Source organism: Bradyrhizobium sp. JR4.1 (assembly GCF_040548605.1).
GTDB classification, from domain to species: Bacteria; Pseudomonadota; Alphaproteobacteria; order Rhizobiales; family Xanthobacteraceae; genus Bradyrhizobium; species Bradyrhizobium canariense.
In genome coordinates, this window is sequence record NZ_JBEPRY010000009.1 from 56856 (window position 1) to 172198 (window position 115343).

Below are 115343 nucleotides of genomic sequence, written 5' to 3' on the forward strand. Positions count from 1 at the left end.
CTGCAACCCTATCATGCCGACGGAGAACGTCGTCAGGCCGAAGAAGTCGAAGGGCTGGCTCCGCTCAGCCCGCTTCTCGCCGAGCAGCTGAGCCATCGTCAGGAAAATGAAGCCCGTCATCGGCAGGCTGAAATAGAAGATCGCGGGCCAGCCGTAATATTCGCTGAGCCAGCCGCCAATGGCCGGGCCGCTGCTGATGCCGAGCAGGGAGCAGACGGTCCAGGCCAAGTTCATGCGCGCATGTCGCGCCGGCGGTGTCGCCTCGAGCAGGATCGCCAGCGAGAGCGGCGCCAGCGGTCCGCTCGCCGCGCCCTGGAGGATTCGCGCCAGCACGAACTGAATCGACGTCGTCGCCAGCGTGTCGAGGGCGAGACCCAACACGAAGATCGTGACAGCGGCCTGATAGACCACTTTCCGGCCGTAGCGTCCCGCCAGCCATTGCGTGATCGACATGGTCACGGCGCTCGCCGCGATATACGAGGAAAACACCCAGCCGACCTCGTCATTCGCCATCGAGAGCGTCGCCTGAATATGAGGTAGCGCCGCGTTCGGTATCGAAATGTTGACGGCCTGCATGTAGGTCGCCATGAGCGCGGCCGCGGCGATCGCGTGATGACCGCCGGGCGCCGTGGTCGATGGAAGGGGCGTACTCATTTGCCCTCCGTTGCAAGCGCCGGTTGGAGCAGATGCGGCCAGCTGCGGCGATGGCCTGTATCGACCCGCGCCGTCACGCTGATGCCCGAGAACAGTGGCCGGTTCGGATCGAGATCGTCGAGCTCGAGGCGCACCGGCAATCGCTGCACGACCTTGACCCAGTTTCCCGTCGCATTCTCGGGCGGCAGGAGCGAGAAGTCCGAGCCGGTCCCCGGACTCATGCTGACGATGTGCGCCTTGAACTTGCGATCGGGGTAGGCATCGACGTCGATCGTCGCCTCCTGGCCTGGGCGCATGTGGGTCAAGCCGGTCTCGCGGAAATTCGCCTCGACCCAGACGTGCCGGCTCGACAGCAGCGAGAACGTCGTTGCCCCAGCATTGACGAAGCCGCCGATCTGGAGATCGTCCACCTTGGTCACGATGCCGTCGTCCGGCGCCGTCACGGTGGCGTAGGAGAGATCGAGCCGCGCACGGTCGAGCTGTGCCCTGGCCGCGCGAACGGTCGGATGACGGTCGACATCGATATCGGCATCGCCGTTGAGGGCAACGATCGTGTTGGCGATCTGCTGTTCGATCGACGCCATGCGGTGGCGAGCGACCTTCATGTCCGTCTCGGCCCGCTCATACACCGCGCGTGGCGTGAAGTCGGAGTCAACCAGCATCTTCTTGCGATCGAACTCGCGCTCGTCGAAGGTAGCCGTCTCTTTGGCCGACTGCAGCTCCGCCTGCTGCTGACGATGGGTCGCCTTGAGGGACTCGATCTGGAGCCGCGCACTTCCGAGGCGCGCCTCGGCCTGGTCGACGGCAATTTGATAAGGCTCCGGGTCGATGCGAAACAGCACCTGCCCCCGCCGGACGCGCTCGTTGTCGCGCACGGCTATCTCGACCGCCTGGCCGGAAACGCGCGCGTTGACGGTCACCTTGGCGGCACGCACGAAGGCGTCGTCGGTCGAGACATATTGCTCCTGCGCCAGATAGATGAAGGCGCCAACCACGGCCACCGCCATCGGCAGCGCGAGCATCAGCGGCCGTCGCAGCCGCTTGCCGAGCCCTGCCCCGAACCATTGCGCGGCAGCCTCGCTCGGGCGGAAGCTGCTGCCATCGCCGAGCCCGCCGGCGATTGGCGCGAAATCGAAACGCATCGGAAGATCCTCGGGTTCAATCTATTTAATAACGCTCGTTACAAATATTGCACTCCAACGCGGCGATCAAGGCTGCGACCCTTGATTTTTATAACGATCCATACAAATATACGTGTGGAACAGGGCAACCGGGGTTCTGACGATATGGCACGGAAAAAGAGCGAAACGAGCCCGGCGCGCCGGGGACGGCCACCGGCCTACGACGCAGAGACCGCCTTGAAGCGGGCAACGGAGACGTTCTGGAGGACGGGCTATTCCGGTACCTCCCTGGACAAGGTCGCTGCCGCGACCGGGATGAGTCCGCCGAGCCTCTACGCGGCGTTCGGCAACAAGCATGCGCTCTACCTCGAGGCGCTCGCGCGTTATTGGGAGATCAGCCTTGCCGCGACGCGTGAGGCTCTCGCCGGGGACCATCCCTTGGACGAAGCGCTGATGCTGGCCTATGACGCGGCGCTGTCGATTTACTTTTCCGGCAAAGGAGCCGCGCGCGGCTGCTTCGTGGTGGGGACGGCGGTGACCGAAGTCGCCGAAGATGCCGCGATCCGGAGCAGCGTCGCGGCGGGACTGCGGATGATCGATGCCGATTTCGAAGCCCGCTTCCGCCTTGCGCAGGACAAGGGCGAGTTGAAGCGCGACGCCGATCCAGCGGCGCTTGCCATTCTCGCTTCAGCCACGATGCACACCATCGCCATTCGCGCCCGTGCCGGCGCCCGCCGCTCCGAGCTGAGGGAGATGGCCCGAAAAGCGGTCGATGTGATCTGCGGATGCCGACGATGATCTCGCGGATTTCGGGCATGGCTCTCCCCGACAATAACGACGACCAGCTCTAGCCTGCCGCTGCAGCCCCGCGCCGCGGCAGTTTCCAGTCGGGGCGGATGAAGTGGCAGGTGTACCCGTCCGGATAGCGTTCGAGATAATCCTGATGCTCCGGCTCGGCTTGCCAGAACTCGCCTGCGGGCGCGACCTCGGTCACGACCTTGCCAGGCCAGAGACCGGACGCCTCGACGTCTGCAATCGTATCCTTTGCGATGCGCTTCTGTTCGTCGCTGGTATAAAAGATCGCCGAGCGATAGCTCGTGCCCAAATCATTGCCCTGGCGGTTGAGCGTGGTCGGATCGTGGATCTGGAAGAAGAACTCCAGCATGGTCCGAAAGCTGGTCTTGGCGGGATCGAAGGTGATCTCGATCGCTTCGGCATGACCTTCATGATTGCGGTAGGTGGCATTCTTCACAGCGCCGCCGGTGTAGCCGACGCGGGTCGAGATCACGCCCGGCTGCCTGCGGATCAGATCCTGCATGCCCCAGAAGCAGCCTCCGGCTAAAACTGCGCGTTCCGTTGTCATATCTCCACTCCCAATTGATCCGTCTGTCCGTTCTGAATCCGTCGCATCCTATGCTTTTGGCGGCTCAGCCGAAAGCCAGGCATTTGTCCATCCAGCTCCTCTCGCGAGGCGCAAGCTTCCAGAACCGGATGGAGACACAATGAGAGCGCGCCCTACGTCAGTTTAGCGTCGAGCGTGATTGCGGCGTTGAGCACTTTCGACACCGGGCAGTTCTTCTCGGCCTCGCCGGCGATGCGGGCGAAGCCGGCATCGTCGAGGTTCGGCACCTTGGCACGCAAGGTCAGCGCCGATTTGCTGATCTTGAAACCCTTGCCTTCCGGCTCGAGCGTGACCGCGGCTTCCGTCGAGAGTTCGTCCGGCGTGAAGCCGGCGAGTTGCAGGCCGAAGGCCAGCGCCATGGTAAAGCAACCGGCATGGGCCGCAGCGATCAACTCCTCGGGATTGGTGCCCTTCTCGTTCTCGAAGCGGGTCTTGAAGGAATAGGGCGTCGCAGCGAGCACGCCGGATTCGCTCGATAGCTGACCGGTCCCGTCCCGACCGGTGCCCTTCCAGACTGCTGTTGCCTTGCGGATCATCTCAATTCTCCTGGTTGATTTTTTAGCACCGGCGCTCGGTACCGAAGGAAAGCGACATTGGCACGACCGCCTGTCGCCAATTCCAACCGGCCGAGCGCCGCAGCGGTTCCGTCAAGTCCCGTTCCGAACGGGACTTGATTCTTGCTTTGACGCGTTTTCTTCACGCGAACCGGTATCCACTTTGCTCGAAAACGCTCTAGTTACCGATCTGTCCGACGTGGAAGCCGAGCCGGTTCTCGACGTCACCGGCGCGGTGGAAGCCGCGCGACATCAGCGCCTTGATGCGGGTCTGACTCGCGGGGCGGCTGAGCGAGGCCAGGAACGCGTCCCATTCCGGCTTGATCTCGACATCCGGCGGCAGGCTCGCGACGTCGACGAGGCGCTTGGTCTCGGCAATCGCCTCCTTGTCGAAGGACGCGATGCGCATGGCCAGCGCCTCGACGAAGCTGTCGAGCTCGGCATCAGGCAAAGACCGGTTCACGTAGCCGTAACGTTCGGCGAGATCGCCGTGGATGTCATCGGCGCCGAGCAGAACTTCGAGCGCGCGGCCGCGGCCCATCAGGCGCGGCAACCGCGCCATCGGCCCGCCGCCGGGCACCAGGCCCGCACCCACCTCCCATTGCGACAGAATCGCCTTTTCGCGGCTGGCAAAGCGCATATCACTCGCGAGCGCCAGCTCGCTGCCGACGCCGGTCGCGCGGCCCCTGATCGAGGCAATCGAAACAACGGGCGCGCGGCTGAGACGCACCAGCATGTCGGGCAGTGCCTGCAGGCCGGTCGGCCCGGGCGGGATACGAAGCGAATCCTCCAGCGGCGCGAGGAAGTCGTAATGCGTGATGAAGAAGCCGTCGACGGCGCTGTCGAACACCACGACCTTTACCTCAGGATCGGTCTCGATCGCCGTGACGACGTCGTCGAGAAGCGGAAGCTGCTTGGGGCCGAAGATATTGACCGGGGGCATGTCGAAGGTGACGCGCCAGTACGACGGCAGGCGACGTTCCAAGCGGATTTGGTCCGTCGTGAAATTGCGTTCGGGGCGGTTCATGATTGCATTCCTCTCTGTGGGGAAAGAAGGGAACGCGCGGAAGTGCGCGTCCCCGCAGGTCTCAGATCGACTGACGCAGCGGTCGGAAGGCGGCGCGCATTTCCGCGGAGAACAGCGCGGGCTGCTCCCAGGCGGCGAAGTGGCCGCCCTTGTCGAGGCGGTTGTAGTGCATCAGCTTCGGATAGGCCTTCTCGGTCCAGCTGCGCGGCGCGGCGTAGATCTCGTCCGGGAAGACGCTGACGGCGACCGGGATCTTGATGTGCTTGGGCTCGAAGAACACCAGCTTGTTCTCCCAGTACAGCCGCGCCGAGGACACCGCGGTGTTGGTGAGCCAATAGAGCGTGATGTTGTCGATCACGTCATCGCGCGACAGCCCTTCCGTCTTGCCGTCGAACACCCGGGCGATCATCGCGGTGCTGCGCGCATCGTGGTCGAGCATCCAGGACGCGAGGCCCGCCGGCGAATCCACCAGGCCATAGAGCGTCTGCGGCCGGTTCGACATCTCGATGGCGTAGCCGAGACCGTGCTTGTAGAAATCATCGAGCTGATCGTAAGCGTAGCGCTCGTCGGCCGAGAGGTTCGACGGCCGCGATCCGCCGGGCTGAAGCGCCTTGGCGATGTCGTCCGGAACGGTCGCGGGCATGTTGGTATGGATGCCGAGCAGTTCCGGCGGCGCGATCACCGCCATCTGCTCCGTCACGGCATTGCCCCAATCGCCGCCTTGCGCGACATAGCGGTTGTAGCCGAGCCGCTTCATCAGCACGATCCAGGCGCGCGCCACGCGCTGGGGGTCCCAGCCCAGCTCCGTCGGCTTGCCGGAAAAACCGTGACCGGGCAGCGAGGGGATCACAAGATCAAAGGCGTCCGCCGCCGTCGCGCCGTGTGCGGTGGGGTCGGTGAGCGGGCCGACGATTTTCATCTGCTCGATGATCGAACCGGGCCAGCCATGCGTGACGATCATCGGCAGCGCGTTTTCGTGACGCGAGCGGACGTGAATGAAGTGGATGTCGACGCCGTCGATCTCGGTGACGAATTGTGGCAAGGCATTGAGCCGCGCCTCCATCTTGCGCCAGTCGTAGTCGTTCTGCCAATAGCTCACGAGCTGCTGCACCGTCGTCAGCTGCACGCCCTGCGATTGATCGGCAACGATCTCACGATCCGGCCAGCGCGTCGCCCCGAGGCGGCGGCGAAGATCGACCAGATCCTGCTCGGGCACGCTGACGTGGAACGGGCGAACCGCCCCACTCACGCCAGCCTTGGCGGAATGCAGCGGCAACAGGCTCGATACGCTTGCGGCAACCGCGGTCATCGCGGCCTGGCTCAACAGTTGACGGCGGTCTGGATTGAGAATGTCGATACGTGCTTGCGTGGTCATGTTCGATCTCCCTGGCTTTGGTCGGTGACGCTGACCGAATTCGACATCAACGCCTCGGTTCGTCATGCAGAGAGATTGGCGCAGGCCCTGGCAATTTGCTCGTTATGGGTTGTTAGACCGCGTTAGCCGTTGCGAGCCGCGCGACGCCGAGCAGAGCAAGCGGCGATCCACGATGGTCGCCGCCAAAGCAACACGGCGCGCGATGAGCTCAGTCATCGCGCGCCGCGTCGGCTTGCATCAGTCGAGAAGCCGCCGTCCAGCTCAGGATGGCAGCGGCTGGCCCGCTTGCTCGCGGACGATATAGTCGGCATACCAATCGGCCCAGTTCTCATCGTGCCCGCCGGTCCCCTTTTCGTGCTCGCCATGTGCCACCGCCGCGCGGCGCAGTGCTGCGGCCAGCGCAGCCTGCGAAGCGAATGTCGTGCCGTCGCCCGCGATCCGTCCCGGCAATCGCGTCGTGACCTCCTGGAACAGCCAGCCATTGCCGTCGGGATCGCTGAACGAGGCAAATGAGCCGTAGCTGCCGCGCTTCGGGTCAGCACCGCTAACCCGAACGCTGCCGGAGAGATAAGGCTCGTCGGTTCCGGCGTGGACATCGCCGGCACCATGGAATGGAGCGCTGACCTCGATGCCGCGGCCGAGCAGATCCTTTCGCGCCGCCTCCAGATCGGAGACGATCAGGTACAAGCCTCGCGCCGAGCCCGGCGCTGCCGCGGTCACGTTCCTGCCGAAGATCACCGAGCAGGCCGAGCCTGGCGGCGTGAACTGGATCACGCGCCAGTCATTGCCGGAGGCAAAATCGGCGTCAAGTCGCCAACCGAGACGCGCGTAGAAGGCCTTGGCGCGATCGACATCGGACACGGGGATCACGATCACCTCGAGCCTCTGATCAATTCTAGGCGATGTCGAAGGCTTGCTCGCAGACTTGTTGGAAGGGTTCTTAGAAGACTTGGCCGCGGCGTCGCGGTCGATTTCGGTAGTGGCCATGTCTAACTCCCTGGGTTGGATCGAAGACGAACTTCAAGCAGCTGCGATCGGCATCACGATGGTTACACGTGTGCCGTCTTCTCCCGCCTCGCCCTGCAGCCGGGCGTGAATGCTGCGCGCGAGTCCTTCGAGAATCCGGCTGCCGGTGCCCTGAAGCGGCCCGGTCGCACCGATCCCGTTGTCAGTTACGGTGCAGAACCAGGCGCCGTCGCGATTGGCCATCTCGATGCAGATCAGTGCATCGTTCCTGTTCGGGAAGGCGTGCTTGGCCGCATTCGTCACCAGCTCCGTCAGCATCAGCGCAAGCCGATGGCATTGCGAGGCCGGCAGCGTGCCGCTTTCGATCGCCGCCTCGCAGCGGATGCCCGCCGGCTCCAGCACGGCCTCGGAAATCGCTCCGCACAAATTTTCGAAGAAGGCCGCCACCGGGATCGCCGTATGATCGTCATTGTCGGACAAGAGTTGATAGAGCCTGCCGAAGGCGACGATGCGCCGCTCGAGCCGGTCCGCTGCAAGCGATACGTCCCTGGTACCCGTCCGCGTGAAATCGCGGCGGACTGACGCACCAAGTATCGTCAGCGTGTTCTTCATCCGATGGTGGGATTCCCGTAGCACGAGCTCCCAGTCACGCGACGGATCGTCCAAACTTGCCACAAATTGAGATCGAACGACGTCGTCATTCGGCCGAGCATTGATACCGGACATCGTAGCCTCCCCGTTGGAATTAACGCCAAATTCGGAACGGATACTGGATGCAGTTCGCGTGCATTGCTCGTTAGACGTTGCAAGATTTTGTTATGATGGCGGTGCGACGACGGGGACTCCAAGCCGTGAGCTGGGCGGTCAAGCGCGCCGCCGGGCTGCCCCTATCGCTTCGCAAGATGCTCGCGTTTGAGTACAATTTGCGACGGATCGTCGCGCGCGACGGCCAATTGCCGGCGCCCCACGCGATTTCGCCACTTTCGCCCAGTTTACTCGGGGTTCCCTTCTGCTAAATCAAAGTGCAGAGTTCAGCTCTCACTGGAATGATTGGCCCGTGCCGGACACTAACGACCAGGAGTCGGCCATTGCTTTCGGGCCATTCCGGCTGTTCGCAAAGACGCGGCTGCTCGAGAAGGACGGCGCCCCGGTTCACCTCGGCGGCCGTGCGCTCGATATTCTCGTTTTTCTGGCCGAGCGCGCCGGGGAGGTCGTGGACAAGCGTGAGTTGATCCGGCGCGTCTGGGCCGACGTGAATGTGGACGAAGGCAGCCTGCGCTTTCACATCACGACACTGCGCAAGGCGTTGGGCGATCCGGGCGAAGGCTCCCGCTACGTCGTCAACGTCCCCGGGCGGGGTTATTGCTTCACGGCCGCGCTGCTCCGGGCTGCCCCATCGGAGAAACGGACCAGCCTGCCCGTTGCTGCGCCGCGCTCGCTGCCCTCGCCGCTCGCGAAGATGATCGGGCGGGACGATGCGGTCGCGAGAATTTCCGCCGAGCTTGCCTTGCATCGCTTCGTCACGATCGTCGGCCCCGGCGGGATCGGCAAGACCTCGGTCGCACTGGCCGTGGCGCATCGCGAGCTCCAGGCCTTCGACGGCCAGGTGTGTTTTGTCGATTTCGGCGCACTCAGGGAGACGCGGCTCGTTGCGGGAACGATTGCGGCCGCGCTGGGCCTGACAGTCAATTCCGACGACCCGATGCCGGGGTTGCTGACATTCCTGCGCAGCCGGCGGATGCTGCTGGTCTTCGACAGTTGCGAGCACATCCTCGACGATCTCGCCCCCCTGGCCGAACGCATCGTCCGGGAAGCGGGCGGGCTGCATATTCTCGCCACCAGCCGCGAATCCTTCCGCGCCGACGGTGAGCGTGTCCATCGGCTGTTTCCACTGGATTGCCCGCCACAGCGCGACGGGCTGGGCATCGCCGACATCCTTGCCTATCCCGCAACTCAGCTCTTCGTGGAACGCATTGCAGAGAGCCTGAGCGAATTCGAGCTCAGCGAAGAGGATGCGCCGCTCGTCGCCGAGATCTGCCGTCGGCTGGACGGCATCGCGCTCGCGATCGAGCTCGCGGCCGGGCGTGTGAACGCCTACGGCATTGCCGGGACCGCCTCGCTGCTCGACAGCCGTTTCTCGCTGCTATGGCGCGGTCGGCGCACCGCTGTGCCGCGGCACCACACCCTGAGTGCGGCGCTCGCCTGGAGCTATGATTTGCTGCCGGCAAACGAAAGCGCAACGCTGCGCGGATTATCAACGTTCGTCGGGCCGTTCACCCTGGAAGCCGCGCTAGCGGTCGCATCCTGTCAAGGCATCGGCGAGGCGGAAGCCGCTGAGGCGATCTCCAATCTGCTTTCCAAATCGCTGATCGCGACCTCGCCTGCGGAGCGGCGGCTGCGCTATCGCCTGCTCGACACCACACGTGCCTTCGTCGCGGACAAGCTCGTCGAGAACGGCGAAGCGGACCGCGTCGCACGCGCCCACGCCGAATATTTCCGCGATTTCCTGCGCGACATTGCGCTCAAATCCACGGGCATGCAGAGTGCCGGCGGCTTTCTTCCCTATGCCGACCACCTGCCCAATGTTCGGGCCGCGCTGACCTGGAGCTTTTCGGACGGCGGGGACCGAACGATCGGCGTGGATCTCGCGGCTTCGGCAGCCCAGTTCTTCCTTGAGCTGACATTGCTGACGGAATGCTACCGCTGGACCCAGCAGGCGCTGGCGTCCCTCGACGCGAGCGCGGTGGATGGCCGCAATGAAATGATCTTGCACGCCGCGCTCGGCGTCTCCGCGATGTTCACGCAGGGCAATACCGAAGCGGTCCGCTCGGCATTCGCGCGCAGTCTCCAGCTTGCCCGAGAGCTCCAGGATCTGCACTGGCAGCTCTGGCTGCTGCGCGGATTACACATCTACCTGACCAGGGTCGGGGATTTTCACGGAGCACTCGGAACCGGCGAACAGGGCGAGAGCGTCGCGCGGAAGCTGAACGATCCCGCCAGCACGCTGAACGTAGAATGGATGCTGGGCGTCGCCCATCATTTAATCGGCAACCAGGACAAGGCGGTGCAGCTCTGCGAGAGCGCGATGTTGCATAATCCCGGCTCGCAGCGGCTGAATATCGGGCATCTCGGCTATGACGACCGCATCGTCGCACTGGTGGCGCTCGCGCGCGGGCTTTGGCTCACCGGCCGGCCCGATCGTGCGATCGAGGCGTCCCGATACACCATTCGCGAAGCCGAGCTGCTCGAGCAACCGCTCACTCTCGGTATTTCCTTGATCTGGACCATCTACGTGTTCCTCTGGGTCGGCGACCTGGCGAATGCGGAAATCCTGATCGAGCGGCTGATCGATCATTCGGCGCGGCACTTCCTCGGCCCCTATCATGCGGTCGGCATCGGCCAGAAGGGTGAGCTGCTGCTTCGCCGCGGCGACGTCACCGCCAGCATCGAGCACCTCCGCCGCAGCCAGGCCACGCTGTACGCAACGCGACACCGGATCATGACGACGGTGTTTGCGACCGCGCTCGCGGAGGGACTCGTGGCGCAGAACCAGGCCGACGAAGCCTTGCAGACCATCAATGATGCCATCGCAGAGATCCCCGATCATGGCGAATCCTTCGACATGCCCGAGATGTTGAGGGTCAAGGGCGATATCCTCGCCCGGTCGGGCAATGCCGCGGAGGCCGAGAGCTGCTTCCGGGATTCGCTCGATCTGTCACGCCGCCAATGCGCGCTCGGCTGGGAGCTGCGGGGGGCAATCAGTCTCGGCCGGTTCTGGCGCCAGGCCGGAAAAGCCGGAGACGCGCGCGCCCTGCTCGCCCCGCTCGTCGCGCGCTACCAAGAGGGCCTCCAGACCCGTGATCTCGTCGCCGCCAGGGAGCTCCTGGGCGCGCTGAATTGAGAGTATCTTCAATGAGATACTGCCATGCTGCGCGCTCGCAACTCCTAACAACTTCTAACACGCCAAGCCGCATCCGCCCCGCCATGGTGCTGGCACTTCACGGTGGATATGGCGGGACATGGCGCTTCTTGACGATGTAATTGATGCCAGCGGCGGAATGGCCCGCTGGAATAGCTTGAGCCGGTTCACGCTTCACCTCTCCGTTGCCGGAACGCTGTTCTCCAGCACCGGACATGCCAGCGAATTCAAAGACGTGACGGCGGAGGGCTCGACCCGCACGCAGTCGGTCCGCTTCACCGGCATCACCGGAGGGGAACATTCCGGCTCGTTTCAGCCGGACGCGATCACGATCGAAAGCCTCGAGGGTGAGGTCCTCAGGACCTGGCGCAATCCAAGCGTTGCGTTCACCGAGGCCGGTTCGCCTACGCTGGCGGACGAACTGCATCTCGTCTTCTTCTGCGGCGTCGCGATCTGGAATTATCTGACCAATCCATTCCTGCTCGCCCATCCCGACGTGGTGGTGGAGGAGCTGCCACCGTGCCAGGAGAACAACGAGTCATGGCGGCGGTTGCGGGCGCAGTTCCCTCCGGGCCTGATCACGCTCGCGCCCGAGCAGATCTTTTATTTCGACGACAACGCGTTGCAACGGCGGGCCGATCACGATCTGTTCGGGATGAAGGTCGCACACTACTCCTGGGCCCATGACAGCTTCGGCGGCATCGTGGTGCCGACGCTCCGACGCGCGCAGACGCTGCGGCCCGACGGAACAGTGGTCGCCAAGCCCGTACTGATGGACGTCGAGATCTTTGACGCCGTCTTCGAGTAGCGGCCCGCGCGATTCGCTTCGAACTTCACCGGGCCGCCGGCTCGTTCAGCATGCGCCGTGCTGCAATGAGATCGGCGGTCTCGAACCCCTCCGTGAACCGGGCATAGGTTTGAGCGAGCTGTTCGAGCGGATTTTGCACATGCTGCCGGACTCGAAGCCGCGCCAGCGACATCTCGGCTCGCAGCCGCCAGGACAACGCGCCCTGCTGTTCGGAGAGCGAGATCGATGCGACAAGATCCGCCTCGGCCGCGTCGGGATTGCCGCCATGGGCCTCCAGCTCTCCCCGCAGACGGAGCAGCTCGGGCATGTCGAAGGCGCCGCCTTCCTGCTCGACCCGCAGAATGGTTTCGTGAAGAACCTGAATGCCTTCCGTCAATTGTCCCAACGTGACCAAGCCTCGAGACAGGTCCGCGGCGAACGCTGAGGCGTAGAGCTCGTAGCGATCGGCATGCAGGCGGGGAAGCGCGCTCCGCAACAGGTCGACGCCGTCGGCGATCTCGCCCCGAGCGATCATGCTCTGCGCTCGAAAACCCGTCGCGACGGCTTCGTAGGGCCCGAGTCCGTGCATGCTCGCATGCGCGGCCAGGCGATCGGTCATGGCCTCAACTGACAACCAGTCGCCGAGCCAGCCGAACACCGAGGCGGACCAGCATAATGCGATACAATGCATGACCACGTCATGCGGCGCTGAAGCGCCGACTAGCGGCCGGATGCATTCAAGCGCACGATCGGGAAAGCCGCGCAGCCATAGCACGCGCGCAAGCGGAATCTGCGGTGTGCGTGAATAGGCGAAATGCGCGGGTTGGGTCCCGCGGAGCGCAGCGTCGTCGCGCAGGCCCTGGTCGAGATGGGCTTGCGCCGCGGCCTGGTCTCCGGCGAGGTGATATGACACGCCGAGCAGCGCTTTGCTCCCGGCGATCCCCGCGGTATCGCCGATGACGCGGGCAATCCGCTCGGCGTGAAGCGCAGTCGGCACCAGATGCCGATAGCGACCGGTCCGGCGGTAGAACATGTTGAGCCGGGACAACAACCTGAATGTGTTGGCGTGATCGGAAAGCGCTTCCGCTATTTCCAGCCCGCGCCTGAGCGCCGCTTCCGCCTGCTCGCTGTTGCGCTCGGTGAACATCAAGGCGTGACCGAGCGTCGACTGAAGTTCGAGTTCCCATGCGCCGCCCCGGTCGGCCTCGTCGAGGATTGCGAGGGCGCGATCGGACCAGATGCGCGCCTCGTTGAGCAAATTGAGTTCGACGAAGAGCCTTGTGCAGCTGCCGGCGAGCGGCACGCGCAAGCCGGCGCCCTCGTCGTTGGCATAAGCCCATTGCAGCGCAGCGCGGGCATCGGCGAGCAGGCTCGCGCGTTCCTGCAAACGTGAGGCATGATTGCTGCCCTCATCCTTCATGCCCGCTTCGAGCGTGCATTGGACATAGAGAGCGTGACGGCGCGCGATCTCGGCCAGCTGTCCGCCATCGGCCAGTTTCTGCAGGGCATAGGCGCGCGTTGCGTCGAGCAGGCGATAGCGCCGCGATGCGCCGTCCGGCTGGGTGGAAATCAGCGACTTCACCACGAGTTGCTCCAGGGCCTCGACGGCGCGATCCTCCGGCATCTCTGCCCCGGCCGCGACCGCTATCACACCCTTCAACGTGAAGTGACCTGCGAAGACGGCGAGGCGCTGAAATACGATCCGCTCGCTCTCGCCGATCAGACCGAAACTCCAGTCGAGCGTCGCACCGAGCGTCTGCTGCCGCGGCGGCGCCGTTCGCCGCCCGCGCCATTCGAGCTGCAACCGATTGTCGAGCAGTGCCGCCATCTCGCGCAGTCCATAGAGACCGACGCGTGCGGCAGCCAGCTCGATCGCCAGTGCGATGCCGTCGAGCTTGCCGCAAATCCGGGCCAGGACTTCGGCATCCTCGTCGGTGATGTCGTCGCGATGCCCGGCCGCGACGGCGCGATCGACGAACAGGCGCACAGCGGGATAAGCCAGCACCTCGCCGGCGCTGAGGCGGGTGCCCTGCGGCGGACCAGGAAGCGAAACGAGCTCGAAAATCTGCTCGCCTTCCACCAGCAGCGACTCGCGGCTGGTTGCGAGGATGACGATGCCGGGCGCCGCCCGGTAGATGTTTTCTGCAAGACGCGCGACCTCCTCGATGACGTGCTCGCAGCTGTCGAGCACGAGAAGCAGCCGGCGGCCCCGCAGGAAATTGATGATGCTGGCCGAGGGATCATCATGGTGCACGACGAGGCCCAAGGCGGCGGCAACCGTGCTCGCGACCAGGGCCGCGTCCTTGAGCGGACCGAATTCGAGAAAATGGACATTGCCGTCGAAGCTATCGCACATCTCATGCGCGAGCGCGGTCGCAACAGTGGTCTTACCGATGCCGCCCGGCCCTCGCAACGTGACGAAGCGATCGCGGAGCAAGCGGGCCGCCAACTCGGTTACAGCGTCTTCCCGCCCGACCATCCGGTCCAATCGGCGCGGCAGCGGCGGTGCCGGCGCGGTCCTTCCGGGCGCATGCGACGGCGGCGCAGCCAGCTCCGCGCGCTCGCCACGCCGCACGGGCGCCACAAAGCAATAGCCCCGGCCCGGGATGTTGGTGATGTAGCGGGCACCATCCTTTCCATCGCCGAGCACCTTGCGCAGCTCCGCGACATGGACCCGCAGGCTGACCTCCTCGACGGAAAGTCCGGACCACGCATAGCTGAGAATTTCGTCCTTCGGGACCACTTCGCCGGCGCGAATGACCAGCAGGCGCAAAATATCCATCGCGCGGCTGCCGAGCCTGACCGGCAAGCCATCCTTCTCCAGCAGCCGCGACCGAAGCGAAAATGGCCCGAACGCGACGGCATCGAGATCCAGAATCGCCGCGGTGTCGCTGCTGCGGGGGCCATGTCCTGCCGAGAGCTCGGTCACTTCTGACTCATCCTGACGGCCGCTCCATCGAAATGCGGCGCGACTATACCCGGCGCCAGTGCGAGGTCCAGCGAGGGGCAAGGCCCGGAACTCACGCCGCGCGTCGATCTCCACGCGATGTCCGGCGCTCTCCTATGTCGGGCCGGGGATGCGCAAATATCTGATAAATTGTACAAAAAGGACGCTTCCTGAGACGGGATGCCGCACCTGATGCGCTCCCACAAAAACTAACACATCCTAATCACCACTAACGAGCTTGCAGGTCAGCTCACGCCTATCCTCTCAACATGGAAAGCAGGGCTTTGCGCGTTTGCTGGTTGCAAACAGCGGAGAACGCCCGGAGAGGACGAACGATGTTGACCAATTTGCAGGCAAGTAATGCCTGGATTGAATTTCCGGGCGCCTCGGGGGATTGCGAGATACCTCAGGCAACACAAGCGCTCATTCGCGAGCGTCAATGGCGTCAGGTCGATCCGCGCGCGGGGGTGGCCGCCGAGGACATCGCGATCTCGCGATGGGAAGACCCGCGGAGCACCTCGTCGCACGAAGCGACCACCCCTGAGGATCGCTATTTCGTCGGCATCGCCCTCAAGACCACGCGCGCGAAACTGACCCGGGATCGCCAGGTCATTTTCGACGGGACCATGCCCGCGGGCACGCTGTATCTCACCGCGCCGTCGAAGCCCATCGCCATACAATTCCAGTCGCCATGCGCCTTCCTGCACTTTCACATCTCCGCGGATCATTTTCCGGGGCAATCTTCCGGGACCGAGGGATTGAATGATCTCGTCCTGTTGCGCGATCCGCTCGCAGCCGAGCTTGCCAAGGCGCTGATCGAACTTGGAGACGCCGCGGACCACGAGTTTACGCGCTGCATCGGCCAAACCCTTGCGATGCATCTCGCGCGCCTGGAATTGCCACGCGCCAAGGTCAATGCCTTGCCGAAATGGCGGCTGCGGCGCGTCGAGCAATATGTTGCCGATCATTTCCACCGCTGCATCAGCCTGTCCGAACTCGCCAAGGTCGCCGGCCTGTCCAGAATGCACTTTGCGGCGCAGTTCCGCGTCGCGACCGGTTACCGGCCCCGCGAATATCTGCTCAATCACCGGATCGAGCATGCCAAGATGCTGCTGGCCACCACCGAGCGGCCGCTGGCGGAGATTGCGCTTGCGGTCGGCTTCAGCACGCAGGCGCATTTTTCGACCGTCTTCAAGCGTATCAGCGGTCAATCCCCGGCACGCTGGCGCCTCGCCAGCAAGGGCGAACGGCGTGAGGTGCAAGCACTCCCGCCGCGTCGTCCTTCGACCGAGAGAGACTGGATCAGCGCAGCCGCCTAAGCATTCGCTCGCGCCCTCATCCTCCCGGGCCTGCGAGCCACTCGGGGCCGTCCCTGCCCGCACACAGGGCGGCCCCTTTTTTCTACCCCGGATCGAAAGCCCGGATCGGCGGCAGATTGCCGGTGAACTTCTCGACCTCGACTGTCGTGAGCTGGCCGGTGCAGCCCTGCGCGAAGGACGAGGTGCCGACGTCGCGGGTGAGCACGTTCGGATTGCCGTGCACGCAGAGCGGCGCGTCGTCTTCGGGGTCCATCGGGTCGTACCAGGCGCCGGTCGGCAGCTGAACCACGCCGGGCGCGATGCCGTCGGTAACGTGGACTGCGGCGAGACAGGCGCCGCGCGCGTTGAACAGCCGAATGATGTCGCCGTGCTTGATCCCGCGCGCGTCAGCATCCCGCGGGTTCATGCGCGCGACCTCGCGACCGCGATGCTTGCTTTGAAGCGAATGTCCGCCGAAATCGAGCTGGCTATGCAGACGCGTCACCGGCTGGTTGGCGACCAGGAAGCACGGCGCCCCCGGCTTCGGCATATCGGACTTCTCCAGCCAGACCGGATGGCCCGGACAATCCGCATCGCCATGAGCCGCGATCTTGGCAGAGAATATTTCGATGCGACCGCTCGGCGTCGGCAAAGCGTGATTGACGGGATCGTCGCGGAAGCGGCGCAGCCGGCCACCGTCGTCGGGCTGCTGCGGCACGACCAGGCTGCCGCGCCGCCAGAACTCTTCGAAGCTCGGCGCCTCCAAACCGCGCGCTTCGAGCGAGGCGCGGGTCGGCTCATAAAGATGTTCCAGCCACTGCCGTGACGTCCGCCCCTCGGTGAAGGGTTCGCGCGCGCCGAGACGGTCGGCGAGATCGGCAAATATTTCGTAGTCGTCGCGCGCAAGGCCGAACGGCTCGGCGATCCGGTGCATGGCGACCATGAGGGGATCGTTGCTGGAATAGCCGATGTCTTCGCGTTCGAGCGTCATCGTCGAGGGCAGCACGATGTCGGCATGCCGGGCCGTAGCAGTCCATGCGAGTTCGTGCACGACCAGCGTGTCGACTTTCGCAAACGCCTTGCGCAGGCGATTGATGTCCTGGTGGTGATGGAAGGGATTGCCGCCGGCCCAGTAGACGAGGCGGATATCCGGATAGGTGCGCGTCTCGCCGTTATAGCGATAGGTGCCGCCGGGATTGAGCAGCATGTCGGCGATGCGCGCCACCGGAATCAAATCGCGGACAGCGTTGCGGCCCTGCCCCAATGTCGGCCCCGGCACGTCGTTGACGCGGCGGCCGTAATAGCCGATCGCCCCCAACGAATAGGCGTAGCCGCCGCCGGAGAGGCCGATCTGGCCGAGCGCTGCCGCCAGCACCATGCCCATCCACACCGGCTGCTCGCCATGCTCGGCGCGCTGGAGCGAATGGGAGACAGTAATGAGCGCACGCTTGCCGGCGAGCCGGCGCGCAAGCGTGCGGATCGTATTTGCGTCGACGCCGCAGATCGCTGCGGCCCATTCGGCGTGCTTGGGTTGGCCGTCGCTCTCGCCTGTGAGATAGCGCAGGAAGACGGGCCATCCCTCGGTGTAGCGATCGAGGAAAGCCTGGTCGTGCAGGTTTTCCGCGACCAGCGTATGAACGATGCCGAGCATCAGCGCGGTGTCGGTGCCGGGCACGCACGTCATCCATTCGGCGCCGGCCTCGACGGGCAGGTCTTCGCGCAGTGGGCTGACCAGGACGAACTCGCAGCCGCGGCGGCGCGCAGCTTCCATCGCGCCGCGCTCGACATGCTTGCTGATCGAGCCGCCTGCGACCATCGAGTTCTTCAGCGCCATGCCGCCGAACGCCAGCACGATGTCGGTATCGGCCGCGATCTGCTCCCAGGTGACGTTGCGCTTGGTGATGTCCTCGTAGCCTGCCAAGATCTGCGGCAGCAGCACCGAGGACGCGCCGGAGGAATAGGAGTTCACCGAACGCACATATCCGCCCAAGGCGATGTTGAGGAAGCGATGCACCTGGCTCTGGGCGTGGTGGAAGCGGCCCGCGCTCGACCAGCCATAGGAGCCGCCGAACACCGCGCCGGGGCCGCGCGTGTCACGGATGCGTGCCAGCTCGTCGCCGAGCAGATCGAGCGCCTTCTCCCAGCTGACGGAGACGAATTCGTCGCGGCCGCGGCGATCGTCCGGACCGGGACCGCGTTCGAGCCAGCCGCGGCGGATCGCAGGTTGGGTGATGCGCGCCTGATGGCGCAGCGCGCCGGGAAAATTGCCGATGATGCCGTTCGGATCGGGATCGCCCGCATAGGCCCTGACCTCGAGCCCGGCCTCGCCTTGACGTGCCGAGAACACGCCCCAATGCGAGGTGTGCGGCTTGAAGCCGTCGGACAGGTCGAGGCCGGGGTCGGGGAAGCCAATCGTATCGTCCATCGTCGCATTCCTTGTTCCGGTCGCGGCACTGTCCCGGCCGCACCGATAATCCGGGTCGCAGTATAGCGATCCGCGCTTCGATGTCGTCGGGTCAGGGCCGGCGAAAATGCCGGGCGCTCGTGCAAAGACAGATTGGCGAACGTTCGCAGGGACGACCGGCGGCGATTTTTCGACCAGTTTGTGCTTTTATTTTCAACGTCTTTAGCCGTCTGCATTCAGGGCCGTGCGGTCCGTTTTCCGGCAAGACTTGGCGCGAGATCTCTTGCGACGACACTGACATTGAAATGTGCAATATCCCGCCCGTCACACAGCAACATCGGTCCCATCATGATCAAGCGCGAATTGCCTTACGAAGGTCTGCTCCACGAAGTGGTCGAGCACAATGGCGTGCTTTACATCGGTGGAATCGTCCCCGAGGACACGAGCCTCGATATGTCGGGCCAGGCCAACGATGTCCTCGGGCAGTTGGCGCAGTTGCTCAAGACCCTCGGATCCGATCTGAGCAACGTCTTGCAAGTGACCATCTACATGGCGAGCCTCAAGGAAAAGCCAGAGTTCAATGCGGCCTGGAAGGCGCATTTTGCAGAGGCTCATCTGCCGGCGCGCGCCGCAATCGGCGTGGCCGACCTCGGTCCCGGCGTCAAACTCGAGATCACGGCCATCGCCGCTCGACAATAGTGGCACGGGACCCCGCTGATCGAGAGGTCCCGACGATCATCAATCCTAAATGCGTGACTTGGTGGCGGTTGAGGCAAGTCGAATCAGGAGGCGGCCGCCTGGTACAGGCACTCACGTAGCCAAGCATGAGCTCCGTCCTCCTGATTGCGCGGATGCCACAGCGCAACGATGCGCGCCGGCGGCAAATCAAGCGGCGGCGGCGTGAGATCGAGCTCGTGGGAAAATCGCATGAGAAAACGTCGCGGTAGAGTGCAGATACAATCGCTGTGGGCAAGGATGACCGGCGCCAGCGCATAGGTTTGAATCGAGACAGCGACACGTCGCGAACGGCCCAGCGCAGCCAGCGCGTCGTCGACGAGCCCGGAAAAGCCGCCGCCGTCGGCAGAGATCAGCAGATGATCGAGCGCACAAAAGCGATCGAGATCGAGCGCGCCGTTGCCGCGGGGATGACCCTTACGCTGGGCGGAGAGGAAGCTGTCCTCGAAAAGCGGGCGCTGCATCAGATCGCCGTGTGCCCCGTCAGCCCCCGTCACCAGAATGTCGATCTCGCCCCGTTCAAGCCGATCGACGACGTCGCGCGTCGGATGGACGAAGGCTAGCCGCGCCCGTGCGGCCGTGGCCGTCAACCGCGCGACGAATCCGGGCGCCAGCGTCACGGCTGGATTCTCGTGGATGGCAACGACAAAGGTGCGCTGGCTGTGGACCGGGTCGAATACGGCCGGTCCCTCGACCATGCGACGGAGCTTGCCGAGCACGTCTGCCAGCTCCGCCTGCAGCTCCACCGCTCTCGTCGTCGGCACCACACCGCGGCCCGCCGCCGCGGGCACGAACAAGGGGTCGGCAAAGACCTGTCGCAGCCGGTTCAATCGAGCCGATAGCGCGGGCTGACCGATGTTCAGGCGCGACGCCGCGCGCGTGACGTTCCGCTCGCGCAGCAGAGCCTCCAGGGCGAGCAATAGGCCGAGGTCGATCTCGGCGAGATCGGTGTCGTCGGCCAGCCGACCTGGACCGTGTTCCGCATCCGGCATCGGTCTTCCTCCGTTCAAAGCACATGATCGCGGCCGAACGAGCCGCGATGAGAGAGGTAGAGCCAAAATGGCGGTCTGAAAAGCTGGGCTGACCGCCTTTCGATATCGACGGGGTCGATGGGACCTATCGAGCCCACCGCCCTCCCGGCGGCGTGGCGCGCTTCGTACTTCACGGTCACCGCGGCGCTGGCAATCAGGCCGGCTCAGCCACGACCTGGAGTGGAGGACCTTGATGACGCAAGCGACGAAAACCTATCGCGTTGGCGATGCAGCCGTCACGCGGATCGATGAATTGCGGCTTGCCGCATTCAAGTTCGGCGCCCTCTATCCTGACGCCGAACCGGATGCGCTTGAGCGCCATCGCGACCGGCTCGAGGCGGGCTCGTTCGATCCTGCAACCGGCACCTTCATTCAAAGCATCCACAGCTGGCTGGTCAAAACCCCGCACCACACGATCCTGATCGACACGGCGACCGGCAACGACAAGAACAGGCCCGACATCCCGCCGCTGCATCGTCTGAACGAGCCGTTCCTGGCGCGGCTGGCGGCGGCGGGCGTCACCCCGGAACAGGTGGACTACGTTCTGCTCACGCATGTCCATGCCGACCACGTCGGCTGGAACACGCGCCTGGTCAACGGTCGCTGGATTCCGACATTCCCGAACGCAACCTACGTCTTCTCCGGGATCGAGCAGGCCTATGGCGAGAGCCTCGCGGCGGGCACGGAGCCCACAGGGGCAGCCCGCCCCGACCCGGCGCTCGGCCCGGCGGCGCGCAAGCCGGCCGACCGCGTCTATGACGACAGCGTGCGGCCGGTGATCGAGGCCGGCCTTGCCAAGCTCATCGCAGTGAATGGCGACGAGCTCCTTGAGGGCATCTCTTTCATCCCGACTCCCGGCCACAGCATCGATCACGCGTCGATCCGTCTCGTATCCCGCGGCGAGCAGGCGCTTTTTGCCGGCGACGTGATGCACCATCCACTCCAGGTATATGAGCCTTCGCTCAATTCCTGCTTCTGCGAATTCCCTGAGGCCGCCTTGCGCTCGCGCGCCGCCGTCCTCGAGAACGCAGCCGAGCTTGGCGCAACCGTCTTCACCACCCATTTCGCACAATCGTCCGTCGGGCGCATCGACCGCCGCGGCGATCGCTTCGCCTGGCAATTCCTCTGATCAAGGAGACCGAACATGGACCAGCAAACTTACGCGCGGGCAGAGAGGCCCGACATCGTGGTCGAGGATCTCATGATCCCGAGCGACACGGCCGGCATCTCGCTTCACTTGCGCAACAAGCGACCAGCGGCGCTCAAGACGTTTTCCGCCGAGCGAACCATCCTGATGATGCATGGCGCGACCTATTCGTCGGAAAGTCTGTTCGATGTGCCGCTCGATGGCATCTCCTTCATGGATTATCTCGCCGGGCATGGCTACGACGTCTTTGCACTCGACGTGCGCGGCTATGGCGGATCGACGCGTCCGCCCCAAATGGACGCGCAGCCTGAGGAATCTGAGCCGATTGTGCGCACGGAAGTCGGCGTGCGTGACCTCGCCAGCGCAGTCCAATACATCCTGAAGCAGCGCAACATCACGCGGCTCAATCTGGTCGCGATGTCCTGGGGCGGCTCTGTGGCCGGTGCCTACACGGCAAGCAATAACGACAAGATCGTAAAGCTGGCGCTGGTCGCGCCACTGTGGTTGCTGAAGGGCCCGGCTCCGATCGATGCGGGCGGCCGCCTCGGGGCCTATCGCCACGTCCCTGTTCTGGACTTCAGGGAGCGCTGGCTTTCGGCAGCACCGGAAGCAGCGCGATCAAGTCTCATCCCGGAAGGTGGGTTCGAACTCTGGGCGAACATCTCGCTCGCAACAGACCCGCAGGCCAGCGCAGGAGCTCGTCCGCTCATGCGTGCCGTGAACGGCCCGATCCTGGACATCCGCGAGTACTGGGCCGCCGGCAAGGCCCTTTACGAGCCCAGCGAGATTCGCGTGCCGGTGCTTCTGGTCCACGCCGAATGGGACCGCGACGTGCCCATCGGCTCGGCACAGGACCTCTTCCTCTCACTGAAACAGGCGCGATATCGGCGATGGGTCGAGATCAGCGAAGGCACGCACATGGTTCTGCTGGAGAAGAACCGGTTGCAGGCGTTCGACGCGATCAACCAGTTTCTCTCGGAACAGTATGAGCATGACTAGCGCGATCTTCGCGCGGATCCCGCCGCGAGAACACAGGTGCCTCGCCCGAATCAAACCGACACGAGATCTCCGGTTTCCGCTGCGCGCTTGACCGCGTCGATCACCCTGAGCGTTTTTAGCCCTTCGTGCCCACTCACCACAGGCGTGGCCGTGCCGCAGATAACACCACAGAAATTTGCGATCTGCAGGCCAAGCGGGTCTTCCTTCTCATATCTTAGCTGCTCGCGCTCAATCGGCGCCCACCAACTGGCCTTGCTCGGATGATGCCATAAATCGAGTTGCGGAATAGCCAGCGATGCCCGCGTGCCGCCGATCTGGTAACACGCCTCCTGCGTACGATTGTAGGCTGGGTTCTCACCGGCGGTGAATTCCCAGCTCCAAGGCGACTGGATGGTATCGGAGACATTGACCGTTCCCAGCGCGCCGGAGGCGAAATGCAGGATCACCACCGCGGTCTCTTCAACGCCATTTCCGCGCAGCTGATTGGATTGGGCAGCCTGTACCGCGACGATATCGCCGCACAGATACCGCAACAGGTCGATATCGTGGATGAGATTCAGGAAAATGGGGCCCGCTCCTTTCTCGCGGCGCCAGGACACTTCAAAATAATCGTCCGGCTTGATCAACCAGAACATGCCATGCACCGATACGATCTGACCGAGCCCGCCACTATCGATCTCCGCCTTGGCGCGCTGGATCATCGGGTTGTGGCGGCGGTGGTGGCCGGTTAGCAACGGCACGCCCGCCCGGTCGGAGGCTTCGACCAACGCCTGTGCAGCAACGACATCATCCGCTAACGGTTTCTCGATCAGCGCCGGGATGCCCGCAGCGATACAATCCATGCCGTTCGCCACGTGCATCTGGTTGGGGGTGGCGACGACCACCCCGTCGGGCCGACTTTCGGAGAGCATGTCCCGAAAGCACGGAAACCAGTTCACGTTCAGCGAAACCGCCAACTCTCGTGCCGCCGGCGTCGGATCGACGATCGACGACAGCACCGCCTCCGGCCGCGCGAGAATATGTTCAATATGTCGCTTGCCGATGAGACCCGCTCCCATGACCGTCAGGCGGATGGGTGCACTCATGCGATTCTATCCGTTCTTCTCATCGAGCAGCTTGGCCACGCGACGCAAGCCGAGCAGATAACCCTGAGTGCCGAAGCCGGCGATGACCCCATCAGCTCGTTTGGAGACAAACGAGTGGTGGCGGAATTCCTCGCGCTTGTGCACATTGGAAATGTGCACCTCGATCACTGTCCCCTCGAACGTGTTCAAAGCATCCAGGATGGCGACCGACGTATGGGTGAAAGCCGCGGGATTCATCACGATGCCGACAGCCGTCTCGCGTGCCTCGTGGACCCAATCGATCAACTCGTATTCTCTGTTCGACTGGTGAAAGCGTAGCTCCAGAGCAAGCTCCCCGGCCAGCGCCCGGCAATCCCGCTCCACATCGGCAAGCGTTTCGTGACCGTAGATGTGGGGCTGGCGCTTGCCAAGCAAATTGAGATTTGGCCCGTTGAGGACGTAGACAAGACGACTCATGGATAAACTCCGTTCAGTGATGGGCTAGGATCTCGCCAAGGAACTGCTTGGTGCGAGCGTGCTGCGGATTGCGGAAGAAAGCGTCGGGCACACCTTCTTCGATGATCTGCCCTTCAGCCATGAAGATGACACGGTCGGCAACCTGGCGGGCAAAACCCATCTCGTGGGTGACGCAAATCATGGTCATGCCGTCGTTGGCGAGGCCAATCATCGTGTCGAGCACTTCCTTGACCATTTCCGGATCGAGAGCCGAGGTCGGTTCATCAAACAGCATGACCTTGGGCTGCATGCAGAGAGCACGCGCGATAGCGACACGTTGCTGCTGACCGCCCGAGAGTTGAGCCGGATACTTCTCGGCCTGCTCACCAATGCGCACCCGCTCGAGATATTTTCGCGCGGTCGCCTCCGCTTCGGTCTTGCCGATGCGGCGCGCGCGAATGGGCGCGAGCATGCAGTTCTGCAAGACCGTCATATGCGGAAAAAGGTTGAAGCTCTGAAAGACCATGCCGACGTCCTGACGTACGACATCGATGGCCTTGATGCTGTCGTCCAGCCGATGACCGTTCACCACGATACTGCCCTGCTGGATCGCCTCCAGGCGGTTGATACAGCGTATCAGCGTCGACTTGCCCGAACCGGAAGGACCGCAGAGCACGATCTTTTCACCTCGGCGCACAGTGAGATCAACGTTGCGGAGAGCCTGGTACCCGCCGTACCATTTCTGCACGCCCTTCATTTCGATCAGGATCTGGTCCTGCATGGATTCGGCCTCCGTTATCGGACGACGGCCAACGCGCCCAGCGCGTCGGCCGCTTGCAGTGACTATTGAACTGTGGACGGAACTCCGGGGACTGAGTCGGGGAAGATTGGCACGGGCGCCTTCATCCACTTGGCGTAGAAACCGGCCAATTTGCCATTGGACTTGATCTGGTCGATGAATTTGTTCGCCGTCTCGTTCCACTCCTTCTCTCCCAGGCGCGTGCAGGCCCCGTTGTACAAGGCGGTGAAGTGAAGCTTGGGCTCGAACCCAAGTTCCGGCTTTGCAGCGTTCAGACGCTGCGGGTAGAAACTGTTTGCGCCGACCGCCTGCACCTGACCCGAGAGCAGCGCCTGGATCGTGGCCGCGTCATCATCAAACCTGCGGATTTCGGCGCCCGCAGGAGCATTATTGGTGACTTGGGTGTCCTGCGTGGAGGAGCGTGGGACGCCGATAACGTACTTCCCCATATCGGCATTGCTGTTGATCGGAGTTGCCTGGGCAGCGACCAGTGTAATCTCATTGGCAACATACGGTTTGGAATATTGTACCGCCTTCGCGCGCTCGGGCAGCATGGCCATGGTCGCGAACAGAATGTCCACGCGGCCTGTGGTCAGCGCCGGAATACGGTTGGCCACCGCCAGCGGGACGAACTCGGCCTTCACGCCGAGATATTCAGCGAAGGCGCGCCCCATGTCGGCATCGATCCCATCCTGCTTTCCTGAGCTATCGACATAGCCCCAGGGCGGATTATCGCCCTGAATGCCGATGACGACGACGCCCTTCTTCTTCACGTCCTCCAGCGTGCCCGCCTGCGAGCCGCCTGCGACAACGATGGCCGAGAGCGTCAGCAGCGCAATGCCGAGCTGGCGACGATTGAGCGAAAACAACATGAGTATCTCCTCCTGGTGATGGCTGTGTTTGATTGAGTAGGTGCGCCGAACCTACCTTTGACCGGCCAGGGCGAGCCTGGCCTCCACCCGACTGCCCCACCATGAGAGTGGCCAGCAGAGGATGAAATACATTGCGCCGACCACACCGAAGACGAGCAACGGCTGGTAGGTCTGGTTCGATACGATTTGACCGGCGCGGGCGAGTTCGATGAAGCCGACGATGGCAGCGAGCGAGGTGCCCTTTATGAGCTGCACGAGATAGCCGATGGTCGCCGGCAGCGCGATGCGAATGGCTTGCGGCAGCACGATGTCGCGCATGCGCGCGGAATAATGCAGACCGAGCGCCATTGCAGCCTCGGTCTGACCGCGAGGCACGGCCTGGATTGCGCCGCGCCAGATCTCGCCGAGAAAAGCCGAGGCGTTGACGGTGAACCCGATCGCGACCGCAACGAATGCCGACAGCTTCAATCCGAGGAGCGCCAAGCCGTAGTACACCACGAACAGTTGCAGCAGCAGCGGTGTCCCCTGGAAGATTCCGATATAGATCCGGACTATCCATTCCACACTCGTGCGACCGCAGGTGCGCAACAGTGCGACGACCAGGCCGGCGGTACAGCCACCGACGAATGCAACCAGCGTCAGGAGTACCGTCCATTGCAGACCACGCAGGAGGAAGCCGAACTCGGGAAGGCCGAAATGCGGTGTCATGATCTGTGCTCCTCAGCGCGTCGGATATGAGAAGAAGCGGTGAGAGATGATTGCGAAGCCCGCCATCAGCAGCCAGGAGATCGCGAGGTAGAGGAAAGTGACGAAGAAATAGACCTCGAAGCTGCGGAATGTGTCGCTTTCGATGCGCTGCGCAACCGACGTCAATTCATAGGCGGACACAGCCGAACAGATCGACGAGGTCAGCGTCAGCATGATGAACTGTCCCGTGAGCGAGGGATAGATCGCGCGAAGCGCGGGCTTGAGTACGATGGAACGGAATACCTGCCCTTTGTGCAGTCCGAGCGCGTAGCCGGCCTCGATTTGCCCTTTGTGAATCGATTGCACGCCGCCGCGGATGATCTCGATGGCGTATGCCCCTCCGTTCACACCGAGCGCGATAATGGCGGTGGCAGTCGGATTGAGCTTTACCCCGACGAGCGGCAGTGCAAAGAACAGAAAGAAGATCTGCACCAGGAACGGCGTGTTGCGCACGATTTCGACGAAGCCGATCACGATGGCGCGCAACCAGGCCGCCTTCGCATCGCGGGCTGCGACGCCCGCGACGCCGATGATCATTGCGAGCGTCATGCCAGCAAGCGCCAAACCCAACGTCCCCACGCAACCCCACAGCAACGCGGGCATTGCGTGCCAAACCACCGAGAAATCGAGCGTGTAGCCCATCTTGCGTTTCCTCTCGGGCGTTGTGCGTACCGCTCGCCCATCGGCCGGATGTCATCCTCCCAGGGATGCGAAAGTTGCGAAGAAGACGTCTGGATCAGGCGAGACGCCCGTGAACAGGCGGAATGCTTCGGTGCCCTGGAAGATTGCCATTCCGCCACCATCGACCGTGCGGCAGCCGAGGGTACGCGCCGCGCGCAGCAGCGCGGTCTCCAGCGGGAAGTAGATGATCTCAGCGACCCAGAGACCGGAACAGAGCATTGCCAGCGGCAGCGGCGTTCCCGGATACTTGTCCATGCCAATGGGCGTCGCGTTTACAATTCCGTCTGCGGCAGCCACGGCCGCTGCGACATCCCGGCCGACCCTCAAGCGCCCTTTGACAAATCGAGAGGACAAGCCGTCGACCACGCTCTGCGCCTTGGCCAAGTCGACGTCTATGATGGTCAGTTCCTGCACGCCAAGCTTCATGAGCGCGAAAGCAACCGCCGCGCCCGCGCCGCCTGCGCCGAATTGCACGACACGACCGAGTGGTGCACCTTGCATGCTGCGGCGAAAATTCTCGGCAAAGCCGAACCAGTCCGTGTTATGGCCGGTCATCCGGCCCTTTCTGACGACCACGGTGTTCACAGCGCCAAGCGCCTCCGCGTCGGGCGAAAGCTCGTCCAACAGTGGAAGGATCGCCTGCTTGCAGGGATGGGTCACGTTCAATCCGTCAAAGCCCATCCGCCTTGCGGCCGTGAGCAATTCCGGTAACGCTTCGACCCCGAGGTTCAACTCGACCAGATCGATCTTCTTGTAGAGATAGCGGATGCCAGCGGCGTCTGCGGCCGCTTCGTGCATGGGCGGCGTGCGAGACGCCGAGATGCCGCTGCCGATCAGGCCGACGAGAAAACTGGGTTTGGGATGCATTGTCGGCGTCGTCCGTCAGCTCAATGGGACAGTCAATTCGGCGATGATCTGGGCCGTGCTCGGTCGGACGCCACGCCACCAGACAAAGGCTTCCGCCGCCTGCTCGACCAGCATGCCGACGCCGTCAGCCAGCTTGGCCACGCCTTCAGTGCGGGCCGCTTGCAGAAAGGGAGTCAATCCTTTGCCATAGGCAAGTTCGTACGCCAGCTCCGCGCCCTGGAAGACATTGCTCGGAAGCGGCGGCATTTCACCTCGCAGGCTGGCAGAAGTCGCGTTGACCACGACGTCATACCCCTCGGCAAGGTCGGCCAGTTCAGCGTAGCCGCTCACGATCAGGGGACCACAGCCGGCAAACTCTTCGGCCAATGCCACGGCTTTGGACAGCGTTCGATTGACGAGAACCAGCTCGGACGGTTGCTGGCGCAGAAACGGCAGTAACGCGCCACGTGCCGCTCCCCCAGCGCCGAGCATCAGGACGCGCCGGCCAACCATTTTGACGCCGAGATTGGCAGTGATGTCACGCGCCAGGCCGATTCCGTCGAAATTCTCGGCAATGATCCGATCGCCCTCGAACTTCAGGCAGTTTGCGGCACCTGCGCGTTGGGCGCTCTCTGAGAGCTCATTTGCATAAGCGAAGGCATCGAGCTTGAACGGGGCGGTGATGTTCAGCCCCTTGGCGCCCTCCGTCCGGAATTGATCAACCCGTGCGCTGAAGCCATCGATGGGCCCCTCGATCGCCTCATAGACGAGATCCTGTCCCATCATTTTGGCGAAAGTGCTATGGATGAAAGGTGACTTGCTGAAGCCGATCGGATTGCCAATCACCGCATAGCGATCGCTCATCGCTCACTCCTGCACTGCAGCTTCGTTGTAGAGCACGCCGTCGCGCACCATCGCGTCGACGGCTTCGGCCGACAGTCCCAGCGAGACAGCAATGCGACGATTGTCCTGTCCAAGCAGTGGCGCCGGAGTGCGCACCGTGGTGTCGCAATCGGAAAACCGGAACGGCAGGTTCGGCAGCGTTACCTTGCCGAGCACCGGATGCTCCTGCTCGACCAGCATGCCGCGCGCATGGATCTGCGGATCCCTCACGACCTCTTCGATGGTCTGCACGGGAGCGGACGGCACACCTGCTTCCTCGAGTGCCGCAAGACACGCATCTCGAGACGGCTGCGATAGCGTCCAGTTGCGCACAATCTCCATGGCTTCAGCATAATGGGCGTTCCGCGCGGCGGGCTTGGCGAAACGCTCGTCCAATGCCAGCGTGTCTCCTCCAATCAGGCTCGCCAATCGTCGCCACGCATCATCGACTTGCGCAGCGATGACAAGATTGCCGTCCTTGGCCGGAAAGACGCCGTAAACGGTCGAATCCGGCTGTCCGCTGCCGGTTTGCTTCGGCAGGTCAGCGCCGCCCGAGAGGAAGTAACGCTGAACCGCATAGTCGTGCATCGAGACCATGCAATCGTACAGCGCCAGATCGATATGTTGGCCGCGCCCGGACGACGCACGGCCAACCAGCGCCGCATTGATAGCAGCGACGCCATGAATGCCAGTGTACATATCGGCCAGCGGCATCCGCAGCAGCGGCGGCGGTTCGCCGGGATTGCCCAGTTGCGCCAGCGCACCCGACATCGCCTCTGCGATCAGGCCGAAGCCCGGACGATCGGCATAGGGACCGGTATGGCCATAGGCGGAGACCGAGCAATAGATCAGCCTCGGATTCCGCGCCGATAGTGCTTTGTAACCGAGACCGAGACGTTCGAGTGCGCCGGGTCGGTAATTCTCGATGAAGACATCGGCCGTGTCGACCAGCTTCATCATCATGTCGAGACCACGCTCGTCGCGCAGGTCGATGCAAAGTCCCTGCTTCCCCATATTCTGCTGCAGGAAGTAGCCGGATTGTCCGTCCTTGAAATATCCATGGGCCCGGCCTGCGTCGCCCCCCTTTGGGCGCTCCACCTTGATGACCTCCGCGCCCATCGCGGCGAGGCAACGGCCCATGAACGGGCCGGCCAGGAAATGGCTGTAGTCGATGACGCGAATGCCTTTGAGCGGCAGATCTTGCGCGGTCATGCCTGCTCTCCTGCAGCGCTGGTCTTCGGGCGCATCGGGATCATCAGCCGATGCTCACCTAGCTGAACGACCTCGCCGCGCTGATTGATGAGTTCCGAAGGCAGCACAACGATGCCCCACCCATCCCTCTTTGTGCCGCGCATTGAACCAACGCGGAACTTCACATGCACGGTGTCCCCGAGCTTGATCGGCAGCTTGAAATCCCATGTCCAGCCCAGCGACATTCCCGGGAGGAACCGGTAGGCGGCACGCGTTTTCAATCCGTCAGCGAGCGACAGACCAAACAACCCATGCGCGACGCGGGTGCCGAACGGCGTTGTCTTCGCGTACTCCTCGTCGACATGGACCGGCGTGAAATCGCCCGTCAGTTCGGCATAGGCATTCACCATTGCTTCGGTGACCGTCACCGAGGGGGTTACGCATTCATCGCCGACCTTGGCATCGTCCCAGTAGCGCTCATCTGTCATGTCGCGTCTTCCTCTAGGCACGGGGATTGATCGCCAGGGCGGCTTCCACGGCGCCTGCGCTGGCTTGCAAGATTTCGACGTTGAGCCCGCCCGGCAGCTCGAGCCAGTTCGGCCCGGCGGGCAACGCTTTGGCGCCCCAGGCGGCGGCACGGGCGAGCACACCCTCGTAATCGTCGACCATGATGCCGAGATGGGCGAGACGCCCCTCTGGTCCGACGAAATTCGGATCTTCGATGAGTTGCACGCTTCCGAGCACCCAAACCTGACGCGGGCGCGTACCATCGGCGGGTTGCTCATCGCGAATGGCGAGACCAAGCACCTCACGAAAGAAGTCGACGTGACGATCAACGTCCGGCACGCGGATCGCGACGTGTTCGACATAAGCGCGGGGCAATGACATCTCAGGACTTTCCAGGATAGTCGCTGCGGGCGTATTCGATGCCCTTGACCAGCGCGACGAGGGTGGAATTGACGGGGGTCGGCACGCTGAGCTTGGCGCCCCAGCGCACGACGGAGCCGTGGATGTAGTCAACCTCGGTGAGGTTGCCGGACTGCAAACTCTGCAACATCGACGTCTTGAACTCGGGCGGCAGTCCAGCGGACGCCATCGACCAGGCGCGTCGCGGATCGGTAATCGAGATCTTCACGCCAGCAGCTTGCGCGACCGAGATGCCCTCCGAGATTGCGGCCAGCGCGCAATCTTCCAGAACCGGCAGCGAATACAGGCCGCCATAAGTCAGCCCGGTCACGGCGGTAATTCCTCCTCCGGCGACGTTGATGAACAACTTGTCCCACATCGTGCCCAAGATGTTGTCGCTGAGCAGCGTGAGAATGCCGGCGCGATTAAAGGTCTCGGAGATTCGCTGCGCACGTTCTGTCAAGCGCCCATCAAGCTCGCCGATGATGGTCTCCTTGCCGATGACCCCGGAACGAACATGACCAGGGCCGAGCAGCACACCGCCGACGTAGGTCTTGCCCGCCATGACCCGGTCACGACCAACCTCCTCCGACAGGATGTCCTCATGACCAAGACCGTTCTGAAGCGACATCACGACCGTCCGCGGCCCGATGATCGGCGCCGCGGCACGGATGGCATCCCGCGTGTGGTAGGATTTGACGAGGATAATGACGAGGTCCGCTTCTACGCCGACCTGAGCCGCGGAGGTGCAAGCAGTGACCTTCACGACGGTCTCGGCGCCATCTTCGAGTATTCGCAGGCCACCGGCATTGATTGCGCCGACATGAGCCTGGAACGGATCGATCAGCCAGACCTCGGCCCCGCCGCGCGCCAACGTACCGCCGATGGTCGAGCCCAAGGCTCCCGCTCCGATAAAGCAGATCCTCATCCGAACGCTTCTCCCGCGCCATTCTCGGCGTCGGAAGCACCGTAGCTGGCGGCTCGATATTTATATATGTTATGATTCTTATATCCGTTATTGTGAATCGCAATGAAGCACCAGGATCGCACCGAGACCAACCTGCTGGACCCGCGCCTGCTCAGGCTCTTCGATGCATTGTTCACCACTGGCAGCGTCACCAAGGCAGCCGAAAAGCTCGGCCAAAGTCAGCCGACCATCTCGATCTGGCTGGCCCGCCTGCGTGCGGAACTGGACGATCCGCTCTTCATCCGGTCAGCGAAGGGCATGCTGCCGACGCCGCGCGCCGAGGCTCTCATCGGCACCGCGAGGCAGGCGCTGGAAATGCTGCGTCGCCTTGCCGAGCTTCGCACCGACTTCGATCCGACAACCGCAAAGCGCCGTTTTGCCATCTGCATGACGGACGGAAGCCACGTCACGCTGCTCCCGTCCATTCTCGCCCACGTCCGCCGCGTTGCCCCAGGCGTTCGTATCGAGGCGACACAGATCGGCGCCGACACCCCACGCATGCTGCAATCCGGTGAAGCCGATGTGGCGCTCGGCTACATCTCGGATCTCGATGCTGGACACTTCCAGCAGGCTCTTTTTCCGCAGGATTGGGTCTGCCTCGCGAACGCAAAACATGCTCGGATCCGCGAACGCATCACGGCAAAGGATTTCAGGCGTGAGGCGCACGTCCTCATTCGCTCCGGCACTGGACATCAGTTGCTCGCGGGCGCGCTGCAGGAGCAGAAAATAGTCCTTGACGTTGCGCTGGAGTTGCCCGGCTTTTTGGGACTACCCGCAATCGTCGGAACGACTGACCTGCTTGCTACCCTGCCAAGGCACATTGGCGAAACCCTGGCTCACTATTACGGACTGCGCGTGCTCAACTGCCCGCTGCCGATTGCCGGCTTCACGGTGAAGCAATATTGGCACGCCCGCTTCCATCACGACCCGGCAAGCCAATGGCTGCGTGGCCTCTGCGCGGAGCTTTTTCAACAGCAGGAAGTACGCGGTCTGCATCGCTCCGGTCGGCCGAAGAAGCGAGTGCCTCGCGATTTGCAGTCGTAATGAGCTTGTTGAGATCGGCTTTCGGCTAACTTGCCCTACGGCCGAAGGTCAACGCCCGGCTATGCGCACCATATCGAATGGGGTGAGATATGCCCGTGTGACGTCCCGCCACGAAAGATATCGCGCGAGACCCGTTCTATTCTCGGCCAACATTTCGCAAAGGTATTGGGAAACAAGACCTTTTATATGGTGGGCGCACCAGGGCTCGAACCTGGGACCCGCTGATTAAGAGTCAGCCACGGGTCAAATACAATCAATGACTTATGGATCGCACTGCTGCGCTTATCCGACCGCAAATGGGCATTCGTCGCACACCACATTCCACTCCCACCTACAGGATTGGAGCCGGTCGAGATCCCTTGACGAACTTAAGAGCTGATCCGGTTCGGCTGGAATCGCAATCGCGCCAGCGGATTTACCGCCGCGCCAGATCGGTGGCGTTGCGATGCGTCGGGGGTTCGAGTCAGGAGGCCGCTACCGCTTTTCCCCACATGACGCCAATCTGCGATATTTCCTCCGATCGTCCGCCTAAACGGTGGGTTAGATCAGGGTAGGTGCTCGCGCACGGGCAAGGCCTTCCGTCATGAGACGGCGGAACCTCGGAAAACCCCAAATGCAGAGTTGCCTGGTGGGGTTTCATCACGTCACTCATTGATCCTAGTTGCTCAATAAACGATTCCCAGCTTTGCAAGCGACAGCGTCCGCGACGAGCGTGGCTCAATTCTTTGGTGCAAACGCTTCGGTCGCCGCCTTCATGGCAGACTCGCTCATGCTTTTGCTTTGCTCGGTGAGCAATCGCATTTGCGCCTGGAAAAAATCAGATTGAATCTCGAGCGCGTCCTGCATGTCCTTGGCCTGCATGAGTTTGTCGCCGAGGCCGAACGTCGCCGTGACGTTGCGTTGCATGTAGCCGCAGAACTCCTTGGCGTGGTTTGCTATCGGCAGCTTCGAGGCGTTCAGTCCCATTTCCAGCTGCTCGAAATACTCCGCGTTGGCCTTACGCAGGCGAAGAAGCGTCTCGGCGAGCATGGTGCGGATATCCGCTGCGGATGGATTGATATCGGCCATGGTGTCATTCCTCCTTGTTATGCCGCAAGTCCCCCGAACCACGCACCAAAATAGCCGGCGTAGAGCGCGGGCATTTCGAGATTCATCGAATGTCCGATACCGGGCACGACGACGAGGCGGCAGTCCGGCATTGCCGCGGCCATCGCATGAAGATCCGCGGGAGGGATCCAGCCGTCCCGTTCGCCCCACAATACCAGGTGCGAATGCCCGATCTCCGGCATGCGGCTCTCCAATTCCCGACTCTCCCGCTCGCGCGTGAGATTGACGGGCGTCCCGATCCAGATCCCTTCGGAGACGCCGAAGGTTTGTTCGATGATCCGGTCGAACAGCGCCTGGATGTCCGCGCCCCCTGGACGGAATTGCGGGACCTTATTCGGCGCCATGCTTTCCGGCACGAACAGCGATGAGGCCGCGGTCGCCATCACCGACCGGGTCACCTCCTTGCTCGCCATCATGGCGCGGAACAGCCCGATCTGGTCGGCATTAAAAGCCATGCCGAGCGGCGTGACCGGATCAAGCGCAAATACCCGCCCGAATCGCCGTGGCTGCATCAGGAGCATGCGGGCCGCGATGATGCCGCCGGTTGAATGCGTTGCAAGATGGCAGTAGTTGATGTCCAGGGTATCGAGCGCAGCCAGCATGTCCTTTGCGTGCTGCTGCATCGTGTAGTTGGTGTAATCAACCGCAGGTTTCGGCCGGTCGCTGTCGCCGCAGCCGCGCCAGTCAATGCCGATGACGCGAAGACCAGAAGGAAACAGCGGCGCAGCGAGTTCGATCCAGTCCTTGCTGGCGAGATTGCCGTGGATGAAGACGACGGTAATGTCGCCTTTGCCCCACTCTCGCCAGCCCAGCTGGACTTCGCCCGCCTGCACCATCGGCATGGACCGGTCCTACTTGTTCAGGCCGGCGGTGGGCGCGGCGCCGGCCGGCGTCGGTGCCACCGGCAAAGCAGAAGCCACCGAGCCCTTGATCATACGATCGGTTCCGACCGGCGACGACGTGTCGACGCTTCCGCGCGTCACGAAATCCACTACATCTACCGGGTATTCAACCGGGTTGTCCGTGTGGATGAAGTGCCCGGTCTCCGGATAAATCTTGAGGATCGGCCGGTTGCCCGCATTGGTCATGCGTGTCATGAAGGGCGTGATGGCATCGCGTCCGAGATCCGTCAGTCCATTGAACGCCGGCGTCGGGATGAACGGCTCCTTGTCGCCGAAGGCGAGAAAGATCGGAGCCTTGATCTGCGTGAGCCGCTCGTACAGGTTTTTCGGATCATCCTGCTGGAGCTCCGCTCCGATCGTGTAGACGTCGTAGATGAACACGTTGCACCACTGCTCGAGCTCCTTCGGATTGCCTTTAGTCAGCCCAACGCGCTGCTCGGTGTGGAAGCGGGCATATTCGCTGTCGCTGAAGAAATAGCCGCTCTTCGCCGCAGACACCGCGCCAGTCTCCGGATCGCGTTTCTTGAAATAGAAGAAGTCGCGGATGTTCTGCTCGTCACGCGCCTTCTCGGCGGCCAGAATGCCGGTCTGGTCCCAGGTCGCCCTCCACTTGTCGAAGTCATGATCGAAGGCCGGGTCGAACAGCGGCGCCTTTTTGCCCTTGGCGATGGTGATCTCGCGAGGATATTCCTCGAGACCTGATGGCGCCTCCAGCGCGAGACCCTGCACTGCATCCGGCCAGGTCAGGGCATAACCCATCACGAACTGACCGCCGAGCGAATGGCCGAGATAATACGCCTTCTTGACGCCGAGCTGGTTGACGACGAGATCGTAGATGACCTCGCGCATGTCCTGCATGGTGCGCGCCGGACTCTTGTCGAGATTGCCGGGTCCGGACATACCGTAATGCGGCAGGTCGGGCACGATCACGCGCAAGCCGCTACGCAGCGCATACTGCATGATGTTGCCGTAGTGCCCGCCGAACGCGCCTTTGCCATGGACGATCACAAGGATCTTCGGATCCTTCTCCGTGCCGGCGTATTCATCCATGTAGCCGATCTGCCAGGAATTTCCGCCCTTGTCTTTGGCATTGGCGTATTTGACCGGATAGGGATAGGTCACGAACTCTTTCCAGAACGACTTTTTGGGGTCGATGTTCTCGGCGACGCCGGGCACGCGATAATTCTTGTCAACGAATTTCTGCGCGCGGTCGAGGCTCGCCACATCATCCATGAAGGCAACGAACTTCGGGTCGTTCTTGCGCTGGTTGATGATCGGAAACACACCATAATGTGCGACCGGGCTTTCCTGAGCGATAAGGTCCGCACCGGGTACACGGTCGACAGCCTTCTGAGCCAACTTGAAGTTCAGCCACAGGTCGTTGGTAATGTGCATCACCAGCGTGCGCGCCTGGATCCGGCCGAGATAAGCATTGATGTTGTGGGTCTCGCCGACACGGTTGCGCCAGACCAGGTCGACCGCATCGTAAAGCTTGGCACGGTTGACGACGTTCAAAGCCGCCTTTTCGTTCGGGGGGTCCCAATAAAAAATTTCGGGCTGGACGGCGCCCCAATTCTGGGTCGTACGGAACGCAAAGTCATAGCCGGTCATGCCGAGGATCGACCAGCCGAACGCCACGCCCGGCATCGGATGCTTCTCTTTGGGCAGCTTGTAATAATCACCATTCGTTTCCTGCCACACCGGATCGGATTCGATCGCCGCGGTCATCATCTGGAATGTCCAGTTGCCGACAGGATCTTCCCCATCCGACTGCGTGGTGCCACCGATCGGCATCATTGCGCCGATATATTCGGGATGCATCACGCCCCAGACATAGGTCTGCGTGCCGCCCATGGAAACGCCGGACACTAGGGCCACGCGCGCGACCTTCAGCCCGTCGCGCAGCATGCGATAATTGGCCTGGACCATGTCATAGTAGCTGTACTGCGGAAACTTTACGCCGAGACCGTCCGAAGGTTTGCTGGCGCCCCAGGTTCCGAGCGGATCGACCATGATGACATAATAACGATCCGTATCGATGGGACGGCCGGGACCAATAATTGGCACGGTGCCTGACAAGGCTGCTCCTTTGACCCACTGCTCGTACATGTCGGTGGCATCGCCGGAATAATATGAGTTGATGACGACGGCATTGGTGATCTCACCGGCGGCGTTGCGCCGCGGCGTACCGACCGCGATATAGGCGGTGTGCAATTTCCCGACGCCCAAAGATTCGAGCGTGACGCCGCCCTCGCCGCCATTCTCCCACTTCGAGGGATCGGCCAGATCGTACTTGCCCCCAAGTCGAAAATTCGCGATCTCGTAGGTCTTCTTCAGCCCGTCATGCTGCATCTGCGACGAGCGGCGCGTAAAGGGCTGCGCAACCGCGAGCGATGTCCCGATCAACAGCAACAGCAGGCTGATGAGATATCGCCGCATGACATGTCTCCCGACCATGGCGAATTCCTCCGGCAGGCTTTGATTTTGCCAAACGCTAGGAGAGGACGCGGCGCGACCCTTGATCTAGCGCAAGGGAATTCGCACTGCCCGCGCGAGTGTCTTGGCACCGAATTACATGCCGGACGCCGCGATGCCTTTCCTCACGCACGGCTCCTACCGGATCCGGTATGAGCTCGACGGTCCTGTGACGGCGCCGGCCTACGTGCTGGTCAATGGACTGACTCAATATTCCGAACTGTGGACCGCTTATCGCGACGCGCTCATCGCACGGGGATTTCGCGTTGCGACGTTCGATCTGCTCGGCCAGGGCGCCTCCGACAAGCCTACGCTTTTCATCAACCAGGACGACCATGTCCTTGCGCTGCATCGCCTGATCGAGATGCTCGGCGAAGGTCCAGTCTTCCTCAGTGGAATTAGCTTCGGCGGCCTGATCGCGCTGCGCTACGCGATCGAGCATGGGGCGCGCCTCTCGGGTCTGGTGCCAATGAGTTGTTTTGCCGAGCTTTCGCCTCAACTTCTCCTGATCGGCAACGCACTACGCACCGGCCTAATTCTGGGTGGAACCGGCTATCTCCAGGATCTGCTGCTGCCGATGAATCTGTCCGATGAATGGTTGAAGCCGCTGCTGGATAAGCTCGACGGTGTCAAGCGGCAGGGCTGGCTGGTCAATGACCTCTACGCGCTGCAGAACCTGATGGAGTCGTTCCTCGACTTCCAGCCGCTGACGCCGCAACTCGCCTCGATCGCCGTCCCAACCATGATCCTGAACGGAGAGTTCGACTTCCTGACGCCGCGCGCCCTACACGAGACGCTGCGAGTCGGAATCCCCAACAGCGCGCTCGTGATCATCCCAGGCGCCTATCACGCTTTCACGTTGGAAAAGGGTGCGCTCACAGCCGACCTGCTCGCGCGCTTCGCCGATGACGTGCTGGCCGGACGCTGGCAAGGTAACAAAGCGGTCTGGATTGCGCCCGAAGACCCTGGTGGTGAGCTCACTCCATTTCCCGCCAGCTACGACCATCTGCGTGCCATCCCCGTCCAGAGGACCCGGGCATGAGCGGACTTCTCGGACCACTCGACTCCGAAGGCCGAGTGCCGCACAGCCAGCAGACTCGCGTCGCCGCTTTCCTGATCTCGGCCCATGGCGCTCTCGCAAGGCAATTCGCCCTCGCCCTGCCGGCGAAGTTCGAGGCCGGCTGGCAGACAGAATTGAACGCTCAGTTCTACCGAGAGAGCGAGATCGTGTCGCTTCTGATGCGCGCAACCACATGGGTGCCGGACCTTGCCCTGGGCTATATGGCCATATCCTGGGAGGCCGCCTGGCTTCCGACGCCGAACGAAGGCATTGCCGATCGCATTCTTTGGCAAGCAGTCCACCTCGCCACGCTCGCGCATGCCGTCCACGCCGGGATCCGGCCAGCGGCGTTACTACCGCTTGAGGCAAACCCGAATGACCCCTTCGTGATGGCGCTACGCCGCATCGAGTTCGAGAGCGGACGTCTGTTGCAGGCGCAAATCCTGTTCCTGAAAGGTCCCGACCTGTTACCCTTCCGTGGCACCGTCAGCACAGTCCTGGAAAGCCGACACACCGAACTGCGCAAGCTCTGGCACGACGCGCTCGCGAGCGTGGGAATCGTCCGCGAATGATGCGGAGCCTTGACGCAGATCAAAGCAGCGCGATTTCCGCCCTCCAGCATTCATCGACGCCCTGCACGCGCCGACCGGAGTTCTCCCTCATGAAGGCCATCTCCCTCGAAGAAGCCGTCGCAATGATCCCGGTCGGCGCGAGTGTCATGGTCGGCGGATTCATGGGTGTCGGAACACCGGAGCGCCTGCTCGACGAGGTGGTGCGGCAGAAGAAGGGCGGTCTGTCGCTGATCTGCAATGATGCGGCGATCCCCGGCAAGGGCGTCGGCAAGCTGTTCGATGCTGCGCTGGTCGCGCGATTGACCGCAACGCATATCGGTCTCAATGCGAAGGCACAGCAGCAGATGCTGGCAAACCAGATCACCGTCGATCTGGTACCCCAGGGAACCTTCGTCGAGCGCATTCGTGCGGGTGGATGCGGGCTAGGTGGAGTTCTGACGCCAACCGGCGTCGGCACGCTGGTTGCGCAGGGCAAGCGCGAGATCGAAGTCGACGGAAAGCCTTTTCTGCTGGAGACAGCCTTGCGTGCACAGTTTGCGCTAGTGCACGCCTTCCTTGCCGACTACCTCGGCAACTTGGCGTACGCATTGACCTCGCGCAACTTCAATCCAGTCATGGCGATGGCCGCCGACACCGTGATCGTCACCGCGGAGAACATTGTGCCAATCGGCGTGATCGCGCCCGACCACGTCGTGACCCCGGCGCCGCTCGTCGACTACCTCATTACAAACGGGTGACGACATGGATCCGCAGATCATCATCGCCCGGCGCGTCGCCAAGGAGCTTCGGAGCGGCGACCTCGTCAATCTCGGCATCGGTATCCCGACGCTCGTCGCGAACTACGTTCCAACGGACCTGAAGGTATTCTTCCAGTCGGAAAACGGCCTGATCGGAACGGGGCCTATCCCCGAGCAAGGCTTGGCGCATCCGACGCTAACGGACGCAGGGGGGCGCCCGATCAGCGCGCTGCCCGGGGCCTCGACCTTCGACAGCGCGATGTCGTTCGGACTGATCCGCGGCGGCCATGTCGACGTCACGGTGCTTGGCGGCCTTCAAGTCGATGCCCATGGCCATCTCGCCAACTGGATGATCCCGGGCAAGATGGTTCCAGGCATGGGCGGCGCCATGGATCTCGTGAGCGGCGCGAAGCGGGTCATCGTCGCCATGCAGCACGCAGCAAAGGGCAAGTCCAAGATTGTTGCGAAATGCAGCTTGCCGCTCACCTCGGCGCGGCCAGTAAATCTGGTCGTCACCGACATGGCTGTGATCGGCTTTGCCGATGGCACGGCGACGCTTCTTGAGACCGCGCCGGGCGTCACGATCGGCGAAGTGATGGCTGCGACTGAAGCCGACCTTCTCGTCGGCGACCATGTCCCGGAGATGATGATCTGAAGGTGAAGGACATGCGGATATTCGGCAATTTTGATGAGATAAGATCTGCGGTCGGTACCGAAATCGGCGCCAGCGACTGGATCGAGGTAACGCAGGACCGGATCAACAAGTTTGCGGAAGCGACCTGCGATGAACAGTGGATCCATGTCGACCAGGAGCGCGCGAGGAAAGAAATGCCCGGCGGCACCACCATCGCCCATGGCATGCTGTCCCTGGCGCTGGCACCGATGTTCATCCGCTCGGTGATGGGGTTAAAAGGCCTCCGAAACACCCTGAACTACGGCGCCGACAGGATCAGGTACCTTTCGCCGGTCCCGGCGGGCTCAAAGCTGCGTGGCCGCGTCAGCGTTGCTGAGACGGAGGATGTCCCTCCCGACGGGCTGCGCGTGAACTATCATCTGGTCATCGAGATCGAAGGCGGCAATCGACCGGCCTGCGTGGCCGAGCTAATCGCCCTGCACTATCGCTGAGTCGCATCCCGTCCCCTTCAGTCGATGATGTGATAACCACCATCAATATAAAGAACGCTTCCTGTAATGAGCTTGGCGCCGTCGAGCGCGAGAAATGCCGTGGCGTTGCCGACGTCTTCAATGCTGACCAGGCTGCGCGACGGGGCCTTGGATTGCGCCTTGTCCATCAGTTCGTCGAACTCTGGAATGCCTGATGCCGCTCGCGTAGCCAGCGGCCCGGGCGAAATCGCGTGCACGCGGATGCCCTTCGGCCCAAGCTCGGCGGCGATGTAGCGGACGGAGGCTTCGAGCGCCGCCTTGGCCACACCCATCACATTGTAGTTTTCGACCACCATCTGGCTGCCGTAATAGGTCATCGTGAACATGGTGCCGCCGTTCTTCATCAGCGGCTCGGCCAAATGCGCCATGCGCATGAAGGACCAGCAGGAGACCTCCATCGTCTTCAGGAAGCCGTCGCGACCGACGTCCACCACACGTCCGTGCAAGGCTTCCTTCGGTGAGAATGCGATCGAGTGCAGCAGGAAATCGAGCTGGCCCCAGTCCCTCTCGACCCGGGCAAACACTTCTTCGGTCTGCCCCTCCGTCATGACATCGAGTGGCATGAAAATAGACGCCTCAAGTGCCTGGGCAAGAGGCTCGACGTGCTTCTTCGCGCGGTCGTTCAGGTAAGTGACAGCTAGATCGGCACCAAGCGCACGAAAGGCCTTGGCGCATCCCCACGCGATCGACTGGTCGTTGGCGATGCCCACGACGAGGCCTTTTTTCCCCTTCAGGGCAATCTTGGTATCCGGAAATACGGGAATCATGATGCCCTCTCCTGTCTTTGATTGCTCGATGTTCTGTTCATCAGCACTGACAGAGTGTGCTGCGCGATCATCAGCTCCTCGTCGGTCGGCACCACATAGACTGGAATGCGACTGTCGGGACCCGAGATCAGCTGTGAGTGGCGCGTATTCTCGGCTTGATTGAGGGTGACGCCCAGCCACGCAAGCTGGCCAGCGACATGCGCGCGAATTGTTGCGGAGTTTTCGCCGATACCAGCCGTAAACACAAAGGCGTCCAGCCCCTGCAGCGCTGCGGCAAGCATGCCGGCACTGAGGCCTATGCGATAGCAGAAATATTCGACGGCCAGTCTGGCTCTCGGATCGTCACTGCTCTCCAGCACGCGCATATCGTTGCTGACGCCGGATAACCCCTTCAAGCCGCAATCGCGGTAAAGGAAGTTCTGGATGTTGGAGGCAGACATCCCCTTCTCGGAAATGAGATAGAGCACCACCCCAGGGTCGATCTGACCAGGGCGGGTTCCCATCGGAAGCCCGTCGAGAGCGGTGAAGCCCATAGTGCTTTCGACGCTTCGTCCCACGCTGAGAGCGCACATCGAGGCGCCGCTTCCGAGGTGAGCGACGATAATCCGCCCATTCGCAACTTTCGGCGCAACCTTTGGCAAGGTCTTCGCAATGTACTCGTAAGAGAGACCGTGAAAGCCGTAGCGGCGCACGCCCTCGGCATAAAGATGATGTGGAATCGCATAATGATCGGCCACCGCGCTATGTGTGCGATGAAATGCGGTATCGAAACAGGCGACCTGCGGGAGCTCCGGGAAATTCCCGAGAATCGAGCGGATCGGCGCCAGATTATGGGGTTGATGCAGCGGCGCGAGCGCGATGTACCGCTCCAGCCGGGTCACGACACCATGATCGAGCTGGATCGGCCGATCGTAGTCCGGGCCACCGTGAACGACGCGATGACCGACCGCGATCGGGTGAATGCGTTGCTCGTCCCGCAACCAGGCGCCGGCAATGTCCATCGCGGCCGGAACATCCGGCACCGCCTCGATCGGATAGGCGCGATCCGCAACCGGATCGCCGGTGGAGCCACTCGCGCGCAAACGCGGGCGGCTGCCGATCCCATCCATCTGCCCTTTCAGCTGTCGCCGCAATATTCCGTCCCCCTCGATCGAGTAGACCTGGAACTTGACGCTGGAGGAGCCGGCATTGACCACAAGGATGGTGTCCATGGCGTTCACGCGGCAATCGTTGGAGCACGCCGGCGCCGGGCATGGGCATACAGCGCTGCGACCGCGCACGAGGCCATCCGCGCACGCGCCGAATCCGCGCGTGAGGTCAGGACGACCGGGACCCGGGCTCCGAGTACGATGCCCGCGCCGTCCGCCTTGGCGAAATAGGCGAGGTTCTTTGCCAGCATGTTGCCGGCCTCCAGGTCGGGAACGACGAGGATCTGCGCGCGACCGGCGACCTCGGACTTGATCCCCTTGATGCGCGCCGCCTCCAGGTCGATGGCGTTGTCGAAAGCCAGCGGTCCGTCGAGGATCCCTCCGGTGATCTGCCCGCGATCCGCCATCTTGCAGAGTGCTGCCGCCTCGATCGTAGACGGAATTTTCGAGGTCACGGTTTCAACCGCTGACAGGATTGCCACGCGCGGTGACTTGCCGAATCCAGCTTCCACGTAAAGATCGATCGCGTTCTGGATGATGTCGCGTTTGGCGTCCAGATCAGGGAAGATGTTGATGGCCGCGTCCGTCACGAAGATGGTCTCGGCATAGGCCGGCACGTCCATCACGAAGACGTGGCTGATACGGCGGTCGGTGCGCAGGCCTCCGGCCTTCGCGGTGACCGCGCGCATCAATTCGTCGGTGTGCAAGCTGCCTTTCATCAACAGCTCACCTCGGCCGGCGTGGATCAGCTCTACCGCCTTTGCAGCGGCTTCATCGCTATGCGCTGCGTCAACGAGCTCGAAGGCCGCGATGTCGAGACCATGCCTGGCGGCCGTATCCCGGATCTTCCTTTCAGGTCCGACCAGGAGCGGCCGGATGATGCCGGCCTGTGCACTATCGACAGCGCCGCGCAATGAGCTTTCATCGCAGGGATGCACGACGATGGTTGGGGCCGGCGGCACGGCCTGCGCGGCCGCTATCAGACGGTCGTACTTGCTCGGGGACTGTGCCTGCGACGTGTCGGCTGACATGAGCCGGTTCCTTCCAGACAGCGTTACGATGCCTTCGCCTTGGGGTCGAAAGGGGCAACGTTCGACGCCCTCCCCGACGTTTCGGCGTCGAGACCGAACAGCTGCGCGACACGCTGCAGGCGGCTGGCGCGCTCGCCTGTGATGTCCTCGCTGGCCGACAGCACCTCGCTCATCGTCGTGAAAGCCGCGCGGCGCTGATTGACATCGTCGGGAAGCAACTTCGGGATAACGGCCAGCGCCGCCTCGCGATCGAGCAGCAGCATGAAGAACTGCTCGCGAACCAGCATCTTAAATTCGGCAAGCGCTAATCGCGCTCCGCTGTTGTCGTGACGAGCCTGACGCAACGCCTCGATGCTGCGTTCATCCACCATTCCTCTCGCCGAGCCGATATAAAGCAGGGCACGGATGGCCGCCTCGCGAAGCCCGCCTTCGCCAATCCTGGATCGGAGCTCGGCGATCCGTTTGTCGAGCATGGCACGGTGTTCGGCCGGCATCTCGCGCCCGCGCGACCGTTCAGCTTTCGGATCTATGCCGACCGCCGCCTGTAGCGCCGGGGAGCCGTAGACGTTGAGGAAGATCGCCTCGCTCATCGCTTCCTGCGAATCGCGCCAGCTGTCCAGCACATGAACGATCTGCTTAGAGACCTGCTCCTGAAATGCCAGGAACGGATTGTCGTTCGAAACCGGCTTGCGGTTCTCTTCTAGCCCTTCCGCTGCCGATTTCACCGCCGTCATCCATGGATTCTGACTGCTGAAGGCCTCATACTGCGTCCGCAGCGGGTGCAGGTTACGCATCAAATCTGCCGTCTGCGGCGCCACCATGCCCTTGATCCAGGGCTGCACGAACTTGCGATAGGCGGCAAGATTAAGCTCCGAGACGCGTTTGGCTGCGGCAAAGCGCCGCTCGTCCTCAGGCGAATTGCCGCCCATGGCACGAATATCCTCGAGCGTTCGGGCCTCGCAGCGCATCACCCATTGGCCAACAACGAGATCGGAACTGGTGGTTTCCTCGTCCTTGGCTTCGAACGTCGCTTCGTAAAGGCCGGGCGGTAGTACATCGATCAGATCGATGTTGCTGGAAAATTCAGCGTGCTCCTTCTTGGCGACGCCGCCCGAGACGAAGATGCCGAGATGGCCGACGCTCTCGTGAACGGTATAGACGATCGTTTGCCCATAGGCCCTGATGTCATCCACGTCGGCGTAGCATTCGAGGATCCAACCCAGCGCCTGCTGCGGCGGAGTGATGTTGTCGCCCTTGGAGCAGAACACCACGATCGGCGAACTGATGTTGCGCAGGTCTACCTTCTGCCCGTCGGACAGGGTGATATTGCCAGCGGCCAAGTTGTTGCCAACGAAGAGTTCGTCGACAATGAACTGAATCTCCTCCGCGTTGAGATTGACGTGCCCACCCCACCAGCGCTCGAATTCAAGGTAGCGATCGGCTTCGGTATCGACCTTCGAATAGACATTGTACTGCTTGGTCCAGAGCGTGTTCGACGGGTTTTGGCCTTCGAAGTTCTGGACCAGCCAGGCACCATCGAACTTCCCACCGCCGAGATCGCTAACGAGCGCAGTTAGCCAGCTTCCGCCCAGCAGGCCGCCCGAATATCGCATCGGATTTTTACCATGCACGCCGGCCCAGTACGCGAGCGGGGCTCCGGCGATGATCAGTGGACCGAACAGATCCGGCCGAACCGAAGCCAGGATCATGACCGCCCATCCGGCTTGGCAATTGCCTATGACGCAGGGTTTCCCGTCAGCGTCCGGATGGAGACTGATCACCTTTTCGATGAACAGTGCCTCGGCACGCGCGATACGCTCGATCGTCTGGCCCGGCACCGGCTCCGGCAGGAAGCCGATGAAGTAGCAGGGATGTCCCGCCTTCATCGCGACGCCGATCTCGCTGTCGGCCTTGAACCCGCCGATCCCTGGACCGTGCCCGGCGCGTGGATCAATCACGATGAACGGCCGCCGTGTGGAATCGATCTCGACGCCGGCTGGCGGGATAATGCGGACAAGCGCGTAATTGACGGGCTCGTCCAGCTTGCGGCCATCGATGATCAGTTCGGCCGCATATTGCAGAACGTGTGGCGCGGTTTGAGCGACGTGCTCCCGATATTGGTCGCCGCGCCGGCGCATCACATCGAGAAAGAGTATGCTCCGTTGTCCAGCATCGACCATGTATTCAACGGCCGAGGCGACGAGACCGGACATCGAACCGCCGGGTGATCTAGGCACTTCCATCTGCATGCTCCGACCTCAATGTCGTATGAAGGCATCCAAAGCCCGCCGCAACTGCAGGCCTTTGATATAGGTCAATGCTGGACGACGAGTATGCCGACCCAGTCGTGTCACGTCGTCATCCCGCCCGAATGTGTCGAGCTGACTGCCGAGATTCAGGCCGCCCGCTTTTTGCGGGCCCTTGATACAAATCAAACGGGCAACCGACCGCCCCGTTCATAGACCAGCCTCAGGCCGACGTGTTTTCCGGCCGCCTGAGCCGAGACCTCGCATGTCGGACATCGCCAAATACAGCGTGACGGAACACTTGCGGGACGGCAGCACGGCCGAAATCCGAGCGTTGCGGCCGGCCGACGAGACGGCCGTCCTCGACGCGCTGGATCAGACCAGCAAGCAGTCGTTGCAGCGGCGTTTTTTTGGGATCAAGCGTCATTTCTCGGACAAGGAGCGCGCGTTCTTCATGGATGTCGACTTCATGAATCACGTCGCGCTGGTGTGCGAGGTCGGGCAGCCCGAGCGGAGAATGATTGTCGGAGGCGCTCGATACGTCATGTTTGAGCCCGAACGAGCCGAGTTGGCCTTCGTCGTTGTCGACGCTTGGCAGGGCCGAGGCATCGGCTCCATCTTGATGCGCCACCTTGGCGAGATCGCCTCCAATGCCGGATTGCGTGAACTCATCGCGGAGGTCCTGCCCGAGAACAAGTCGATGCTGACGGTGCTCGGCAGGTTCGGCTTCAGGCCGGCCGGGAATCGCGACCCACAGGCAATGCATTTGGCGCTACTCCTGGGCAAAGAGGGGCAGTGATCAATGAGCGGTACATGGTTCGGGTCCGCGCTCAAACTCAACGCTGGTTCAGAGACCACAAGAACTCCAGCAGGATCATGCCGCGAGGTGCATCCGTCGGCGTTACGGAAAGCGTGGGCCGCCGGCATGAGCACGTGTTGCTGTAAGGCGGGTCCGAGAATACCGGACGCACCACCAGAGAACACGCTCTCGCGCATCGCCAAGCCGCGGGTTCTCTCGCGCACGAGCCATCATGAACCTTGCTGATGTCGCAGTCGTAAGAGGCACATTATGAAACCCTTTACTCTGCTGCTCGCTTCAGCATCTATGTTTGTATGCGCTGGCGATAGCCACGCAGTCGTGAGAATTGCCAATGACCGTGGTGGCTTGATTCAACGTTACCTTGATCGATATGATGAGTTGAATGAGACTGGCCAGACTGTGATTATCGATGGCCTCTGCGCGTCCGCCTGCACGATCGTATTAGCAAAGATCCCATCAGATAGAGTTTGCGTGACAGAAAGGGCAAACCTTGCTTTCCACGCAGCTTGGGATCTCAGCGCCGGCGGACGCCATATTACAAATCGAGAAGCTACACGGATGATCTATTCCATGTACCCGGCTCCAGTTCGGAGTTGGATCTCAGGCCGGGGTGGTTTGTCGCCTCACACAATCTTCCTTCGCGGTGCGCAGTTGCAGACGATATTTGCGCGCTGCTATTTGGACTCTGCAGTCTTCCTGCGGTCATAGTCCTTCGCCGGCGTCTGGCCTGCTATGTACAGCGATTGCCGCATGGGAAGTCGAAAAAGGCGCTTTGATCTATCTCAATTCTCTGACAGCAGCGGGCCTCAGTTTGAGGGAGTCGCGTCCATCGCTCCGCCGCGCCGGCCGGGCGGTTGGGCGCTTCCAGGGAGCTCGATATGATCAAGTCGCTCGGAATTGCCACGTTCGCCTTCTTCTTCGCAGTATCCGCTCAGGCGATGACACCTGCCCCGATTGCACAGCCCGAAAGCCTGATTACGGAAGTTGCTGCTGCCTGCGGCGTCGGTAGAACACGTATCAACGGCGTGTGCGTCGCACGGACGACGGTCCGTCAAACCCGTCGGGCGGTCCGCAGATGTGTTAGAGGGACAACGTGCTGATTGGTTGTCCTCAAGGACAATACGCAAAGTGGTTCGTCGTGATTAGATTTAGCAAGTACCGACCCCAACGGTACACCGACGCCCCCACCGGCCTCAGCCTTTCCAGACTGAGGCCGTCTTGCGCCTGAAAGGTTGGACGGACCGGTCACCTTGTGGGATTTATCGACGCGGCGAACAACTCCAACCGCAACGCTGATGCCGGCACGCCAACAATCAGCCTCAAGAGCAAGCTGTCATCGTCAACTGACGAAGCCAACGCTGCAGTTGAATAGCGCAGACACAAAAAGCAAATGTTTACGCAATTTACCACTCGACCATCAACGTGATGGTCTTCATTTTCCCGTCTGATAATTGCCTTGCGCGCCTTGTTTGGTCGGATGCTCGGAATGGTCCTGTCGTAGCGGAGGTGGCCGGCATGTCCGAAATGATGGAAGTGCTCGCCGGAACGAGTTTATTTCTACTCGCCTTCTCGCTGCTGATATTCGACATCCCCCGCTACACCTTGTCGCTGGTGTCTCTTGCTCTGTTCAGCTCGAAGCGGCGAAGCGTCGGCGGGACGGTTTGCCAGGCGACGGTAAGCGTGATTATCCCGACATTCAACGGCGGCTCCGGGCTTGCTCCTTCGATCAGCTCGCTGCGCCGGCAAACCCTCCGACCTGTCGAAATCATCGTCGTCGACGACGGCTCCACCGACGCAACACGCGCGGTCGCGGAGCGGGCGAAAGCGCAGGGCCTGGTTGACATGGTCATCTGCCATGGAACGCGCTGCGGCCGCAGCGCTGCCATCAACGCTGCAGCACGGTTTGCACGCGGCGATCTTCTTTTGACCGTAGATGCCGACACTGTCTTCGAACCGAACGCGGTTGAGCGCCTCGCGGCTGCCTTCGACGATCCGCTCGTCGCCGGCGCAAGTTGCAACATCGCGATCAGTAACGAGCGCGACTCGATATGGACAGGACTTCAAAGCGTCGAATACCTGATGTCGATCACCGCGGGGCGGTCGATCCTCGACGTGGTGGATGCGATCGCGTGTCTGTCCGGAGCCTGTTCCATGTATCGCCGGGATATTTTCGCGCAGCAGGGCGGGCTCGACGTCGGCCCGGGAGAGGATATGGAGTACACCTTGCGGCTCCGCAGACTCGGCTATGTCATTCGGTTCGTGTCCGACGCCTGGGCGGAAACAGCCGGCCCCGCAAGCGGCGTAAGTCTATTGCGACAGCGCGCGCGCTGGGATCGCGATGCTCTGCGCATCCGCTTCATGATGTATGGCGAGCTGAGTTTTCGCCATCCGCTGGAGCGTTTACCGGACACGATCCAACGGCTGGACTTCATCGTCTTTGATCTCGTCCCGACGCTCAGCCTGCCGTTCTACTTGGCCTACATTGTGCTGTTGTTCGGCTCGGATGCCGTGCTGTTTCTGTCGGCGGTCTACCTGGTGTTGCTCTGGATCTCGGTCTTCAATATGGCACTTGTGTTCGCCCTGTTCCATCGATCCGTCGGAACGTTTGGCTGGAAGATGGCTCTGATCTTTCCCTTTTACCAGGGTGTCTATCTGAAGTGCGCGCGGTTCTTTTCCTACTCTTCGGAAATCATCTTTGCCTCGTCGCGGAACGATGATTTCGTGCCGCCGCGCGTTCGCCGTGCACTATTCGGCGATCGGACGAAGGAAGTGGCCAAATGACCGTCACCCTAACACGACTCGATCCCCATATCCCCGATCCCATCGAGAGCCGTCGGCGTGCGGCCGGACGGGCCGTCCGCGCCGCCTATGCGACAATCGTATTCGGCATACTCGCATTCTTTGTCGTCTATTTCGGGAGGCCAATTCTTTATCTCGGCGGCCCGGGCAGCGTGTCCTCACCGAGATATTTGGTTTCACTGCCTTACATCGTGCAGATCAACAGCACCACCGTGCTGAGAGGTGCATCGGTCAAGGCCGGCGACGAAATCGGAAGGGTTCGGTCTCCGCAGCACGATGAGATTGTCGCCACCTATATGCGCTCGCTCGCGGACATCGCCGGTCGCAAAGCGGAACTGCGTGTTAAGGCCCGGGTTGCGCGCGAATCTCTCGACGCGGCGCGCTCACATCTGCGGCTTGCTGAGGAAGCTGTCGAACTTATCGCAAACTCATCGGCCGCGAGCCTGAATTACCGCATAGACATGTCCCGGGAGCGCGCCTTGGCGAACAAAGCCGTGGTCTCGCAGGAGGCGGAAGCCGCCGAAGCCAGCACTCAATTGGCCGCTCTCGACGAATTCAGCCGGCAACTCGGTGATCGCCTCGAAAAGGTTGAAAGCAGCTTTGCAGACGGGAGAGTCTTCGCGCCCATAGCTGGCATAGTCGCGAACAATCCTGCGCGCGCCGGCCAATCCCTGGTGGCGGGCACTCCGATTGCAGAAATTCTCGACCCCACGGATGTCTTTGTCGACTGGTACGTTCCTAACGAACGCCTGTCCGATCCAAAAGTCGGCAACGAAGTCTTTGTGCTGTTCGGCAACCGACGAATTCTGGGCAAGATCGCGGAAATCCTCCCGGTGTCAGATGTGTACCCCGGGGCGGGTTCGTCGGCGGCGCGCGAGCGTACCGCCTCGCAAATCGCGCGAATTCGCTTCAACCCAGGCGCTCATCGCCCGGCGCTGAACTCGGCCGTCGACGTTCACATGCACTACACACAACTGAGCGCGCGGATCGCTTCAGTGCTGGTGAGATTATTCGGGCTCGACGAGCTGTGAGAGTGCGCGAGGTGCAGCATGCAGGTCGAAGCGAACCAAACGGGTTGCCCGGCTTGCGGCTCCTCCACGCTAGAATTGTTTCCAGTATTCCACCACATGATGTGCGCCTATGTTGGTCCGGAGTATGACTTCACGCCAAACATCGCGGGATATACGTGCCCGAAGTGCTGCCGGGGCATTGTGCCAGCTGACCCAGCTTGCGAGATCGTGGGGACTAGCGCGCGCTGCACCCGATGTCGGGGTGAGATCGTCATGGCGCCAGAGTGTGCCGGCTAGCGCGTAAGGGTCAGCGGTCCGTCTTGTATGCCGGCAGCCCGAAAAGCTATTTCCGGCCGGGGCATTCACCCATTGGCACAAAGTGCACTGGCCAAGCACTGCGCATCTGCTTGTCTAGAGTGCGCCTTGCCGATTCTTTCCAGCCCCCAAGCTTCCAGGATTGGCGAGATCGTACAGGCCCCGGCGCGGCATCAGCTTCGCCGGGGCCACGGACGCGGGGATGGTCCTGGACTATGGACACAGAGGCAGATCGGCAACGAGGTTTGGAGTTGGGTCGCCGCTGGGCAGAGCATGCTTCGGCGCACGAGCTTGCCACCATGGTGAGCGGGTCGTTTGATGATCTCAGCGAAATTCTGCCGGCGGACGCATCTGATGAGTTCGTCGGCGGCTTCCGCGAAGGCGTGTTGCACGTCTGCGCGGGGCCTAGGATCTCAGCATAAGGGTGCGGAGATGAGACCAAGCGCCCTTGCCCCCCCATCGCGGAAAATTCCAGGCGGCCAGTTGACTGGTCAACATTCCTGACACAACTCAAACGCGCAAGTTGCTCAATTTTCCCAACTGTTGCCACGTAAGCACACCGAATTCCAGGCGGCTCAGCTAGCTTCGAGCTGGAATGCGGGACTGCCAAGAAAAGAGCCGGCATCGTTAGGGTGAAACGTGGATGGAGCAAAAAGAATGAAGAAGATTTGGTTGAGTGGCATGGCCTTGCTGGCCGTGAGCATGGCGGCACCCGCGTCAGCGGCTGATCTGGCTGCTAAACCTTATGTCAAGGCCCCGCCCCCGGTGATCGCGCCGATCTATGATTGGACCGGGTTCTACATCGGCGCCAACGGCGGTTGGGGACAAAGCCACGGCTGTGTGGATTTCGTGACGCCAGCAGGAACGGTCGCAGGTGGTTGCGCCGATCGCTCCGGCGGCCTCGCTGGCGGACAGATCGGGTACCGCTGGCAAACCAATCAGTTTGTGCTCGGCCTGGAAGCGCAGGGAGATTGGGCAGAAATCAAGAATACGCGCGTCAGTCTGATCGACCCGCTGATTTCGACAACCGGTAAGATTGACGCCATCGGCCTCTTCACGGCGCAGCTCGGCTGGGCGTGGAATGCCTCGCTGTTTTACGTGAAGGGCGGCGCCGCCGTGACGCGCAACCGATTCGATATATTCAACAACGTCACCGGGGTCGGCCTGGCATCGGCGGGCCACACGCGCTGGGGCGGCGCCCTTGGCGTCGGCTGGGAGTACGGCTTCACGCCCAATTGGTCGTTCGGTATCGAATACGACCATCTCTGGATGGGGCGTGATAATGCCGGCTTCGCAGGCGTAGTCACTCCCGGAGGGTTCGTCCTCACCGGCAGCGGGGTCAGCCAGGATGTGGATATGGTCACGCTTCGGTTGAACTACCGCTTCGGTGGATACGGCGCACCGGTCGCGGCAAGATATTGATCGCACCAACCTTTACAAACCAAAGCCCCGGCATGCCGGGGCTTTTTTTGTGCTTATGAATTCTTGGCGCTCGAGAAGCCGAGCATCTCCAGCGCAAGCACCTTGAGGGCTGCAACTGCGTCATCGCCCAAGACAATTGTCTCGAGCTGTTACCATTCTGTGACGCATTTGGACGTTGCTTGTGCCTAGTAGTGAAGGCCGTCGTAACCTGGGTCCTGCAGTTCGCGGAGCGCTTTGCTGTAACAGCGCTTGCTGCAAGTACTGCCCAGAGGTTTGCAAATGGGATCAAACAAACAGAGAAGCTGCGTCATCGACTATCTGGCGGTGGCCGCTCTCGTGCTTTGCACTGATGTTTCGCATGCCGACCAGGGCGGTAGCTCATTCTGGTTTCCGGGTCAGTTTGCAAGTCTCTCCGCGGTGCAGCAGACACCGGGCTGGGCGCTCAGTGTCATCGATTACCATTCCAGCGTCGCCGCCGCGGGGAGTGCTGCTGCGGCCAAAGAGATCCTGGCCGGCAAAATCCCCGCGAACGTCAACGTTAATTTGAATCTGCGTCTGAACGGGCGGGCCGATCTGGTCGCCCTTACGCCATCGTATACTTTCGCTACGGCGGAGCTTGGCGGTCAGTTGGTCGTAGGTATATCGGGCCAGTACGGCAGAGCCGCCACTAGTATCGCCGGAACACTGACAGCGATAGCCGGACCGATTGTGGTGACGCGTACCGGAATGCTCGAAGGCTCGCTTACCTCCTACGGCGACCTCGCGCCCTTCGCGCAACTACTATGGAACCTTGGCGTCGACAATTACATGGCTTACGTCACGGGCAATGTTCCCGTCGGCGACTATGATCCGACGCGGATTCCCAATATCGGGCTCGGGCACGGCGCGATCGACATTGGGGGCGGCTATACCTATTTCGACCCGGCGGCAGGAAACGAAATCTCGGGCGTCGCCGGCCTGACCTACAATTTCAGGAATCCCGACACCCAGTACCGGAGCGGCATCGATTTCCACTTCGACTGGGGCGCATCGCACTACCTCACCAAGCAGCTTTTCGTCGGCATTGTCGGATACGCCTACCAGCAAATCACCGACGATTCCGGCCAGAACCCGATCCTCGGTAGTTTCAGGTCACGCGTTTTCGGTGTCGGTCCGCAAATCGGGTACAGCTTCCCGGTCGCAGACATGCAGGGCTTCCTTGGTCTGAGGGGATACGGCGAATTTGGTGCAGCAAACCGTCCGTCGGGATGGAACACCTGGCTAACGTTCACTATTTCCCCGTCCGCTCCCGCCGCCGTAGCCGCCAGGAAGCATTTGGTTGTGAAATAAATCGGTTCCGAACTGGAAGGTCGGCTGCGGTCGGCCGAGGTCTCAAATGAGTCAAACTGCGAAGAACTCCAAGCTTCGCAAATCTTGTCCGACATGCGTCACTGAGCTAACCTCGATGAATGCGCCGCTACTTGGCTGACGGCCATCAACAGGAGTCAAACTAATACAGGGCGCGCTCTGTTGCTCGCAAGCGGCGGGAGACTGGTCCAGCTAACTAGCTCGATTCTGAATGGCCGTTGGTAAAGTGCGGGATTTGTTCTTCTTGCAGTATGCGACGACCGCACTGGAGTTCCTCTGCAGGCGCTCGTAGTCCAATACACTGTTGCTTGCTGCTGCGTTGTAGTAGCCGCTCATGAAGTATCTTACAAAATCTTGATCCGCTGGACCGTATGCCAACCAAGTTCCGCAGGGGATCTTGTTAAAATCCAGCGTAGCGTTAGGCACCGCAGCTACGCCTATCGATTTTTCCAGCCCTACCATCACACTGGCATTCGGGTTGGACTGGCACCACCCTCTTACGTTTGTGACATTTGCCCGATGCAGGTCAAAATCAACAAACGTCCTCCGACTTTCATAACTAAACCAGCCGGTCATCCAAGCCGAAAATTTGCCCGACGGTGTAGCCGGCATGGCGAGATATTCGCTACAGGTGATGCTGCGAATGTCCGTCGTTGTGCCAAGCGCCTCACTGGCGAACGTTGGGGCGATTAGGACGAACGTAACGATACTGAACCTGCACCTCATTGTGATGACTCCCGTAACGAGTGACCGACAGACTAATCGCGATTTGCTGTCACAGGACCTGCATCCCGCGGCTCCAAAGAGTAATCACCCATAGTGGCATGTGCCCGATTTGATCTAGATCAACCCACCAGGTAAGGAGGAGAGTCAGCCCGCTGCGCGGGACGCGATAAACTGCAAATCGTGTCACCGTTGTGACTGATGTCACGTGGAATCCCGTCTTGCCAAACACGTTGCAATGCTGTGCTTCGGTGTGCTCCCTGCCAGCGGGTCCCCGCGGCATGTGCAGGTCGCTCATTGATATTTGCCGATCGGACATTGACTTGGCGATCGGTTTTGCAAGGGGCTTTGCTAAACATAAGCATGCCGCGTTAGGCCGCGTTTGTCCGTGCGCGGTGGCTCTGTCCACCGCCCAAGGAGCGGCTTTTCTCGCGATGCGACGACAATTGCGATCTGTTCTCATTCGCCGATGTAGCCGGTAATGGCAAAAATCGATTTGCGAGCTGCCTGCTTGATCTGCTTCAATTCTCTTCTGGCTATCGGACGTAAGCTAAGCTTCTTGACAGGAGCAACAGCAGTGCCAAGCGCAGAACAGTGCCGAGAGTATGCTGCCGAATGCAACGCCAAAGCAAAGGAGGGGCGGATTTCTGCCCGCCGGTGCTCGGTACTAATGAATGTCGCCCGTAGCTGGACAGCGCTGGCCCACCAGCTTGAGAGCCTGACAGACATCGTCAAGGACGAGGCCAAGTGAAGGCTGCCTCGCTGGCCCGCACTGCGCCTCAATAATGAGCGACGACCGCATCCCCACCAAATTTGTACGATAGACGGGCGCGTACCACATCCAGTGTCTGACTTCCGCCCCTGTCCGCCGAACTAGGAGGGCTGGTGGAGATGGCAGTGAACTGGAGATGTGCGCTACCGAAGTCGTAGTGCTGGTACTCAAAGCGACCGATCCAGTTGCTGCCAAGCAGCTTCGCCTTGACGCCCGCGGAAGGCGCCAAGTTGATCCCGCCGCCCTCGGCCACAAATATCTGGGCGCGGCGCTCGTGACCTCCGGCATTGCGCTACTGATCGGGTTGCACTGGCTAGGTGGCTTCCTTCAGCCGGTCTTTCCATGGTCCAGATGGGTGGCCTGGATTCTGAGCTACCTCGGCATCGCCACAGCGCCGATTGCTTTTTCCATGAACTATCTGAAGATCGCGCCATCTTGCCCGGTTATGGATTCTGGAAGCGCCTGCAGACGGTGCATCTCGCTCCGCCGAAGCACAAATTCTACGACACGACCCTCAATCCGAGGGTGGGCTACGCTAAACATGCGATCTCGATCGACGAGAGCCGCGCCGATTTCAAGCGTGTCACCTGGTCGCCCACGGCCGAGAAGCAGGACAAACGAGACGTGCACGACAACCTTTTCTTCGAACAGGTCTGGTTTTCGGGCGTGCACGCCGATGTCGGCGGCGGCTATCTCGAGAACGAGGCTCGGCTCTCAGACGTCGCGCTCAACTGGTTGCTCGCCGGAGCTTCGCTCATCCCTGCGGCCTGAAACGCGACGGCAGTATGCTACGGCTGTCGCCCAATCCCGCGGGTGCACAATGAGCAGGCGGGAGGCTTCCTCAAGGCCGGGTTCGTGACCTGCCGATCGACCCGGAGACGGAAGACTCGAGATCACCGATGCACAAATCGGTCTATCGGCGTTCGGAGCAGCGTCCGTTCTTCTCTACGATCGCATGGCGGCCTACCGCCCGGACAACATGAGGGTGCACGTCGACTTCAACCACCACTTCGATGGGAGCGCGGCGCAGCTGCCCCAATGCGCCGCCGATGACATTGAAAGGAAGTGGGAAGATGCCGACCATGTCTCGGGCGGCTCTGACCCAGATGCAACATTGATGGAGCAGTTCTGTCGGGCGGCCTTCGAGACGCCTTTGGCCTCCGCGGAGACGAGGAGAGCACATCACAATGCCGAGAGTCGCCGCCCGGCCGTCAAAAAACACCGTTTGAAAAACCGTTTTAGTTCGGCCTTCTCAAACGGTTTCTCTCGCTAAGGTCTCGATTTAAATGGTGGGCGCACCAGGGCTCGAACCTGGGACCCGCTGATTAAGAGTCAGCCACGGGTCAAATACAATCAATGACTTATGGATCGCACTACTGCGCTTATCCGGCCGCGAATGGGCATTTGTCGCACCACATTCCACTCCCACCTACAGGATCGGGGGCGGTCGATATCCCTTGACGAACTTAAGAGCTGATTCGGTTCGGCTGGAATCGCAATCGCCCCAGCGGATTTACCGCCGCGCCAGATCGGTGGCGTTGCGATGCGTCGGGAGGGCAGCTTAACTCCCGATGCGCGGCTCCTTTCGGCGAAGTTCCGTCCAACTTGGGAAGCTTTCAGCCCCTTCGTGCGCGTTTTACGAACGATCTATTGGCATTCCGCTGGCTGGCTTGCCTCCTGGCGACGACATGCGCCACTGCAACAGGGAATAGGGAGTGCTGGAATCAGGATGATGTTCGAAACATCCTTCGACCGCGGCTCCTATCTTCACCGGTTGCAGCGGATCACCCAGGAGATTGCCCACCATCCGCACCGATCCGGCATGGGGGATCTCCACCAGCACCGCGACATAGGGCACGTGCTGGCGCAGAGAGGCATGCGAGGGATGCCACACGCGCTCCCAGCTGAAGATGCGGCCCCGCGCCTCGATCTCGGTCCAGTCGGGATCGAAGGCATGGCAAACATTGCAGATCCATTCCGGGCCGAACTGCCATGAGCGGCAACGGCTGCAGCGCTGCACCAGGAGACGGTTTTTCCGCAATCCGCTCCAGTAGGGCGCGGACAGACCGTCGGGCTCAGGCACGGGGATCGGCAAACCGTCGGCCAGATAATTCGGCATCTCGGGGCTGCTCATAGGGTCGCCTCCGAACCAAGAAGCAGATTGCTGACCGGCGTGACCATGGGCCCGGCGATCACCAGGGCCACGTCTTTCCGCTCGACCTGGTTGGTCGAGGTGCCGCGGACCTGGCGCACGGCCTCGAGGACGAGCTCAAGGCCGTGCATATAGCATTCGGCAAGATTGCCGCCGCTGGTGTTGAGGGGAAGCCGCCCCGATGGCGCGGTGAGATTTTCGAGTGTGAGAAAATCATTGGTCTGCTCGGGCTCGAAGAAACCATGCTCGGCGAGCGCCATGACGACACCTCCGGTGAAGTTTTCATAGGCTTGAACCGTCCCGACATCGGAAGGGCCTAGCCCGGCCATGCGATAAAGGTCGGGAGCAACCGTGTCGAAGCCCGCGCTGGCGTAGTTCGGCGCATTGTGGGGAACGGCTCCGCTGCGGTGTCCTGCGCCCATGGCCGCGCCAAGCACGAAGACCGGCTTCTGCCGAAACTCCCGCGCACGCTCCTCCGAAACAACGACGAGCGCGGCGGCGCCGTCGTTCTCCATGCAGCAATCGTAAAGATGAAACGGTTCGACGATCCAGCGCGAGGCATCGTATTTTTCGATGTCGAGAGGCTTGCCATGCATGACAGCGCGCGGGTTTGACTGGGCGTGGTGATACGACGCGAGCGCGATCGCGCGCAAAGCCGCCTGGCTTACGCCATGCTCGTGCATGTAGCGCTGCACCTTCATCGCGAAACGCTGCGGCGGCGCCAGGACGCCATACGGCATCAGATAGGCCTTTTCACCGGAAATGGTCTCGATGCCGCCGACCTGTCCGAAGCGGCCATATTGGCCCTGCGCCAATGCGCGGAACACCACGACGCAGTCGGCCAGCCCGGCCACAATGGAGGCCGCGGCGTTGGCCACCGCGGCGCAGCAGCCGCCTCCTCCGCCGCCCCATTGCATGGTCGTCGTACGAAGCCGGTGCGTACCGAGCGCTGAGGCCAGCCGCGAGGCTTCGTTTCGATCGTCGCTGTAAGACGAGAAGCCGTCGATGTCACGCGGATCAAGTCCTGCGTCTTTGCACGCGGCGAGAATGGCTTTCAACGAGAGCTTGAACTCGGGATCCGGCGACGTGCCGTGGCGATAATAATCGGTCTCGCCAATGCCGACCACGGCAACGCGGCCCCTGAGCGTCCGCTGGTCACCGGGCTTTGACATCAGGCCTTGCTGCCTCGCGGCGCATTCGGACCGAACGCTCCGGCTTCCGCCAGGCTTGCCATCCGCCTGTCGTCATAACCAAGCAATTCGCGAAGCACGCTCTCAGTATGCTGCCCGACCGCGGGAGCTGCGACAGGATCGGCAATAGGCGTCTCTGAATAGCGGATCGGGAGGCTGACATTCGGCACCCATCCCACCCTGTCGTGCGGAATGCGCGTGACGATCCGCCGTTCCCTGGCCTCCGGGGATCGGATCGCGTCTCCCACGCTTCGCACCTGTCCGTGGGGAATGCCGGCGGCCCTCATCCGCGCCTGCCAGTGCTCCCACGGTTGCTGCGCAAATGCTTCGCCGAGAAGCGCAAACAGCTCGTCGCGACGCCCGATCCGATCAGACCCCGTCGCGTAGATCTCGGCCGAGGCCAAATCCCTGCGATCAAGGACCTGCGACATCAGACGCTGAAATATCTTGTCGTTTCCGCAATTGATGTAGAACGCGCAGTCCTTGGCCTGAAACACGCCGGACGGGCACGTGTCCGGACTGGTGTTTCCACCCCGTTGAGGATTCGCGCCGGTGAACAGATGCTGCATCGTTGCGTAGCCGGTCATCAGGACGGCGCTGTCGAACAGCGAAAGCTCGACCGCCTGTCCGAGGCCGGTGCGTTCGCGAGCAACCAGGGCGCCCAGGATCGCATTGCTCGCCATCATCGCCGTGCTGATATCCATGACCGGCGACAAGGCCCGTACGCCCTCGCGATCGGCGTAGCCGTTCATCGATACGAAGCCGCTTTCGACCTGGGCAATCGGATCGAAACCCAGCCGATCCGCAAACGGCCCGTCGCGGCCGTAGGCCGAGACCGAGCAATAAATGATCTGCGGCCTGATCTTGCGGCAGCTTTGGTAATCCAGTCCGAAGCGCTCCATGACGCCCGTCGAGAAATTCTCGACGATCACGTCCGCCGTCGCAATCAACTCCCGCACGATCGCGACCGCGCTCTCCGATTTGAGATCGAGCGCGACGCTGCGCTTGTTGCGGTTGGTCCAGAGAAACGGGGCGCCGAGCCCGAGCTCCTTGTCCATGGGTGGGTAGCGGCGAAGATCATCGCCGCGGCCCGGCACCTCGATCTTGATGACCTCCGCTCCCATATCGGCGAGTATCATCGTCGCGAACGGTCCGGCGATGAAGTGCGAGAAGTCGATCACCCTGATGCCATCCAGCGCGTTTGGCGCGCCGGAAGGACGGGGCGTATGCTCGGGGAATTCCGCTTCGAGCTGATTCAACATGGTGTTATCCGATAAATTGCTGTCATTGGACGTCGCGAGTCGCGTCGGTCAATTCGCTTTTGCGCTCTCGACCAGCGTGCAGCCGCCCTGGTCGAGCGGCCGAAACGCCTCGGGCCCGGAGAGAACGCCGATGTTTTCCAGCAGGTCCCATTTGCCTTTTGAGGTCTTGGGGTCCTTGGCCTTGAGGATATACATGTCGTGGATCGCGCGGCCGTCCGGACGGACCACCACGCGACCGTACAGCGCATCGTCAATCGGCTTTTCCTTCATCTTGCGGATGACGGCCTGCGCATCGTTCGTTCCGGCCTCGTGCGCCGCGTTCAGATAGGCCATGACGGACGAATAGACGCCGGCATGAAAGGCGGTGGGCGAGTGGCCGTGCCGGCGCTCGCTGAACTTCGCCGACCAGGCACGGCTGGCGTCATTGAGATCCCAGTAGAACGGCTGCGTGATGATCATGCCCTGCGCTGTCGCAAGCCCGCTCGATTCGATGTCGTTGGTCGTCGCCAGCAGCGCCGCAAATTGCCGTCCCTTCTCCTTCAGGCCGAATTCGGCAGATTGCTTGATGAGATTGACCGTATCGCCGCCGGCGGTTGCGAACGCGATCACGTCCGCGCCGGAGGCGTCGGCCTGGAGAATGAACGAGGCATAGTCCGGGCTGTTGATCGGCACGTTCACCGATCCGAACACGCTGCCGCCGCCGGCGGTGATGACGGACGTTCCATCGCGGACCATCGACTTCCCGAGCGCGTTGTCGGTGGCGATGAAGTACCATTTCTTGCCGCCGCGACCGACGAGATACTCGCCGATCGTGTGCGAGGACGCCCAGGTGTCGAACGTCCACTGGATGGTATTGGGCGAACAGAATTTTCCGGTCAGATCCGACGACGCCGCGCTTGACGCGATCAACGCGACCTTGCTGCCGCGCACGACCTCGTTGACGGCGAGCCCGACCGCCGAATTGGGGACATCCGCAACGGCATCGACCCCGTCCTGGTCCATCCAGCGCCGGGCGATCGCGGCGCCGATATCAGCCTTGTTCTGATGATCGGCCGAAATGATCTCCACCTTGAAGCCTGGATTGGCCTTCATGAACTCTTCGGCCGCCATCTTCGCGGCCGTGACCGAGCCCTCGCCGGCATTGTCCGAATACGGTCCGGAGGCATCGTTGAGAATGCCGATCTTCATGACGCGAGCAGAATCCGCCAGCGCCGGCGAACACACGGCAGCGATCATCAGGACTCCGACAAATTGCGATACGGATCTCATGCGTTTCATCCCTTGATTATTACTGCATTCCACTAGAGGTCCAAAACGAGCGTGCGCGTCCTGGAGCCCGAGCAGCAGATCATGATCGTCTTGTTGGAGGCCTGCTCTTCCTCGCTCAGATATTGATCGCGATGATCCGGTGTCCCTTCCAGCACGCGCGTCTCGCAGGTGCCGCAGACACCCTCGCTGCAGGCGTAGTTGGGAGAAATGCCGGCCTCGAGCAGCGACTCCAAAATGGTCTTGCCCGCTTCCACTGCGAGGGTGCGGTTGCTTCTGGCCAACCTGACCTCGAAGCCACCCTTGAGCGCCGGGGCCTCCCTGGCCTGGAAATACTCGAAATGGACGCAATCCTCGGGACGGTCGGCCGCGGCGGCCTCGAACGCTTCCAGCATCGGCGCGGGGCCACAGCAGTACAGATGAGCTTGCGCGGGCGCTTGCTTGACGATCGACGCCACGTCGAACATCCGCCCCGGGCGCTCGTCGTCGACGTCGACGTGTAGATTGAGATGGACGTTGGGCCGCAGGCTTCCGATGTCATCGAGAAACGCCGCCGCAGCACGCGTCCTCGCGGCATAGAACAGGTCCCAGCGGCGTCCCAGAAACTCAAGCCGCCGGATCATCGACAGCAACGGCGTGATGCCGATGCCCCCGGCGATCAGGACGGATGTCTCGGCATCTTCGCGCAGCGGAAAATTGTTCTTGGGGGCCGAAACCGGCAAAATATCTCCGACCCTGACATGGTCGTGGAGGAAGCTCGACCCTCCGCGGCTCGCGGCGTCTTTGTTGACCCCGATCACATAGCGATGCCGCTCGCGCTGATCGTTCAACAGCGAATAGCTCCGGATCATCTTGTCCGGCAGGTGCAGATCGATGTGACTGCCGGCCGTGAACGGATCGAGCTCGCCTCCGTCCGGCGGCACCAACTCGTAGGAATTGATGCGTTCGACCTCGTAGGTCATCCGCTTGACGCGAACCGGGATGACACGCTCGGTCATGGCGCCATCCTCCGCCAGTTGAGAGGACGTCCTGCTCACATCTCGTATCCGAAATCGGCGCCGAGCTTGGCCTGCATGAACGGCGCGCCGACGTCGACCCAGGAATCCTCCGGAGGAAGCCGCAAGGACACGGCTCGCACCATGAACACGTCGGGATCAACCACGCCCTTTGGCTTGGTGCCATGATCGCGATAGGCGCCCAGCGCTTCGAGGATGAAGCGGCGCGTCATCGCGATTCCGGTATCGCTCGAGCAGAGATTCTCTTTCGTCCGGTCGAAGATCGGTGAAACGCCGCTCTGGCAGGCACCGTCCTGCACCCACAGCCCGGGCAAACCCGAGAACCAGGTCGAGCGCTGGGACTCGTAGTCGAATTGGAAGCCGTTCTGCGGATTGTACCTGGTCCAGTAGCCGGCATAGGGGACCGTCGCGGGATGCTGAACGAGCGCGTTGCGACTGGCGTGCCCGCTCTCGCGACCATTGTGCCCTTCCGCGAAGATCTGCCGTGTCTTGGAGCGGAGCGGCTCGGAAGGATGGTATGAGAACATGATGCAGAGCGTGTTCTCGTCGTCGATCGGCACCCAGGCGTGCCCGCTGAGATCCGGGAACGGAGACAGCGGCGGGACCAGCGTGTAGAACGGGAGCATGAACTGGTTCACGCGCCAGTAGAGCGTGTTGGCGTCGTAGTTGCGCCGCGCAGCGATGCTCATCCCGAAATCCTGCTTGATGCATTCGAATGTCGGGCGAAGGTCCCGCTTCTGGATCCACGCACTCGTCGTGCCTTGGGCATCCAGGCGGCCATGGAGCAACGGCGCGTGCGCCGAATCGATCTCGCCTTCCACGGCCTGCAGCCAGTTGCACTCCTGGACGCGCAGGCTGACATGCACCTGCTCCTGCGGCACGAGATTCCATTCGACGTTCGGAAGCGGCGGCGGATCGGCCTGGTCGGGGCCCATATAGGTCCAGATCATGCCGTTGCGCTCGCGGCTTTGGTACGCCTTGATGCGCACCCGCTCCTTGAGACGGCTACGCACCGGCTCTGCCGGCATATCCGCGACGGCCCCCGTCACGTCGAACTTCCAACCGTGATAGACGCAGCGCAGCCCGCAATCCTCGTTGCGACCGAAGATCAGGGGAGCGCCCCGATGCGGACAGGCCTGGTCGACCAGGCCCACGCGCCCCTCGGAGTCCCTGAAAGCGACCAGATCCTCGCCGAGCAACCGGATCCGCCGCGGCTGGCCGTCCGGGGTCAGATCGGCCGAAGGCAGAAACGGAATCCAGTAGAGACGGAAGAGTTCGCCAAGCGGCGTGCCCTTTCCGACTCTCACCAGCCGCTCATTGTCTTCATGTGAGAGCATGACAGGTCTCCATTTCGAATCGAAGGCATCAGGTCGTTATGGGTTTGCCGCGGTGAGCAGCGGAGCCACGCGCTCCGCCAGGCCGAGGTCGCGTACTGTCCAGAGTGGATCGCATGTTGCGAGCGGCTGGCGCGGTGTCGGAGGCTGCCGGCCCTGCTCGACCAGGCCGACGATGATTTCGATCCGTCGCCGCTCGAGATCCCGGAGCGCGTGTTCGACCACAGCGCCTTCCGCCGCGCAGCCCGGCAGTTCCGGATAAGCGAGGCGGATCAGCCATTGTCCGGGCGCCGTCTCCACAGCTTCCGCTTCGAGCAGATAAGGGACCGCCAGCAATTCGCGCAGATGCAAAGTGACCTCCCTGGCAATTGATACGTATACGTACTATAATTCCAATGCTCTTGCAATGGCTCTAATTCGGCCAATTACGCCGCATTGCGGTAGAGTTGAGCTCGCCGACCCAAGCTGTTACCCGCGAGGCGACCGTCAGGAATCGGAGCGAGGTTGAAGCACATGAGCGCAGGCAAACGCACGGAAACGGATACAGCAGCGGAGCTTGCGCGCACCTGGCAACTCGAAGGCGGCATCGGATTTCTGTTGCGGCTGCTCGAGGCCCGGTATGACGGTCTCTACCAGGCCCTGACCCGACAGAGCGACATCACGCCACGGCAGTTCGGCGTGCTCATGGCGCTCTACCAGCAGGGTCCGATGACGGCGTCCGTTCTCGCCGACCGCATCAGCTGCGACCGGAATACACTCAGCGAGATGCTCAAGCGCATGGCCGGGCGGCGGCTGGTCTCAAAGAAGAGCAATCCGGAAGATCGCCGTTCCATCCAAATCCAGATTACCGCCAAGGGCGAGGAAGCTTTGCTTGCGGTCATTCCAGCGGCAGCCGAGCTGCAGAGCCTGATGCTGGCGCCCCTGCGCAAGGAAGATCGGGCTCATTTCCTGAAGTGCCTGCTCGCGATCGCAAAGGCCTCCCCCGTCGCCGGCGTGCCGGACGAGTGACACCGGTCGCCTCGGCGAGGCCGTCGCCTGGTCGCGCGGCCCATCGCGCCAGCGAGATCTCCCCGACCTGCCGTTTGGAGACCTCAGGACCCCTGCTCGGGCTCTTATGCCTCCGCGACGTCTCGTTGGGGACTGCCGCGCCTCGGCGTCCCACCTTCAGATATTGATGCCGTGTCCGGTCTGGCGGTCCAGCTGATTTCGCCGCTCTCGAATGCCGCCGGGTAGGGCGCGGCCGGAGGGGGGCCGGAGAAGACGCCGGGCCTTTCGGCGCCCGACCTACTTGCCAGTCCTGCCGGTCAAAGATATATTGGTCCAACCATTGATCTTACCCAGGCAAGGAGGGCGCCGCCATCATGAGCTTCACCGAGGAGCAGGTCGCCTTTCGCGACAGCGTTCAGAAAGTTGTCGCCAAGCACGTCGCCCCGATCGCCGCCGAGATCGACGCAACGGATCGCTTTCCCGAGGAGATCGTCAAGATTTTCGGTGAAATGGGGCTGATGCAGCTCTGGGTGCCCGAGCAGTATGGCGGTCCCAACGGCAACCTCACCATGATGTGCATCGCACGCGAGGAGATCGCGAAAGTCTCGCCGGCTTGCGCGTCGATTGCCGGCCTCAACACGATGTTCATCATGCCGCTGCTGCACTTCGGCTCAGAAGAGCAGCGCAAGCGATTCCTCCCCATCATTGCCGAGGGCGGCGTCGTCACGGCCATCGCCATTTCCGAGCCCCAAGCGGGATCGGACGTCTCGGCCCTCAATACGCGGGCTCGCAAGGACGGCGACAGCTACGTCATCAACGGCAGGAAACAGTGGTGCAGCTACGGCGTCGCCGCCGACTACATCGTCCTGATGGCGCGAACCAGCGACAGTCCCGGCTCGGACGGCATCAGCGCATTCATTCTCGAGCCGAAGAAAATGCCGGGCATCAGCTTCGGTCGCCATGAGCGCAAGATGGGTTTCCGCGGGGCGCCAAACACGCCGATCTTCCTGGACAACGTCCGCGTACCCGCCGAAAATCTCGTCGGCGAAGAAGGCAAGGGCTTCAAGGCCTCGATGCGCGCGCTCGACCTCAATCGGCCGACGATCGGTGCCCAATGCGTCGGCCTCGCGCAAGGCGCGTTCGAAGCGAGCCTCGCCTACGCCAAGGAACGAAAGCAGTTCAAGAAGAGCATCTCCGAATTCCAGGGCGTCCAGTTCATCCTGGCCGACATGGCCATGCAGATCGAGGCGGCACGTGCGCTGGTGTACGAATGCGCCCGCGCCGGAGACGCCGGCGACTGGAAGCGCCTCAACCTGCTCGCGAGCATGGCCAAGTGCTTCAGCAGCGACATGGCGATGAAGGTGACGACCGACGCGGTGCAGGTCTTCGGCGGCTATGGCTACACCATGGATTATCCGGTCGAGCGGATGATGCGTGATGCCAAGCTGACCCAGATCTTCGAGGGAACAAACCAGATCCAGCGCCTCGTCATCGCGCGCGAGCTGCTCCGATAGCCGCCAAACCAAGAAACACAGACGTGGAGGAACGCCCTTGAGCCGTACATCGGTGCTGACATCGTGCTCTCTGTTCGCAGCCACGCTCCTGTCCCTCTCGGCCGCGTATGCCCAGAAGACTTATGATCCCGGCGCCAGCGACACCGAGATCAAGCTCGGTCAATCGACGCCGCTCAGCGGCCCGGCCTCCGCGTTCGGCGCAGGGGCAGGACGGGCAGTGGTCGGCTACTTCGACATGGTCAATGAGGGGGGCGGGATCAACGGACGCAAGATCAGCTTCACTCAGCTCGACAACGCCTACAGTGCGCCGAAAGCCATCGAGCAATCCCGAAAGCTCATTGAGGATATCGGCGTCCTTGCCGAAGTCGGTACGATAGGGACCGCACCGAACGTCGCCATCCAGAAGTATCTCAACTCCAAGAAGGTGCCGCAACTCTTCATCACGGCGGGAGGACGCCGCTTCAACGATCCCAATCAATTTCCCTGGACCGTTCCGCTCTATCCCGACTTCGAGACCGAAGGCCGCGTCATCGCCAAATACATCCTCAAGGCCAAGCCGGAGGCGAAGATCGGCGTTCTCTATCAGAACGACGATTACGGGAAGGATTATCTCAAGGGCCTGCGCGCGGGACTCGGCGCGAAGGCGGCTCTGATCGTTGCCCAAGCCTCCTATGAAGTTTCCGACCCAACCATCGACTCGCAGATCGTTCAGTTGAAGTCCGCCGGCGTCGACACGCTGATCGAGCAGTCTTCGGCCAAGGCCGCGGCGCAGTCGATCCGCAGGGTTCATGAACTGGACTGGCATCCGCTGCACATCATCGGTGGCTCGACCGCCTCCGTCGAGACGGTGTTGAAGCCGGCCGGCCTTGACGCCTCGCGCGGACTGGTCACCACGCAGTTTCTCAAGCAACCGGGCGACCCGGCCTGGGCCGACGACGACGAGGTCAAGGCCTACAAGACTTTTCTCAAGAAGTATGCGCCGTCGGTCAATCCAGACGATTACTCGGTGCTCGTCGCCTACATGAACGTCAACGCGCTAGGGGCCGTTCTGAAGGCCTGCGGCGACGAGTTGACCCGGGCGAACCTGATTCGGAAGGCGACGTCCCTGCACGGCGAGCGAATGCCGATGATGCTACCGGGTATCACCATCAGCACCACACCCGAAGATTACACGGCGTTCAAGACGCTGCGCATCGCCGTTTTCGATGGAACCAGCTGGAGCCTGTCCGGCGAGCCGATGACGGCGGATTAGGAGAAAACGAGCCGGTGGGCCGCGTCTCGTGCGCGCCCACCGCAAGTTTTGCCTGCGCCTTTCGACACTGCCGAATATTGAGATCCCTAGGCAGGGACCAAGACAGTAGCGTCAAAGACTGATGTGGAAGCCGCCGTTGACTCCGATGTGCTGGCCCGTCGTGTACGAGGACGCATCGGAGAGCAGGAAGCAGACGGTCCGCACCACTTCATCTGCTGTCGCCCAGCGTGCCAGCGGGATCTGCGCCAACATGCCATCACGGAATTTCTCGCCGCGTACGACCTCGGTCATCGGCGTTTCGACCACGCCAAAGCAGATCGAATTGGTCCGGATGTTGTATTTGCCCCACTCCCGGGCCGCGGTCATGGTCATGCCGAGCAGTCCGGCCTTGGCGGCGGCATAGTTGATCTGGCCTACCGACCCCTTTCGTCCCGCATCAGACGAGATGTTGACGATGGCTCCTCCCGAGGCGTCGCCGTCCTTGGCGCGCTGCACCAGGTGACGTCCCACCGCCTGCAGCCAGATGAACGCGCCCGTGAGATGAACGTCGATGACCTCGCGCCATTGGTGCATGCTCATCTTTTCGATCAGCGCGGGACGAATGATGCCGGCATTGTTGACCAGTCCGTTCACCGAACCGAACCGGCCGACGGCATCTGCGACGGTGCTCGCGGCCAACTCCGCGTCCGTGACGCTGCCGATGACTTTCATCACCCGCTCCGCAGGCAATGCCGCCAGGACGGCCCCAAGCCCCTCGCCGTTGAGATCGACGGCGACGACGTTCGCCCCCAGTTCGATCGCCAATTTGACCGTTGCCTTGCCGATCCCCTGTGCGGCGCCGGTGACGACGATCGTCCGGCCTTGTAGGGACACCATGTTTTTCGTCATTCCCAATTCCTCAGTTTCTGGTGAAGTCCAACACATTGTGTGCGCACCGCTTCGCGCGAATCAGGTCGTTGCCCAGCCGTGACTGAGAACCAGCGCATCGCGCTCGACGACACGCGCCTGAAATGCGATGCGGTCATCGAGGCGCCAGCATTCGAGCTGGATCGTGTCTCCAGGAAAGACCGGCGCGGACATCCGGGCGCGGATCGTCTTCAGCCCTGCGGGATCTCCGTCGCAGAAGGTTTCCACCAAGCCGCGACAGGCAAATCCGTAAGTCGCAAGCCCGTGCAGGATGGGCCTCCGGAAGCCGGCCTTGTTGGCAACCGCGGGGTCGATATGCAGGGGATTGAGGTCTCCCGACAGGCGATAAAGCACGGCCTGGTCCGGGCGCGTGGGTAACGTGATGACGCGGTCCGGCCTACGATCGGGGACTGGCGTCGGAGCGGCGGCGGGTTCGTCGCCGCCGGCGGCTTGTGAGAAGCCGCCATCGCCGCGAAGGAAGAGCACCTGCTCGCTGACGGCCACCAATCGTTGGTCAGCTTCGTCCCATAGTTCCTTCTCGACATGCATGATGGCGCCCTTGCCCTCGCCCTTGTCGACAAGCCGCGCGACGCGACTCTTGCCGATGAGAACTCCGCTTGGAGGAAGTGCGGCATGCATCTGGACGGACTGCTCGCCATGCACCATTTTCGCAAAATTGATGCCCAGCTCCGCATGGTCCCTCATCCAGGCCCCCGGCGAGGCCAGAACGGTCGCCATGGTCGGAAGTGGCACGAGATCCTTTTCGTAGACGAGGCGCAGTTGCCGCTCATCCGATGGATCGCTCGCGGCACCGACGCCGAGTGCGTAGAGAATGGTGTCTCTTGCCGTGTAGGCGTGGCGGACGTCGCCGGAGCGCCAGGCCCGCGTCTTTGCATAATCAACCATCGCCGACAGCCCTCCCCTCGGGACCGGTCCCGCCAAAAACAGATGCAGCCCTATTGGTCTTTGGTTGAACCAATGATATAGACCCGGCCTGTCGTGGTCAACAATGCACAGTGCAGATGGGCGGCCAGCGCTGACATGAGCTCGAGAGACCTGATGAGCATTCGACGCAAAGCCTGCATCGCGGGCGCCTACGAGCACCCCACCCGAAAAGCACCGGACAAGACCGTCGCCCAGCTGCACGCCGAATGTGCGCGCGGGGCCCTGGAAGACGCTGGCCTGCGCCTTGAGGATGTCGACGGCTATTTCTGCGCGGGCGACGCGCCGGGCCTCGGCGCGAACAGCATGGCGGACTATCTGGGGCTCCGGCCGCGCCATGTGGACACCACCGACACCGGCGGGTCCGCCTATTTGGTTCACGTCTCGCATGCCGCCCAGGCGATTGCCATGGGCAAGTGCGACGTGGCCCTGATCACGCTCGCGGGCCGGCCGAGAAGCGAGGGATCGAGCGGCGTGGCGCCAAGGCTCGTCGGCGCCGGAACGCCCGATGTACCCTGGGAGGCGCCTTATGCCCCCGTGACGGTCAACATGTATGCGCTGGCGGCGGCCCGCCACATGTACGAGTACGGCACGACGAGCGAACAGCTGGCGTGGATCAAGGTCGCGGCCGCGACTCACGCGCAGCACAATCCGAATGCGATGTTGCGCGAACAGGTCACGGTCGACGATGTCCTCGCCTCGCCGATGATCTCCGATCCCTTGCACCGCCTTGACTGTTGCGTCGTCAGCGATGGCGGCGGTGCCCTGCTCGTCGTTCGCCCCGAGATCGCGCGTTCGCTAAAGCGTCCCATCGTCAACGTTCTCGGCGCCGGCGAAGCGATCAAAGGTCAGCTCAACGGGCAGGTCGACCTGACGTTCTCGGGCGCAGCGTGGTCCGGTCCTCGCGCGTTCGGGGAAGCCGGTGTCAAGCCGTCCGACATCCAATATGCCTCGATCTATGACAGCTTCACCATCACGGTGCTGATGCAGATCGAAGATCTCGGGTTTTGCGAGAAGGGCAAGGGCGGACGTTTTGTCGCGGACGGCAATCTGATTTCCGGAGTCGGCAAGCTGCCGTTCAACACCGACGGCGGCGGACTTTGCAACAACCACCCTGCCAACCGCGGCGGCATCACCAAGGTCATCGAGGCCGTCCGCCAACTGCGCGGCGAAGCCCACCCCAAGGTGCAGGTTCCAAATTGCAGCCTTGCCCTGGCCCAGGGCACCGGCGGCCTGCTCGGCTCGCGCCATGGCAGTGCCACCCTCATCATGGAGCGCGCATGAGATGACGACGATGTATCAGGACCGGCCGCTCGGCTCAGCGGTGCATGACGCCGCAACGGAGCCGTTCTTTGCCGCAACGGCCAGCGGGTCGCTTCGCGTGAAAACCTGCGTTTCCTGCCGCAAGCTGCATTGGTATCCGCGGCCGCTTTGCCCCTATTGTCTCGGCGACACCGAATGGAGCGACGTCGCCGGCAAGGGTGAGATCTACAGCGTCAGCGTCACCCGCCGCGCCGGTCCCACACCCTATGCGATTGCCTATGTGCGGCTCGACGAAGGCATCACGATGTTGAGCAATATCGTCGATTGCGACCTCGATTCGCTGCGGATCGGGCAACGTGTCCAGGTCGTCTTCAAGCCGGCCGAGGACGGGACGATGATCCCGATGTTCGCCCCGGATCAGGGCTGACGACGACTCAGGAGCACCTTCATGTCGCTCGATCCAAAGCTTCGGCAATCGCTTTCGTTGCCTGCCGTCTGCGCGCCGATGTTCCTTGTGAGCGGCCCTGATCTCGTTCGCGAGGCCTGCAAGGCGGGCGTGATTGGCGCTCTGCCACGCCAGAACGCCCGCTCGTTCGACGAGTTCGCTGACTGGCTGCGCACGATCTCCGCGGATCTGCGCGAACACGCCGCGCAGGCGCCGGGACCGGTCGGTCCGCTTGCGGTGAACCTGTCTGCAAAGACGCCGGAAGACCAGATCGGAAGCCACCTCGATCTGTGCGCCGAACAAAACGTTGACATCGTCATCACCGTCGGCGGCAATCCCAGGATGATTGTTCAACAGGCGCATCATCGTGGAATAAAGGTCTTCCACGACATCACCAGCATCCCGTTCGCCGAGCGCGCCATCGCAGCCGGCGTCGACGGCCTGATCTGCATCGGCGCTGGGGGTGGCGGCCACTCCGGAACGATCAGCCACCTCGCATTGATCCGCAAGGTCCGCTCGATCTTCAACGGGACGATCGTCATGGCCGGTGCCATTTCCGACGGCGCCACCATCCGTGCGGCGGAAGTGCTCGGCGCCGACCTGGCCTATCTCGGGACCAGGTTCATCGCCACCAGGGAATCGCTGGCGCCCGACGAATACAAGCGCATGATCGTATCGCAGACGTCCGCAAACCTGATTTACACGGAGAAGGTTGCCGGCGTGGCCGCGAACTGGCTGGCCGCGTCGTTGCGCGCTGCTGGCCTCAATCCGGACGCCTTGCCCGAGCCGAAGGGTAAGGGCATGCGGCACGACCATCTGCCTGAGAGCGCGAAACCCTGGAAGAACCTGTGGAGCGCGGGTCAGGGGATCGATCTGATCGACGACATTCCGGCGGTAGCGGACCTGGTCCTGAAGCTAAAGCGGGAATATGCGGAAGCTTGCCAGATCCCCGCTATGGTCTGAGGTCGCTTCCGGACTCCGGCTTTCGACTCGCGTGAAGAACTGGCCGGGATCGCTCCCGGCCTTTGACGTCGACGCCTTGCCGGACCGTCCCCGGCGCGACCGCATCAATCTCATTCGGTGATTTCTTCAAAGCCCGAGCACCTGCTTGGCAATGATGTCGCGCTGGATTTCCGAGCTCCCGCCGAAGATCGTGTTGGCGCGGCCGTTGAGATGACGGGGCACCACGCTTAGGACTTCTTCCGGGATGAGCGGCCGGTCCTCAAGGGCATGGAGAGGACGGCGCGTTTCCTCCACCAGCGCATTTTGTCCGACCATTTCAACTCCCACGCGCGAGATGGCCTGGTGGATCTCGCTCGCACGCAGCTTGAGGACGGACGACACCGGTCCTGGATTTTCGCCTCTTTGCAGGGCTGACAACACCTGCAATTCGAGGAACTCCAGTGTCTGGACGTCGAGCTCGATTTCCGACAGTTTGGTTGCGATCTCCTGAAGCATTATCGCCTTGTAGGACAAGCCGGAGTTGGCCAATTCCCGCACCTTCTCGAGCGCATATCTCAGTTTCGGCGAGTTGATTCCGCCGCCCCGCTCGAATTCGAGCAGATACTTGCCGCAGGTCCAGCCCCGCCCTTCCTCGTCGACGAGATTGGTGAGGGGGACTTCCACCTCGTCGAAGAACACCTGATTGACGTCATGGTCCCCGCTGATCATCATGATCGGGCGAATGGTGATGCCGGGCGATGCCATGTCAATGAGCAGGAAGCTGATGCCGTCCTGTTGCCTCGGCTCGTCGCTGGTTCGGACTAGCGCGAACATGCGGTTTGCGAAGTGCGCATGCGTTGTCCAGATCTTTGTGCCGTTGACGACGTAGTGGTCGCCCCGGCGAACGGCGCGTGTCTTCAGCGAGGCAAGGTCCGATCCCGAGCCCGGTTCCGAATAGCCCTGGCACCACCGATCTTCGCCGCTTAGGATGCGAGGCAGGTAGAACTTCTTTTGCTCCGAGGTCCCGAAGCGCATCAAGACCGGCCCGACCATCTTGATACCCATGGGAGACAGCTGCGGCGCCCCTGCCGCGGCACACTCGGATTCGAAGATCCATCGCTGCGTCGCCGTCCAGCCCGGGCCACCATGCTCCCGGGGCCAACCGGGTGCGACCCAGCCTCGCTCATGCAAAGCCCTTTGCCATGGCGCGACGATATCGGGATCCGAGAAGAAGGACACGTTGAGGGAGCTGGCCCGCCGCAGCTCGGGAGAAAGACGCGCCGCGATGAATGCTCGCACCTCATCTCTGAACCGTAATTCCTCGGGCGTGAACGATAGCGACATGACTGACCTCATTCCGCTCGGGAGTTGCCAAATAACGTGGCGTGACGCTGGAGATGATAATCCACGCTTCCGAAAAGTGCTTCGAAGACCAGCAGCCGCTTGAAATAGAGGCCGAGATCGAGTTCGTCCGTGACGCCCATCGCGCCGTGGAGTTGCACCGCTTGCTCCGCGACATTGCGCGCGCAGCGGCCGATTTTCACCTTGGCGCCGGACGCGGCGAGCGACCGCTGCGTCGAATCGGTATCGGCTCCCACGAGAAGAGCCGCACGCGCCGCCATCGCTCGGGCCTCCTCGCATTCAACATACATGTCGGCCAGCCTGTGACGGATCACCTGGTTCGCCGCGAGCGGTCGGCCGAATTGCTTGCGCACCTTTGTATAGTCGAGCGTGGCATCGAACATGCTTCTCATCATGCCGGCGGCCTCTGCGCTGAGCGCAACAATCGCCCGATCGACGACGCTCTGGATGGTCGGCAGCACGTCCGCACCGGTTCCGAGCCGCGCATCGGGCGCAAGCCGGACTTGGTCGAATGTCAGTTCCGCGACGCGGCCCCCACCGAGACGTGGTGCATCGCGCAGCGTCACTCCTGCGGCATCCTTCGGCACCAGGAAGAGAGCAAGTCCGGCGCCCTGCGCACCGGGCAAACGCGCCGACACAAGGTGGACGTCCGCAGAGACTGCGTCGAGCACGGCGATCTTGCGTCCGTGGAGCGTCCAACCATGATCGTCTGTCTGCGCCACGGTGTGGACCTCGGAAAGACCTGCCCTTGCGTCCGACTCGTAGTGAGCGAACGACAACAGACGTTCGCCGTTGATGATGGCCGGCAGCAACCCCTTCTGCTGCTCTTCCGTGCCGCATTCGGCAACCAGGGCCCCAGCCAGCAGCACCGTCGAGAGATAGGGCTCGGTCGCTAGTCCCCGGCCGAACTCCTCCATCAGGATCGCGACCTCGACGGGCCCTCCGCCGAAGCCGCCAACCTCTTCCGGAAATGGAAGCCCGAGCCAGCCCAGATCCGCAAACTTGCGCCAGTTGTCGGGCTTGAATCCCATGGGATCCTGCATCGCAGGGCGACGTGCGGCCGGGTCGCAATGTTCAGCAATAAACCGTTGCGCGCTATGGCGCAGCATCTGCTGCGCTTCGCTCGGCGTCAGATCCATCCCTCAGCTCCACACATCACACCTACCGGTCCCGCTTTCCGGGCGCGCAGATCGGTCATCTTCTAATGGAGTCGCGAGAAACGGATTGGAAGCCGCTTCAAGCCGCCGACGAAGGTGGTCTCGGTCCAGGCCGGCTCGCCAGCAAGTTCGATTCCATCGACGCGCGAGAGCAGCTCGCGCATGAAGGCAATCATTTCGACCTTCGCGAGATACATTCCAAGACAGGCGTGGATGCCGAAACCAAAGCCGACGTGGCGGTTCGGCGTCCGGTCGGCGATAAATGCGAAGGGACGCTCGAAGGCATCCTCATCCCGATTCGCAGACGGATAGGCCATCAGCAGGTTATCGCCTTGTTTGATGGTCTTGCCGCGCAACGTATAGGTCTCGGTCGCGGTCCGGAAGAAATGCTTCACCGGAGATACCCAGCGCACCATTTCCTCGACGGCTGCGGGAATGAGATCTGGATTTTCCTTCAGCTTCCGCATCTCTCCGGGATTCTCGATCAAGGCGAGCAGACCGCCGGAGAGCGTTGCGCTGGTCGTGTCGTGACCGGCACTGGCGAGCGCCACGTAATAGGACGAGGTCTCGAATTCGCCTATCGGCTTGCCGTCGACCTCGGCTGTCGCAATGATGCTGGCGAGGTCGTCCGTGGGATTCTGCCGTCGTTCCCGCGCCACCTCCTTGAAGAAGTTCACATAGGCGAAGGTGGCATCGATCAGGTCATTGCCACGCTGCATCTCCGCATCGCCGCCGCCGAAATACGCTCGGGTGATGTCGAGCAGTCGCTGGCCATGTTCATCCGGAATTCCGAGGATGAGCATGATGACCTTGAGCGGATACCACCCTGCGACATCCTTGTAGAAGTCGCACTCGGTTCCCTTTTCCAGCATCTGGTCGACACTGGTCCGTGCGATCAAAGCGATCCTGTCTTCGAGATGACGCACTTCACGCGGCTGAAACCAGGCATGCGTGATCTTCTTGTACTTGGCATGATCCGGATTATCCATATGATTGATCGCGCGAACCAGCATTGGACGGCCCGCCATCGCTTCCCGGACCTTTGTCTCGAAATCGATGGACAACAGCTTGGTGCGCGGCGCGTTGATGAACCTCTCGTTCTGCCGTTCGATCTCGATGACATCCTGATGCTTGCTGATTGTCCAGAACGGACGAAAGCCCGGAGGTTCGGTCCAATGCACGGGATCTTCCTTGCGAAGGGTCGAGAACAGGACATGCTGCCTGTCGAGAGCACCGTAAGTTTTGTCGTCGACGATCGCCTGATCTAAATTCGTATCTTGCATCGCATCCTCCCTGGCTTCCCGTTCAGTTCATCCGCAGCACCGGCTTGACGATTGCGCCGGTTTCCATGTCCTCGACCGCTTGGTTGATCTTTTCAAACGGATAGAAGCTGACAATCCTGTCGAGCGGCAGCCGCCCTTGGCGGAAGAAGTCGACGAGGCGCGGCAGGAAGATCGTGGGCACGGCATCACCCTCGACGACGCCCCGCACCGTCAGACCTCCGCCGACCAGGACGTTCGCCTCCACAGGAAACCGCGTCCCGCGCGGCGGTGCGGCGACCTGAGCGGATGACCCGCGCTGCCGCAGGCACGCGATCGAGGCCGCGACCACCTCGGGCACACCCGTGGTGTCGATCGAATGATCGACGCCGCGGCCGCTGCCGAGCGCGGCGACTGCCTTGGCAAGTTCGGATGTCCGGCCGTCGACTATGTGGGTTGCTCCGACGTCGCGCGCTCGGGCAAGCCGTTCGCCCCGGATGTCGACGGCAACGATCGTGCTGCAGCCCGCCAGCTTGGCAGCCATGATCGCCGCCATCCCGACCGCGCCGACGCCAAACACCGCGATTGACGCACCGGGCCGAGGGGACAGCACGTTGAGTACTGCGCCCGCGCCGGTCTGTATCCCGCATCCCATGGGCGCGAGCAGCGCGAGCGGCAGATCCTTGCCGATCTTCACGACGTTCCTCGCCGTGGCAATGGCATGGGTTGCGAATGCCGATTGCGCAAAGAAGGAGCCGCCAAGCTCGGCGCCGCGGTAACGGAGCCCTGAGCCGCCGCGCCGCTGACCGAACAGGTTGATCATCCCAAACTCATCACAATAGCCGGGCGCGCCGAGTTGGCACTGTCCGCATGCGCCGCACGAGCCAAAGCTCATCAGCACGTTGTCTCCCTCGGCCAGCCCGACCACGCCCGGACCGATGCGTTCGATCACGCCCGCGCCCTCATGACCGAGAACCTTGGGTAGCGGCACGGGGATATGCTGCAGTTTCACCGCGAGATCGGTATGGCATATGCCGCAGGCCTCGATGCGCACCAGCACCTCTCCGGGCGCAAGATCATCGGACAGATCGCAGCTGATCAGCTCGAACGGGCGGTCCGGCGCAACTGCGACTGCGGCTGTGATCTTCATGCTCGTCTTCTCTCTTGCAATTGCGCAGTCCTCGTCAAACCATGCGGAAACGATGTGTGGCGAGCGATCAATGGAGTTGAAAGCGGATCGGGAGCCGCTTGGGCCCGTTGACGAACCAGGAAACGGTCATTGCTCCGGCGCCGTCGAGCTCGACGGACGAAATCCGCTGTAACAATTCCTCGAAGAGGATCCGCATCTCGAGCTTGGCAAGATACTGTCCGAGGCACAGATGGGCCCCGTAGCCGAAGGCGAGGTGCCGGTTCGGCGACCGGTCGATCCGGAACGCGTCAGGATCCTGGAAGACGGCTTCATCCCGATTGGCGGAGGCGTAGCAGAGCATGAGCCAATCGCCGCGCGGAATGGAGCGGCCGTCGAGTTCGGTGTCCTCGGCCGCCGTGCGCATGAAATGCTTGACCGGCGTGGTCCAGCGGATCGCCTCGTCGACAAAGCCGGGGATCAGGGCAGGATTGGCTTTCAGCCGCTCGAACTGCTCCGGATGCTCGCAAAGCGCCCACATCCCGCCTGCACTCGAGGACGATGTCGTGTCGTGGCCGGCGGTGGCGATCGTCACGAAATAGCTCAGCGCATCCAGGTCGGAAATCGGTTCGCCGTCGATCTGCGCATTGGCTATGACGCTTGCAAGATCATCGGACGGATTGGCGCGCCGGTCCGCAACCACGGACGAGAAGAACTCGCCGAACTCCGAGACGACGTCCGACAGAGCCGCGGCGCCGTCATTTTGACCCTTGCGCGCGTTGTCCGGGTCCTTGGTGCCGAAGAACTCCTGCGTCAGGCGCAACATCCTGGGCTCATGAACCGGATCGATGCCCAGGATCGTCATCACGACCCGAAGGGGAAACCCGAGTGCGATTTCAGAGACGAAGTCGCAACGCCCGCGGGTCATCGCGAGGCGATCTGCATAGCTTCTCGCGATGTCGCGAATCTTGCCTTCGATCGAACGCAAATTGCCCGGCGTGAACCATTTCTGCGTCAATGCCCGGAACTTGGGATGATCGGGCGCATCCATCTGCACCAGGGTGCGGAGCAGCCCGTTGCCACCCGTTGCCGCCTCGATCCTGGCTTCGGCTTTGCTGCTCTGCAACGCCACCGGGCGATCACTGCTGCGAAACAGCTTGCTCTGCTGGCTGACGGTCTGAATGTCCGCGTGGCGCGTGACGACCCAGAAAGGGTTGAAGCCGCGCGGGCTGGCCTTTCCGAGCGGCTGATTGACGCGCAGCCAGCGATAGGCATCGAAGATACGCTGAGTGCCATAGGCCGCGGGGTCCGTCAGCACGGCCACGATATCGTCGGGGATTTGAAAATTTGCAGCGCTCAACCCTGGTCCCCTCTTTCATGTCGCCGTGCTCAAGGGGTCCAGGACGGAAGCCCAGCGGCAGGCGATCAACGACTTCTACATTCCTGATGACCCATAGCGGCTACTCGGCCGCCGCGACGGTCCTCTCTTCCACGCCGCGAAGAACTTTGCTCTCGCGCAGCGCCGCAATCGCCTGCGGACTCAGCCCCAAGAGACTCTGCAACAGCCTTGGTCCATCCTCGCCGAGCGCAGGCACCTTGTTCCGGACATTGGCCGCGCTGTGCGCGAACCGGAACGCCGGATTGGGAATACGTAGCGGCCCGGCCCCGTCATCGATCTCCTCAAATACGCCGCGCTCCTGGATGGGCGGCAGCGCCATGGTCTCGCGGATGGTCCGGTACTGAGAGCATGGCACACCGGCTTCGGTGAGGATCGCCTCGCATTGCGCGGCCGTTCGCGATGCCGCCCAGTCGTCGAGCAGGTTCATCAATTCGGACCAGTGGTGCTCGCGGGCGCTGCTGGTTGCGAAGCGCGCATCGCTAATCCATTCCGAATGGCCGACGCCGCGGGCCAAAGCCTCGAAATTGTTCTGACTCACGGGAGCGACGAGCAGAAAGCCGTCGCTGGCCTGCGTGGGTCGATAGAGCGGCCGGCGGCGCTCGGCCGGGAATTGCGCTTCCTGGCACTCGTAGACCAGCATGCCCACCATGGCATCGAGCAAGGATACGTCGACATGGTCGCCCTGCCCCGTCTTGAGTGTCCGAAACAGCGCGGCTTGAATGGCTCCGAATGCCGTCGAGCCGCCGAGAACGTCGGCAATGAAGATTCCGTTCTTCAGCGGACGCTCGACATTGCCCTCCTGATAATCGAGGTTTGCCATGTCGTAGCCCGAGGTTGCGTGGAGCACCGGCGCATACGCACTCCGTCCGGACCAGGATCCCTCCTGGCCGAAACCCGAGATCGAGCAGTACACGAGCTTGGGATTGAGCTTGGCAAGGGTTTCGTAGTCCAGCGCGAGCCGCCGCATCACGCCGGGGCGGTAGTTCTCCACGAGCACGTCGCACTGGGGTACCAATTCGTAGATCAGCTTGCGAGCCTCAGGCTGCTTGAGATCCAGAGCGATGCTGCTCTTGCCGGCGTTGAGCTGCGCGAAATAAGCACTCCGACCATCCCGCATCGGCGGACGCAACCGGATGTGGTCGCCCTCCGGCGGCTCCACCTTGATCACCTCGGCGCCGAGGTCCGCCATCAGCCGCGTGCAATAGGGGCCGGACATCATGGCAGTGAAGTCGAGGACGCGAATTCCGTCGAGGATTCCAGGCCGGGCCGATCCGGTCGGCATATCGATGCTCATTTCAGATTGGTTTCGGAGACCGCAAGCGCCGCCAGCCGGCTGCCGCCAATCGTGTCGAGATAAGCGCTGGACGAGGCGTTGCGGACATACCGGTCAAGATAGAAGCTGAAGGCTTCTGCGCCGGCGCTGCTCTTCACATATTCCTTCAAATGCGCTTCGTCGGAGCGGTACAGTGAGGGTGAGGCCGTCGGATGCGCGCCGAAAGGCGCTTCCACGATCGCATCGACCATCGCGCTCGGCAGCTTGGTCAGATGATTGCTGCGCCTGATCGTGTCGGTCGACACGATGCGATCGACCGAGACGATCACCCGCCGGGACGCCTGGGCGATCATCGCGTCGAAGAAGGGTGGCCCCAAATGCTGGACGTTGCCATGCTCGTCAGCCTGCTGGGCGTGCAGCAGGCAGACGTCCGGCTTGACGGCGGCGACAGCGAGCATCTTGCGCTCGCCGGGCTTGGACGGCAGCGGCCAGTAATGCTCCGGCGCAAACTTCGGCAGATCGGTCCCGAGGTCGGGCACCGGCATGTAAGGCAGGTCGCAAATGCCCGCCCGCAGTCCGCCGGCAATGCCCGGTCCATCCAGATCGTAGACCCTGAGCGCGCCACTCTCCGCGTGACGCCGGAAATGCGGCGCCAAGCCGAACTGCTCGAAGCTGATGAAGACGCAGACGGTGGAGGCGACACATCCCGCACCGATCAGCATGTCCGGGGCGATCGAGCCGGGCGCAGGGATCAGGTGCAGGTCGCGTGCGCCCTTGCGGATCAACGCGCGCACGAGCGCCATCGGCTGCGAATTGAATATCCAGCCGCCAAGGGCGACTTTGGCTCCGTCCGGGATCCCGGCTACGGCCTCATCGACGGAAACGATCTTGCTCTTGGTCATGGGACTTCAGCTTGCCTGTCGGTCTGATTGGAGGAGATCCGTCTCGTGATCAGGGAAATTTGCGCCGGAGATCGCCACGCCGGTCGACATGTTTGCGCAGCAACTCGAGCTCATGATCGGTGGGCATGGTCGTCACCGGGGGCGTCCCCTCAACGACGATGTCGAAGGCCGTGGAGTCGCGGATCTGCTCGAGCGACACGCCTGGACTGATCGACTTCACGCGCATGGCCTTGCTGTCGGGCGTGAAATCGAAGACCCCAAGCGGCGACAGCACCAATCTGGGACCGCCGGGTGGCAGACCCATGCGCTCGCGGGAATCGCCGCCTTCCATGTGACCGGGGCCGCACAGGAAATCGACCCGCGGCACGAACGCGCTCCGGTCGTGGCGGGTCAGGCACACGTAGAACCGCTTGGCTAGACCGCAAAGTGCGCTGATGCCGACGGTTCCCGGTCCGCGCACGCGCGGCTTACGTTGATCACCGACCACCACCGTATTGATGTTGCCGAAGCGGTCGACCTGCAGTGCCGACAAGATGGCAAAATCAAAGAAGTGGACCTTCCAATCGATGAAGTCGATCATGACCGGCAGATCCATCCAGGACTCCGCGGACTCGAGGTTCTCGTAGTCGGCAGTCGACAGCAGATGATCGCGCGTCGGATTGACCATTCCGCCGGGACCGGAAATCCACCACAAGCGCGGCGCCTGCAGGCGGCGCGCGAGATTGCAGGCCGCAAGCTGGATGTCGGAATTGGTTCCGATGATGACCTTCTCGCCATCAGCGATATCGCGCGCCAGCAACACCGCCAACGTTTCTCCGAGAGACGGATTTGTAGCCATTTGCCCGCGACCTATTGGTTGAACCATTGCCACAGTAGCATGGTCGGATGCCATGTCAACGGATCCGCCGCGGGCGGAGGGGAGACCGCGCGTAGTGCTATCGGGCAATTTGGACGTGAGCGGTCGTCGACCGGCCGCGTGCGTCTGCATTCCATCCGGGATGGACGCGTACAGGCGACAGATCGAGGTTGCGCAGTGAGTGGATTTAACGCTGCGTAGTCGGGGGAGACCGGCGGCCGCGTGGAGCGGCTTTGGTGGCTGACGCACTCTCGGCAGCCTGAATGCGCGACATGTAGCTGCGCTGCAGCCGCTTCAGGCAGGATTCCATTTCGGCCACGGCAGCTTCGGCCTCGCCTGCAGTGAAGTGTTCCATGAAGCGACGGCGTGACGGAAGCACGAAGCTGTTGTCGTACTCGCCGATCCGCTGCACGAAATGAGTGAGCACGTCGAGCACCCCGTTCATGACAATGACCATGATCGGATTATCGGTGAGGCGCGCCAGCATTCTGTGGAATTCGATGTGCCTCTCGGCGCGGCCTGCGAAGTCGCCCCGGCGGCGCGCATCCTGCGCTTCGTCGATATTGCGGTTCAGCATGTCGATGTCCGCGGCCGTTGCGCGTCGGCACGCTTCCCGGACCACGACAGATTCGAGCCAGATGCGGGCCTCGGTCAATTGCGCCGGCTGGATGGTACCGACATGGTACATGTCCATCAGCCCGGTCGCGATAGCCTCACCGCTGTGCTGGCTGATGAAAGCGCCCCCGCGGGCCCCCTTCTGCAGGCGGATCAGACCGGCGTGCTCGAGCGAGCGCAAAGCCTCACGAAGGGTATTGCGAGAGACGCCAAATTGCTCCGACAGCGCCCGCTCGGATGGCAGACGGTTGCCGACCGCGAGTCTCCCGGTGGAGAGCTCCGTTCGGATCTGAGCGGCAATCTCGTCGAACGCGCGGGGCGACCTAATTCGTTGGAACTGCGCTATCGGCGCAGCCTCTGTCTTGGATTTCGCCGGCAATTGTGAAGCGCTCATATCCACCCGGATGGTTCGAAGCTGCAGCGACATATAGGCGAAGCCGACGATTCTCGCCATAGCGCGTTGGCGTTGACCGCGACTTCTCACAAAAGTAGAATGGTAGGACCAAACTGCAAAAGGCCGCCAGAATGCTGCGGGAGTTGCCCTCGGACGAGGATCGTCAGATCTTGAAGGAAGCCGTCCGGGGATTCTTTGAGGACGTGTCGGACAAGGCCGCCCAGGCGACCCCTTGGCTGTGGAAGAAACTGGCCGCCCAGGGTTTGACCCAGATTGCAGCCTCTCCCGCCGAAGGCGGCTTGCGCGAGATTGTGCTGGTCCAGGAAGAGGTTGGCCGCATTGCGTGCCGTGCACCGCTCGCGGATGCAGCCCTGATCAACCTCATGCAGCTTCGAGGCCGCGACAATGGCCGTGCCTTGACGTCTTTTGTAGATGAGCTCCATCGCGGTGACGCGGTAGTCGCCGTGTCTTTTGCAGGCTTCGACCATGATGGAGCCGCAGGCTCGGCGAAAATGGAAGCGGATCGCCTGGTTGCGGAGCTGGGATTCGTCGAATCCGCCGACATCGTTACGCATCTGGCCATATTCGTGCATGGCCCGGCACTGGCTATCGTCGAGGCCGGCGAAGGTGTTGCCGCTGAACCGACCCCGGTGATGGGAAAGGCGGGCAGGTGGCGGGTTCGCGTCGATGCGGTTCCGATCGTCCTGGTGCCGTTCACGGATGCCGAGGTCCGGGACCTTCTCACGGTCGCGGCCCTGGGTGAGAGCGCGCGGGCGTTCGGCGCAGCCCGGCGCGCGTTCGAGCAGGCCGTTGCCTATGCCGGCGAACGTCGGCAATTCGGACAACCTATCGGACGTTTCCAGGCCATCCAGCACAAGCTCGCGAACTGCCACATCGCTTTGCGCGCGGTACAGCTGACGATTGCGAATGCCGCCGCTCAATATGATCTGGAAGCCGGGCAATGGCGCTGGTTCGCAGCCGCAGCCCTGGCCACCGCTGCCGGTTCTCTTCGCCAGGTATCGCTTGAGACCCAGCACGCCTTCGGCGCGATCGGCTACAGCGAGGAGCATGACGCTCCGCGGCACTTCAGGCAGGTCCATGTCGGCATGCTTCGTCATGGCGGCCAGCGCCCGCCGGTCGAGCAACTCGCGAGCCATTTTCTCGATCACGGCAGCGGTGCGTTTCCCGAATACGATCTGGGGGCGTCCGGAAATGCCTTCCGCAACGAGGTTCGCGCCTGGCTCGACGGGTATTGGTCAGGCGAGCGTCGCGCGCGGCACGAGCAGCTCTCCTTCCATGAGCGGGAGTATGACCGCGAATTTGCTCGGGCGCTGGGCCAGACCGGCTGGATTGGCCTCAACTGGCCGAAACGGTTCGGCGGTCAGGAGCGAGGCGCCTTCGAACAGCTTGCCTTCATGGAGGAGATGGAGCGCGCCGGCGCGCCGCGTGTCGGTGCGCCCGTGCAGGCCGCGATGCTCCAGGTCTACGGCACGCCAGAGCAGCAGCGCCGCTATCTTCCGGAAATCCTGCGAGGGGAAGCCATCTACGGCATGGGCTACAGCGAACCACAAGCCGGCTCCGACCTCGCGTCGCTGAAGACCCGCGCGGTTCGCGACGGCGACCATTATGTGATCAATGGGCAGAAGATCTGGACCACGACCTATTGGGGCGAGTACATGCTGCTCGCGACCCGCACCGATCCGAATGCGACACCGCCTCATGCAGGCATCACCATGTTCATCGTTCCGATGACGACGCCCGGCATCACGATCCGCCCTTCCGAAACGATGTATGGCGGCACCTTCGCCAACATCTTCTATGACGACGTGCGCGTGCCGGCAGAAAACCGCATTGGCGCCGAAGGTGAAGGCTGGAAGGTGCTGACCGGGGCGTTGGCAACCGAACGCGGCTTCATCGGCGGCGGGATCGTGCTCAAGGTTGCCGGCATGTTCGAACTGCTGTGCGGGCACATCCGTATCGCCGAACGCCACGGTAAGCTGATGCGGCACGATCCTGTCGTGCGCGCCAGGGTTGGTACGCTCGCGGCTGAAATCGAGGCAGGACGGCGCATGATGGTCCATTGCGCCGAGCTGGTCGACAAGGGCGAGACGCCGCCCGACGAAGCGGCCGTTAGCAAGGTCTATTCCGGCGAGTTGATGGAGCGCTTCGGCGAGACCGCACTCGATCTGCTCGGGCTGGAGGCCTTGGTCAGCGAGGGCGACCCTGGCGCCGTGCTGCACGGGCGCATCGAACAAAATCTCCGACATTCGCTGATGTGGGTCATCAGCATCGGCACCAATGAAATCCAGCGCAGCTTGATCGCCCAACGCGGACTTGGATTGCCGCGATAGGGAGGCCGAGGTCAGATGTCGCAGAGAAAAATCCTCCACAGCCTCCGCAGAGAGCCTGACGATCTAACTAGATGCGCCTGCCCGTATCGCTCCAGAAAGGATCCTTGAGCCGGCGCTTGAATATCTTCCCGCTTTCCTCGCGCGGAAGCGCTGCATGGAAATCGATCCGCCGCGGCACCTTGTATTTGGCGATACGTTCGGCGAGATAGGCCCGCACCTGCTCCGTCGTGAGTTCATGGCCAGGTTCGAGTTCGATTGCGGCAGCCAGCGACTCGCCGAACTCATCGTCGGGTATGCCGAACACGGCGCAGTCGCGGACGCCGGGACATTGAATCAGAGCCGATTCAATCTCGGCAGGATAGATGTTGACCCCGGCCGAGATCACCATGTCCGACCGCCGATCGCACAGATATAGCCGGTCGTTCTTGAGATAGCCGACATCGCCAACGCTGATCAGCCCGTCCCGCTCGACCGATTTTCGCTTGGCGGCGTCGTTGAGGTAGACGAAATCCGCCAGCGAGTCCTGACGAACGTAGATCTCGCCCACCTCGCCCGGCGCAACCGGCTTGCCGTCGTCGCCGTAGAGCGCAATCCGGGCACCCGGCGTGAGCCGCCCGACGCTGCCGGGGTGAGCCAGCCAATCTTCCGGCGTGCTCAGCATGACGGCTCCAACCTCCGTCCCGCCGTAGGTCTCGTAAATGACCGGCCCCCACCAATCCATCAGCGCCTGCTTGATCTCCGGCGCGCAGGGCGCGCCCGTGTGGATCACCCATCGCAGCGAGCTCACATCGTATCGGCGGCGGGTCTCCTCCGGCAGACGCATCAGACGGACAAACATGGTGGGAACCATGACCGCATGCGTGATCCTTTGCCGCTCGATGAGCGCCAGCGTTTCTTCCGGCTCGAATTTGGATTGGAACGCGATGAAATCGGCCTGTGCGATGGCCTGACGCAAACAGGCGTTCGGAGACGCATGATAGAGCGGACCGCCGATCAACACGCGCACGCCGGGTGCCATGCCGTAGACCGCCCGCATCAGTTCCCCATACGCTTTGGCCTGCTCGGCCGTCGCAGGTTCGCGCTTCACGCCCTTCGGGTGTCCCGTCGTGCCCGACGTGTAGATCAGCGTAGCGCGGCTGCGCGGCGGGGCGCTGCTCCAGGGCTGGAATTCCGCCAGCCAAACCGGCCAGCTGCGGTCCGATACACTCGGCTTCTCGGCACCTTGCGGAACGCCGAACTGCCGAACGAGTTCGGGCGGCGTCGGTACGCTCAGCACGAGAATCCCGTCCAAGACCTCCTTGAGCTCGTCGCGAACTGCCGCGAGCAGATCGGCATGAGCCACCAGGACTTTGGGCTTCGCGTCCTTGAGGACGTAAGCGATTTCCTGCGCCCGACCGTGCCAATTGATCGGCACGCAATAGGCGCCGATCAGGGAGGCGGCCTGTGTCGCCTCGACGAAGGCGAAGTCGTTGCGCAGCAGAACCGCAACAGTATCCCCCTCGCAGACTCCGGAAGCATGCAGGCCGCTGGCTGCGCGAGCCGCGTTCGTGAGCACCTCTTCGCGCGCGCGCGCTGTTCCATCGAGAAAAATCAGTGGCGAAGTCATCATTCCTCTAACAATGTTCTGCGTGGGGCGTGAGAGCGGCTTCTGGTGAAGCGCACGACTGTTCGGCCGCTTGTCTGGTGATCATTCTGCAAAACGACCCACTACTGCGTTGCAAGTTTACAGTCCGGATTTGGCGCCTCCGACATCAACTCTTCGGCTTTCATACGTCGGACGATCTTGAAATAGTCCCACGGGGCTTTTGATTCCTCCGGCGACTTGACCTGGAGCAGGAACATGTCGCGCATCACGCGGCCATCTGCTCGGATCTTGGCCAAAGGTGTCGTGAGATCTGAAATCGGCAGCTCGTGCATCTTCTTTGCGACCTCAGGTCCGGATGTCGAGCCCGCCGCCTTGACGGCCTTCAGATAGTGCGTGATCGAGCTATAGACTCCCGCCTGCAGAGCGGAAGGCGGTCGCCCCATCTTCTCCCTGAACCGACTTGCGAAACTGCGCGTGTTGTCATCCGTATCCCAGTAGAATGCTGCCGTCGTATAGATGCCCTTCATACGATCCAGCCCCAGGCTGTGCACGTCGGACTCGAACAACATGAGGCTCGCGATGCGCATTCCCTTCTGCAGGAGGCCGAATTCGACGGCGTTCTCGATGAGAAGCACCCCGTCGTGGCCGGCAAAGGACGAGGCAATCGCGTCCGGCCGCGCTTCCTGGGCGGCCAGAAGCAGCGAGGCATAATCCGACGTCCCGATGGCCACGCGCCGCGTGCCGACCAGTTGTCCACCGGTCTCCTTCACGACCTCCGCGACCGCCCGCTCCATTTGGTGTCCGAAGGAATAGTCGGGGCCAACCACGAACCACTTCTTCACGCCGGATTCCGCTGCGCTCAGGACGGGCGCGCGCGGAAGCACACTGGTGTCGAACGTCCACACAAAGCCCGTCGGCGAGCACGACTTGCCGTAGAGATCGAGGGTCCCGGCCCCGGAGATCAGGGCGATCTTCCCCTTTGTATGGGCGAGATTTTGGATTCCGAGCGCAATGGTGGACACGGGTATGTCGGCAATGGCTTCAACATGCTCCTCGTCGAACCAGCGTCGGGCGATGGTCAGGCCAACGTCCGGCTTCAGTTGGTGGTCGGCCGAGACGATCTCGATCGGTCGGCCAAGGACGGTGCTACCGGCGTCGCTGACCGCCAGTTCAGCGGCAACGACCGAGCCGCGACCGACCGTATCGGCGATGACTCCGGACATGTCGGTCAAGACACCGATCTTCAGCGGCTCTCCAACCGCCAGACCGCTCCACAGGAACAAGCCGAGTCCCGCGGCCGCGACGCGTCTTGCCATGAGCAGCTGCCTCCCATTTTATTGGTTGTACCATTGATACATGATGGCGATGGACCCCGCAAGCCCATTCGACCGAACATTCGGCGCGGCCTTTTGTCGGCCTCCGCCGGACAAGAGGTAAGGGAGGCGTCGAGCGCAATCCGCAAATTTCCTGGCTTCGGGCGGGCCACCCACAATCAGTACGACGCGAGGCTCTCCGCTTCCGGCATGCCCTCGTCAGGCGCAGAATCGGCGGTCACCGTCGGCCATCTGCACCAGCATGCGCGGGGCAAGAAAGCGGTCGCCGTATTTCGTAGCGAGCTCGGAGGCCCGTAGAGCGAAAGCCCTGGCTCCAATCATGTCGATGTACTGAAGAGGCCCGCCGGTCCAGCGCGGATAACCGATGCCCAGCACCGCACCGATGTTTGCGTCTCGGGAAGATTCGATGATTTTTTCCTCGAGACAGCGTACGGCTTCGATGGCTTGGACAAAGAGAAAACGGTCGGACAACTCCTCGATAGGAATTTGTGCCGAACTCGGCGGAAAGTGGTCGCGCAAGCCGGGCCAGATTCGTTTTTTTCCACCGGTGGGATATTCATAGAAGCCGCCGCCACCGCCTCGACCGGGCCGCTTCAACACGTTGACCATCCTGTCTACAACGGCCCAGTGAGGATGGGCAGGCGCCGGCTTACCCCCGGCCTGGAGGTCAGCGATGGTCTGGAGGCGAACGCTCCAAGCCAGCGCAAGAGAGGTTTCATCCATGACGGCGAGAGGGCCTACGGGCATTCCGGCCCAGATCGCCGCGTGTTCGATTGCTGCAGGATCGACGCCCTCCGCCAGCATCGCGCCTGCCTCGCGCGTGAAGGTTCCGAACACGCGGCTCGTGAAGAAGCCGCGGCTGTCGTTCACCACGATCGGCGTCTTGTTGATCTGCCGCACGAAGTCGTAAGCCCGGGCCAAAGTCTCTGCCGACGTCATCGCTCCCTTGATGATCTCGACGAGCGGCATCCGATCGACGGGAGAGAAGAAATGCAATCCAATGTAGCTCGCCGGCTTGGCCGAGGCTTGCGCGAGCCCCGTGATCGGAAGCGTCGACGTGTTGGAAGCGAAGATGCCCCCGTCCGCCAAATATGGCTCGGCCTCCTGAGTTACGCTGCGCTTGAGGTCACGATCTTCGAACACCGCCTCGATGATCAGTTCCGATCCCGTCAGATCGCTCGGGTTCTCGGTCGGCTTGATCAAGGCAAGCGCAGCGCTCATGCGATCCACGGACAACCGGCCTTTCTCGACCTGTTTCTGAAGCCCGCTCTCGATCTGCGATTTGGCTTTTTCGGCCTGCTCCCGGCTTACGTCCTTCAAAACGACGGAGATGCCCCGCTGCGCGGCGACCTGGGCAATGCCACGACCCATCAGTCCGGCACCCAACACCCCGATTCGCCCGAAGCTGGCGTCGGGAACGCCTTCCGGCCGGCCCTTCCGGGCCTTGATGTCGTTCATCTGGAAGAAGAACGTCCCGATCATGTTCTTGGCCACGCCACCAACCGCGACCTTCGCGAGGTAACGGCTCTCGATCCGACATGCCGTGTCAAAATCGACGGCGGCCCCTTCGACCGCCGCGGACATCGCGGCTTCCAGGGCTGGGTAACGCAGGCGGTGTTTCTTCATCAGCAACGTGGGCGCGGTTCGCAGCCAAGCCAGAGGCGCCGCGGCATTGGGCGTCGATCCTGGAATGCGAAAGCCTTTGCGATCCCACGGCTGGCCGGCCTCGGGGTTGTCCAAGATCCAGCTGCGCGCCTTCGCGAGCAACTCTTCCTTATCCTGGGCGAGCCCACTCAGCAATTTCAGTTCAAGAGCGCGTTCCGCACCGAAGACTGCGCCGTCGAGGACGAGAGGCATCGCAGCTTCGAGCCCCAGCATGCGGACCAGGCGCACGATACCTCCGGCCCCCGGAATGAGACCGAGAGTGGTCTCTGGAAGACCGAGCTGAAGGCCTCCGTCATTGATAGCGAAGCGCGCATGACAGGCGAGGCCGAGCTCGAAACCGCCGCCGAGCGCCCCGCCATTGATGGCCGCGACCACGGGCTTGCCCAACTTCTCCAGCCGGCGCATCGGCGCCTTGGTGGCTTCGGCACGGGCAAAGAGCGCCGCTGCGTCCTCGGCGGCGAGAAGCCCCTTGAGATCTCCGCCGGCAAAGAACGTCGGCTTACCCGAGGTGAGGATCACACCGACTATCTTCTCGCGTTCCTGCTCGATCCGCTCCACCGCCCCGCGGTAAGCGTCACGAAACGCCTGGGTCATGGTGTTGACGGCCTGCCCCGGCATGTCCATGGTCAGCGTCACGACGCCCTGATCATCCCTTGCATAATCGATGGCGGTCATTCCGAATCCCCGATCAAACACGTTCAATGACAGTTGCGACGCCCATGCCGTCAGCAGCGCACAATGTGACAACGCCCCGCTTCAGCTCGCGCCGCTCTAACTCGTCGAGCAACGTCCCAAGCAACACGCATCCGCTTGCGCCCAAGGGATGCCCGAGCGCGATGGCGCCGCCGTTGACGTTGACTTTCGCCAGCGGCACCTTCGTTTCATCCAGGAAGCGCAACACAACGCTGGCGAACGCTTCGTTCACCTCGTAGAGATCGATGTCTTCGAAGCTCAAGCCCGCCTTGCGGAGCGCCGCTTCCGCGACCGGCGCAGGCCCGGTGAGCATGATCGTCGGTTCGACGCCGAGCGCGGCCGTCGCGATGATCCGCGCGCGTGGCTTCAGTCCGAGTTCGCGCCCCTTGTCAGGGCTTCCGATCAGCATGAGCGCAGCGCCGTCGACGATGCCCGAGGAATTTCCGGCCGTATGAACGTGCCTGATCTCCTCGACCTGAGGATATTTTGACATTGCGATGGCATCGAAACCGCCGAACTCGCCCATCTCGGCAAAGGACGGCTTGAGCTTCGCCAGGCCTTCCATCGTCGCATCTGCCCTGATTGCCTCGTCCGCCGCAAGCAGGACGACGCCATTGATGTCGCGCACCGGCACGAGAGATCGATCGAAGCGCCCTTCGTCGCGCGCCTGGGCCGCCAGGCGTTGCGAGCGCAGCGCGTAGCCATCGATATCCTCGCGCGCACGACCATCGAGCGTGGCCAGCAAGTCCGCGCTCACGCCTTGCGGAATCATCTTTAGCTCGAACGACAGCCGCGGCTGATGATCACGCACACTCGGCGCCGCGCCGATGCCCATGCGCGACATCGACTCGACGCCGCCGGCGACGATCAGATCGTCCCACCCGGAACGGATCTTCTGCGCTGCGAGATTCACGGCATCGAGGCCCGAGCCGCAATAGCGGTTGAGCTGAAGGCCCGGCCCCGCCCAATCCCATCCGGCGGCGAGCGCGGCGGTCTTGGCGATCACGCCACCCTGCTCGCCATACGGCTGCACGCAGCCGATCAGAACATCGTTGATCAGCGCGGTGTCGATTTCAGTCCGCCGCTCCAGCTCTTGCATCAGCCCGGCCAGGAGTTGAACCGGCCCCACTTCGTACAGCGCGCCGTCCGTCCTTCCCTTGCCTCGCGGCGTGCGGATCGCATCGAAGATAATCGCTTCACTCATTTCTGATTCCCGAAGTCGGCCTGAAAGATGATGTCGGGGCGCCCCGCGACAACGCACGGCACCCCGACCATCCGGCACGCGATGGCGTGATCACTGCGCCGGGCAGCTCTTCATACGGTACGTGATGGGCAACCGCTTCGGGCCACTGACCAGATTGGCCTCAATCCACGCGGGCTCCCCCGCCAGTTCGATCGAGTCCACCCGAGCAACAATTTCCGTGAACAGCGCTTTCATCTCCATCCGCGCAAGGTTCAGGCCAAGGCACTGGTGCGCGCCGTGCCCGAAAGCGATATGGCGGTTGGGCGTCCGATCGACCCGGAACGTGAAAGGATCGACGAAAACCTCCTCGTCGCGATTACCGGATGGAAAGCACATCATGAGCGAATCGCCGGCACGGATCTGCTTGCCCCGAAGCTGATAGTCCTGAGTCGCCGTGCGGAAGAAGTGCTTCACCGGCGAGGTCCAGCGCAACATCTCTTCGACTGCGGAATTCAGCAGCTCCGGCGACTCGCGCAACCGACGGAACTCCGCCGGATGCTCGATCAACGCATGCAATCCACCGGCCATCGCCGAACTTGTCGTGTCATGGCCCGCGGTCGCAATCACCAGGTAGTACGAGAGTCTCTCGAAGACTCCGGCCGGATTGCCGCCGACCGACGCATTGGCGATTACCGAGGCGAGATCGTCCTTCGGGTTTCTGCGACGGTCCTCCGCAATAGCGCCGAAGTAAGCAAAAAACTCCTGAGCCGCGACTTGGCGGCCTTGGAAATTGTTGCTTCCTCCCGACAAATCCTTGTCCGACGAGGCGAGCAGCGCCTGCGTGAGCTTGAGCATCTTGGCGTCGTCTTCGCGCGAAACGCCGAGGATCGTCATGATGATCCGCAGCGGGTACCAAAGCGCGACGTCGTTGACGAAATCGCACCGGCCACCGCGCTCGTCCATCACAGCGACAAACTCTGCGGCGAGATCCTTGATCTCCTCCTCGATCTTGCGCAGGTTTACCGGCATGAACCACGCCTGTGTGATGCCGCGGTAAGCACGATGGTCGGGCTCGTCCATGGTGATGAGCGTCCTGACTAATTTCGCGTTCCCCGCGCGGACTCGTCTTTCTTCCTCCTGGATCGGCACGAGGCTACTACGCGGATCGTTGATGAATTTGTCGTTCTGCCGCTCGATTTCGACGATGTCGCTGTGCTTTGCGATGGTCCAGAACGGCCGATAGCCTACAGGTTCGGTCCAGCGAACGGGATCGCTTCGCCGCAGTTCGGCGAAGATTTCGTCGTACTTGCCGGGCGTTCCGTACGTGACAGGGTCTACGACCTGATCATCGATCCGTCCGACCATCGTCTCCTCCAGATGTTTGATTATTTTGCGACACCCTAACATCGGCACGAAACTCAAACCTGCCTCACAGCGCCAAGCACTTGACGCAGGGTGCCAAGTTTATCTCGCAGGAGCCTGCCCGTCGGTGCGGGACGACGACCATTGCCTGGGCGATTGACCGTACCGTGCCCGGAACGCCCGGCTGAAATGCGCGGGGTCGACGAAGCCGACGAGGTACGACACGTCGGTGATGCTCTGAGGCTCCTCCGCGCGGTCTCGCAACAATCGCGCAGCTCGCGCGAGACGTAGCTCTTGGACCAACCCCATAGGCGTCTGATTGATCCGGCGGACCAGCCGGTACAGCGAGCGGCGGGACAGGCCGACAGATCGGCCGATGGCGTCGGGGCCCAGATCGGGATTACTCAACTGAACCTCAATGGCCTGTCTCACCTGGTCGATTTTCCCAGCGTTCGGGATGAAGGCGCTCCGTTTGGCGGCGCTCGCAGGTAGACTTGCCTCCACCGCATCCATAAACAGAACTTCCATCGAAGCCTGAATGCGCAAATTCGGCCATTCGGCAGATCCCAGTGCCTCGGAAATCATTGAGAGTGCAACCCGGCTCTCAGCCGACCTCGCCAGGCGGGTTCCGCCAAGCTGAGAGCGCGGCCAATGTTCGCAATATCGATGACTAACGGTCGCCCCGATCGTTCGACTCCCGTCCGGAATCAGAAATGAAGTCGGCACGGAAGCGTCAAAGATGGCCCATTCGCCGGCCCGGAGTTCCGTCGCACGATCAGACTGCTTCACGAATGCGCTTCCGAATCGCTGCAGCAAAATAAAGCAGCTTCCCGTCTCGGTCGGATCGATCGAAAATCCGTACGTGTCGTTGGCGGGGCCCAGTCCAGATGCGGCGACATAGTTGTCGACCAGCAGTGCATCGCCCAGTCGCTCAAGTCGTCCCCACACAGAGAACGAATGCGCCCGCCTCGTGTAGCGGCTTCCCGCGAAGTGCGGCTCGATAGCGGAGTGCCATTCGTCCGGCGACGTGAAGCGCCGGTGCATCGCGGAAATCGAATTGACGGCGTTGTTCGGCATTCAGCTCTCCACGGGTTATTTTATGAATGGTTGAACCTTTGCGTCAATCGTGATAGATGGATGGAAATCGGACGATCTGGCTAGTCTTGTACAGCCGGCAACAAGTCTGCTTGGCGGCAGGGAGGATCTCGTGGCCGGCGTGTTCCAGGGTCTGAAAGTCATTGACAGCGCCACCTTTGTCGCAGGGCCGGCGGCGGCCGTGATCCTTGCGGACTTCGGCGCGGACGTCGTCAAGATCGAGCCGGTCGGCGCCGGAGATCCGCAGCGCGCTCTCGGTCGACTCCCCAACCTGCCAAAGGCCGACCACAATTACGCGTGGACCATTGCCGCGCGCAGCAAGCGCACGCTTGGGGTAGACCTCAAGAACGAGACTGGTCGAACCATCCTGCGGCAGCTCGTACGTTCCGCCGATGTTTTCATTACCAACCAGTCCCCGGCTTCCCGCTCCCGGCTCGGGATCAGCTATGAGCAGCTTTCGCAGATCAATCCGCGTCTGGTCTATGCGGCTCTCACCGGCTACGGCGAGACAGGCCCCGAGGCTGAAAGACCGGGATTCGACGCCCACGCCTATTGGGCTCGATCGGGATTGGCCGATAACGTGCGATCCGACAGCGAGAGTCCTCCCGCATCACCTACTATGGGAATGGGCGATCAGCCGACTGCCGTCACTCTCTACGCAGGGATCGTCACGGCGCTTCTTCACCGGGAGCGCACGGGCCTGGGAAGCTGCGTCACGACTTCGCTGCTTGCCAACGGAGCCTGGTCGAATGCGGCATCGATCCAGGCGGTCCTGTGCGGCGGCGAGATACAATACCGCCTGCCGCGGAAGGCGACCCGGAACGCTTTGACGTGCTTTTACCGGTGCGCTGACGACCGCTGGTTCATGATCAGCCTGGTGCAGGAGGAACGCGACTGGCCTCGGTTCTGCAAGGCAATCGGCCGCTCCGCATTGATCGAGGATTCGCGCTTCTCGGCGCTTGCAACACGGCGCACCAATGCGGCCGAGCTCGTGGCGATTCTCGACGAGCTGTTTGCGACCCGTGTCTCGTCCGACTGGCACCACGTATTTCAGGGGGCCGATCTGACCGCAGCGATCGTGACAAAAGCCGGAGATCTGGTCGGCGACGACCAGATGTATCATGCCGGCGCGCTTGTTGAAGCCGAATGGATGCCGGGACATGGCGCAATCGTGGACAGCCCGTTCCGAATAAGCGGCGTAACGAAGAGGCCACCGAAACCCGCTCCGGAATTGGGCCAGCATAGTGGGCAGATCCTGGAGGAGCTTGGATATTCCGACGAGGACATTGCTCGCCTGAAAGACTCCGGCGTCGTGCGCTGATTGACGTACCAACGGGCCTCCCCGGCCCTAACCTTTTTCCAGCACAGCAGCAGCCTGAGCTGCTGGCGTATGTCGATAGGTGGATCAACCGTGCTACCAAGACACCTGCCCCAAGTCGTCGCCGTTGCCTTGGCAGTAAGCTTTGCGGCTCTGCCGGCCAATGCAACCGAAAAGAAATACGATCCCGGCGTCACAGACAACGAGATCAAAATCGGAAATATCGCTCCCTATAGCGGGCCAGCGTCGGCCTACGGCATCATCGGTCGCACCGCCGCGGCGTTTTTTCGAAAGGTGAACGATGAAGGTGGCATCAACGGGCGCAAGATCACGTTCATCAGCTACGATGATGCGTTCAGCCCGCCGAAGGCCGTGGAGCAGGCGAGAAAGCTGGTCGAGAGTGACGAGGTACTCATGATCTACCAGTCGGTTGGAACGGCTTCCAACGCGGCGATCCAGAAGTTCCTGAATGCGCGGAAGGTGCCGCAGCTCTTTATCGCAAGCAATGCGACGCGCTGGGGCGATCCGGGACATTTTCCCTGGACCATGGGGTGGCAGCCGAACTTCCAGAGCGAAGGGCGCGCGTACGCGAAATACATCCTGCAGAACCATCCCAACGCGAAGATCGGCATTCTCTGGCAAAATGACGACGGCGGGCGAGATCAGGTGAAGGGCTTGCGTGATGGGCTGGGCGAAAAGGCCTCGATGATCGTCGCCGAATCCTCGTTTGAATTGTCCGAACCGACGATCGACCCTCACATCGCGCGGCTGAGAAACTCCGGCGCGGACATTTTCGTGTCCTGGACCACGCCGAAAGCAAGCGCTCAGGCCATCCGCAAGCTCGCAGAACTCGACTGGAAGCCGGTCGTCTTCCTCGCAGGCGTCTCCACGTCGGTTGCGAGTGTGCTCCGTCCTGCCGGTCTGGAGAACGCCAAAGGGATCATCTCGAATGCCTATTTGAAGGACCCCGGCGATTCCGCCTGGAGCAACGATGCGGCCACAAGAGATTGGAATGCGTTCATGGACAGGTATCTTCCCGATGGCGACAAGGCAGATCGCGTCATTGTCTATAGCTACGCGGTTGCCCACACCTTGCTCGAGGTCCTCAAGCGATGCGGCGACGACCTCACGCGCGACAACATCATGCGGCAGGCGGCGAACTTGAAAGACCTGGATGTTCCGATGCTCTTGCCAGGCATCAAGATCAATACGTCTGCCAAAGACTATTTTCCGGTCGAACAGATGCAGCTCATTCGCTTCGACGGTCAGAGATGGCAGCCTCTGGGAGAGGTGATCGACGGCGAAGTCGGAAGCGCCGGGACGAACTGAAGTGAGCTCGAGACAGTTCTTACCGAACGAAAACGCATTCGCGCGTCAATGCAATCCGCCGAAAGCTGATTCATCGACGGTCAGGCCGAATGAGGGAATTGGCTGCAATGCCGGCATGTGGCGGGGAATTCAATGAAGGCAGTCGTCGTTGAGAATTATTCGTCGATAGATGAAGTTGAATTGAGGCAGGCTCCCATGCCTGCACTCGTGCCGGGTTCGTTGCGCGTGAGAGTGCGGGCGGTGGGAATCGGCTTCGTCGACGGCCTTAAAGTGCAGGGCCTCTACCAGACGAAGGACCCGCTGCCATTCATTCCCGGAACAGAATTCGCGGGCGAGGTCGAGGCTGTGGGCGACGGGGTAACTGGCTATACCCCGGGCATCCAGGTGATGGGCATGGTCCGCTCGGGCGCACTCGCGGAGTACGTTACTGTTCCAGCCGAGGCGGTATGCATTCTCCCCGATGGTGTTTCCGCGGAGGCAGGCGCCTCTTTTCGCGCCAATTATCTCACGGCCCACTATACGCTGACAGAACGTGCGAAGCTGAAATCCGGCGAACAGATGCTCGTCCTGGGCGCAGCTGGAGGAGTCGGAACGGCCGCGATACAGATGGGCAAGCTAATCGGTGCCCGCGTCATTGCTGCAGCGTCGACCGAAGAGAAACGTGAATTTGCCCTCGGCCTTGGAGCAGATGCAGCGATCGACTACACACGCCCGAATTGGCGCGAGGAGCTCAAGGATCTGACCGAGAACCGTGGCTGCGACGTCATCGTCGATCCCGTTGGCGGGGCGATCTCGCTCGAAGCATTTCGCTCAATTGCCTGGAAAGGGCGGCACCTCGTGATCGGCTTTGCCGCGGGCAACATTCCCGCTCTCCCGTTCAACCTTCCGCTTCTCAAGGGCGGCGCGCTCCTCGGCGTCGATATGGCGCAGGTCCCGCGGCGCGAGCCGGAGGTGTACCGGCGCATCCTGACAGACTTGCTTCGCTTGCTGAGCGAAGGACGATTGAAGCCGGCGGTCGGCAAGATTTTCGATATCGAGGACTTCCAAGATGCATTCAAGGCACTCGCCGGCCGCCAAACATGGGGCAAGGTGGTTGTGAGAGTTGCTCCTTGAGCGCACCGGAACCGTTCCTCCACTTGCGACTCGAGTTAACATGACCGTCACGAACCGAGGATCGCAACGCGGTTGCGCCTGTCTTTGGCGGCGGCTCCGATGCTCAGGGTATCGGGCGTCGACCTCGTCACCGCGGTATGCCGTTCGGGGGTGATTGGCGCCTTCCCTACCGCGAGAGGAGAAAAAGCCAATCCCTTGACCAAACCCCGAATAGAAAACCATACAGAGGTGGCTCTCTTCTCGGTGGGAAAACCGGCTCAGTTTGGTCAAGCCGAAGAGGTTGCCTCCGCCATCATCAAAGCCGGAGGCGACATGATCGCTTCGCAACCAAGTGCTGGCCTTCAATGATCGGCTAGCCGGCAGAATACCTGTTTCAGTTTCGACCATGTCCGCCGCCGCGCGCCCAAGGCACCATCAGGGCGTAGCCCGGCCTCGCGGACGATGCCGGCGGCGCGATCGGACTCGCGCTGGAGCTCTTCGCGGGTAATGATCCCGGTCGGCCCTGCGGCCGCGTCGACATCGACCGCGGCGACCCCACCCGGCAGCGCCTTGACGTCGCCCCCGATCACCCTGCCCCGGCGAACAAGCGAATGCGCACGGGGCCGCGACGCTTTGGAGAAATTCTCTGGCTTGGCGAAGCCATCGGGACACGACGGGCAAAGCAGATCGTCCGTTTTGCTCGCTCTGATATCCAATTCTACGACGAGCACGTAATCGACCTGTACCATCCGATCTGCGCGCCATATCGAAAGGGTGAAAGTACAGAAACAAAGGAAAGTCGCGCAGCAATCCGACCGTAAAATCTCCGACAACAAAACGTTGCACGAAACTCGTTTTGTTCTCAGCGACCCTTCTCGTTAGTTCTTGAAGAAGAAGGCTTATTGCTTGGTGGGCGCACCAGGGCTCGAACCTGGGACCCGCTGATTAAGAGTCAGCTGCTCTACCAACTGAGCTATGCGCCCGAAAGGCGGTTAAAGCCTTGCGAGGCCGGTCGTTTAGCAAAGCGATCCGGGTCTGGCAAGCGATGGCACGTAAGTTTTCCAAGGCTATGACAAGGGTATGCCAAGGGCGTGCCCACATCCCCCAAAAAAGCGAAAAGCCGCTGGATTCCAGCGGCTTCGCCAGGGTTGAGCGGGGCCACCCTTGCAGGCTCAGAGCCGGCCCTCGCGGTCCCCGTCCGAGCCGCCGTCGCGGTCGAAACGGTCACGGTGGAAGTGGTCCATACCGCGCTCCATCATGCGGTCCATGCCACGCTCCATGAAGTGGCCGCGCGGGCCGTCTTCGCCACCGCCGAACGGGCCGCGGTGGCGGGTCAGCACGGCGAGGCGCCGCTTCTGGCCCTCGTCCAGGGTCTTGTAGAGCGGATCGGCGGCATCGGCGATCTTCTTCAGGGCCGCCGACGTCGCCCCCATGTCCTCGGCGCGCTGGCGCAGGCGGGCGACCGGATCCTCCGGCCTGTCGGCATCCTTGTTGGCGTCCTTATTCGCGTCCTTGCCGGCATCGCCGGGACCAGCATTCATCCGCGCATTGGCGCGATCGATGCGCAGCTTGGCGAAGTCGCGCACGGCGGCCTCGACCGGCGGCCACAGCTTTTCCTGGTCGGCGTTGAGCTTCAGCCCGGCATGGACCGCGGCGATCCGCGCGTCGACCATGGCGGCGCGGTCTTCCGGGTTCATGCGGATGTGGCGCATGTGCTCGTGCATCCACGGGCGATGATAATGGGCATAGACCGCGCCCGAGCCGGCGATGCTGAGCACGGCGATGGCGGCGATGGTGAACTTCCTCATGCGAACTCTCCTCTGGAAGGATGCCACGAGGATGGGCGCAGCGCGGCTTACGTGCAACTTACAACTTGGACAGGAAGCGCGTTCTGTCGAAGATGTAACGCTCCTGAACTTTCATTCAGTCGCAATCGGTAATCATTCGCAACAAAAAGGGGCTTCCGCGCCCGGCACGGAAGCCCCCATTCATCATCCGTTCAAATCAGTTCGTCGTGCTCTTCGCTTCCTTCTGGAATTCGTCGATCAACGGTTGCCCGATACGGCTTGCGGCGTCCTTGTAGACCGGCTCCATGGCCTTGCGCATCGCCTCATCCTGCTCCGGCGTGAGCTTGATGATCTCGCTCTTGCCGCTCTTCCTGATCTCGGCGAGCGCGTCCTCGTTCTCCTTCTGCGACTGCGTATTGTTGAAGTCGGTCGCTTCCTTCATCGCCTTCGTCAGCTGGTCGCGGATGTCGGCCGGCAAATCGTCCCAGAACTTCTTGTTCACGATCACGACGTAGCCGATGTAGCCGTGATTGCTCTCGGTGATGTACTTCTGCACCTCATGCATCTTCTGGGTATAGATGTTCGACCAGGTGTTCTCCTGCCCGTCGACGACGCCGGTCTGGAGCGCCTGGTAGACTTCGCCGAACGCCATCACCTGCGGCAGCGAGCCGAGCGCCTTGAACTGGGCCTGGAGCACGCGCGAGGACTGGATGCGGAACTTGACGCCCTGATAGTCGGCCGGCGTCACCAGCTTCTTGTTGGCGCTCATCTCCTTGAAGCCGTTGTCCCAATAGGCAAGGCCGGTGATACCCTTCGGTTCGAGCAGCTTGAGCAACCTGGCACCGAGCGGACCTTCCGTCACCTTCCGCAGCGTCTTCAGATCGGGGAGGATGTAGGGCAGATCGAATACCTCGAACTCGCGGATGCCGAGCGGGCCGAACTTGGAGTTGGACGGCGCCAGCATCTGCACGCTGCCGAGTTGGAGCGCCTCGAGCTCTTCCTTGTCCTTGTAGAGCGTCGAGTTCGGGTAGATCTCAACCTTGACCTTGCCGCCGGTATACTTCTCGGCGAGCTCCTTGAATTTCTCCGACGCCTTGCCCTTCGGCGTGTCGGTGGCCACCACGTGGCTGAACTTGATGATGATAGGCGCTTGGGCCGACGCCGGCCCGGTCAAGCCAAGTGCCAGGACCGCCATGGACGCAGCGATCGCGAAGGTGCGCATAATCTCTCCCTGTTGTTGTTTGGGCCACCCGGCGCGCGGGCGGCCGATCCTATACCGGTTGCATCAATAGCGGCTGGAAGGCGGAGCCGCTATTGGCCCTTAGCAGGGCAGCTATTCGCCGCCACATGCAGAGTCATTCCGGGGAGGTCCGTTAGGACCTAACCCGGAATCTCGAGATTCCGGGATCTCGCTTCGCGAGCCCCGGAATGACGAACTTCGTTCGTCAGCTTGCCGCCGCGGTCGTCACGGTGTCGCGCTGGCGTTTCATGACGATCTTGTTCAGTGCGCCGAGATAGGCCTTTGCCGAGGCCACCAGCGTATCCGGATCCGCCGCGCGCGCGGTCATCGCACGTCCCTCATGCGACAGCCGCACCGAGACTTCGGCCTGCGCGTCGGTGCCTTGGGTCACTGCGTGGACCTGGTACAGCTCGAGCTTGGCTTCGTGCGGCACCAGACGCTTGATGCAGTTGAACACCGCGTCAACCGGACCGTTGCCCTCGGCCTCCTCGATCTTGATCTGGCCGTCGACGTCGAGCTTCATGGTCGCGCGCTGCGGGCCATGGGTGCCGGCGATCACGGTCAGCGAGGTCAGCTTGATGCGATCGTGCGAAGCGGCCATTTCCTCATCGACCAGCGCCTCGATGTCCTCGTCGTAGATGTCCTTCTTGCGGTCGGCCAAGGCCTTCATCCGTGTGAACGCGTCTTCCAGCTGGTTGGGACCGAGCTTGTAGCCCATCTCCTCCAGTTTGTGCACGAAGGCATGGCGGCCGGAATGCTTGCCCAGCACCAGCGAGGACTGCTTCAGGCCGACCATCTCGGGCCGCATGATCTCGTAGGTGGAAGCGTCCTTCAGCACGCCGTCCTGGTGGATGCCGCTCTCATGCGCGAACGCGTTGCGGCCGACGATGGCCTTGTTGTACTGCACCGGGAACGAGGTCGCCGCCGACACCACTTTCGAGGCGCGGGTCAGCTGCGTGGTGTCGATCTTGTTCCAGAACGGAAATTTGTCGTTGCGGACGTTGATCGCCATCACGATCTCTTCCAGCGCGGCGTTGCCGGCACGCTCGCCGATGCCGTTGATGGTGCACTCGACCTGGCGCGCGCCGCCGACGACGCCGGCCAGCGAGTTCGCCACCGCCATGCCGAGGTCGTTATGGCAGTGCACGGAGAACACCGCCTTGTCCGAGTTCGGCACGCGCTCGATCAGCGTCTTCATGAAGTGGGTGTATTCGTCGGGCGTGGTGTAGCCGACGGTATCGGGAATGTTCACCGTGGTGGCGCCAGCCTTGATGACGGCTTCGACGATGCGGCACAGATAATCCATCTCGCTGCGGGTGCCGTCTTCGGCCGACCATTCGACGTCGTCGATCTGGTTGCGGGCGCGCGCGACCATGGCAACCGAAGTCTCGAGCACCTGCTCCGGGGTCTTGTTCAGCTTCACCCGCATATGCAGCGGCGAAGTCGCGATCACGGTGTGGACGCGGCCCCGCTTGGCGAATTTCACCGCCTCTGCGCAGCGGTCGATGTCGGCCGGATGGGCGCGCGACAGACCGGCGATAACGGCGTTCTTGGAGCGGCGGGCGATCTCGCTGACCGCCTGGAAGTCGCCTTCCGAGGTAATGGGGAAGCCGGCCTCGATGACGTCGACGCCCATATCGTCCAGCATCTCGGCGACCTCGAGCTTCTCCTCGAAGGTCATGGTTGCGCCGGGGCACTGCTCGCCGTCGCGCAGGGTGGTGTCGAAAATGATGACGCGGTCCTTCTCGGACTTGTTCACGGAGGCCATTTCGAAAATTCCTTTTGAGCTTTTGCGCCGTCAGTCTTCTGGGCGCTTGAGGTGTCCGGTGATCTCGACCAACCCCTGAGCGCCCAGGCGCATGGCGCCCAGCCGGCCCTCAGGGGCAAGTAAGAAGAAGCCCGCCAATCAGGAGGGTGGGCAGCAGCGCGGCCGGGATCGTGGCGGCGGCCAGAGCCACCTCCCTCGAAATCCCATCGAATTGGCCGCGAATCAGCATTGCCAGACCCTTTTGAGCCCTCAAATCCTCGGTCAAAACCGTTGACGGTTGGTTGCCGGGAGGCTCGATGCGTCGTTTCTAGACGAGAAATGGCCGCAACCGCAACGCCAAAAGATGGACAGAAGGGCTGACATGGTCGCACCGCCGGATGCGTAGAGGGACCCGGTGCCGGTGTGTCTGGCCGATTGGACCCAGGCGAGACCGTCGAGCTACGCCGTACGGCGGGCGCGAGCCCTGCTCTCCCAGCGGTTCAGCATCTGACCGAGCTCGCCGGTGGCAACCGGCGCAGCCTTGCCGGCGATCGCGATCTCGTTGGTGTTGGCCGGTGCGTTGGCACTGAGCCAATCCGGCTCGCTGTACTCACGCCAGCGGCGCGCCTCGGCTCGCCTTTTGCGGGAGACGTAGTCGCGGGTGAAATAGCCGGCCGCAAATGCAATCCCGAGCAGCAAAACCAGTACGACGACAGCGACCACAGTGAACTCCGACTTACGCCCCCGAATAGCGTTCTGCCAGCATCGCGCAGGAGGTCAAGGCTTGACATACTCCACAGCTTGGCGACGCCCCGAGCGCAGTTCCGGTAAACCCTTTCACGCCGGATGAATTTGTCGTTTCCATGTTCGACGTTGCAGCGCTTTTGCCGCCCCGCTCTCGCTGAGGATGCGTACCTCCCCCTCGCAACCGTCATCGGACCGGACTAACCTTGCCCTGCTCGGCCGGATCAACCGGCTAGCCGAACATGACCGGGAGGACTCGATGACACGCCAAAAGCAGCGTGACCAGGATGCTGCGCTTTCACGACGAACGCTCGTTCAGGGACTTGCGCTCGGCGCCGCCACTTTTGTCGGCGCCGGCTCCGCGCTGGCCCAGACCGGACCTGCCGCGCCGCCGACGACGATCACCACCCCGCCACGCGATTTCGGTCCCAACGGCGCGCCGACCACCTATTTCTGGGACCCCGATGTCATCGCGGTCGATCCGTCCTTCAACAATCTCGCGCAGCCCAACACGGCGATCAAGCGTCTCTATACGGGCCTGCTGTGGGCTGAAGGCCCGGCGTGGAGTGCACAGGGCCGCTATTTGCTCTGGAGCGACATTCCCAACAACAGGCAGATGCGCTGGAGCGAAGACGACGGTCGCGTCAGCGTGTTCCGCTCGCCGTCCAACAACTCCAACGGCAACTCGTTCGACTTCCAGGGCCGTCAACTCTCCTGCGAACATTTGACCCGGCGGGTGACGCGTTATGAACATGACGGTACCGCGACCGTGCTTTGCGACAACTACAACGGCAAGAAGCTGAACTCGCCGAACGATGTCGTCGCGCATCCTGACGGCAGCTACTGGTTTACCGATCCTCCCTATGGCGGCCAGCTGTACGAAGGTGAGCCCGACGCCCCGAGCGGTCCGAGCAATTCCGGCGGCAAGCTCAATCCGCGGATTGGCCAGCCCGCCGGCTTCGCGCCGGGCAAGCGCGAGCTGCCGACCAATTGCTATCGCATCGACCCTAGCGGCCGCGTCGATCTCATCGTCACGGAGGAGCAGGTGCCCGACCCGAACGGGCTGTGCTTCTCGCCGGACTTCAAGAAGCTCTACGTCGTATCAACCGGCAAGGGACCCGGCGACACCGGTCCCGGCGGCAAGGATGAGATTTTCGTCTTCGACGTCGGCGGCGACAACAAGCTGTCGAACCAGAAGCGGTTCAGCGAGTGCGTGATCGACGGTGTGAAGTGCGGGCCGGACGGCGTGCGCTGCGACGTCAACGGCAACGTCTGGGCCTCCAGCAATGCCGGCCGCGCCGTCGGCTACAGCGGCGTGACGACGTGGTCGCCGGAGGGCAAGCTCCTCGGCCGCATCCGGTTGCCCGAAGTGTGCGGCAACATCTGCTTCGGCGGCCCCAAGCGCAATCGCCTGTTCATGGCCGCGAGCCAATCGCTCTATGCGGTGTATACGGCCACCCAAGGCGCCGGGCCCGGCTGAGCCCGCGCGCGAGATCGCAAGCACGGGCGTCGGCTTGGACCGCCGGCGCCCGCGGTTCCCTGATCGCAATCAAGCTACGCCCCGAGCAAATCTCCGCCATCAATCCAACGAAGATTGAATCGCGCGGCAAAGCCGCAGCGCGGTGCGAAGGCATGATGCTCTTCGTTCTCGCGTCCGACTTGAACCGGGAGTTGCGCGATGCGCCGTATGCCAAACGACACCATCATCGTCAGCGTTGGGGACCAGCAATTTGTCACTGAGTTCGGAGACCCGGGCCTGCCGAACGACGGCCGCGGCGGCAGCGACAACATGATCGCGACCGTCGACGGCAGCAACGCCGTCCTGACATTCGTTGGCGACGACCAGACCCTGCAAGGACATTCTCACGGAGGAAACGACGATCTCGCCGCGACCGTCACAGGCTTTGGGGACTACGTGTTGCTGGACGGCGATGCGCAGGCGACGTCCGGCGACGCCCATGGCGGCAACGATGTACTTCGTGTCGATGCATCGACATCGATCTACGCTACCCTCGGTGTTTTTGGCGACGCCGAAACCGCCATGTCGGCCGACACGAGGGGCGGCAATGATGTCGTCGTTGCATCGATGGGAAACAGATCGTCTGGCACGTTTAGCGGAGACTCCGGAAGTTCTATGAGCGATCATGCGCGCGGCGGCAATGATATGCTCAGCGTGACCCAGGCCGGCAGTTACGGCGGCGCTTCGATATCGGGCGACGCCCTCGTCTCCATGAGCGGCGATGCGCACGGCGGCAACGATATCCTCATCTACACCGTCGGTGCCGCAGCCCAATCCGGAGGCGCTTCTCTGGTCGGAGACGCCGGCTACATGAGCGACGATACCCGCGGCGGCAACGATATCCTGATCGCGGCGGTCCACGGCAACCCGGACTCCACGTCCATCGTGCTCGTCGGAGATGCCTCGAACATGTCAGGCAATGCGCGCGGCGGAGATGATATCCTCCACGGCAGCAGCCGCGACGATCTGCTGTATGGCGACGCGCAGACCTACGCTCCGTTCACAGCCGGCTCGATCACAGGCGGCAAGGACATGCTGAATGGCGGTCGCGGAAATGACCAGCTCTGGGGCGGACCGAACGACGACAGATTCGTCTTCAACAAAGGTTCAGGCCTGGACGTGATCAACGATTTCGACCAGGGCAACAAGGCTGTCGGCAGCACGGCGCGCGAGCACGATGTGATCAATTTGCACGATTACGGCTTCGCAGACTGGGCGGCGCTAAAAAGCCTGATCAGCGATGACAGCACAGGAAATGCGGTGATCCACCTGACGGCGACCGATACGATTACGCTGGAGGGGGTCCATACCGCGGATCTCCATGCGAAGGATTTCATTGTGTAAGAGAGCATTCATGCGCGTTGTGATCTGCGGCGGCGGCGTGATCGGCGCCTGCACCGCCTGGTTTCTCCGCCGCCGCGGCATCGACGTCGTCGTCGTGGAGCGGGCGGACGTCGCGGCCGCGGCGTCAGGCAAGGCGGGCGGCTTCCTCGCACGCGACTGGTGCGAGGGCTCGCCGCTCGATGCGCTGGCGCGACGGAGCTTCGCGATCCATGCGCAACTGCCGGACGAGATCGCAGGCGATTGGGGCTATCGCCCGATGAGCGCTTATAGCGGCTTCGTTGCCGCCGATGGCCATCCGCGCCGGGATGCACCGTCCGCGCTCGGCTGGCTCAGCAACGGCGTCATCATCGCGCAGCGCATCGGCACGATGGAGTCCACTGCGATCGTTCACCCCAAGAAATTCACCTCAGCCGTGATGAACGCGGCGCTCGCGCAAGGCGCCGAGTTTCGTCCGGGCCAGGTGACCGGCATCATGCGCGATGCGGACGGCACGACCGCGACGGGCGTCGAGGTCGATGGCCGCATCGTCGAGGCGGACGCCGTCGTGATCGCGATGGGACCATGGTCTCTGCTCGCCGCGCAATGGATGAGCCTGCCCGCCGTCTACGGTCAGCGCAGCCCGAGCATCGTGTACGACACCGGCACGAATGTGCCGGCCGATGCGCTGTTTCTGGAGTCTGAAGAGAATGGCAGTGCCGTGTCGATCGAGGTCTTTCCTCGCGCCGACGGCAGCACGCATATCACCGCTTTCTCCGACATCGCGCCGCTTCCGCTCGATCCGGCTGCCGTGACGCCGGACCACGACGTGATCGCGCGCCTGCAAACCATGTCCGAGCGGCTGTCGCCACTGTTCCGATCCGAGAGGATCATTGCGCGGCAAGCCTGCTTCCGGCCGGTGACACAGGATGGCCTGCCGCTGATCGGAAAGGTGCCGCAAAGTGAAGGTCTGTACGTTGCGACCGGGCACAATGTGTGGGGCATCCTGAATGCGCCCGCCACGGGCGAGGCCATGGCGCAACTGATCGCGGAGGGTGCGACACGCAACGTCGACATCTCGCCATTCGATCCGGCCCGCCTCGCGCCGCTCGATCCGTCGCTGCTGCAAGCGCGCTGAGCCAACGCGACGGCATCGCCATTCAGCGATCGGGTTGCTGTGCGCCTGCGATAGCTACGCATGCCTACCGACGAAATCTGCATGCCTGCGCGTGAAACGGGTCCGGCAGCTTTCCTGCCCGCTATTTGCGCAGCGCTAGACTTTAGTCCGTGCCTCACAATCCTGGACGCGGTTTCACTTGCCGAGAATGTCTCCGCCGGTATAGTCGCGGCATAATGGCTCACAAGAGGCCTGTTAAGGGAGAGAACAAGATGAAGAAACCGCTCTCTGTTGCGTTGCGGATAGCACTCGGTACCGCCGCGGCCGCTGTGTTGATGACGTCAGGCGCGGCACTTGCGGCCGATCCCATCAAGATCGGCGTGATCGCGGAAGCGCAGGCGATTGCCGGCGCCTCCATCCCTCAGGCGGCACAGCTCGCCGCCGACGAGATCAACGCCAATGGCGGCGTCGAGGGCCGCAAGATCGAGATCGTCTCTTACGACAATCACTCGTCCTCGGCAGATTCGGTCCGCGCGTTCCAGCGCGCGGTAAACGAGGACAAGGTCAATGCGGTCATCGCCAGCTACATCAGCGAAGTCGTGCTGGCGCTGGAGCCCTGGGCCTCGCGGCTGAAGACGCCGTTCGTCACGCCCGGTGCCGCTTCCAACGAAATCAGCAAGAGCGTGCATGCCGATTACGAGAAGAACAAGTACACCTTCCACGGCTATTTGACCTCCGCCGCGCTGGCGCTTTCCGTCTGCGACGGCGCCAAGGACCTGCTGGTCGACAAGATGCACATGAAGACCGCCGTCATCATGAGCGAGGACGCCGCCTGGACCAAGCCGCTCGACATCGGCTACGAGGAATGCCTGCCCAAGATCGGGCTGAAGGTGCTCGACCACATCCGCTTCTCGCCCGATACCACCGACTTCACGCCGATCTTCAACAAGATCGAGGGCTCCAAGCCCGACGTGATCATCACCGGCATCTCCCATGTCGGCGTGCAGCCGACGGTGCAGTGGAAGAACCAGCAGGTGCCGATCCCGATGTTCGGCATCGCCTCGCAGGCCACCAACGAGACTTTTGGCAAGGACACCAATCAGGCGGCCGAAGGCGTGCTCTACCAGGGCGTCTCCGGCCCGGGCGTCGCGGTGACGCCCAAATCGGTGCCGTTCGCCGAAGCCTTCAAGAAGAAGTTCGGCAATTATCCCTCGTATGCCGGCTACACCGCCTATGACGAGGTCTACTACATCGCCGACGCGGTGAAGCGCGCGGGCTCGACCGACGCCGACAAGCTGGTCGCCGCGCTTGAGACGACCGACTGGGAAGGTACGATCGGCCGCGTCCAGTTCTACGGCAAGGACGATCCGTTCACGCACTCGATCAAATACGGCAAGGGCCTGATCACCGGGCTGATGCTGCAATGGCAGGGCGGCAAGCAGAGCGCGGTCTGGCCCAAGGAAGTCGCCAAGGTCGACATCAAGTTCCCGAGCTTCATCAAGCTCTCGAACTAGCAGGACACGCTCCCGGGACCAGCTCCCGGGAGCTTCCACATGCGGCTCCCGCAGCACGTTGCCCCAGCAACATCGTCTCTCATAAATCAGATTGCCAACCTTAGATGCGTGCTTTCCAGATTCTGATCGATGGCTTTGCCATCAGCGCTCTCTATGCTCTCGGTGCCACCGGCTTCACGCTGATCTTCGGCGTGTCCGGCGTCCTCAACCTCTCTCATGGGGCCATCATGGTGGCAGCAGCGGTGGCGGCCTGGGCCGCCGCCAGCATCCTGAATGTCGGCACCTATGCCGGCGCACTGATCGGGGTCGGTGTCGCTCTCCTGACATCCTTCGCCACCTATTTTGCGGTGGTGAAGCCGATCCAGGACTCCCGGCGCATCCCGAATGAAGAGAAGGAGATCTTCGTCCTCACCGGCACGCTGCTGTGGGGGATCATGATCCAGGAGGTGATCGCTTATTTCTTCACCAACAACGCCAAGACCGTGTTGCCGATCGTCGAGGGCGTCGTCGAGATCCTCGGCGTACGCACGCCCAGCAACGAGATCTTTACCGCGATCGTGTGCTGCTTCGTCATCGCGCTGTTGTGGCTCCTGGTGAACCGCACCCGCACCGGCAAGGCGGTGCTCGCGGCCTCGATGAACCCACGCGGCGTCACCCTGCTCGGCCTCGAGCTCACCAACATCTACGTCGTGGTGTGGGCGATCTACGGCATTCTCGCCGGCATCGCCGGCGTGCTGCTCGGAATGTTCCTCGGCGTCAGCTCCTACAGCGTCGGACCGCTAACCGCGAGCGCGTTCTCGATCGTCGTGCTCGGCGGCCTCGGCAGCGTCTCCGGCTCGCTGATCGCGGCCTTTGTGGTCGGTTATCTCGAAACGCTCACGGCCTATCTGGTCTCGCCGGCCTACCGCACCATTCCGGCGCTGTTGCTGCTCGTGTTCGTGATGTACATACGGCCTCAGGGCCTTCTGGGGAGGCGCTGAGATGGCCAGCTTCTTTACGACCCGCCTGTTCTTCATCTCGCTCGCGCTGGTGGTGATCGCAGCCACGCTGCCGCTTTATGTCTCGGGCTATGTGCTCGGCTTGCTCACCGTCGCCTTTTACTTCGGCGTGTTCGCGATGGCGTGGGACCTGCTGTTCGGCTTCGCCGGCGAGGTCAATTTCGGCCCGACCTTCCTGATCGGCGTCGGCGCCTACACCGCCGGCATCCTGAATGCCCAGTTCGGCTGGTCGGTTTACGCCTGTATCGTGCTCGGCGCGCTCGCCTCCGTCATCGCCGGCCTCGTGTTGGCGTTGCCGGCGCTTCGGGTGCGCGGACCGTATTTCGGCCTGACCACGCTGGTCGCGGTGCTGATGCTGCAGAATTTCATCGTGGTGTTCGCCGATCTCACCGGCGGCGAGATCGGGCTGACCATTCCCGACGTCATCTCCATTAACGCCGGTGTCAATTACTGGATTGCGCTCGGCTTCATGACGATCTCGGCGGCGATCCTCTATGGTCTGTCGCAATCGCCTGTTGGCCTGGTGCTGCAAGCCAGCGGCCAGGACCCGGTGCAGGCCGGCGCGCTCGGCTTCAACATCGTCAAGCACAAGCTCGCCGCCTTCATCGTCAGCGCGTTCTTCTCGGGGTTATCAGGCGCGCTGCTGGTGTTCTATTTCGGCACCGCCTCGGTCGGCACCGTGGTCGACGTCGCGGTCGGCGTCAACGTGATCGTCTCGGCCGTGCTCGGCGGCCGCCGCACCGTGCTCGGTGCGGCGCTGGGCGCGATCTTCCTGATCGTCGCCGGCGAATTCCTGCGCCCCACCGGCGAGCTCGCAACCTTCATCGTCTCGGCGGTCGCGCTGCTCGTCGTGCTGTTCTTCCCCGGCGGCTTCCTCGGAGCGGCCCTCTCGCGTGAGGCGCGCTCGTGATGGATATGCGATCTTCAAACAGGGCCGTGCTCGAAGTCCGCGGCCTCACCAAGCGCTTCGGCGGGTTGACGGCGGTGAAGAACCTCGGCTTCGAGGTGAATAGCGGCGAGATTTTTGGCCTGATCGGGCCGAACGGCTCGGGCAAGTCGACCGCGATGAAGAGCGTAATGGGCATCGAGCGCCCGACATCAGGCGAGGTGATCTTCGAGGGCGAGGACGTTGCCGGCCTTCCCGCGCACAAGATCGCGCGCAAAGGCTTTGGCATGGTGTTCCAGCATTCGCGGCCGCTGAACCGGCAGACCGTGCTGGAGAACATCATGGTCGCGCTGCTGCCGGACAGCCTGTTCATGCTGTTTCCGGACAAGGCGCTGGTCGAGCGTGCCAAATGGATCGCGGACCGCGTCGGACTCGGCAACGTGATGAACCGCCGCCCGCCGACGCTGCCTTTCGCCGACCTGCGCCGGCTCGAGCTCGCCAAGGCGATCGCGCGCGACCCCAAGGTCGTGCTGGTGGACGAGCCCTTTGCCGGGCTGACGCGGGCCGAGGTCGAAATCTTCTCCGACCTGATCCGCAGTTTCCGCGACGAGGGCCGTGCGGTGATGCTGGTCGACCACAACGTCAAGAGCGTCGCGGCGCTGGTCGACCGCGTGCTCGCGATGTATCTCGGCGAGGAAATCGTCACCGGCAAGGCCGAGGACGTCATGAAGAACGAGACGGTGCGGCGGGTCTATCTCGGCGGCGCCATCGAGACCCATGCGCGGCCCGAGACCAGCTTCAAGGACAAGGTGCCGCTGCTCCAGGTCGAGAATGTCAGCGTGTTCTACGGCAAGGCGCAGGCGCTGGAGAACGTCTCGATCCACGTCCACGAGGGCGAGTTCGTCTCGATCGTCGGCCTCAACGGCGCAGGCAAGACCACATTGTTCAACACCATCTCCGGCTTCCTGCCTTATAGCGGCGAGATCGTGCGCAACGGCGAGAAGCTGCGCGGCACGACGCCGGCCAAGATCGCCCGCAGCGGCCTCGTGCAGTGCCCGGAATCGCGCGAGCTGTTCGGCGAGATGAGCGTGCGGGAAAACCTCGATCTCGGGGGGCAACATCTGGCCGACGACAAGCGCGCGGCACAGCTGGCCTGGCTGTTCGAGCTGTTCCCGATCCTGAAAGAGCGTCAGGGCCAGATGGCGCAAACGCTGTCCGGCGGCGAGCAGCAGATGCTTGCGATCGGCCGCGCGCTGATGATGCAGCCGCAGATCCTGATCCTGGACGAGCCGACGCTGGGCCTCGCCCCCGTCATCCTCGAACTCTTGTCCAAGGCCCTCACGAGGCTGCGGCAGACGACGTCGATCACGGTGCTGCTCGGCGAGCAGAACGTGACCTTCGCGCTTCCACATGCCGACCGCGTCTATGTGCTCGAGCATGCAAGGATCGTCTGGGAGGGCGATCCCGGCCGCTTCGCCGCGGAGGCTGGCGCCGATTTTCTCTGATTCGCCCATACCAACAACAAAACAAGCAAAGGGAAAAACGACCATGCGACCATCCCCGAATTTGAGCAGCAGCTTCCTCCTCGCTTCCGCGCTGGCGCTGTGCCTCGCCGCTCCCGCCTACGCCCAGTCGAACGACCCGATCAAGATCGGCGTCATCGCCGAAGTGCAGTCGATCGCGGGGGCCGCGACGCCCGGCGGCGCGCAGATCGCTGCCGACGAGATCAACGCCAAGGGTGGCATTCTCGGCCGCAAGATCGAGATCGTGACCTACGACAACAAGAGCTCCTCGGCGGACTCGGTGCGTGCGTTCCAGCGCGCGGTGAGCGAGGACAAGGTCTCTGCCGTGATCGCAAGCTATATCAGCGAAGTCGTTCTCGCGCTCGAACCCTGGGCGGCGCGGCTGAAGATGCCGCTGATCACGCCCGGCGCGGCCTCGAACGAGATCACCAAGGCGATCCACAACGACTACGAGAAGAACAAGTACACCTTCCACGGCTATCTGACCTCGGCCGCGCAAGCCCAGCTCGTCTGCGACGCCGCCAAGGATCTCCTGGTCGACAAGCTCAAGTTCAAGACGGTCGCGATCATGAGCGAGGACGCCGCCTGGACCAAGCCGCTCGACGTCGGCTACGAGGCTTGTCTCCCGAAAGCTGGCCTCAAGGTCGTCGAGCACGTGCGGTTCTCGCCTGATACCACCGACTTCACGCCGATCTTCAACAATATCGAGGCCAAGAAGCCGGACGTGATCGTCACCGGCATCTCGCATGTCGGCGTGCAGCCGACGGTGCAGTGGAAGAACCAGCAGGTGCCGATCCCGATGTTCGGTATCAGCGCGCAGGCGCTGAGCCCGACCTTCTGGAAGGACACCAATGGCGCCGCCGACGGCGTCCCGTCGCTGGCGGTCGCAACGCCCGATGTCGCCGTGACCTCCAAGACGAAGCCGTTCGCGGCCGCCTTCAAGGCCAAGTTCGGCTCGCCGCCGGCCTATACCGGCTACACCGCCTATGACGAGGTCTACTTCATCACGGAGGCGATCAAGCGCGCGGGCTCGACCGATCCCGACAAGATGGTCACTGAACTCGAAAAGACCGACTACGAGGGCACGATCGGCCGCATCCAGTTCTACGGCAAGGACGACGAGTTTACCCACGGCATCAAGTCCGGTCCGACGACCGTTTCGGGTCTGGTCTTCCAGTGGCAGGACTCCAAGCAGGTCGTGGTCTGGCCCGAGAAGATCGCGGAGGGCAAGCTGAAGTTCCCGAGCTTCGTGAAGCTGTCGCAGTAACACGCCGGACTGGGCACCGGCCCGGTACCGAGCGCCCCATCACCCTTGCAAGGCCCGTCGCTTCGACCGCGACGGGCCTTCGCTTTGTGCAGAATGCCACTGGTACGCTGTCATCGGTGGACCCATCCTGCGATCCTGTCGTTACCCCCCAGGCGCGGCCGGAGCAGCCAGATGGACGACCGATCAAGACGACCCGATGGCCTGATGCAGGACGACGGCTTCGTTCGCGTGCGAGGCGCGCGTGAGCATAACCTCAGGGACGTCGACGTCCGCATTCCGCGCAACGCCCTCGTCGTGTTCACGGGCGTGTCGGGCTCCGGAAAATCCTCGCTCGCGTTTGGGACGATCTACGCCGAGGCGCAACGGCGATATCTGGAATCGGTGTCGCCTTACGCGCGGCGCCTGTTCCACCAGATGCAAATCCCCGAAGTCGACGACATCGAAGGGCTACCACCCGCCGTCGCGCTCCAGCAGCAGCGCGGCGCGCCGACGACGAGATCGTCCGTCGGCAGCGTGACGACCATCTCGAACCTGCTCAGAATGCTCTATTCCCGCGCCGGCGACTACCCGCGCGGACAAAAGATGCTCTATGCGGAATCGTTCTCGCCGAACACGCCGGAAGGCGCCTGCCCGACCTGCCACGGTATCGGCAGGATGCTCGACGTCACCGAAAAGTCCATGGTGCCCGACGACACCCTCACCATCCGCGAGCGCGCTGTCGCGGCCTGGCCGAGTGCCTGGCAGGGGCAGAACCTCCGGGACATCCTGACGACGCTGGGCTACGACGTGGACAAGCCCTGGCGTGAGCTGCCCAGGAAGGACCGCGACTGGATCCTGTTCACGGAGGAGCAGCCGACTGTTCCGGTCTATGCCGGTTACGACTTGGCCGAAGTCAAACGGGCCCTGCGCCGCAAGGAGGAGCCGAGCTATCAGGGCACGTTCACCGGCGCCAAGCGCTATGTGATGCAAACCTATGCCAAGTCCGAAAGTGCGATGATGAAGCGCCGCGTCGCGCAATTCATGATCACCCAGGACTGCCCAACCTGCCATGGCACGCGATTGAAGCCCGAGGCACTCAAGGTCAAATTCGCCGGTCTCAATATCGCTGAAATGTCGCACCTGCCGCTCAAGAAGCTGCAGGAGGTGATGAAGCCTTTCGCGAAGGCTTCGACGGATGGGGCATCGGAGAAGACCATCGTCGCCAGGCGCATCTGCGAGGATCTGTCGGCGCGATTAGCCGTCCTGCTCGACCTCGGGCTCGGCTATCTCGCTTGCGAGCGCAGCACGCCGACGCTGTCGCCCGGCGAGTTGCAGCGGCTGCGACTTGCGACACAGGTCCGCTCCAACCTGTTCGGCGTCGTCTACGTGCTCGACGAACCGTCCGCCGGCTTGCATCCCGCCGACACCGAGGCGCTGCTGCGGGCGCTGGACCGGCTGAAACACGCGGGCAATTCGATCTTCGTGGTCGAACACGAGATCGAGGTGATCAGGCATGCCGACTGGCTGGTGGATGTCGGCCCTGACGCCGGCGAAAGCGGCGGAAACATCCTCTATAGCGGACCGCCTGCAGGGCTCGGGCAGGTCGCGCAATCGCGAACCGCCGATTATCTCGCGCATCCCCGAAAGCCACTGCCGACGGTCCGCCGCGAACCGAAAGGTCACCTGAAGGTCAGGGGTGTGACCCGCAACAATCTTCGCGGCCTCGACGTCGATATCCCGCTGGGCGTTCTTGCCAGCGTGACCGGCGTGTCGGGCTCCGGCAAATCGAGCCTGATCAGCCAATTCCTCGTCGATGCCGTGGCGGAGCATCTCGGCCATGCAAGGGCCGCGGACCCGGACGACGACAGCCTGGCACCCACGGTCGAGACATTGGGCGGCAAGATTGTCGCCGGCCTCGACCAGATCGATCGCCTCGTCGTGGTGGATCAGAAGCCGATCGGCCGCACGCCACGATCCAACCTCGCGACCTATACCGGCCTGTTCGACCACGTCAGGAAGCTGTTCGCCGCGACGCCGCAGGCAAAATCCCGCCGCTACGATGCCGGGCGCTTTTCCTTCAATGTCGCGAAAGGCCGATGCAGCACCTGCGAGGGCGAGGGATTTGTCTGCGTCGAGCTTCTGTTCCTGCCCAGCGTCTACGCCCCCTGCCCGACCTGCAAGGGCGCGCGTTACAACGACAAGACGCTGGAGGTGAAGATCCGCGGAAAATCCATCGCCGATGTGCTGGCGATGCGCGTCGACGAGGCCTTCGAATTCTTCCGCGAAGATGCAACCCTGAACCGGTCGCTATCGGTCGTCCGCGAGGTCGGCCTCGGCTATATCCGCCTCGGTCAGTCCGCCACCGAACTGTCGGGTGGCGAAGCCCAACGCATCAAGCTCGCGACCGAGCTCATGCGCCCGCAACGCGGTCACACGCTCTACGTCCTGGACGAGCCGACCACCGGACTTCATCCCAGGGATGTCGAGCGGCTGATCGCCCAGCTCGAGCGCATCGTGGACGCCGGCAACAGCGTGGTCGTGGTCGAGCATGACATGGACGTCGTCTCTCACAGCGACTGGATCATCGACCTCGGTCCCGGCGCCGGCGACGAAGGCGGCCGAATCGTTGCGTCGGGGACACCG

At 62.4% G+C, this 115343-nt stretch carries 103 protein-coding genes, 2 tRNA genes and 1 pseudogene (2 of these 106 cut by a window edge); 43 read left to right on the top strand and 63 right to left on the bottom strand.

Going from position 1 to position 115343, the window contains the following annotated elements; translation table 11 throughout:
- Window positions 1–654, bottom strand: the 5' portion of a protein-coding gene (locus tag ABIB90_RS19425) for an MDR family MFS transporter (protein WP_219683095.1). Its footprint begins 843 nt before the window's first position; 654 of the gene's 1497 nt are visible here — the first part of the coding sequence; its start codon is at window positions 652–654; its stop codon lies off the left edge, out of view.
- Window positions 651–1796, bottom strand: a complete 1146-nt coding sequence (locus ABIB90_RS19430; RefSeq protein WP_354201210.1) for an HlyD family secretion protein — start codon at window positions 1794–1796, stop codon at window positions 651–653. The genes ABIB90_RS19425 and ABIB90_RS19430 overlap by 4 nt, the downstream gene beginning before the upstream one ends.
- 216 nt (window positions 1797–2012) lie before the next feature.
- On the opposite strand from ABIB90_RS19430, the gene ABIB90_RS19435 reads away from it, so the two are divergent.
- Complete coding sequence (locus ABIB90_RS19435) at window positions 2013–2573, top strand: TetR/AcrR family transcriptional regulator (protein WP_354201211.1); 561 nt, start codon at window positions 2013–2015, stop codon at window positions 2571–2573.
- Window positions 2574–2622: 49 nt separating this feature from the next.
- On the opposite strand, the gene msrA is transcribed toward ABIB90_RS19435, so the two are convergent.
- The 6 genes from msrA to ABIB90_RS19465 all read right to left on the bottom strand — a co-directional run bounded on the left by msrA (window position 2623) and on the right by ABIB90_RS19465 (window position 7825).
- Window positions 2623–3138 carry a peptide-methionine (S)-S-oxide reductase MsrA gene (gene msrA, locus ABIB90_RS19440; protein WP_219683097.1) on the bottom strand — a complete coding sequence of 172 codons (516 nt, stop codon included), beginning with the start codon at window positions 3136–3138 and terminating at the stop codon, window positions 2623–2625.
- 152 nt (window positions 3139–3290) lie between these two features.
- Entirely contained in the window at window positions 3291–3713 is a 423-nt protein-coding gene (locus ABIB90_RS19445; RefSeq protein WP_007601290.1) for an OsmC family protein, read from the bottom strand.
- Window positions 3714–3909: 196 nt separating this feature from the next.
- Window positions 3910–4758, bottom strand: coding sequence for an enoyl-CoA hydratase/isomerase family protein (locus ABIB90_RS19450; RefSeq protein ID WP_354201212.1), 849 nt, complete (start codon window positions 4756–4758; stop codon window positions 3910–3912).
- A 61-nt stretch (window positions 4759–4819) separates the two neighbouring features.
- Window positions 4820–6133 carry an epoxide hydrolase family protein gene (locus tag ABIB90_RS19455; protein ID WP_354201213.1) on the bottom strand — a complete coding sequence of 438 codons (1314 nt, stop codon included), beginning with the start codon at window positions 6131–6133 and terminating at the stop codon, window positions 4820–4822.
- Between the two features lie 261 nt (window positions 6134–6394).
- Window positions 6395–7120, bottom strand: a complete 726-nt coding sequence (locus ABIB90_RS19460) for a VOC family protein (RefSeq protein ID WP_007601285.1) — start codon at window positions 7118–7120, stop codon at window positions 6395–6397.
- A 33-nt stretch (window positions 7121–7153) separates the two neighbouring features.
- Window positions 7154–7825, bottom strand: coding sequence for a sensor histidine kinase (locus tag ABIB90_RS19465; RefSeq protein ID WP_354201214.1), 672 nt, complete (start codon window positions 7823–7825; stop codon window positions 7154–7156).
- 331 nt (window positions 7826–8156) lie between these two features.
- Between ABIB90_RS19465 and ABIB90_RS19470 the strand changes: the two genes are divergently transcribed.
- Both ABIB90_RS19470 and ABIB90_RS19475 read left to right on the top strand, forming a co-directional pair.
- Window positions 8157–11000 carry an ATP-binding protein gene (locus tag ABIB90_RS19470; protein ID WP_354201215.1) on the top strand — a complete coding sequence of 948 codons (2844 nt, stop codon included), beginning with the start codon at window positions 8157–8159 and terminating at the stop codon, window positions 10998–11000.
- A 118-nt stretch (window positions 11001–11118) separates the two neighbouring features.
- Window positions 11119–11826, top strand: a complete 708-nt coding sequence (locus ABIB90_RS19475; protein WP_354201216.1) for a hypothetical protein — start codon at window positions 11119–11121, stop codon at window positions 11824–11826.
- 25 nt (window positions 11827–11851) lie between these two features.
- Here the strand turns inward: ABIB90_RS19475 and ABIB90_RS19480 are convergent, their stop codons facing one another.
- Window positions 11852–14734 carry an ATP-binding protein gene (locus ABIB90_RS19480; RefSeq protein WP_354201218.1) on the bottom strand — a complete coding sequence of 961 codons (2883 nt, stop codon included), beginning with the start codon at window positions 14732–14734 and terminating at the stop codon, window positions 11852–11854.
- A gap of 353 nt (window positions 14735–15087) precedes the next feature.
- On the opposite strand from ABIB90_RS19480, the gene ABIB90_RS19485 reads away from it, so the two are divergent.
- Window positions 15088–16071 carry a helix-turn-helix domain-containing protein gene (locus tag ABIB90_RS19485; RefSeq protein ID WP_354201219.1) on the top strand — a complete coding sequence of 328 codons (984 nt, stop codon included), beginning with the start codon at window positions 15088–15090 and terminating at the stop codon, window positions 16069–16071.
- Window positions 16072–16153: 82 nt separating this feature from the next.
- Here ABIB90_RS19485 and ABIB90_RS19490 read toward each other — a convergent pair whose 3' ends face one another.
- Entirely contained in the window at window positions 16154–18475 is a 2322-nt protein-coding gene (locus tag ABIB90_RS19490; RefSeq protein ID WP_354201220.1) for a molybdopterin guanine dinucleotide-containing S/N-oxide reductase, read from the bottom strand.
- A 327-nt stretch (window positions 18476–18802) separates the two neighbouring features.
- On the opposite strand from ABIB90_RS19490, the gene ABIB90_RS19495 reads away from it, so the two are divergent.
- Window positions 18803–19153: a RidA family protein gene (locus ABIB90_RS19495; protein ID WP_354201221.1), complete on the top strand. Its 351-nt coding sequence runs from the start codon at window positions 18803–18805 to the stop codon at window positions 19151–19153.
- An 83-nt stretch (window positions 19154–19236) separates the two neighbouring features.
- Here ABIB90_RS19495 and ABIB90_RS19500 read toward each other — a convergent pair whose 3' ends face one another.
- The gene (locus tag ABIB90_RS19500) at window positions 19237–20181 is read right to left on the bottom strand and encodes a LysR substrate-binding domain-containing protein (protein ID WP_354201222.1); all 945 of its coding nucleotides are present in this window, start codon (window positions 20179–20181) and stop codon (window positions 19237–19239) included.
- Window positions 20182–20413: 232 nt separating this feature from the next.
- On the opposite strand from ABIB90_RS19500, the gene ABIB90_RS19505 reads away from it, so the two are divergent.
- Together ABIB90_RS19505 and ABIB90_RS19510 are read left to right on the top strand one after the other, a co-directional pair.
- Window positions 20414–21349, top strand: a complete 936-nt coding sequence (locus tag ABIB90_RS19505) for an MBL fold metallo-hydrolase (RefSeq protein WP_354201223.1) — start codon at window positions 20414–20416, stop codon at window positions 21347–21349.
- A gap of 15 nt (window positions 21350–21364) precedes the next feature.
- Window positions 21365–22366 carry an alpha/beta hydrolase gene (locus ABIB90_RS19510; protein ID WP_354201224.1) on the top strand — a complete coding sequence of 334 codons (1002 nt, stop codon included), beginning with the start codon at window positions 21365–21367 and terminating at the stop codon, window positions 22364–22366.
- Window positions 22367–22416: 50 nt separating this feature from the next.
- Here ABIB90_RS19510 and ABIB90_RS19515 read toward each other — a convergent pair whose 3' ends face one another.
- The 12 genes from ABIB90_RS19515 to ABIB90_RS19570 all read right to left on the bottom strand — a co-directional run bounded on the left by ABIB90_RS19515 (window position 22417) and on the right by ABIB90_RS19570 (window position 31738).
- On the bottom strand, window positions 22417–23451 hold the full coding sequence (locus ABIB90_RS19515; protein ID WP_354201225.1) for a Gfo/Idh/MocA family protein: 1035 nt from the start codon (window positions 23449–23451) through the stop codon (window positions 22417–22419).
- 6 nt (window positions 23452–23457) lie between these two features.
- Window positions 23458–23907, bottom strand: a complete 450-nt coding sequence (aroQ, locus tag ABIB90_RS19520; RefSeq protein ID WP_354201226.1) for a type II 3-dehydroquinate dehydratase — start codon at window positions 23905–23907, stop codon at window positions 23458–23460.
- Window positions 23908–23920: 13 nt separating this feature from the next.
- Window positions 23921–24667: an amino acid ABC transporter ATP-binding protein gene (locus ABIB90_RS19525; RefSeq protein WP_219683109.1), complete on the bottom strand. Its 747-nt coding sequence runs from the start codon at window positions 24665–24667 to the stop codon at window positions 23921–23923.
- Window positions 24668–24729: 62 nt separating this feature from the next.
- Complete coding sequence (locus tag ABIB90_RS19530; protein ID WP_354201227.1) at window positions 24730–25557, bottom strand: transporter substrate-binding domain-containing protein; 828 nt, start codon at window positions 25555–25557, stop codon at window positions 24730–24732.
- 51 nt (window positions 25558–25608) lie between these two features.
- Entirely contained in the window at window positions 25609–26265 is a 657-nt protein-coding gene (locus ABIB90_RS19535) for an amino acid ABC transporter permease (RefSeq protein ID WP_007601262.1), read from the bottom strand.
- Between the two features lie 12 nt (window positions 26266–26277).
- Window positions 26278–26946: an amino acid ABC transporter permease gene (locus ABIB90_RS19540; RefSeq protein ID WP_007601261.1), complete on the bottom strand. Its 669-nt coding sequence runs from the start codon at window positions 26944–26946 to the stop codon at window positions 26278–26280.
- A gap of 51 nt (window positions 26947–26997) precedes the next feature.
- Window positions 26998–27852 (bottom strand): shikimate dehydrogenase, encoded by an 855-nt coding sequence (locus ABIB90_RS19545; RefSeq protein ID WP_219683113.1) that lies wholly within the window; start codon window positions 27850–27852, stop codon window positions 26998–27000.
- 15 nt (window positions 27853–27867) lie between these two features.
- Entirely contained in the window at window positions 27868–28695 is an 828-nt protein-coding gene (gene aroE / locus ABIB90_RS19550) for a shikimate dehydrogenase (protein ID WP_354201228.1), read from the bottom strand.
- 3 nt (window positions 28696–28698) lie between these two features.
- Window positions 28699–29925, bottom strand: coding sequence for a CaiB/BaiF CoA transferase family protein (locus ABIB90_RS19555; RefSeq protein ID WP_007601258.1), 1227 nt, complete (start codon window positions 29923–29925; stop codon window positions 28699–28701).
- Window positions 29922–30392 carry a MaoC family dehydratase gene (locus ABIB90_RS19560; RefSeq protein WP_007601256.1) on the bottom strand — a complete coding sequence of 157 codons (471 nt, stop codon included), beginning with the start codon at window positions 30390–30392 and terminating at the stop codon, window positions 29922–29924. Before ABIB90_RS19560 ends, ABIB90_RS19555 begins: the two co-directional genes overlap by 4 nt.
- 13 nt (window positions 30393–30405) lie before the next feature.
- On the bottom strand, window positions 30406–30792 hold the full coding sequence (locus ABIB90_RS19565) for a VOC family protein (protein WP_354201229.1): 387 nt from the start codon (window positions 30790–30792) through the stop codon (window positions 30406–30408).
- A gap of 1 nt (window position 30793) precedes the next feature.
- Window positions 30794–31738: a ketopantoate reductase family protein gene (locus tag ABIB90_RS19570; RefSeq protein ID WP_354170477.1), complete on the bottom strand. Its 945-nt coding sequence runs from the start codon at window positions 31736–31738 to the stop codon at window positions 30794–30796.
- 102 nt (window positions 31739–31840) lie between these two features.
- Between ABIB90_RS19570 and ABIB90_RS19575 the strand changes: the two genes are divergently transcribed.
- On the top strand, window positions 31841–32821 hold the full coding sequence (locus tag ABIB90_RS19575; RefSeq protein ID WP_354201230.1) for a LysR family transcriptional regulator: 981 nt from the start codon (window positions 31841–31843) through the stop codon (window positions 32819–32821).
- A gap of 187 nt (window positions 32822–33008) precedes the next feature.
- On the opposite strand, the gene ABIB90_RS19580 is transcribed toward ABIB90_RS19575, so the two are convergent.
- The 4 genes from ABIB90_RS19580 to ABIB90_RS19595 all read right to left on the bottom strand — a co-directional run bounded on the left by ABIB90_RS19580 (window position 33009) and on the right by ABIB90_RS19595 (window position 37287).
- A tRNA-Ser gene (locus tag ABIB90_RS19580) sits at window positions 33009–33113 on the bottom strand.
- Between the two features lie 425 nt (window positions 33114–33538).
- On the bottom strand, window positions 33539–33889 hold the full coding sequence (locus ABIB90_RS19585) for a phasin (protein ID WP_007601250.1): 351 nt from the start codon (window positions 33887–33889) through the stop codon (window positions 33539–33541).
- A gap of 17 nt (window positions 33890–33906) precedes the next feature.
- Window positions 33907–34770 (bottom strand): alpha/beta fold hydrolase, encoded by an 864-nt coding sequence (locus ABIB90_RS19590; protein ID WP_007601249.1) that lies wholly within the window; start codon window positions 34768–34770, stop codon window positions 33907–33909.
- Window positions 34771–34779: 9 nt separating this feature from the next.
- Window positions 34780–37287: an alpha/beta hydrolase gene (locus tag ABIB90_RS19595; RefSeq protein WP_354201231.1), complete on the bottom strand. Its 2508-nt coding sequence runs from the start codon at window positions 37285–37287 to the stop codon at window positions 34780–34782.
- A gap of 187 nt (window positions 37288–37474) precedes the next feature.
- Between ABIB90_RS19595 and ABIB90_RS19600 the strand changes: the two genes are divergently transcribed.
- The 5 genes from ABIB90_RS19600 to ABIB90_RS19620 all read left to right on the top strand — a co-directional run bounded on the left by ABIB90_RS19600 (window position 37475) and on the right by ABIB90_RS19620 (window position 40799).
- The gene (locus tag ABIB90_RS19600; protein ID WP_354201232.1) at window positions 37475–38347 is read left to right on the top strand and encodes an alpha/beta fold hydrolase; all 873 of its coding nucleotides are present in this window, start codon (window positions 37475–37477) and stop codon (window positions 38345–38347) included.
- Window positions 38344–38937, top strand: a complete 594-nt coding sequence (locus tag ABIB90_RS19605) for a hypothetical protein (RefSeq protein ID WP_007601246.1) — start codon at window positions 38344–38346, stop codon at window positions 38935–38937. The genes ABIB90_RS19600 and ABIB90_RS19605 overlap by 4 nt, the downstream gene beginning before the upstream one ends.
- An 89-nt stretch (window positions 38938–39026) precedes the next feature.
- The gene (locus ABIB90_RS19610; protein WP_007601245.1) at window positions 39027–39674 is read left to right on the top strand and encodes a CoA transferase subunit A; all 648 of its coding nucleotides are present in this window, start codon (window positions 39027–39029) and stop codon (window positions 39672–39674) included.
- Window positions 39675–39678: 4 nt separating this feature from the next.
- Entirely contained in the window at window positions 39679–40329 is a 651-nt protein-coding gene (locus ABIB90_RS19615) for a 3-oxoacid CoA-transferase subunit B (RefSeq protein ID WP_007601244.1), read from the top strand.
- Window positions 40330–40340: 11 nt separating this feature from the next.
- Complete coding sequence (locus ABIB90_RS19620; RefSeq protein ID WP_007601243.1) at window positions 40341–40799, top strand: MaoC family dehydratase; 459 nt, start codon at window positions 40341–40343, stop codon at window positions 40797–40799.
- A gap of 17 nt (window positions 40800–40816) precedes the next feature.
- On the opposite strand, the gene fabI is transcribed toward ABIB90_RS19620, so the two are convergent.
- Genes fabI through ABIB90_RS19640 form a run of 4 tightly spaced genes read right to left on the bottom strand, consistent with a single transcriptional unit; the run spans window position 40817 to window position 46033 of the window.
- Window positions 40817–41605, bottom strand: a complete 789-nt coding sequence (gene fabI / locus ABIB90_RS19625) for an enoyl-ACP reductase FabI (protein WP_007601242.1) — start codon at window positions 41603–41605, stop codon at window positions 40817–40819.
- Window positions 41602–42816 carry an acetate/propionate family kinase gene (locus tag ABIB90_RS19630; protein WP_354201233.1) on the bottom strand — a complete coding sequence of 405 codons (1215 nt, stop codon included), beginning with the start codon at window positions 42814–42816 and terminating at the stop codon, window positions 41602–41604. Before ABIB90_RS19630 ends, fabI begins: the two co-directional genes overlap by 4 nt.
- A gap of 5 nt (window positions 42817–42821) precedes the next feature.
- Complete coding sequence (locus ABIB90_RS19635) at window positions 42822–43784, bottom strand: phosphate acetyltransferase (RefSeq protein WP_007601240.1); 963 nt, start codon at window positions 43782–43784, stop codon at window positions 42822–42824.
- 23 nt (window positions 43785–43807) lie between these two features.
- On the bottom strand, window positions 43808–46033 hold the full coding sequence (locus tag ABIB90_RS19640; protein WP_354201234.1) for a DUF3141 domain-containing protein: 2226 nt from the start codon (window positions 46031–46033) through the stop codon (window positions 43808–43810).
- A 262-nt stretch (window positions 46034–46295) separates the two neighbouring features.
- Between ABIB90_RS19640 and ABIB90_RS19645 the strand changes: the two genes are divergently transcribed.
- The 6 genes from ABIB90_RS19645 (at window position 46296) to ABIB90_RS19675 (ending at window position 53725) form a co-directional block, all read left to right on the top strand.
- Entirely contained in the window at window positions 46296–46829 is a 534-nt protein-coding gene (locus tag ABIB90_RS19645; RefSeq protein WP_354201235.1) for a GNAT family N-acetyltransferase, read from the top strand.
- A gap of 270 nt (window positions 46830–47099) precedes the next feature.
- Window positions 47100–47558 (top strand): hypothetical protein, encoded by a 459-nt coding sequence (locus ABIB90_RS19650; RefSeq protein WP_354170222.1) that lies wholly within the window; start codon window positions 47100–47102, stop codon window positions 47556–47558.
- Between the two features lie 807 nt (window positions 47559–48365).
- Window positions 48366–49631 (top strand): glycosyltransferase family 2 protein, encoded by a 1266-nt coding sequence (locus ABIB90_RS19655; RefSeq protein ID WP_354201236.1) that lies wholly within the window; start codon window positions 48366–48368, stop codon window positions 49629–49631.
- On the top strand, window positions 49628–50680 hold the full coding sequence (locus tag ABIB90_RS19660) for an HlyD family secretion protein (protein ID WP_354201237.1): 1053 nt from the start codon (window positions 49628–49630) through the stop codon (window positions 50678–50680). Before ABIB90_RS19655 ends, ABIB90_RS19660 begins: the two co-directional genes overlap by 4 nt.
- A gap of 951 nt (window positions 50681–51631) precedes the next feature.
- On the top strand, window positions 51632–52396 hold the full coding sequence (locus tag ABIB90_RS19670; RefSeq protein WP_007601234.1) for an outer membrane protein: 765 nt from the start codon (window positions 51632–51634) through the stop codon (window positions 52394–52396).
- 279 nt (window positions 52397–52675) lie between these two features.
- Complete coding sequence (locus ABIB90_RS19675) at window positions 52676–53725, top strand: SphA family protein (protein ID WP_354201238.1); 1050 nt, start codon at window positions 52676–52678, stop codon at window positions 53723–53725.
- Between the two features lie 210 nt (window positions 53726–53935).
- On the opposite strand, the gene ABIB90_RS19680 is transcribed toward ABIB90_RS19675, so the two are convergent.
- Window positions 53936–54469 (bottom strand): HdeA/HdeB family chaperone, encoded by a 534-nt coding sequence (locus tag ABIB90_RS19680; RefSeq protein WP_354201239.1) that lies wholly within the window; start codon window positions 54467–54469, stop codon window positions 53936–53938.
- A gap of 478 nt (window positions 54470–54947) precedes the next feature.
- Between ABIB90_RS19680 and ABIB90_RS19685 the strand changes: the two genes are divergently transcribed.
- The 3 genes from ABIB90_RS19685 to ABIB90_RS19695 all read left to right on the top strand — a co-directional run bounded on the left by ABIB90_RS19685 (window position 54948) and on the right by ABIB90_RS19695 (window position 56511).
- A complete protein-coding gene (locus tag ABIB90_RS19685; RefSeq protein ID WP_354201240.1) occupies window positions 54948–55217 on the top strand; it encodes a hypothetical protein in 270 nt (89 codons plus the stop codon).
- Window positions 55218–55580: 363 nt separating this feature from the next.
- A complete protein-coding gene (locus ABIB90_RS19690; RefSeq protein WP_354201241.1) occupies window positions 55581–56009 on the top strand; it encodes a phospholipase effector Tle1 domain-containing protein in 429 nt (142 codons plus the stop codon).
- A gap of 184 nt (window positions 56010–56193) precedes the next feature.
- Entirely contained in the window at window positions 56194–56511 is a 318-nt protein-coding gene (locus tag ABIB90_RS19695) for a hypothetical protein (protein WP_354201242.1), read from the top strand.
- 363 nt (window positions 56512–56874) lie between these two features.
- Here the strand turns inward: ABIB90_RS19695 and ABIB90_RS19700 are convergent, their stop codons facing one another.
- The 7 genes from ABIB90_RS19700 to ABIB90_RS19730 form a co-directional block, all read right to left on the bottom strand.
- Complete coding sequence (locus tag ABIB90_RS19700) at window positions 56875–57372, bottom strand: Zn-ribbon domain-containing OB-fold protein (RefSeq protein ID WP_354170179.1); 498 nt, start codon at window positions 57370–57372, stop codon at window positions 56875–56877.
- Window positions 57369–58562 carry a thiolase C-terminal domain-containing protein gene (locus ABIB90_RS19705; RefSeq protein WP_354170177.1) on the bottom strand — a complete coding sequence of 398 codons (1194 nt, stop codon included), beginning with the start codon at window positions 58560–58562 and terminating at the stop codon, window positions 57369–57371. Before ABIB90_RS19705 ends, ABIB90_RS19700 begins: the two co-directional genes overlap by 4 nt.
- A complete protein-coding gene (locus tag ABIB90_RS19710; protein WP_354170175.1) occupies window positions 58562–59842 on the bottom strand; it encodes a CaiB/BaiF CoA transferase family protein in 1281 nt (426 codons plus the stop codon). The genes ABIB90_RS19705 and ABIB90_RS19710 overlap by 1 nt, the downstream gene beginning before the upstream one ends.
- A gap of 48 nt (window positions 59843–59890) precedes the next feature.
- Entirely contained in the window at window positions 59891–61078 is a 1188-nt protein-coding gene (locus ABIB90_RS19715; protein WP_354170173.1) for an ABC transporter substrate-binding protein, read from the bottom strand.
- 65 nt (window positions 61079–61143) lie between these two features.
- A complete protein-coding gene (locus ABIB90_RS19720; RefSeq protein ID WP_354170171.1) occupies window positions 61144–62106 on the bottom strand; it encodes a PDR/VanB family oxidoreductase in 963 nt (320 codons plus the stop codon).
- A 35-nt stretch (window positions 62107–62141) separates the two neighbouring features.
- The gene (locus ABIB90_RS19725) at window positions 62142–63461 is read right to left on the bottom strand and encodes a Rieske 2Fe-2S domain-containing protein (protein ID WP_354170169.1); all 1320 of its coding nucleotides are present in this window, start codon (window positions 63459–63461) and stop codon (window positions 62142–62144) included.
- Between the two features lie 36 nt (window positions 63462–63497).
- Entirely contained in the window at window positions 63498–63809 is a 312-nt protein-coding gene (locus ABIB90_RS19730; RefSeq protein ID WP_354170167.1) for a hypothetical protein, read from the bottom strand.
- Window positions 63810–63971: 162 nt separating this feature from the next.
- Here ABIB90_RS19730 and ABIB90_RS19735 point away from each other — a divergent pair, with 162 nt between their 5' ends.
- The 3 genes from ABIB90_RS19735 to ABIB90_RS19745 all read left to right on the top strand — a co-directional run bounded on the left by ABIB90_RS19735 (window position 63972) and on the right by ABIB90_RS19745 (window position 67211).
- On the top strand, window positions 63972–64466 hold the full coding sequence (locus tag ABIB90_RS19735; protein ID WP_354170165.1) for a MarR family winged helix-turn-helix transcriptional regulator: 495 nt from the start codon (window positions 63972–63974) through the stop codon (window positions 64464–64466).
- Window positions 64467–64819: 353 nt separating this feature from the next.
- Window positions 64820–65959, top strand: a complete 1140-nt coding sequence (locus ABIB90_RS19740) for an acyl-CoA dehydrogenase family protein (protein WP_085384138.1) — start codon at window positions 64820–64822, stop codon at window positions 65957–65959.
- 37 nt (window positions 65960–65996) lie between these two features.
- Window positions 65997–67211 (top strand): ABC transporter substrate-binding protein, encoded by a 1215-nt coding sequence (locus ABIB90_RS19745; protein WP_354201243.1) that lies wholly within the window; start codon window positions 65997–65999, stop codon window positions 67209–67211.
- Between the two features lie 111 nt (window positions 67212–67322).
- On the opposite strand, the gene ABIB90_RS19750 is transcribed toward ABIB90_RS19745, so the two are convergent.
- Together ABIB90_RS19750 and ABIB90_RS19755 are read right to left on the bottom strand one after the other, a co-directional pair.
- Window positions 67323–68099, bottom strand: coding sequence for an SDR family NAD(P)-dependent oxidoreductase (locus tag ABIB90_RS19750; protein WP_354201244.1), 777 nt, complete (start codon window positions 68097–68099; stop codon window positions 67323–67325).
- A gap of 60 nt (window positions 68100–68159) precedes the next feature.
- Window positions 68160–69023 (bottom strand): MaoC/PaaZ C-terminal domain-containing protein, encoded by an 864-nt coding sequence (locus ABIB90_RS19755; RefSeq protein WP_354170157.1) that lies wholly within the window; start codon window positions 69021–69023, stop codon window positions 68160–68162.
- A 153-nt stretch (window positions 69024–69176) separates the two neighbouring features.
- Between ABIB90_RS19755 and ABIB90_RS19760 the strand changes: the two genes are divergently transcribed.
- Genes ABIB90_RS19760 through ABIB90_RS19770 form a run of 3 tightly spaced genes read left to right on the top strand, consistent with a single transcriptional unit; the run spans window position 69177 to window position 71730 of the window.
- On the top strand, window positions 69177–70343 hold the full coding sequence (locus ABIB90_RS19760; protein ID WP_354170155.1) for a thiolase family protein: 1167 nt from the start codon (window positions 69177–69179) through the stop codon (window positions 70341–70343).
- 1 nt (window position 70344) lies between these two features.
- Window positions 70345–70749, top strand: coding sequence for a Zn-ribbon domain-containing OB-fold protein (locus ABIB90_RS19765; RefSeq protein WP_354170153.1), 405 nt, complete (start codon window positions 70345–70347; stop codon window positions 70747–70749).
- 21 nt (window positions 70750–70770) lie between these two features.
- Window positions 70771–71730 (top strand): NAD(P)H-dependent flavin oxidoreductase, encoded by a 960-nt coding sequence (locus ABIB90_RS19770; protein ID WP_354170151.1) that lies wholly within the window; start codon window positions 70771–70773, stop codon window positions 71728–71730.
- 126 nt (window positions 71731–71856) lie between these two features.
- Here ABIB90_RS19770 and ABIB90_RS19775 read toward each other — a convergent pair whose 3' ends face one another.
- The 10 genes from ABIB90_RS19775 to ABIB90_RS19820 form a co-directional block, all read right to left on the bottom strand.
- Window positions 71857–73053, bottom strand: coding sequence for an acyl-CoA dehydrogenase family protein (locus ABIB90_RS19775; RefSeq protein ID WP_354170149.1), 1197 nt, complete (start codon window positions 73051–73053; stop codon window positions 71857–71859).
- An 8-nt stretch (window positions 73054–73061) separates the two neighbouring features.
- Window positions 73062–74210, bottom strand: coding sequence for an acyl-CoA dehydrogenase family protein (locus ABIB90_RS19780; protein WP_354170147.1), 1149 nt, complete (start codon window positions 74208–74210; stop codon window positions 73062–73064).
- A gap of 62 nt (window positions 74211–74272) precedes the next feature.
- Window positions 74273–75511 carry a cytochrome P450 gene (locus ABIB90_RS19785; RefSeq protein ID WP_354170145.1) on the bottom strand — a complete coding sequence of 413 codons (1239 nt, stop codon included), beginning with the start codon at window positions 75509–75511 and terminating at the stop codon, window positions 74273–74275.
- Between the two features lie 22 nt (window positions 75512–75533).
- Window positions 75534–76637 (bottom strand): NAD(P)-dependent alcohol dehydrogenase, encoded by a 1104-nt coding sequence (locus ABIB90_RS19790; protein ID WP_354170143.1) that lies wholly within the window; start codon window positions 76635–76637, stop codon window positions 75534–75536.
- A gap of 67 nt (window positions 76638–76704) precedes the next feature.
- Window positions 76705–77973 carry a cytochrome P450 gene (locus ABIB90_RS19795; protein ID WP_354170141.1) on the bottom strand — a complete coding sequence of 423 codons (1269 nt, stop codon included), beginning with the start codon at window positions 77971–77973 and terminating at the stop codon, window positions 76705–76707.
- Window positions 77974–78073: 100 nt separating this feature from the next.
- On the bottom strand, window positions 78074–79306 hold the full coding sequence (locus ABIB90_RS19800) for a CaiB/BaiF CoA transferase family protein (RefSeq protein WP_354170139.1): 1233 nt from the start codon (window positions 79304–79306) through the stop codon (window positions 78074–78076).
- On the bottom strand, window positions 79303–80187 hold the full coding sequence (locus ABIB90_RS19805) for a CoA transferase subunit A (protein WP_354170137.1): 885 nt from the start codon (window positions 80185–80187) through the stop codon (window positions 79303–79305). Before ABIB90_RS19805 ends, ABIB90_RS19800 begins: the two co-directional genes overlap by 4 nt.
- 49 nt (window positions 80188–80236) lie before the next feature.
- Window positions 80237–80989, bottom strand: a complete 753-nt coding sequence (locus tag ABIB90_RS19810; RefSeq protein ID WP_354201245.1) for a CoA-transferase subunit beta — start codon at window positions 80987–80989, stop codon at window positions 80237–80239.
- Between the two features lie 241 nt (window positions 80990–81230).
- The gene (locus tag ABIB90_RS19815; protein ID WP_354170133.1) at window positions 81231–82085 is read right to left on the bottom strand and encodes a FadR/GntR family transcriptional regulator; all 855 of its coding nucleotides are present in this window, start codon (window positions 82083–82085) and stop codon (window positions 81231–81233) included.
- A gap of 53 nt (window positions 82086–82138) precedes the next feature.
- Window positions 82139–82645: a hypothetical protein gene (locus tag ABIB90_RS19820; protein ID WP_354201246.1), complete on the bottom strand. Its 507-nt coding sequence runs from the start codon at window positions 82643–82645 to the stop codon at window positions 82139–82141.
- 60 nt (window positions 82646–82705) lie between these two features.
- On the opposite strand from ABIB90_RS19820, the pseudogene ABIB90_RS19825 reads away from it, so the two are divergent.
- Both ABIB90_RS19825 and ABIB90_RS19830 read left to right on the top strand, forming a co-directional pair.
- Window positions 82706–83098: pseudogene (locus tag ABIB90_RS19825) on the top strand (acyl-CoA dehydrogenase family protein); the annotation flags it as partial.
- Window positions 83099–83158: 60 nt separating this feature from the next.
- Complete coding sequence (locus ABIB90_RS19830; protein WP_354170238.1) at window positions 83159–84403, top strand: acyl-CoA dehydrogenase family protein; 1245 nt, start codon at window positions 83159–83161, stop codon at window positions 84401–84403.
- A 67-nt stretch (window positions 84404–84470) separates the two neighbouring features.
- On the opposite strand, the gene ABIB90_RS19835 is transcribed toward ABIB90_RS19830, so the two are convergent.
- The 6 genes from ABIB90_RS19835 to ABIB90_RS19860 form a co-directional block, all read right to left on the bottom strand.
- Window positions 84471–86009, bottom strand: coding sequence for an acyl-CoA synthetase (locus tag ABIB90_RS19835; RefSeq protein ID WP_354170131.1), 1539 nt, complete (start codon window positions 86007–86009; stop codon window positions 84471–84473).
- Between the two features lie 101 nt (window positions 86010–86110).
- Entirely contained in the window at window positions 86111–87271 is a 1161-nt protein-coding gene (locus tag ABIB90_RS19840; protein ID WP_354201247.1) for an ABC transporter substrate-binding protein, read from the bottom strand.
- 249 nt (window positions 87272–87520) lie between these two features.
- Window positions 87521–89623 (bottom strand): 3-hydroxyacyl-CoA dehydrogenase NAD-binding domain-containing protein, encoded by a 2103-nt coding sequence (locus tag ABIB90_RS19845; protein WP_354201248.1) that lies wholly within the window; start codon window positions 89621–89623, stop codon window positions 87521–87523.
- A 52-nt stretch (window positions 89624–89675) separates the two neighbouring features.
- Window positions 89676–90884, bottom strand: a complete 1209-nt coding sequence (locus ABIB90_RS19850; protein ID WP_354170125.1) for an acetyl-CoA C-acetyltransferase — start codon at window positions 90882–90884, stop codon at window positions 89676–89678.
- A 90-nt stretch (window positions 90885–90974) separates the two neighbouring features.
- Window positions 90975–92228 carry a cytochrome P450 gene (locus tag ABIB90_RS19855; protein ID WP_354170123.1) on the bottom strand — a complete coding sequence of 418 codons (1254 nt, stop codon included), beginning with the start codon at window positions 92226–92228 and terminating at the stop codon, window positions 90975–90977.
- 99 nt (window positions 92229–92327) lie between these two features.
- Window positions 92328–93302: a helix-turn-helix domain-containing protein gene (locus tag ABIB90_RS19860; RefSeq protein ID WP_354170121.1), complete on the bottom strand. Its 975-nt coding sequence runs from the start codon at window positions 93300–93302 to the stop codon at window positions 92328–92330.
- A 130-nt stretch (window positions 93303–93432) separates the two neighbouring features.
- Between ABIB90_RS19860 and ABIB90_RS19865 the strand changes: the two genes are divergently transcribed.
- The 4 genes from ABIB90_RS19865 (at window position 93433) to ABIB90_RS41640 (ending at window position 97428) form a co-directional block, all read left to right on the top strand.
- Window positions 93433–94641: a CaiB/BaiF CoA transferase family protein gene (locus tag ABIB90_RS19865; protein ID WP_354170119.1), complete on the top strand. Its 1209-nt coding sequence runs from the start codon at window positions 93433–93435 to the stop codon at window positions 94639–94641.
- A 69-nt stretch (window positions 94642–94710) separates the two neighbouring features.
- Window positions 94711–95967 (top strand): ABC transporter substrate-binding protein, encoded by a 1257-nt coding sequence (locus ABIB90_RS19870; protein ID WP_354170236.1) that lies wholly within the window; start codon window positions 94711–94713, stop codon window positions 95965–95967.
- Between the two features lie 132 nt (window positions 95968–96099).
- The gene (locus ABIB90_RS19875; RefSeq protein WP_354170115.1) at window positions 96100–97080 is read left to right on the top strand and encodes an NADPH:quinone oxidoreductase family protein; all 981 of its coding nucleotides are present in this window, start codon (window positions 96100–96102) and stop codon (window positions 97078–97080) included.
- 99 nt (window positions 97081–97179) lie between these two features.
- Complete coding sequence (locus ABIB90_RS41640) at window positions 97180–97428, top strand: hypothetical protein (protein WP_502918242.1); 249 nt, start codon at window positions 97180–97182, stop codon at window positions 97426–97428.
- Here the strand turns inward: ABIB90_RS41640 and ABIB90_RS19885 are convergent.
- The 6 genes from ABIB90_RS19885 to ABIB90_RS19910 all read right to left on the bottom strand — a co-directional run bounded on the left by ABIB90_RS19885 (window position 97422) and on the right by ABIB90_RS19910 (window position 102556).
- A complete protein-coding gene (locus tag ABIB90_RS19885; RefSeq protein ID WP_354170113.1) occupies window positions 97422–97649 on the bottom strand; it encodes a hypothetical protein in 228 nt (75 codons plus the stop codon). The two genes, ABIB90_RS41640 and ABIB90_RS19885, sit on opposite strands and share 7 nt — an antisense overlap.
- A 317-nt stretch (window positions 97650–97966) precedes the next feature.
- Window positions 97967–98042 (bottom strand) — tRNA-Lys (locus ABIB90_RS19890).
- A gap of 189 nt (window positions 98043–98231) precedes the next feature.
- A complete protein-coding gene (locus ABIB90_RS19895) occupies window positions 98232–98867 on the bottom strand; it encodes a Spy/CpxP family protein refolding chaperone (RefSeq protein WP_354170111.1) in 636 nt (211 codons plus the stop codon).
- A 196-nt stretch (window positions 98868–99063) separates the two neighbouring features.
- A complete protein-coding gene (locus ABIB90_RS19900; RefSeq protein ID WP_354201249.1) occupies window positions 99064–100068 on the bottom strand; it encodes a TRAP transporter substrate-binding protein in 1005 nt (334 codons plus the stop codon).
- A 223-nt stretch (window positions 100069–100291) separates the two neighbouring features.
- On the bottom strand, window positions 100292–101854 hold the full coding sequence (locus ABIB90_RS19905) for a 2-isopropylmalate synthase (protein ID WP_354170107.1): 1563 nt from the start codon (window positions 101852–101854) through the stop codon (window positions 100292–100294).
- 438 nt (window positions 101855–102292) lie between these two features.
- Window positions 102293–102556: a hypothetical protein gene (locus ABIB90_RS19910; protein ID WP_247288140.1), complete on the bottom strand. Its 264-nt coding sequence runs from the start codon at window positions 102554–102556 to the stop codon at window positions 102293–102295.
- A 280-nt stretch (window positions 102557–102836) separates the two neighbouring features.
- Between ABIB90_RS19910 and ABIB90_RS19915 the strand changes: the two genes are divergently transcribed.
- From ABIB90_RS19915 to uvrA, 9 genes are all read left to right on the top strand, one after another.
- The gene (locus ABIB90_RS19915; protein WP_354201250.1) at window positions 102837–104057 is read left to right on the top strand and encodes an SMP-30/gluconolactonase/LRE family protein; all 1221 of its coding nucleotides are present in this window, start codon (window positions 102837–102839) and stop codon (window positions 104055–104057) included.
- 198 nt (window positions 104058–104255) lie between these two features.
- Window positions 104256–105440 carry a calcium-binding protein gene (locus ABIB90_RS19920; protein ID WP_354201251.1) on the top strand — a complete coding sequence of 395 codons (1185 nt, stop codon included), beginning with the start codon at window positions 104256–104258 and terminating at the stop codon, window positions 105438–105440.
- Between the two features lie 10 nt (window positions 105441–105450).
- The gene (locus tag ABIB90_RS19925) at window positions 105451–106554 is read left to right on the top strand and encodes an NAD(P)/FAD-dependent oxidoreductase (protein WP_354201252.1); all 1104 of its coding nucleotides are present in this window, start codon (window positions 105451–105453) and stop codon (window positions 106552–106554) included.
- 251 nt (window positions 106555–106805) lie between these two features.
- On the top strand, window positions 106806–108047 hold the full coding sequence (locus ABIB90_RS19930; protein WP_354201253.1) for an ABC transporter substrate-binding protein: 1242 nt from the start codon (window positions 106806–106808) through the stop codon (window positions 108045–108047).
- Between the two features lie 104 nt (window positions 108048–108151).
- Window positions 108152–109027, top strand: a complete 876-nt coding sequence (locus ABIB90_RS19935) for a branched-chain amino acid ABC transporter permease (RefSeq protein WP_007601104.1) — start codon at window positions 108152–108154, stop codon at window positions 109025–109027.
- A gap of 1 nt (window position 109028) precedes the next feature.
- The gene (locus tag ABIB90_RS19940) at window positions 109029–109955 is read left to right on the top strand and encodes a branched-chain amino acid ABC transporter permease (RefSeq protein ID WP_219683503.1); all 927 of its coding nucleotides are present in this window, start codon (window positions 109029–109031) and stop codon (window positions 109953–109955) included.
- Complete coding sequence (locus tag ABIB90_RS19945) at window positions 109955–111436, top strand: ATP-binding cassette domain-containing protein (RefSeq protein WP_354201254.1); 1482 nt, start codon at window positions 109955–109957, stop codon at window positions 111434–111436. Before ABIB90_RS19940 ends, ABIB90_RS19945 begins: the two co-directional genes overlap by 1 nt.
- Window positions 111437–111479: 43 nt before the next feature.
- Window positions 111480–112721 carry an ABC transporter substrate-binding protein gene (locus tag ABIB90_RS19950; protein ID WP_354201255.1) on the top strand — a complete coding sequence of 414 codons (1242 nt, stop codon included), beginning with the start codon at window positions 111480–111482 and terminating at the stop codon, window positions 112719–112721.
- A gap of 171 nt (window positions 112722–112892) precedes the next feature.
- A protein-coding gene (gene uvrA, locus ABIB90_RS19955; protein ID WP_354201256.1) for an excinuclease ABC subunit UvrA crosses the window boundary here: on the top strand, window positions 112893–115343 show its 5' portion. 63 nt of this gene lie beyond the right edge of the window; 2451 of the gene's 2514 nt are visible here — the first part of the coding sequence; the start codon lies at window positions 112893–112895; its stop codon lies off the right edge, out of view.

Bases quoted from the DNA above. Each gene is read 5' to 3' on its own strand.
- ABIB90_RS19685 (WP_354201240.1), top strand. From the start codon at position 54,948: ATGGCAAAAATCGATTTGCGAGCTGCCTGCTTGATCTGCTTCAATTCT.
- ABIB90_RS19475 (WP_354201216.1), top strand. From the start codon at position 11,119: ATGGCGCTTCTTGACGATGTAATTGATGCCAGCGGCGGAATGGCCCGC.
- ABIB90_RS19505 (WP_354201223.1), top strand. From the start codon at position 20,414: ATGACGCAAGCGACGAAAACCTATCGCGTTGGCGATGCAGCCGTCACG.
- ABIB90_RS19760 (WP_354170155.1), top strand. From the start codon at position 69,177: ATGAGCATTCGACGCAAAGCCTGCATCGCGGGCGCCTACGAGCACCCC.
- ABIB90_RS19565 (WP_354201229.1), bottom strand. From the start codon at position 30,792: ATGTCATTGCCCCGCGCTTATGTCGAACACGTCGCGATCCGCGTGCCG.
- ABIB90_RS19495 (WP_354201221.1), top strand. From the start codon at position 18,803: ATGATCAAGCGCGAATTGCCTTACGAAGGTCTGCTCCACGAAGTGGTC.
- ABIB90_RS19830 (WP_354170238.1), top strand. From the start codon at position 83,159: ATGCTTCGTCATGGCGGCCAGCGCCCGCCGGTCGAGCAACTCGCGAGC.
- ABIB90_RS19770 (WP_354170151.1), top strand. From the start codon at position 70,771: ATGTCGCTCGATCCAAAGCTTCGGCAATCGCTTTCGTTGCCTGCCGTC.
- ABIB90_RS19450 (WP_354201212.1), bottom strand. From the start codon at position 4,758: ATGAACCGCCCCGAACGCAATTTCACGACGGACCAAATCCGCTTGGAA.
- ABIB90_RS19935 (WP_007601104.1), top strand. From the start codon at position 108,152: ATGCGTGCTTTCCAGATTCTGATCGATGGCTTTGCCATCAGCGCTCTC.
- ABIB90_RS19765 (WP_354170153.1), top strand. From the start codon at position 70,345: ATGACGACGATGTATCAGGACCGGCCGCTCGGCTCAGCGGTGCATGAC.
- ABIB90_RS19635 (WP_007601240.1), bottom strand. From the start codon at position 43,784: ATGTCAGCCGACACGTCGCAGGCACAGTCCCCGAGCAAGTACGACCGT.
- ABIB90_RS19485 (WP_354201219.1), top strand. From the start codon at position 15,088: ATGTTGACCAATTTGCAGGCAAGTAATGCCTGGATTGAATTTCCGGGC.
- ABIB90_RS19945 (WP_354201254.1), top strand. From the start codon at position 109,955: ATGGATATGCGATCTTCAAACAGGGCCGTGCTCGAAGTCCGCGGCCTC.
- ABIB90_RS19680 (WP_354201239.1), bottom strand. From the start codon at position 54,469: ATGAGGTGCAGGTTCAGTATCGTTACGTTCGTCCTAATCGCCCCAACG.
- ABIB90_RS19630 (WP_354201233.1), bottom strand. From the start codon at position 42,816: ATGGACACCATCCTTGTGGTCAATGCCGGCTCCTCCAGCGTCAAGTTC.
- ABIB90_RS19790 (WP_354170143.1), bottom strand. From the start codon at position 76,637: ATGAAGATCACAGCCGCAGTCGCAGTTGCGCCGGACCGCCCGTTCGAG.
- ABIB90_RS19660 (WP_354201237.1), top strand. From the start codon at position 49,628: ATGACCGTCACCCTAACACGACTCGATCCCCATATCCCCGATCCCATC.
- ABIB90_RS19605 (WP_007601246.1), top strand. From the start codon at position 38,344: ATGAGCGGACTTCTCGGACCACTCGACTCCGAAGGCCGAGTGCCGCAC.
- ABIB90_RS19705 (WP_354170177.1), bottom strand. From the start codon at position 58,562: ATGTCAAAGCCCGGTGACCAGCGGACGCTCAGGGGCCGCGTTGCCGTG.
- ABIB90_RS19720 (WP_354170171.1), bottom strand. From the start codon at position 62,106: ATGACCGAGCGTGTCATCCCGGTTCGCGTCAAGCGGATGACCTACGAG.
- ABIB90_RS19715 (WP_354170173.1), bottom strand. From the start codon at position 61,078: ATGATCGCTGCCGTGTGTTCGCCGGCGCTGGCGGATTCTGCTCGCGTC.
- ABIB90_RS19695 (WP_354201242.1), top strand. From the start codon at position 56,194: ATGGCGGCCTACCGCCCGGACAACATGAGGGTGCACGTCGACTTCAAC.
- ABIB90_RS19535 (WP_007601262.1), bottom strand. From the start codon at position 26,265: ATGACACCGCATTTCGGCCTTCCCGAGTTCGGCTTCCTCCTGCGTGGT.
- ABIB90_RS19585 (WP_007601250.1), bottom strand. From the start codon at position 33,889: ATGGCCGATATCAATCCATCCGCAGCGGATATCCGCACCATGCTCGCC.
- ABIB90_RS19800 (WP_354170139.1), bottom strand. From the start codon at position 79,306: ATGAGCATCGATATGCCGACCGGATCGGCCCGGCCTGGAATCCTCGAC.
- ABIB90_RS19560 (WP_007601256.1), bottom strand. From the start codon at position 30,392: ATGACAGATGAGCGCTACTGGGACGATGCCAAGGTCGGCGATGAATGC.
- ABIB90_RS19820 (WP_354201246.1), bottom strand. From the start codon at position 82,645: ATGCACGAATATGGCCAGATGCGTAACGATGTCGGCGGATTCGACGAA.
- ABIB90_RS19725 (WP_354170169.1), bottom strand. From the start codon at position 63,461: ATGCTCTCACATGAAGACAATGAGCGGCTGGTGAGAGTCGGAAAGGGC.
- ABIB90_RS19575 (WP_354201230.1), top strand. From the start codon at position 31,841: ATGAAGCACCAGGATCGCACCGAGACCAACCTGCTGGACCCGCGCCTG.
- ABIB90_RS19690 (WP_354201241.1), top strand. From the start codon at position 55,581: ATGGTCCAGATGGGTGGCCTGGATTCTGAGCTACCTCGGCATCGCCAC.
- ABIB90_RS19555 (WP_007601258.1), bottom strand. From the start codon at position 29,925: ATGACCGCGCAAGATCTGCCGCTCAAAGGCATTCGCGTCATCGACTAC.
- ABIB90_RS19875 (WP_354170115.1), top strand. From the start codon at position 96,100: ATGAAGGCAGTCGTCGTTGAGAATTATTCGTCGATAGATGAAGTTGAA.
- ABIB90_RS19515 (WP_354201225.1), bottom strand. From the start codon at position 23,451: ATGAGTGCACCCATCCGCCTGACGGTCATGGGAGCGGGTCTCATCGGC.
- ABIB90_RS19950 (WP_354201255.1), top strand. From the start codon at position 111,480: ATGCGACCATCCCCGAATTTGAGCAGCAGCTTCCTCCTCGCTTCCGCG.
- ABIB90_RS19940 (WP_219683503.1), top strand. From the start codon at position 109,029: ATGGCCAGCTTCTTTACGACCCGCCTGTTCTTCATCTCGCTCGCGCTG.
- ABIB90_RS19930 (WP_354201253.1), top strand. From the start codon at position 106,806: ATGAAGAAACCGCTCTCTGTTGCGTTGCGGATAGCACTCGGTACCGCC.
- ABIB90_RS19570 (WP_354170477.1), bottom strand. From the start codon at position 31,738: ATGAGGATCTGCTTTATCGGAGCGGGAGCCTTGGGCTCGACCATCGGC.
- ABIB90_RS19545 (WP_219683113.1), bottom strand. From the start codon at position 27,852: ATGCATCCCAAACCCAGTTTTCTCGTCGGCCTGATCGGCAGCGGCATC.
- ABIB90_RS19815 (WP_354170133.1), bottom strand. From the start codon at position 82,085: ATGTCGCTGCAGCTTCGAACCATCCGGGTGGATATGAGCGCTTCACAA.
- ABIB90_RS19855 (WP_354170123.1), bottom strand. From the start codon at position 92,228: ATGGTCGGACGGATCGATGATCAGGTCGTAGACCCTGTCACGTACGGA.
- ABIB90_RS19740 (WP_085384138.1), top strand. From the start codon at position 64,820: ATGAGCTTCACCGAGGAGCAGGTCGCCTTTCGCGACAGCGTTCAGAAA.
- ABIB90_RS19650 (WP_354170222.1), top strand. From the start codon at position 47,100: ATGAAACCCTTTACTCTGCTGCTCGCTTCAGCATCTATGTTTGTATGC.
- ABIB90_RS19645 (WP_354201235.1), top strand. From the start codon at position 46,296: ATGTCGGACATCGCCAAATACAGCGTGACGGAACACTTGCGGGACGGC.
- ABIB90_RS19465 (WP_354201214.1), bottom strand. From the start codon at position 7,825: ATGTCCGGTATCAATGCTCGGCCGAATGACGACGTCGTTCGATCTCAA.
- ABIB90_RS19490 (WP_354201220.1), bottom strand. From the start codon at position 18,475: ATGGACGATACGATTGGCTTCCCCGACCCCGGCCTCGACCTGTCCGAC.
- aroE (WP_354201228.1), bottom strand. From the start codon at position 28,695: ATGAGCGATCGCTATGCGGTGATTGGCAATCCGATCGGCTTCAGCAAG.
- ABIB90_RS19540 (WP_007601261.1), bottom strand. From the start codon at position 26,946: ATGGGCTACACGCTCGATTTCTCGGTGGTTTGGCACGCAATGCCCGCG.
- ABIB90_RS19775 (WP_354170149.1), bottom strand. From the start codon at position 73,053: ATGTCGCTATCGTTCACGCCCGAGGAATTACGGTTCAGAGATGAGGTG.
- ABIB90_RS19805 (WP_354170137.1), bottom strand. From the start codon at position 80,187: ATGACCAAGAGCAAGATCGTTTCCGTCGATGAGGCCGTAGCCGGGATC.
- aroQ (WP_354201226.1), bottom strand. From the start codon at position 23,907: ATGAGTCGTCTTGTCTACGTCCTCAACGGGCCAAATCTCAATTTGCTT.
- ABIB90_RS19670 (WP_007601234.1), top strand. From the start codon at position 51,632: ATGAAGAAGATTTGGTTGAGTGGCATGGCCTTGCTGGCCGTGAGCATG.
- ABIB90_RS19460 (WP_007601285.1), bottom strand. From the start codon at position 7,120: ATGGCCACTACCGAAATCGACCGCGACGCCGCGGCCAAGTCTTCTAAG.
- ABIB90_RS19710 (WP_354170175.1), bottom strand. From the start codon at position 59,842: ATGTTGAATCAGCTCGAAGCGGAATTCCCCGAGCATACGCCCCGTCCT.
- ABIB90_RS19455 (WP_354201213.1), bottom strand. From the start codon at position 6,133: ATGACCACGCAAGCACGTATCGACATTCTCAATCCAGACCGCCGTCAA.
- ABIB90_RS19905 (WP_354170107.1), bottom strand. From the start codon at position 101,854: ATGGCCTCCGTGAACAAGTCCGAGAAGGACCGCGTCATCATTTTCGAC.
- ABIB90_RS19675 (WP_354201238.1), top strand. From the start codon at position 52,676: ATGGGATCAAACAAACAGAGAAGCTGCGTCATCGACTATCTGGCGGTG.
- ABIB90_RS19615 (WP_007601244.1), top strand. From the start codon at position 39,679: ATGGATCCGCAGATCATCATCGCCCGGCGCGTCGCCAAGGAGCTTCGG.
- ABIB90_RS19595 (WP_354201231.1), bottom strand. From the start codon at position 37,287: ATGGTCGGGAGACATGTCATGCGGCGATATCTCATCAGCCTGCTGTTG.
- ABIB90_RS19445 (WP_007601290.1), bottom strand. From the start codon at position 3,713: ATGATCCGCAAGGCAACAGCAGTCTGGAAGGGCACCGGTCGGGACGGG.
- ABIB90_RS19850 (WP_354170125.1), bottom strand. From the start codon at position 90,884: ATGAGTGAAGCGATTATCTTCGATGCGATCCGCACGCCGCGAGGCAAG.
- ABIB90_RS19750 (WP_354201244.1), bottom strand. From the start codon at position 68,099: ATGACGAAAAACATGGTGTCCCTACAAGGCCGGACGATCGTCGTCACC.
- ABIB90_RS19900 (WP_354201249.1), bottom strand. From the start codon at position 100,068: ATGCGCACCTTCGCGATCGCTGCGTCCATGGCGGTCCTGGCACTTGGC.
- ABIB90_RS19870 (WP_354170236.1), top strand. From the start codon at position 94,711: ATGTCGATAGGTGGATCAACCGTGCTACCAAGACACCTGCCCCAAGTC.
- ABIB90_RS19925 (WP_354201252.1), top strand. From the start codon at position 105,451: ATGCGCGTTGTGATCTGCGGCGGCGGCGTGATCGGCGCCTGCACCGCC.
- ABIB90_RS19525 (WP_219683109.1), bottom strand. From the start codon at position 24,667: ATGCAGGACCAGATCCTGATCGAAATGAAGGGCGTGCAGAAATGGTAC.
- ABIB90_RS41640 (WP_502918242.1), top strand. From the start codon at position 97,180: ATGCTCAGGGTATCGGGCGTCGACCTCGTCACCGCGGTATGCCGTTCG.
- ABIB90_RS19920 (WP_354201251.1), top strand. From the start codon at position 104,256: ATGCGCCGTATGCCAAACGACACCATCATCGTCAGCGTTGGGGACCAG.
- ABIB90_RS19430 (WP_354201210.1), bottom strand. From the start codon at position 1,796: ATGCGTTTCGATTTCGCGCCAATCGCCGGCGGGCTCGGCGATGGCAGC.
- ABIB90_RS19860 (WP_354170121.1), bottom strand. From the start codon at position 93,302: ATGCCGAACAACGCCGTCAATTCGATTTCCGCGATGCACCGGCGCTTC.
- ABIB90_RS19530 (WP_354201227.1), bottom strand. From the start codon at position 25,557: ATGTTGTTTTCGCTCAATCGTCGCCAGCTCGGCATTGCGCTGCTGACG.
- ABIB90_RS19610 (WP_007601245.1), top strand. From the start codon at position 39,027: ATGAAGGCCATCTCCCTCGAAGAAGCCGTCGCAATGATCCCGGTCGGC.
- ABIB90_RS19510 (WP_354201224.1), top strand. From the start codon at position 21,365: ATGGACCAGCAAACTTACGCGCGGGCAGAGAGGCCCGACATCGTGGTC.
- ABIB90_RS19755 (WP_354170157.1), bottom strand. From the start codon at position 69,023: ATGGTTGATTATGCAAAGACGCGGGCCTGGCGCTCCGGCGACGTCCGC.
- ABIB90_RS19640 (WP_354201234.1), bottom strand. From the start codon at position 46,033: ATGCAGATGGAAGTGCCTAGATCACCCGGCGGTTCGATGTCCGGTCTC.
- ABIB90_RS19590 (WP_007601249.1), bottom strand. From the start codon at position 34,770: ATGCCGATGGTGCAGGCGGGCGAAGTCCAGCTGGGCTGGCGAGAGTGG.
- fabI (WP_007601242.1), bottom strand. From the start codon at position 41,605: ATGATTCCCGTATTTCCGGATACCAAGATTGCCCTGAAGGGGAAAAAA.
- ABIB90_RS19915 (WP_354201250.1), top strand. From the start codon at position 102,837: ATGACACGCCAAAAGCAGCGTGACCAGGATGCTGCGCTTTCACGACGA.
- ABIB90_RS19620 (WP_007601243.1), top strand. From the start codon at position 40,341: ATGCGGATATTCGGCAATTTTGATGAGATAAGATCTGCGGTCGGTACC.
- ABIB90_RS19500 (WP_354201222.1), bottom strand. From the start codon at position 20,181: ATGCCGGATGCGGAACACGGTCCAGGTCGGCTGGCCGACGACACCGAT.
- ABIB90_RS19780 (WP_354170147.1), bottom strand. From the start codon at position 74,210: ATGGATCTGACGCCGAGCGAAGCGCAGCAGATGCTGCGCCATAGCGCG.
- ABIB90_RS19785 (WP_354170145.1), bottom strand. From the start codon at position 75,511: ATGCAAGATACGAATTTAGATCAGGCGATCGTCGACGACAAAACTTAC.
- ABIB90_RS19835 (WP_354170131.1), bottom strand. From the start codon at position 86,009: ATGACTTCGCCACTGATTTTTCTCGATGGAACAGCGCGCGCGCGCGAA.
- msrA (WP_219683097.1), bottom strand. From the start codon at position 3,138: ATGACAACGGAACGCGCAGTTTTAGCCGGAGGCTGCTTCTGGGGCATG.
- ABIB90_RS19735 (WP_354170165.1), top strand. From the start codon at position 63,972: ATGAGCGCAGGCAAACGCACGGAAACGGATACAGCAGCGGAGCTTGCG.
- ABIB90_RS19655 (WP_354201236.1), top strand. From the start codon at position 48,366: ATGTCCGAAATGATGGAAGTGCTCGCCGGAACGAGTTTATTTCTACTC.
- ABIB90_RS19895 (WP_354170111.1), bottom strand. From the start codon at position 98,867: ATGAGGAAGTTCACCATCGCCGCCATCGCCGTGCTCAGCATCGCCGGC.
- ABIB90_RS19700 (WP_354170179.1), bottom strand. From the start codon at position 57,372: ATGAGCAGCCCCGAGATGCCGAATTATCTGGCCGACGGTTTGCCGATC.